This window comes from Fibrobacter sp. UWT2 (assembly GCF_900142545.1).
In the GTDB taxonomy this organism is placed as follows: domain Bacteria; phylum Fibrobacterota; class Fibrobacteria; order Fibrobacterales; family Fibrobacteraceae; genus Fibrobacter.
The window spans coordinates 1-86,938 of record NZ_FRBF01000014.1 but is presented as its reverse complement, the minus strand read 5'-3'; the positions used below and the strand labels follow the sequence as shown (position 1 = coordinate 86,938).

Genomic DNA, 86,938 nt, shown 5'->3' with positions numbered 1-86,938 from the left:
TGCATGTATAAGACACGCCACCAGCGTTCGTTCTGAGCCAGGATCAAACTCTTCATTAATTTTTAAAGTCTTGGTCCCGTTAATCACGTTCGTATTATTGACTATTCCAAGAAATCTCTTGGACCCGTCACTAAGCACATCTCCGATTCCTTCAATCTTCCCGGCGGCCTCGCGGGCCTCCGTTCTCGTTCGTTTGAGCTCTTCAGCTCTCTCGTTCGAGGGTGAGGCCAATTATAGAACTTTCTGTGACGATTGTCAAGAGGTTTTGCGCATTTTTTTTCATTTTTTTTCACTTTTTTCCATTTTTCTGTTTTATATCCACATAATAATCAATTTATTAACACTCTATTAACATATTTATTTTGGCTATAGCCATTCATAGGCGTTATTTCTAGCCAATTTTTCTTTTTCATCGGTTCTTTTCTATAATTCCATATATGAGTTACGAGTGCAGACATTTGAGAAATACATTCTGCAACAAGCGGAAAAAGGAATGCGATCCGGGTGCACCCGGTTGCGTTCTCCGCGGACGGTTCGTATTTCCCTTCAGTGAATCCGCCAACGACTCCAATAAAAAGAAGCCCAAACCGGACAAGGACTAACTCACCTTGTTCAAGCCCGGCTACATTTTCGAGAAAATCATTTACAGGCTCCTGCTTGTATCAGGCTGGAAGCGAGATGTCGTACAAGCTAATTTGAACTTTGTACACTCCAATCCGTCTAAAGTAATTTATACTAAAGAATACAAACAAATTATTTCTAACCTGTCTCGTCACGTCAGCGAGATCCTTTTTGACTTCGGTTCATTCAAAAGATTGTCGCAGGATTTCAGTAGCTACCCCTTCAAGCAGAACCTAATTACATACAAACTTGCGGACGGTAGCGAACCTGTACTGGACAAGATGCGCAAAGGCGGAATCTTCTTGACCGCACATTATGGTAACTACGAAGCCATTGGCCCGTGGCTCTGCCGCCTAGACATTCCGCTCAAGGCTAGCTACATACCGCTAAAGCCCGCAGTTCTCAACCGCATTGTCGAAAACAGAATCCGTTCTGTAGACAAAGTAAATTATTCCGTGAATGCGAAAAACCCGCGCGAATTCTTGCGACTGCTAGACGAAAAAAAACTGTTCTGCCTATTGATGGATCAGGACAGCCGAATCGAAAGTGCAGCCACGTCCACGTTCCTCGGAAAAAAAGTACACGTCAATCCGCTACCGGACTTTTTATTAAGGCACCGTCCGGAAACTCCTGTATTCATTTGCTGGCTCGAAGAAACAGCTTCGGAAAAAATCCTGCATGCAACAGAAATCACTCCGACAGGAAACAGCGTCAACGAAGCGTTCAACCACTGGCTCGAAAAACGAATCGCCGAAAAGCCCGCACTCTGGTATGGATGGACTCACCGACGCTTCTACAGTTGCAATCCGGAAATCTATTCCAAGTTGGAATAGATTTTTGACCACCGCCACAAAAAAATATATATATCTATACAAAAAGAGTGTTGGGATCATGCAGATACTTGAAAATGAAAATATTTCCAATATCGATGACGCGAAGGTCGTTCAACCTATCGCGAAACGTAAGCTCGTTCTTGTACAAATTAATAACCCAGCCCTGAAAAAATTCCGCGCCATGCTTTCGGAAGAATATCCCATTATTGACGTGGATTCCGAAAATGAGGCATTGCAACTGGTAGACAAGCAGCACGACAATATTTCGGCTATTCTGTTCAACGTGGAACTGTGCAAGCAAAGCGGATTCTGGCTGCAGAAAAAACTGAACGAAGACAAGCGATTCGTGGGCATTCCGAACATCGCCGTTTCTGCAGTTGAAAATTCCGATGACTACATCCCCTGTATTGAAGCTGGTGCAAACGAATACTTCGAGCCACCGTTCCGTAAAGAACTGATCATGCTTCGAATCAACAATACAATCAGGGGCAAGGACTCGGCCACATTCTCCGAAGTCGAAAAAATCCTGAAGGAACTGCCGTCGAACATTTACCTGAAAGATGCCGAAGGCAAGTACGTTTTCGCAACCCACTACTGGCACCATTTGCATACCGAAGGCGACCCGAACTGGACTATTCGCGGAAAGACGGATATCGAAATTCGCGAAGACAAGGAAAACGCCAAAAAGGCAATGGAATCTGACAAGGAACTTTTGCGCACGGGCAAAGGCACCAACTACGTCATCAAGGAACAAGGTAAAGACGGAGTCGAATACCTGGAGCTGATCAAGCGCCCCGTCTTTGACGAAAACGGAAATGTCAACGGAATTATCGCGCTTATCAATAACGTGACAGAAATCCAGTCGCTCAAGCTGGAACTCGAAAAACGTTCCAAGACGGACTCGCTCACGGGACTTTTGAACAAGCAGGAAACCGAAAGCGAAATTACGGACACCATCAAAAAGCACTGCGATGAACGCGGTGCCCTGATGATGATCGACGTGGACGAATTCAAGGAAGTGAACGACAAGTTCGGACACGCCGCCGGTGACCGCGTGCTAAAAGAAATCGGTGACATCCTGCACAAATCATTCAAAGGAATGTATATTGCAGGACGTATCGGTGGCGATGAATTTATGGTATACTTGCGAGATATCAAGCCCGAAACGGCTGTTAAGCTTGCCGCAATGATTTCGGATAAAGCAAGACACCTTTTTGCAGGCGAACCTTTAGAAAGGCACGTCTCGCTTTCAATAGGATTATCCGTATTTCCCGGACACGGTAAGAACTTCGAAGACCTGTACCGTGCGGCCGACATGGCGCTTTACTTTGTAAAGGAACACGGCAGGGATTTTTACAAGATGTACTCTCCGGAACTGAAGAGCTTGCACGGCTAGACTTGCAATTGCTTACTGCAAAAAACTTAATTTGCAGTGCGCATGCCGGCTGCTTCGAAAGTCGGCTTGTTCTTCGGATCAGGCACGGCGACCGTGGTAATCCAGTTGTATTCGGCAATGCCGGCGAGACCGACGCGGGCGCAAAGCTGGTCGCGGGCCACATTGTAGGCATTGAGAATCTGGATCTTTTCGGTATCGCTTGCCTTGTCGATACGTTCGGACCAACGGACTCCGAGTTCCACGAGAGCGGCACTTGCCTTCACGTAGAGCTTGGCCTTTTCGGCTGTAATTTCCGAAGAGTTGGGAGCCGTGAATGCATCCACCTGCACGATAGGCACGGTCTTGGGAGTGGATGCCTGCACCTGGTTCATTTCAGGTACGTTATCGTCGGCGCTATCGCAAGCGACAAACACCGGAGCTACGAAAAAAGAGGCGATCATCAACAACGCCACTTTTAGGATTCGTCTTGACATATCAGCCTCTTTTTCAAAATACTAGCGGCTTGTGGGCTCGAACCACAGACCTGCGGATTATGATTCCGACGCTCTACCAACTGAGCTAAGCCGCCAAATTTTTCCCAAATTTAGTCAAATAGTTTTAAAAATTCAAGGGGTTCATTCAAAATAAACTGTAGTTTCTACAAATTTTTCGCCCCATTCTATCAATTGCCAGCCGGGAGCGGCACTTTTCAGATTAAAATAGGGTACGTTGGGATCAATCTGGAACTGAGTTGCCGGTGCGACATGCACAACCTGGCGACCCATGTTCACTTCGAACTGGTGATGGTAGTGGCCCACATAGATGTGAGTCAGATTCCTGATATCTGCAAGAACCTGCTGGACTTCGACCATGTTTTCAAGATGATAGCGCAAGTCCATGAAACGGTGACCGCAGAAACAAGGCGGATGGTGCATGAACAGGATGATTTCATCCTTGATCTTTGCAGCTTCTTCCTTGAGCCAAGTCAACTGTTCCGGTGAAACATTTCCGCAGGCGCTATCCAGGAAAAAGATAGTCCGGCCGTTCAAGTCGTAGCGGTAGAAACACCTGTCACCGTGAATCACGGATTCGATGTCGAAATATTTCCGCATGACGTTGAGGTCATCATGGTTGCCCGGAATAATGCAATAAGGACTTTTGCAATCCTTCAGGAGGGAGGCGACATATTCATATGCGCCCGGCTCGGAATTTTCGGAAAGGTCTCCAGACAACACCAAAAGATCCAGGTTCTGCATAGACTTGGAATAGAGAGCCTTACGGAAATTCGCACAAACATCGATTCCCTGTACGAGCTCTTCTCCATTACCGATATGGATATCGGATATCTGACCTATTTTAAGGATCTTTGATGACATTTTGTTTGTACAATATAACTATTATATCTATGCTGTGTTTCTAATTTTTTCCTTTTTATTGCCAAATGTGACAAAAATCATAGCATTTTCAACATATTTCGGTGCATCGTCTGTGAATTGGCATTGAAAACCCTACTTTAACACTTATCAACATTGAAAAAAGTGAACATATTGAAAGTTTTCAACATTTATTTTCTCTTTTTTTAGTTTTATAAGTTTTTGCCTCTCAAAGACTTATGATTTCGTTTTCACAATTTTATCCACTATTCACCCTATCAATTACCATTACTATTTATATAAATAAATGATGTTTAATAGTATAGGTGTGGATTTGAATTTTTCTCCTCTTTTTTGACTAAAAAACAAAGACCCTCTGTTAAGAGGGTACTAAGTCTTTATTTGGCTCTTGATTAAAGAAGAGCGTTTACTTCTTTCTTGGGAGCAACGGGAGCAGCCGGCTTTTCTGCAGCGACAGGCTTGATGTTCATCTGGCAGTTGCCCTGGAATACGGCACCTTCCTGGATGATAAGACGCTTGGTCTTGATGTTGCCTTCGTACTGGGAAGAGCTTTCGAGGATAAGCTTGTCGGAGCAGTCGATGTTACCCTTGACGGAGCCTGCAATAACGGCGGTGGTCGTCTTGATTTCGCCTTCGACATAACCCTGGCGTTCGACGATGAGCTCACCTTCGATAGAGATGCTGCCGTTGATGTTTCCTGCGACACGGACGTCACTGTTGCCGCTGATGTCGCCCTTGATGGTCACGCTGTGGCCGATCTGGGTAATTTCCTGTTCCTTTGTAGCCATTTTTTCCTCATGAATTAAAATTCGTTTTAGTTATAGTGAATTTATAAAAATATTCCGGCAACTGGTAACTAAAAGCTTGTAACTTTTTAATAGTTAATAAATAATTCCGGGTCCATTTCCTTGCCGTCTTTTGTGATAGAATAGTGCAAGTGCGGGGCGCTGCTGTTACCTGTATTGCCTACTGTACCTATAATTTCGCCCTTTCCGACGTTTCTGCCCTTGCGGGTCCGGATGTCTTTCAGATGGGAATAACTGGTTATATAGCCGTTCTGGTGGTTGATGACGACCGTGTTGCCCAGTTCGTTCTTGGGACCTGCGAATTCTACGACTCCGCTACCCGATGCAAAAACCGGGTTTCCGACCTGCGCCGAAAAGTCGGTTCCCAGGTGGTCGTCGACTTCGTTGTATTTCTTGCTCACGATTCCGACTACCGGGATTACGTTCGGAATATGTTCCAGTCGGCTCTTTTCTTCCATGGACTTCCACCCGTGGATGCCCTCGTAATCGACGTCGATTTTTTCGGAAGGCGTGTGGGCGAAACGGCTCTTGTCAATGAGACTGTTGATGACGCCCGAATCGTTTTCGATGAAAGTTCCCAGGATATTCTGGATGCGTTCTTCCAGAACCCACAGGGAGTCAATTCTCGAAAAGAGTTCTTCGTAGTTGGCGTTCTGCTTTGCCAGCTGGGCGTTGGCGGTGCGCATCTTTTCGTGCTGCACGACAATCTTCGTGATTCGGCCAGCATTGTAGATGAGGAATCCGGAACCGATTACAAATACGACCAGGAAGATTTTCAGGAAGAGGAACCACTTCGTGTTGACACGGTAGCTCTTGATTTCCTTGGAGTCTTCCGGGATAATCTGGACTTTGTAGTACTTGCCTTTCATTTTCGTTTAGCGATTTTCCATGAGTTCCTGGATTCGGTTGAGGTCGTCCATGGAATAATAGTTGATGACGATAGTACCCTTGGTTTCGGTAGAAGCACTCGGGTTCAGCTGGACCTTAGTACCGAAGAAGGTTTCGAGACGCATCTCGAACTGCTTCATATCGGCGCTGAGTTCCGGCTTCGGCTTGGTTTCGACTTCGGGCTTGTGAACTTCAGGCTGGTCTTCGTCTGCCGGTGCGGGCTGTTCCGGTTGGGCAACCTTCGGTTCTTCGCCGCGGGCAATCGCTTCGATCTGGCGGACGTTCAGTCCTTCTTCGATAATGCGCTTGGCAATTTCTTCGGCGTTCTGGATCTTGTCGCTGCAGAGGGCGCGGGCGGCACCGCCGGAAATTTTTCCTTCTTCTATCCACAAAAGTACCTGGGGCGGCAGCTTGAGCAGGCGAAGTGCGTTAGTAATTGCGGAACGCGACTTACTCACAATCTTGGACAAATCTTCGTGAGTGTAGCCGTGATTATCGATCAATTGTTGATAAGACTTGGCGACTTCGACCGGGTTCAGGTCGACGCGCTGGATGTTTTCGATGAGAGCCCATTCGGCCATGGCCTTGTCGTCGAGGTTTTCGTAAACCTGGGCCTTGATGGTCGGGAGTCCGGCAAGTTTGCTTGCGCGGGTACGGCGTTCACCGCTGATGAGCTGGTAACGGTCGCCCACCTTGCGGACGGCGATCGGCTGGATCAAGCCGTGCTGTTCGATTGAATCTGCAAGTTCGACCAGTTCGTCGTCGCTGAAAACCTTACGCGGCTGGAACGGGTTCGGGTCGATGAGGTCGACGCTGATTTCGACGACTTTCTGGGAGTTATCAACAGTTTCGGAATTTTCGGCGTTATTATCGCCGGATTGTGGATTGGACTGTTGAATGTCGGAAGCTGTCGGAGCGGAATGGTCCTTGAGGATATCGGCGAGGCTGCGACCCAATGCGAAAGACTTTTTACCCATTTACTACTTTCCCTTGTTCAAGATTTCTTCGGCGAGTTTCATGTACGCTTGTGCACCACTGCTCTGTACATCGTAAAGGATGGCGGGCTTGCCGTGGCTCGGAGCTTCGGAGAGTTTCACGTTTCTCGGAATCATTGCCTGGAAGACGGTGTCGCTCAAGTTTTCACGTACTTCTTCGGCGACCTGCTTGCAGAGGCTCAGGCGGGAATCGTACATGGTGAGGAGCGCACCTTCGATCTTGAGGTTTGCGTTCAGGTTCTTCTGGACTTCGCGGATAGTCTTGAAAAGTTCGGTCATACCCTGCAGGGCGTAGTATTCGCACTGCACCGGAATCAACACGCTGGTAGCTGCGGTCAGCACGTTCAGCGTCAAAAGGTTCAGGCTCGGAGGAGCGTCGATGATGATGAATTCGAAAGACTGCTTCAATACGTTCATCACGCGTTCGAGACGGCGTTCGCGGCTCATGGCGTTCACCAGTTCGATTTCCATGACGGCAAGGTCAGGGCCGGAGGTGATGACCTTGAGGTAGTCGAGGCTCGTATCGAGGATAGCGTCCTTGATGTTGTCGTAGGTAATATTGTCCGGATTGTCGGCCATGTTCAGGACTTCGTGGATATCGACATCCTGAAGTTCGTTGTAGCCGAGACCCTGCGACGCGTTACCCTGCGGGTCCATGTCGATAAGGAGAGTCTTCTTTTCCAATGCGGCAAAACTGGCGGCCAGGTTGACAGCGGTCGTGGTCTTGCCCACGCCACCTTTCTGGTTGCAGACTGCTATCACTTTACTCATTCATTACCTCGAGTGACTAAGGCGTAAACTTGTTCTTCCTGCGGGAGTGCATATTTATATATGTGTACTGCCGGATCATTTTCCAGGTGAACAATATTGTTGAAACTTTTCAGCGTGAGGAATTTTCCACCGCCCTTCAAACCGGGCTGGGCACGTTCCCAGTCGTTTTCGAAAGTCGAAAGGGCGCGGCAACTCACATAGTCCAGATAGGCAAGTCCCGAAGTTTCGAAACGCTTGCCTACGACGGTCAGATTATCCAGGTGCAGTTTTTCCTTGGCGAACTTCATGAATTCCACGCGCATATGGCGGGGTTCGACTGCAAAGAATTCCACATGGGGCATAACGATGGCGAGCGGAAAAATCGGACAACCTGCCCCCGCACCCATATCGGCCCACTTACAGGTGTGGGGTATGAGGTCGCTCCCTTCGGTCGCTTTGAGGAGTGAGGAATTCGGAGTTGAATTGTCTTGCAATCCACCGTTCACTATATATATATAGGGAACGAGGGAATCGGCGATGTGTCTGCTCAAGAACTTCTCGGAGTCCTTTGCCGAAATCAGGTTACCAAACTGCTTGGTATTTACCACCAAGTCTGCAAAATCATAAAGCTTGCCGAGTACATCTTCGGACAGCTGCACACCATGTTCCGTCAAGAACTGGTTCAAAAGGTTCTGCTGATTTTTGTTTTCTCTATAACTCATTGTTCCACGTGGAACATTCTTTTTATGGAATATCCCGAACATAATTTAGTATTATGAAATGTGAATACAAGAAAAAAGGGCTGGTGCCCTTTCACTTTTTAAAAATATCCGTGGATAAGTTTTTGATAAATGTGGATTTTGTGTGAATAAAAAATAGGTTAGAATGTTCCACGTGGAACACTCATGATATATTTTTTGTTGGCGGGGCGGCCGAGGAGGTCGAAATGTTTTGCCTTTTTGTAATTGACTGCCGGGCGAACTTTATGATGGATGGATGTGGTCATCTCATTATATACGTAGAAAACTTTATAAATGGTGCTGTCGTTAACCATTTTTCGCGTTGTCACAAAACCATTGTCCGTTTCTTCAATGGTATAGATACTGAGAATGTTGTCTTTCACATCCATGGAATCGTCATCGTTAAAGTGGTATATCTTTTCGATGCATTGATCTTTGTTGTCGGGATCATGGGTGATAAGATATCCGTCATAGCCACGAGAAAAATAATCGCTGCCGCTTTCGAAGAATGATTTTAAGACAAAGAGGGAGTCGTTCCTGACAACTCTTTTTTCAACTCGACTCGTTTCGTAACTAGAGCCGTTCTTATAACCGCGAGTAGAAGAACTGCCGTATGAAGAGTCTTGACTGATGTAGGTTGTATCTGCGTATTTGGATCCTTCGCCGCCGTAGATGGCATAAATTTTATCACCGTCTCGTTCAATGGTGATTGATTGCGAAACAGTACTTTTGACTTTTAAAGAATCAATGTCGCTACCTTCGTAATTAATCGTTTTTTCGAGGGTGTTTCCATTCCATACTATTTTCCTTGTGTTATAACGAGGAACGAATGTTTCTATAAGCTCTTCGCCGACTAAGGTGCGAATCAGGGTATATGTGCTTGCACTATCTGGTCGTGCGTTTGGGAGAGTGTTTATCTGTCCAAAGGTTGCAAGGTTGACACAGTCCAATGCAAGGGAATAGACTGCGAGGGAAAGAATAATGAAGAATGTCTTTTTCATATTGGGAAATATAGTAAAAGGTTTTATGTTTGCTTGGTTGTGTTCCACGTGAAACACAACCAAGGTTACCAAGCAAAAATGTGCTCGCATATTTTTCCTCATAGAGGATAACTCAACTACGAAACTAAAGTTTCAAGTTTCATATATATTTGGTAACCGCAGGGTGTCGGACTTTGGCGAAGCCAAAGGCCAAACATCTCACTTCTTATAATATATAGTGGTATATTCGTTGCCGCCCATGCAGGGGCCGGGGGCTTTGATGTATCTGTTATGGTCGAACTTGATTGATTTCTGGATAAGGGTATTCCCCTTCATTTCGTATTCATAAGTGTCGATGATAAAGTTATTATCGCTTTTTCGAATACACTTGCTCTTATTATCGGGGTCGTGGTAAGTTTTCAAATTCCTGGGAACCCAGTTATTGACTTCGTAAATGGTATCGTTTTTGAGGTAGAATATCTGGTGTTGTTCATTGTCATTATCGATATAGACGGAATCTTTTCCGCGGTAGACCGTAAAGTGCCATCCGTCTTTCAGAGATTTCCAGTCGTATTTCTTGACCTTGCCTACCTTGGTGGAGTCAATTTTCCAGTCGGGAATGAAGGTGGATTTTTTTTCGTAACCGCGGGCAAGGCAAGATTGGGATAGGCTCATGCTGTCCAGGTGATTGCCTGTCCAATGATACTTGATGGTATTGACTCGTCCGTTTTGTTTCTGATGGATACTATCCGGGAACATTTCGCTGGGCAAGACGAGTACATGATTTTCGAAGTCCGTTGCGAAATAATCGAATGTGTGTCTAATACAATCGATCGCATGGGCATTCAAAAACGCCGCTGCCAATATAATGAATGTTCTCCTCATACCTAACTCCGCCCTTTTTCTAAACTGTAATCTCTACCCTATTGCCTTCGGGATCGAGAACCACACTTTCATAATACCCGTCACCGGTTGTTCGGGGTTGCCCCACCACCTGGATTCCGTCTTCGGACATTTTTTGGGTGAGGCGGTCTACCTCTTCTTTGGAACCGACAGAAAAAGATAGGTGCGCATACCCGAGATGTTCCGATTGTTCCACGTGGAACATTTCTGGTTTGTGCATTATTTCCAAACGAGCTCCGTCGTCGAAGGTGATGAACCGGCTGGTGAACTGTTTTGCCGGATTATGATAAATCGGGTGAACTACCCCACCAAAATACTTTCGGTAGAATTCGCATATTTTGTCGATGTCTTTTACCCAGATGGCGACATGTTCGATTTTCATTCTTTTAGAACCTTACGGCTGGCCACGAAAGCAAAGGGAATTGGCGCTTGCCCCTTTTGAAAGGATTGCTTCGGTGGCACAAATTCCTGTCCATATTAGGGAGCTCTTGAAATCGAAACCACTATGGCTTCTTCCTCTGGTTGGTTCCGTTATCGGCTCCTCCTCCTTTTGAGGGTCGTCTATCGGAGCCGATTCATCGCCATAGTTGACTCTGAATACAAGGGCACTATCGATTTTTGGAATGTTTTCTGTTTTTTTAGGAGGCAGGAGCTGTGCGCTTGACAGTTCCGCCAGTGTTATAATGGCGAGTAAGGCTATTTGAAATTTCATGAATTAACCCCCGGTAGTATTAATATATAAAAAAATTGTGAGAAAGGTTTGCTCTGATTCTCCTACCAATTATGTATATTTCTCATGGAGATTTTTATGATAGAGACTGAAATTATCCAGGGTGATATCACCAAGCTGAAGGTCGACGCCATTGTGAATGCGGCGAACTGTTCGCTTTTGGGTGGTGGCGGTGTCGATGGGGCAATTCACCGGGCGGCAGGTCCGGAGCTCTTGAGGTCCTGCATTCCCCTGAACGGTTGCGAGACGGGTAAGGCCAAAATCACTCCGGGTTTCAGACTCCCCGCAGAGTTTGTTATTCACACTCCGGGTCCGGTTTATCGGGATGGCTTGCATGGTGAACCCGAACTTCTGGAATCTTGCTACAAGAGCTGTCTCGATCTGGCCGAGGAAAATGGCTGCGAGACGGTTGCCTTCCCCGCTATTTCGGCAGGTGTTTATGGCTACCCCTGGAAGGCTGCTGCCGAGATTGCAATCCGGACTGTTGATAAGTTCCCCGCAAAAAACGTCAAAAAGGTCGTTTTCTGTTGCTTTGGGGATGAAATGTTGAAAGTTTATCAAGAAGTAAAATCCAAATAGGAGATCAATATGGAAGAAGTCAAGAACTTCATCAAGGAATGTGGCGCCTACTTTTTGGCGACGGTTGACGGCGACCAGCCGCGTGTACGCCCCTTCGGCACCATCGAAATTTTCGAGGGCAAGCTCTACATTCAGACCGGCAAGTCGAAGGACTGCTCCAAGCAGATTCAGAAAAACGGCAAGGTCGAGATTTGTGCCATGAACTCCGAGGGAAACAAGTGGCTTCGCGTTGCCGGTACGCTTGTCCGCGATGACCGTCGCGAACCCAAGGTCCATATGCTCGAGCACTATCCCGAACTCAAGTTCATGTATTCGCCCGATGACGACAATACCGAAACGCTCTACTTTAAGGATGCGACTGCCACGTTCTACGCCTTTGGCGCCTCTCCCCGCGTCGTGAAATTCTAGTTTTTTCTAGAAAAACTTTTTTTCCACCATGAAAGGTCGCCTTTTGTTGATAAATTTTGTAAACATCCTATTAACAACCATCGTTGCAAAATCTTCAACATCTTTCAATATAGTGAATAAATTTGGGATAAATGTCGACGCTGTATCAACAGACAAAATTTAGTCCACCAAAAATTTCAAAAAAACGAAAGTTTCACGTGAAACAAATTTGCACATTTGTGGATAATGTGTTTGAATTGAAAAATCGCTACTTATGCATATTAACATAATATAAACTCTATATTAACACACCTGTTGATAGGTGTAAATGGATGATGGTGGAAAATCTGAACTTATCAACAGCAGAAAACCGGCTGTTGATGTATACGATTGAGTCCATTTATAGGTGATTTTTTTAGGCACGGATCGCCTAAACTAGTCTATATTAAGTAGTGAGGTTTTTATGAAATTTGCAATTCTCGGATGTGGCCATATTGCGACGAAGATGGCTGCGGCGGTCAAGGCGATTGAAGATCGCGGCGTAGAAGCTTACGCTGTGGCATCCCGTTCATTGGATAAGGCAGAAAAATTTGCTAAAGAATATGGCTTTGGTCGCGCGTACGGCAGCTACCTGGATTTGGTGCAGGATCCCCAGGTGGACCTGATTTATGTGGCTACCCCCCACTCCGAGCATTACAACAATATTCTGCTTTGCCTGGAACATGGTAAAAACCTGCTGGTCGAAAAGGCGTTTACGGCCAATGCGCTGATGGCTTCCGAGGTGGTAGCCCTTGCCGAAGAGAAGGGCGTGTTCCTGAGCGAGGCGATGTGGACTCGTTTTTTACCGGCGGTGCAGATGGTCAAGGACTGGATTGCCGGGGGCAAGATCGGGAAGGTGAAAGGTGTGGAAGCCGACTTTTCGATGCCGCTTTCGCATATCGAGCGATTGCGTAACCCGGCTCTGGCGGGTGGCGCCCTTTTGGACCTGGGCATTTATAGCCTGACTTTTGCGGATATCTTTTTGACGGATGCTGAAATTGCCGGTGTCGAAAATCATATCGTGGAGACCAAGACCCACTGCGTCAAGTTCCACACGGGTGTGGATGCCACGGACTGGATTGACCTGGTTTATGCAAACGGCCAGGTGGCGCATTTGAAAACTTCGATGGTGGCGCCCCTTAAAAACGAAGGTGTCATTTACGGTACGGATGGGTTCATCCGTGTGCAGAACCTGAACGACATGGTCGAAATCCAGCTTTTTGACGTTGCCGGGCAGATGGTGGAATCCAAGACTCCCCCACGAATCAAAAACTGCTACGAGTACGAGGTGCTTGCTTGCAAGGCCGCCCTTGAAAAGGGACTGAAGGAATGTGCCGAAATCCCGCATAGCAAAACGATGCAGATGATGACGCAGATGGATTCGCTCCGGGCAAATTGGGGTGTGTCTTACCCGTTCGAGCTCTCCCCCGCTCAGATTTGGGACCGCAGCGGCAACAAGTCCTATCTTGAGGTTTTCGATATTGTTTCCGGTGAAACAAAACTGCTCAAGGAATTTGACCGCGTCATTGAGGCGCCCAACTGGAGCGCCGACGGAAAATTCCTCTCTTTCAATAGCGAAGGTCGCATCTATAAATACGAGATTGCCTCGGGCGACGTGAGCGAAGTGCCGAGTTACTTCGTGGACAACTGCAACAACGACCACGTGCTTTCGCCCGATAACTTGGGACTTTTCGTAAGCCACCACACCAAGGAAGACGGGCTTTCGCGCATTTACAAGATTTTCTTTGACGGCCGCGTGCCGGAACTGGTGACTCCCCTAGCCCCAAGCTACCTTCACGGGATTACGACGGATGGGAAAACGCTCGCCTACTGCGCCGAACGTAATGGCGAATACGATATCTACACCATTCCTGCGGCCGGAGGCAATGAAACGCAACTTACGACAGCATTCGGCTTGAACGATGGCCCGGAATATGACTGCGACGGCGAATACATCTGGTTCAATTCAGTGCGCACCGGCCGTATGCAGGCGTGGCGCATGAAGGCCGACGGTTCCGAGCAGACGCAGATGACTTTCGATGCGCATTGGAACACTTGGTTCCCGCACATTTCGCCCGACCGCACGAAGGTCGTGATGCTTGCCTACCATGAGCGCGACGTGCGCCCCGGCGAACATGTTCCGAACAAGAATGTGGAAATCCGCCTGATGACGGGTAGCGATAAAACCGGCTGGAGCGAGCCGCGTACGATCCTCAAGCTGTTCGGCGGCCAGGGAACAATTAATGTGAATTCCTGGGCCCCCGACAGCAAGCGCTTTGCGTATGTAAGGTACGAAAAATAATTGCTTTATTCGCAGGTGAAGCCTTGCAGTTCAAGGCCAGCACGCATCTCGCCGTAAGTCGAGGTGCGTTTCATGTCCATAGCCTTCATGAATCGGCAGTTGTTGTCGATGTGCATGCGGAACCCGGTCATGGTGGGCTCCACCTCGCCCTTGCCGCTGGCGCGCACGTGTTCGATCATCTGTTCGCGTCTGTCGCTCATTTCGGGCGGTACGAATACGTCGGTTACGATGTCGACATTTTCGATTTCGGTGGCGCCGAATACGAACGAGATCGTGACCAGATTTTTGAGGCCGTTGAACTGACCGGGCGTTTTGCACACAAGGTTCTTCGGGGAATTCTTTGCTTTTTTGGCGGGCTTGGCGGCACCTTTTTTAGGCGTGTACTGCAAGGCCGCGAGCAATTCTTCTTCTTTGACGGCGCCGACTAATTTGTTCACAATCTTGCCGTCCTTGATGAGGAAGAAAGTGGGGAAGGCCTGGATCGGGAGCGATGCCTTTATTTTTTCGATGCCCGGTTCGTCGATGCCGACCGAGGCGATTTTGATGTCGCTGTAGTTTTTCGCGATGCCGATGAGTGTCGGGATCATGATGAGGCACGGCGGGCAGCTGGTCGAAGAAATTTCCAGAATCACCGGCTTCTTGGATTTCAGAATTTCACTTTCGAAATTGCTGTCGTTTACCTTGACGATTTTAATGTCTTCGTTGTAGGCCGGGGTGGCGTTTTTTGCAGCGGCATAAGTCAAAGCGCCCGCCATAAAGACTATGGCGCAGGCGCTGGAAAAAAATTGAGTCAGTTTCATGCGAAACAATATAGGAAAAAGCTATAGCTTTACCTCTTGCTTCGACGATTGTAGTCGGCGTCTACGTACTTTTTCCACTGGCGTTCGTTGACGCGGTTGTTGCGGATGTCGCTCATGAGGCAGCATTGCGCCTCGTACATAACGCCTATTCCTGGTTCGTCGTTTACGAAGTTCGCGGCGCGGGATTCGTCGATGCCGAAGTTCCTGGCGGTTTCGATGGCGTCGATGTTTGCGCCGAGGAAGATGAATTCCCAGCCGTATTTTTCTTTTTGGCGTTCGATCATCTGCTTTACGCGTTCGGCGGAATACTTATGGCTTGCATTTTCGTAGCCGTCGGTGGTGATGACGAAGATCGTTTTTTCGGGGCGGTCTTCTTCGCGGGCGTATTTGTGCACGTTTCCGATGTGGTGAATGGCGCCGCCGATAGCGTCGAGCAGGGCGGTGCAGCCGCGGGCGTAGTATTCCTTGTCGGTGAGCGGTGCGATGTTTGCGAGCGGAACGCGGTCGTGGAGTACTTCCATTTCGGTGTCGAAGAGAACAGTGGAGACGTATGCCTCGCCAGATTCCTGCTTCTGCTTTTCGATGGTGCTGTTGAAGCCCCCGATGGTGTCTTTTTCGAGCCCGCTCATGGATCCGCTGCGGTCGAGGATGAATACGATTTCGGTGAGTCCTTTTTTCATGATTGCCTCCGTGCCGCTATTTGTGCGGCTTTTTAGGGTGAACGGAAACAATTATAGATGCTGTAAAGGCGAAATTGGTCGCCTGGCAGGCGACATTTAAAAAAGGCGAATTTGGCGGTTATGCGCCGAGGGAGGGCTGGCCGAATTTAAAGAGATAGCTGTTGATTTCCCAAATGTCGTACTTTTCGCGCTCGATGAAATAGGAAACGATCAGGTCGCCCTTGTTGGAGGGGGAGAGCGCTAACCCTGCGCGGGAAAGCAGGTCGGCTGTTTCGTCTAGATTCAGGTGGAGCGCGATGGCGAGCGCGAGTGCCGTCTTTTTTGTGGGCTTGTAGTCTACGTTGCTGCGGATTTTGGAGAAATGTTTGCGGTCCAGGTTTGCGCGCTTGTAGACATCGACATCGTCCAGGTTCTTTTCGTGAATCAAATGGAAGAGCTTGTCGCAGAAAGTTTCACCCGGTTTCGCAAGGATGTCGTCGAGGCTCTCGGTGTGCAGACCATCTGCTTCGGGAGCCACTGCGTTCGACATTTCTTCAATGTCACAATAGGCGAATACCCTTTCGTTCCATCGTTGCCTTACATAATCATGTACATCGTCGTATTTATCTTGTACGTAATTATCATCGATGTAGGCGTGAATGTCACTGTACAGGTCTTCGGAGACTTCGAAGGATTTGCGGTCGAATACGACTAGCTGCACATCTATTTCGTTTGTCTGCAAAAAGTCGCCGATGGCCTTTAAGGCGATTTTTAATGCGCTGTCTTTGGGGAACCTGAATACGCCACTAGAAATGAGCGGAAACGCGATGGAGCTGCAGCCGAGTTCTTTCGCTTTTTCGAGGGCGTGCGTGTAGCAATTTTCGAGCGCGAATGTTTCACCGGAAACACCGCCGTTCCACATGGGGCCTACGGTGTGGATGATGTACTTGGCGTTCAGTGCGAATGCGGGCGTGACCGCAACTTCGGCCACGTTCAGGGCGCCGACTTGTTCGCGTGCCTTTAAGAGATTGTCGTAACCTGCCGCCTGGTAAATATGGTATTCGGTGCCACCTCCGCAAATCGGGTTCTTGTTTGCGGAATTCACGATGGCATCGGCCTTGACTTTGGTGATGTCGTTACGAACAATCTTTAAGGGCATATCACTTAAAATACATTATTTTTCGAGAATGGTTGAGTTGATTTTGCTGAATTCCCTGTAGTTCTGTTCAAAACCGGGGCGGCAGAATACCGCGAACTCGATCGTCTTGAAGGCGAAAAGGTAATCCTTGATGACCTCGGCGGTGGCGCTTGCCACGATTTTCGGGTCGTTCATGAATGCCCCGCAACCGAATGCCCCTAGCACGATGTTTTCTACTTTGTTGAAAATGGCGATATCCAGAATGCGGCGGAGTCGCTTGATGTGGAGTTGCTTGAGCGCCTCGTCTGAAATTGTGACGTCGCTGTAGCCCAGGTTCGGCGCCGCGCACGTGATGATATCTACATTGTACCAGTCCGTTTCGCTGAGCAATTCAGGGGCCGAAACGTCGGTCTTGAATACGGTTACGCCCGGCGTGTAAATGCAGTCATCGGTGTGCAGCGAATTTCTTTGACGGCGATGCGGCTCGTAGAAAAGTTCCCACATTTTTTGATCGTTGAGGCAGTCGTACAAAGTCGAACACCTGCAAAGGCTTTCTTCTTGGGCGCCTGCCCCCGTTGTGACGCCGCCGCCCGGGCACGAAGCCGATGCAAAGTTGAGTGCTGCGACTTTGGTGCCTGCGTATGCCTGCGCCGCTTCGAATGTTCGCTTTTGTGAAACAATGACCTTGGCCTGCTCCGCATAAATGTTGCGGTTTTCGACGGTGACAGATTCGCATTCGCCCGTGAACTTTTGCGCCTGTCTGGATTGCGCGATGGATTCGCGGAGCCGCGCGTTGGTACGGCAATGTTCTGCAGTGTCCTGGAATACGGTAACGTTCAACTGTCTATAATTGATTTTTTGCATAATAATCCCGTTTTTATTTTATTATCGCTTTTTTGTGGAATTTTGTTATATTTGCACGGGACCTCGGTTAGCAAAAAGCCCCTTTTTCCTATTCGGAATAAAATTTGGATTATTAATCAAAACAACGTCGCCACAAAGGCAAGCACGTAAAGAGGCAAATCCCGAGCCTTATCAACGCAAGCAATAGCGGAACCACTGGCATAATGACCTTCGAAAATTCGGCCATCGTCAATGCAGTATTCCGCAGTGCCGCTGGCATAATGTCCCGCATAAATGCGATTGTCTTTTACACACCATTCCGAAGTGCCGCTAGCGTAATGGCCCTTGTAAATGCGACCATTGTCAAAGCAATACGCAGCCGTACCGCTGGCATAATGACCAGAGTACAAACGGTTATCCGCAAAAGTCCAAACGGCAGATCCGCTGGTATAATGGCCTTTATAGATTCTTACTTCTGATGACATAACGCCTCCACAGTCTTCCTGGATTATCCCTAAAATACTTTATTCTTTACGAAAAAGGAATCAAAAATACGTCAGCCCATCCGAAACCGCAGCCAGAATGCAGTTAACCCGCAGTTTTGGAAAAAAATACTGAATGACTTGACAGAACCATACTAAAGACTACACACTTGTGCACTACAATATAAATTCAAAAATCAAGTTTGTCAATAGGCCCGTTCGGATTTTTTTTGATGTATATTTTTCATGATGCAATTCTTCAGATACTTCAAGAACGAAAGTGAAAATCCCTTCGAGGGTAAGGATCAGGACAAGGCGATGCTCTGGTTCTACGAGCGGTGTTACGCCTCCATGGGCGACGACAAAGACCAGATTGAAGAATACAGGTGCTACGTGAAGGAATTCCGGGAAGATGACGGCGTGCCCGAAGGGTTCAAGGCGCTATTGTTCAACCGCTATATGAAAACGGCCTATTCCGTAGCTGAAGAAATCCCTGCATTCAAGGCCTTTTACGAGAAATACTACGGGTGATTTTATTGGAGAGGGGCGCTGCCTCTAAAACCCCATTTCTGTCACCTCATTGTCACTCCATTATTATATATTTCCACTATGCCAAAAGTTTCTAAAAAATCCGTCCCCGAAAAGTCCGTAGAGGCGTCCCTCTGGGAGTCTGCGAACAAGTTGCGCGGCAGCGTGGAACCCGCTGAATACAAGCACGTGGTGCTTTCGCTTATCTTCCTCAAGTTCGCAAGCGACAAGTTCGAGGAACAGCGCGAAAAGCTTATCGCCGCCGGCCGCCAGAAATACGTAGAGATGCCCGAGTTCTACAACAAGGACAACGTCTTTTACCTGGAAGAAACTTCCCGCTGGAGCTTTATCATCGAGCACGCCCGCCAAAGCGACATTGCGCTCCTGATCGATACCGCGCTTGCGAACATAGAAAAGAAGAACAAGGCGTTGCGCGGGGCGCTCCCCGACAACTATTTCTCGCGCCTGCAGCTCGACACCGCGAAACTCGCGGCGCTCATCAGCGACATCGACGGCATCGACACCATCAAGGACAAGGAACAGGATGTCGTTGGCCGCGTCTATGAATATTTCCTCGGCAAGTTCGCCATCGCCGAAGGCAAGGGCAAGGGTGAATTCTATACGCCCAAGACAATCGTCGGACTCATCGCCGAAATGATTGAACCCTACCGCGGCAAGATTTACGACCCCTGCTGCGGTTCGGGCGGCATGTTTGTGCAGAGCATGAAGTTTATCGAGGCGCATCACGGCAACAAGCGCGAAGTCTCCGTATATGGCCAGGAATACACCGGCACCACGTACAAACTAGCGAAGATGAACCTCGCCATCCGCGGTATCTCCGGCAACCTGGGCGACAAACCCGCCGACACCTTCGCCGAAGACCAGCACAAGGATTTGAAAGCCGACTTTATCATGGCGAACCCGCCGTTCAACCAGAAATCGTGGCGTGCCGAAAACGAACTCCTCGACGACCCGCGCTGGAAAGGCTACACCGTGCCGCCCACGAGCAACGCGAACTACGGTTGGATTCTGAACATCCTCTCGAAACTCTCCGAAAACGGCGTGGCGGGCTTCTTGCTCAGTAACGGTGCGCTCAGCGGCGAAGGCGACGAACAGCAAATCCGCAAGGAACTCCTGCAGAACGACAAGGTCGAGGCAATCCTCATTCTGCCCCGCAACATGTTCTATTCCACCGACATCAGCGTGACGCTCTGGATTCTGAACAACAACAAGACCGCCCGCGAAGTCAAGGTCGGCGATGCCATGCGCAAGTATCGTAACCGCAAAGGCGAAGTGCTCTTTATGGACCTGCGCCAGATGGGCGAACCCTTCGAAAAGAAATACACCCAGTTCAGCGCCGAGGACATCGCAAAAATCAGCGGCACTTACCACAAATGGCAAACGCAGAAAATCAAGGACGAACCCGAATACTGCGCCACCGCCACCCTAAAAGAAATCGAGGCGAAAAACTGGTCGCTCGTGCCGAGCAAGTACATCGAATTCAAGAACCGCGACGAGGCCGTGAACTTTGACGAAAAGATGCGCGAACTCCAGGCGGAAATGCGCACCCTCCTCAAGGCCGAAAAAGAAAGCGAAAAGGAACTCGCCAAAGTCTTCAAGAACCTGGGATTTGAACTATAAATGTCACACGGATTGGTTCGTACCTAACGGTACTCACGGAAGTAAAAAACAGCGAAGGTCGTTAGACCTGAGCGAATCCGTGTGATAAAACAAGATATTCTGAACTGCTACTCCCGATTTTCGCTGAATTTCGGAAGTAATACTCCCGTTTTTCTTGCCTTTTTTATGGTTTACGCGTTATTTTCGACAAAAAGGAACTATTTTCAAATTTAAGGTATCGGATAAAGTGGAATGATGAAACGGCTTGGAGACTACATACGGCCCGTAGATGTGCGGAACAGGGACTTGAAAGTCGAACGACTGCTTGGGATAAGCGTGACGAAAGAGTTTATCCCGTCTATTGCTAATACGATTGGCACGGATATGTCATCGTATAAAATTGTGTATCCGAATCAATTTGTTTATATCGCAGATACGTCACGACGTGGAGATAAAATTGCAATTGCCTATCTAAAAGAAAATGAAGAACCGGCTTTGGTTTCGGCAATTTATACCGTTTTTGAAGTCGTTGATACGAACGCCTTGGATCCCGAATATCTGATGATGTGGTTCCGTCGCCCGGAATTTGACCGCTACGCCCGCTTCCATTCTCACGGCAGCGCCCGCGAAGTCTTTGACTGGGAAGAAATGTGCGAAGTCCAGGTCCCCGTCCCCGCGATTGAAAAACAGCGCGAAATCGTCGCCGAATACAACACCCTCGCCACCCGCATAGAAACCAACAAGAAACTCATCGCCACCCTCGAACAAACCGCTTGTGCAATTTATCGCAAAATGTTTCAAGAAGATAGTTCTATTGTTAAGGGAAAATTGGGAGATTTATGCAGTTGTTTTACTGGTTTTCCATTTGATGGTGAACGATATTCAGACAAAGATGGGATTATCGCTTTACGTGGAGAAAATGTTACCGAGCAAAGCCTTCGTTGGGATACGGTAAAAAAATATAATGATGAAATTACTGAGCGAATAGCAAAATGCTATTTGCAAGAATGGGATGTCGTCATTGGCATGGACGGTTCAAAAGTAGGAAAGAATTGGTCTTTAGTAACAGAATACGATTTACCTCTACTTCTTGCACAGCGAGTAGCTCGACTAAGAACGAATGCTATTGAAAAGCAGCATTATATCTATATGTCTTTGAAAATGGAAAAGTTTTCTGATTATGTATCTCGTGTGAATACAGGTTCTACAATTTTGCACATTAGTGGTCCGCAAATTGAAGATTTTCCAATAGTAATTCCGTCGGAAGAGCAATTTAAAGCATTAAAACAAGAATATATACCGATATTTACCAAAATTAAATTGCACAACAGAGAAAATCAAACCCTAACCAAAATGCAAACCCTTCTCCTCTCCAAAATGGGAGCGTAGTATGTCCTACAGAAACGACTTTCTTGAAGCCTTTCTCGCTCGCAAAAAGTACATCCCCGACGCCGCCCCGGAGAAGTATTTTTCGTATAAGGATTTACTTTCTTTCAATGCTAAAAAAGATTATAGTGATGCATATGAATGTTATGAAATTATGGAACATGATTTCTTAAACTATTATATGCCATTACGAGAAAAAAATGGTTTGCCAATAGCGCATGCGTGTCATGTGGTCGCTTATGATATGCTACAATGGATGATAAAAAATAATTATTGCGATCCTAAAGATTTGGCGTATACTGTTGGGAATGTTTTTATTGGAGGAAAAAGTCCTTATGACATCACGGAGGCTAGCTTAAAGGAAACTATAAGAAAAGGACATAATTTCGAAAATGATGTCAATGTTCATGCATGGTTAACTTTTAGAACTAATTATGTTCTTGATCCAACAATTCTGTTTTCGTTGACTGCTTGGAAATTTCCAAACGATTTGGGTATTGAATCTCACCCAATACAATTTTGGAATGAAGATAATGAAATAATGCGATGGGAACTAGATTATAAGCCGATGCTTGTTGATTCTGATTTTTACTCTCGGGTTGATGTGGCAATAGAAGTTCCGTTTCAGTAGTGGAATCAGATTTAACAAATAATTAAGGTTTTCTTTTTTTCTACGAAATGGAAACGAAAATGGATGATTTTGAACGTTTATTGAATGAAGGCAATGAAGCCTATAAAAAAGACAACTACAACAAAGCCGTTATCTGTTATGAAGACGCTCTCAAACTTGTAACGGATGAAAAAAAGTTCAAGTTCAAATCCATTCTCTCGATGATGGGACGGTGTTACAGACAGATTGGTAATCCTTCAAGCGTTATAGACTTGGCCACTGAAGTAAAGCAGAAATTTGGACAAAATTTCATAAATTCAGCATTCTTGACAACTGTTGCGGCCGCTTACGCCGATATGAGAGAATATGGAAAGGCTCATATTTGCGTCAATGAAGCGATTAGACTTGAAAAAGGCAAAATATCAGGTCCATTGCAGGCTGTGATAGATAGAATTGAAAAATAAAAAGTTATATAATTAGAAATAAACTCAACAATAAGAGTAATTTATGATGACGGCGAACGAAAAGAGAAAATTTTTAACCAAAATACAAAAAGAAAAGCTAAGGCTGGCAGCACAAATGCTGGAGGCTACAGCTAAACTTTATGATGAAAGTAAACCCAATTTGTTGCCTTTGTGGGGTGCGGGGGTTATAACGCATGGGCAACCTAAAATAAAAGCCTTTATCATTGGTATTTCAAAAAGAGCAAGCAAGGGTGAAGAAAGTACAACTTGGGATCATCTTTACAGAGTTACAGAGACTGCAAAATTTATTCTTTCCAAATTGCAAAAGGAAAATCTTTCTATTGAGCAGATAGAAGATATTTTGCTGGATAGATCAATTTATATGATTGTTACAAGGTCTGAGAATAACAACGATTTGAAAAACGCAAGGGATCCATCCAATGAAGATGATTGGATGGCTTTGTATAAAAAGGCCGGTATTGAGTATACGATATATAAGAAGTGAAAGATTGGGCTGATAAAAAACAGATCAAACTTTTTCTTCGAAATGGGTGCATAGGAAATGTCTACAAAATTTGCGTTCGTAGATGAGTTCGGACAATATGGATTCAATTTTGAGAGTGAATCTAGTTCAACTCATTTTATCGTTTCCGCAATTATTGTTGATGAATGTGATTTGGGGAAGGTTTCTGCTGGTGTTGAAGAAATAAGAAAGTATTATTTCCAAACAGGAGAGATGAAGTCAAGTAATATATCAAAAGATCACCAACGGCGTAATCTTATTATCCAAAAATTGCTTAAATTGCCATTTAAAATATTTGCCGTAGTTTGTGATAAACGGAAAATTGCAGAAAATTCAGGTCTTCATTATAAACCTTCTTTCTACAAATTTATAAACAATTTGGTTTATAAAGAGTTGAGGATTACTTTTAGTAATCTTGTTATTGTCGCTGATGAAATGGGCGATAATGATTATATGGAATCCTTTGCGAAATATGTAAGGAGCAAGGAAATACCCTTGTCTTTCTTTGATAAAAGTTTATTTCGCTTTGAAAATAGCAAGCATTCTGTGATTATTCAGGTTGCCGACATAGTAAGCGGCTCGCTTGCTTTTTGTTATGACGAATACAAAAAGTTGTATGCGGATGGATCAAATTACAAAGCGGTTTTTGATGAAAAAATTTTAAGGATTAGAGAATTTCCTGAAACTTTCGAATCATTTAATGCGGAACATGCCGATGTAAATCCTGAATACAACCCCTTAATTGCTGATATTTGTTTTCGCAAGGCTAAGTATTTTTGTGAAATTCATAAGAAAGATGTAACGGACGAAGTAAAAATGCAGTTAGCTGTATTGAAGTATTTGCTATTCCGTTTTATGAATCGATCGCCAAGAAAATATATACCAACTAATGAACTCATTTCTCAGTTAGTTTATCTTGGATTTGAAAAAATGAGTTTGCAGGCTTTTCGCAATAAGATTATTGCGAAATTGAGAGATGAGGATGTGATTATAGCGAGTAGTGTCGGTGGCTATAAAATTCCTGCCAATGAAAACGAATTATTTGATTTTGTAGATCATGGAAAAAATATTATTATGCCAATGTTATCTAGGCTGAAACGCTGTAATGATGTGATTAAAATGGGAACAAATGGTAAAGTCAATCTTTTTGAAAGAGCAGAATATCAGTCTCTTGCAAAACTGATGGAAGAAAAATAAAACAATAGGAGAAAAAGATGTATATATACCAAAGAAGTACTCCGCGCATTAATTATGATGCGTATGAAGAAATTTTTTTATGGAAGGATGATAATCTTCCCATATATGTTATGGATAATCACAGGTTAGCATTGTGGTGCTGGGAACAGGAGTATGCAAAGGGGACTTATTCCAAAATCCGCGTAATTCATATTGATCGCCATTGGGATGGGAATGCTTGTTTAAATATTCCGCCAAATATTAAACCTGTAGGAAATATGAGTATAGATGAATATCAAGATCAGCAAAATAGTCTCGGTAATTTCAAGTTATTTTTATGGGATAATTATATTGACTATTTCAAACAAAAACATCTAAACCTTGAAATTAAAGATTTTAGCAGTGATAATAAATCTGTTCGAAAATGGAAAACTATTATAAAATACTTAGACAACTTGGTTGTTAATCCTGACGAATTTTTAATAATTAATTTAGATATTGATGCTTTTTTTACCCCAAATAAAAACCCTTTGAATAAGTGGCTTGATAAGATGAGCCTCGTATTATGGAGGGTTAAAAAATGCTTGCGACAGTACCAGTCAAAAATTGTTGTGACGATTGCTTTTTCGCCAACATGTTGCTATGGAGAAAAAATTCTAAATGGACTTGTTCGGGAAATGAAATTAATTGAAAGAGATTTGGATATAGATATGAACCTTTGGAAATGCCTCGCTCCGTTTTATAAATAAAAGGTGGGGTGAATATGTCATCTACATTAGAATTTGCATCTACAAAAAAGATTCATGTTGAGGATGGATGCGGCGTAATTGACATGCCGTCCATAGAGAAAATTCTAGCCGATAATCAGTTGAATAAGTGCTTGATTGTTTCGGCTTATACAGATGTAGATTGGATTGAAAATTTACTAAACATATTGGGCAAGAAAACATCGAAAAAAACATTAGTGCAGCTTTATTTAGATAGGGGCGCGAGTAAATATCGTCTGGTGAAAGAAGATTTAGACGATTTAGCTCACCGAATAGAAAAATCGTTTTCGAAAAATAGCGGAATATATCTTGTTTCTTGTGATGGCTTATTCCACTCAAAAATGATTTATTCCGAATCTCTTACAAATATAAGAGTTGTTGTTGGCTCGATTAATTTTACTAAACGAGCATTTGATGATAATGAGGAAATTGCACTTGTTGAAAATTATTATAAGCCCAAAATAGAACGACCGCGACATCGCCGAAAAAGGAAGAAAACGCGAGAGTATCGTCCAGCTATTATTGCTCCAATGTTGCAATATATTCAGAACTTGGAACGTGTATCAATTCGAATTCCGCATAAATTTGATAGCAAGTACAGAACATTGCGAAATAGATTGCTTGATGGTTACCTTTTCAAGAGAGTAAACGAAGTTGATCCTTTTGTTTTTCAATTAAACTTTCCAAAAGATTTTTTGAAAAGGCTTTCAAAGAAAAATGATAATAACGATGAAAATGCAGATTTACTGAATATCTATTTGAAAGATTTAAAAGAAAATTCCATATCAATAAAAAAGATATTAGGCGAAAATGAAGAACTTGAACAGCGTCTGACAAAGCAGGAACGATCAAAAATAAAAAGCTATTCTTTGGAATCCTCTTATGGTTTTTGGGTCCCGCGGGAATATTATGAAACAATAATGAAGTCATGTGAACAGTCAAAAAAGAGTAAGGAAGCGAAATTAGACAATTCAATCAACTCTCTAAATAAAACTATTCAAATTGAAAAAGGATTTGAAGCTTTTAAAAACGCGATAATTGAAAAAGTGAAGCCCGTTGATAAAAAGTTCTTAAACCCTTCTGATAAAAAGATAATTGATCGGTTGCAAACTTCTTGGCAAAAATGGTTTAAAAAACTGAGGAAAAAATTTTGCATTCCGTATGATAATGCAACGTACAGTGAATTGGAAAAGGAAGCATGCAAAAAATTGAAGAGTAAACTTTCTTCAAATTTGTATGGATATCCAATGCCCAATCTATGGGATGATGTTGATGCTGCTGAAGAATTTGAATCATCTATCTTAAATTCCATAGAATATTTATTGCATCGTGTTGGGAAAAAAACGACATTAATAAAAGATTTAATAGGCAAAAATATCTGTGTTACAGAAGAGGATATAAAGGAAATTCTTGTTAAACATGAATTCAAATTGCCTGCCGCGAATAATACAAAGAAATGATTACGGATTTATAAAATGTATTACAACAAATGATATGGTTATTTCAAAAAAGCTTATTTGAAACAACTTTTTTAATTTGTAGCAAAAAAGTATGATTCTAATTATTGCGGTTTTTTTGAAAATAATTTAGTTTATGCAAAAATGTTTTAACAACGGAGAAAAAATGGGTCGTTTAATTTTTAATCCCTGCGAAATAATCAGTTTTGATGTGCGCATCGTTAAAGAGAGAGAAGATTTTGAAGTCATACATTTAACGATAGAAACAGAAGATAACTGTTTAAAATATAGAGTTTGCAGTGATGAAAGAGAACCCGATTTGTCGTTGATTCAAAGAGATTTATACTCTGGCTTGTCTAAAGTACGTGACGATAATGCTGATATTGAAATTGAAGAGTATATGCAGAGGGATTATCTGTTTGTAAGATATCCTGATGGAACGTCTAAACAATATACAGCTCGAAAAATATAGTTCAATTGTATTAGAATGGAGATCTAAAATGCAGGCTCACGGAACGGATATATCTTCTTACAGTGTTAATCAAACAACTTGTCCTTGTGCAGGGGACTCGACGCAATCACGAAAATGCGTGCACTTGGATGTAGCACTCAAAACTGGAAAAACACATGCATACAATCTATATGCAGATGACAATATGACAGAACCTGAAATAGTTTCGTATTTGAACTCGAATTTTAGTAGTATAAACGGGACTGCGAGTGTTTTTGAAATTGTTGTGGAGGCTCACTTAGGTTATATCGGATTTACTTTTGCGGGGAGCTATAAAAGGCTTTCTGGCGATAAGGTTTAATTAGTTGTAAGTATAGGAAGTAATATCTACAAACCTCCTAGTAAGGAGGTTTTCTAATAAATAGAGAACAATATTTTGTCCTTTCCTGATTGTAAAATTTCCTTAGGTCCCTTGCCAGCCTTTTAGATATTAGGTACATTAAAGCTGCACGTGGTTCTCTGTCAAATGGAGAACCGCGTCTTTTTTTATTCTGGGTTTCCGGAATAAAGGGACGCCTCAACTACCCAATGGAGGCGCAATGAACAGCGAAAATCATCTTGTTGAATACAAGCGAGAACTGTCCGAAACTTTTGAGCGATCTGTAATTGCTTTTCTGAATTCTACAGGCGGACACATCTATATTGGAGTCAATGACGATGGCTCTGTATATGGAGTAAAGGACATAGACCATGTGCAGCGTCAAGTAGCGGATAGGATCTTGAACAATATCAAGCCGAATGCTATCGGACTCTTTGAAGTCGTGACGGAGGAAAAAGACAACAAAAATATCGTTCATGTGGCGATTTCGGGTGGCCCGGAAAAACCGTATTATCTAAAAAAGGCGGGTATGACGCCCGAAGGTTGCTTTGTGCGTGTGGGAAGTTCAGTCCATGGAATGAGCGAAAAGATAATCCTAGAAACTTTTGCTTCTCGCGCAAAGATTTCTCTTGCCAAGATTCCGGCTCCGCGGCAAGACTTGACATTTAGTCAGTTAAAAATCTACTACGAAGAGAGCAAAAAGCCCTTGAACAGTCAGTTTGCCAAGACGCTGGAGTTGCTTACTCCCGACGGAAAATACAATTACAATGCTTATCTCCTTGCTGATGAAAACGGAGTATCCATAAAGGTGGCGCGGTACAAAGGCACGGACAAATATGACCTTATTGAAAATGAGGAATTCGGCTATTGTAGCGTTATTAAGGCTGTAAAATCAGTGCTCATGCGATTGCAGGTGGCGAACATTACGCATGCTCAAATTACACCTATGGAACGTATCGAAAAGCCGCTGGTCGACCCGGTTGCCTTGCGCGAGGCGGTAATCAACGCTGTCGTTCACAATGATTACACGAAAGAGGTCCCGCCCCTGTTTGAGATTTTTTCTGACAGGATGGAAATAACAAACTACGGCGGGTTGGTGGAAGGCCTTTCAAAAGAAGATTTCTTCAACTGCTGTTCTATGCCGCGCAATCGCGAACTTATGCGTATTTTCCATGACTTGGATATGGTCGAACAGCTCGGGAGCGGCATGCGGCGTATTCTGCGTTCCTATGATGAAAAGGCGTTCTCGTTTACGGATCATTTCATGCGGACTTCGTTCTATTTTGAAGGATTGCGGCGGTTGGGTGATAGGATAAATGATAGGATAAATGATAGGATAAACGATAGGATAAAACTTACGGAAACGGAATCGCTGATTTACGCAGAAATAAAGCGGAATCCTTCCATTACAGTTCCCTTACTTATGCATGAAACGGGTTATTCCGAACCGACGATTAATAGGACTTTGAAAGCTCTACGGGAAAAATCGTGTATTGCCCGCGTAGGAGCTCGAAAAAATGGACGGTGGCAAATCTTGAAATAAGCGAAATTGCCCAATTATTGCCCCATTCGCCCTAAAATCGACATTTTGCCTATTGCGCAGAAAAATAATGAATTTATTTTTACTGCATGGCGTTCAAGGAAGCCGACTTAGAGAAAGTGTTTATTGACCTCTTGGTTCAGGAGGGGTGCAAGTACGTGCCCGGCGAGGCGATTGTCCGCGGCGAGGGCGAGGTCTTGATTGAGCAGGACCTGCGCGACTACTTGCACCATCGTTACGATTCCGAGGGCATTACCGAGAACGAAATCCGCTCGATCGTCTTGCAGTTGCGTTCGCTTTCGGCGAGTGCGCTCTATGAGAGCAACAAGAAGTTCTGTTTCTGGCTTTCGGACGGTTTTATGCTCAAACGCGAGAACCCGAAGGATAAGGACATTCTCATTGAGCTTGCAGATTTTAGGCCGCTGGGTGAACAGAGAAAGTCGGGTTTCGGTGTCGATGCCGATGAAGAGGCGATGCCGCTGGCGGCCGATGTGGCGGCGAAATACTGCGCCGACTGCAATATCGTCAAGATAGTAAACCAGTTTGAAATTGTCGGTTCCGAAAAGCGTATTCCCGACGCAATCCTTTTTGTGAACGGGCTCCCGCTTGTGGTGTTCGAGTTCAAGAGTGCCGTGCGCGAAGAGGCGACGGTTTTCAACGCCTACGAACAGTTGACGGTGCGTTACCGCCGTGATATTCCGCAGTTGTTTGTCTATAACGCCTTCTGCGTGATTAGCGATGGCGTGAACAACAGGGCGGGCAGTTTCTTTGCCAAGTACGATTATTTTTATGCGTGGCGACGCGTGGAATTTGGCGACAGGCGAATCGAGGCCGAGGGCATCGAGAGCCTTTACTCCATGATTCAGGGAATGTTCAATCGCAAACGCCTGTTGGACATTTTCAAGAACTTCCAGTATTTCCCGGACAGCAGCAAGAAAGAGCAGAAGGTTCTGTGCCGTTATCCGCAATATTACGCGGCGCGGTCTTTGTACGAAAACATTTGCAAGGCTCGCAAGCCGCATGGCGACGGCAGGGGCGGCACGTATTTTGGTGCGACGGGTTGCGGCAAGAGCTTTACGATGCTCTTCTTGACGCGGTTGCTCATGAAGTCGTTGGACTTCAAGACGCCGACGATTGTGCTGATTACCGACCGCACCGATTTGGATGATCAGCTTTCGGGATTGTTTACGGCGTCCAAGAAGTATATCGGTGATGAGCGTGTTGAAAGCGTGGAGAGCCGTGCCGACCTGCGTGAAAAGTTGCAGGGCCGCAAGAGTGGCGGTGTGTTCCTCACGACCATCCAGAAGTTCAGCGAAGATATCGAACTGCTGACCGACCGCGATAATGTTGTCTGCATTTCGGACGAAGCGCACCGCACGCAGACGAACCTGGACCAGAAAATTACCGTGACCGATAAGAGCGTCAAGACGAGTTTCGGTTTTGCGCGTTACTTGCACAATTCCTTGCCCAATGCGACTTATGTGGGCTTTACGGGCACGCCGATTGATGCGACGCTCGATGTGTTCGGCCCCGAGGTCGATATTTACACTATGACGGAATCGGTAAAGGACGGCATTACGGTGCCCATCGTTTACGAGGGTCGTGCCGCCAAGGTGGTGTTGAACAATTCTGTTCTCGAAGAGATTGAGAAGTATTACGAAGAAGCTGCAGAATCGGGTGCCAACGAATACCAGATTGACCAGAGCAAGCAGGATGTGGCCCAGATGGGCGTGATTCTCGGCGACCCCGACCGGTTGAAGGCTGTGGCGAAGGATTTCGTGGCGCATTACGAAGCCCGCGTTCAGGAAAAATCGACCGTTCGCGGCAAGTCGATGTTCGTTTGTTATAATCGCAAGATTGCGTATGCATTGTATAAGAATATTTTGGAACTGCGCCCGGAATGGGGCGTGGCGAAAATCTGCAACGATGCGGAATTTGCGGGCGAGGCGACCGAACTTACCGACAAGGAAAAGCGGGAACTGAAGCCGGTTGAAAAAATCAAGATGGTCATGACCCGCAGCAAGGACGACGAAAAGGAACTTTACGACTTGCTCGGCGACAAGGACGCCCGCAAGGAACTGGACCGTCTTTTCAAACAGGAACGCTCCAACTTCAAGATTGCGATTGTCGTGGATATGTGGCTCACGGGTTTTGACGTTCCGTGCCTCGATGCCATTTACATCGACAAGCCGATACAGCAGCATTCCCTGATTCAGACGATTTCCCGCGTGAACAGGACGTTTGCGGGCAAGGACAAGGGAATTGTCGTTGATTACATCGGCATCAAGCGCAAGATGAACCTGGCGTTAAAGCAGTACGGAGCCGGTTCCGAGCAGAACGTGGAAGACATTACCGCTGCGATTACGGAATTCCGCAATCATCTGGATTTGCTTGACAAACTGATGTACAAGTTCGATGCGTCGACGTATTTCAATAGCACAGGCGACGGAGCGGAACTGAAGAAACTGGAATGCCTCAAGCAAGCGCAGGAATTCGTGCAGACCACGAAGGAAAAGGAAGCCCGCTTTATGGGCCTCGCGAAACGCCTGAAGGCCGCATACGACATTTGCGTCGGCAACGAGGGAATTACGCAGGCCGAGCGCGACCGTGCGCATTTCTACTTCGCAATTCGCTCCATTTTGCATAAACTCACCAAGGGCAATGCGCCCGATACCGCGCAGATGAACGCCCGCGTCCGCGAGATGATTGCCTCGGCACTCCAGAGCGAAGGCGTGGAAGACGTTCTGCAGTTGAGCGATGCCGATGCCGACCAGGCAAAGCAGAACATCTTTGACGACGAATACCTGCAGCACATCAACCGCATCAAGCTGCCGAACACGAAAATCAAGTTGCTGCAAATGCTCCTGCAAAAAGCCATCGGGCAAATCCGCAAGGTGAACAAAGTCAAGGGCGTCAACTTCACGCAGAAAATGCAACAGCTCGTGGAACAATACAACGACCGCACCGAACAAGACATCTTGAAAAGCGAAGTCTATGAAGAAATGGCCGAAACCTTGACCGACATGATTGTCCAAGTCCGCAAGGCGTTTACCGAAGGCGAAGAAAAAGGCCTCAGCTTCGAAGAAACCGCGTTCTATGACATTCTAAAATCGCTCTGCGTCAAGTACCACTTCACCTATCCCGAAGACAAACTAATTGCTCTTTCAAAACGCGTCAAGATTCTCGTTGACGAACAAGCCGCATACCCCGATTGGGACAAGCGCGACGACATTAAATCCGCACTGAAAGTGGACCTGATAATCCTTCTCGATGAATTCGGCTACCCGCCCGTAGAACGCGACGAAGTCTATGGGGAGATATTTGAACAGGCTGAGAATTTTAAGAAGAATTTGTAAATAAGATTGATGAGGAAATATGGAACAGAAAGAAAAAACGGGCTTTATTTATGTCCTTACCAATGAAAGTTTCCACAAGGCAAACTGGATAAAGATTGGATACGCTGAGGATGTCGACAAACGAGTCAAAGACCTTTCCGGCACATCTGTTCCTCTTCCTTATAAGGTGTATTGCACCTACGAGATTCCAAGAATAAATGGCGCAAAAGATCCTGATAAGTTAGTTCATAATCTCATTCAGTTGCTTAATCCCAGGTTAAGGATTTCTTCAAACAGGGAATTTTTTGAAATAGACCCTTGGGACGCCTATGATATGCTTTCTGCTATAGCCCAAATGCATGGCAGAAGTGATAAACTAAAGTTTTATGGTGTAAATGAACCTGATAAACCTGAACTCATCGATGAAGAATATTCTGTTGAATCTTTGTTTCCGCCAAAAACAGAGATTGCTCAGTTATACAATAAAATAAGTAAAGCGATTATTTCTCTTGATAATGCAATTAAGGCGAAACCTTTGCAAAGGTATGTTGCATTTAAAAAGGGCGAAGGAAAACACTGCAATATCGTTTGTCTTTGGCCAAAAAGTGGCTGGATTGAAGTTGTTTTGAGTGTTAAATTGGGCTCTATCAAAGACGAGTCTGGGCTTGTATATGACATATCTAATAGACAATGGCCTTCTGCGCAATACGCGTTTCGGTTCAACGAAGATACCGATATTGAGATTGTAAAGAATATTGTTAAGCAAATTTGTGCATTGAAGAAGAAATAACTATGTCATCTGAAGTAAAACTGCAAACGTGCTCATTAGACGAATTATTTGGTAATGAAGAATTTCCTCTTTGCATCCCAGATTACCAAAGAACTTATTGCTGGCGTGAAAAAAATGTTTATAAACTTCTGGATGATATTTGGAGTGTGAATGCCGATTATCATATGGGAAGCATCATCCTTCAAAATAAAGAAGGCAAGCTGAACATTATTGATGGCCAACAGCGACTTGTTACGTTAACATTAATTCTTAACGAGCTAGGTGATACTGAAAAATTGCCATTGCTTGATGAAAAAATAGAATCCGAAGAAGCAGAAGAATATATTGCTTATAACAAACATCTTGTCGCTCGCTATATAAATAGGATAAAGAATTTTGCAGATTTAAAAATTGAAAAGGCTGCGAAAATCCGGAAAAATTTAAAATTCGCTGTTCTAGTTTTGGAAGATGAGTCCCTTGATTTGGCGTACACATTTTTCTCTAGCCAAAATTCAAAAGGCGTGAAATTAACAAGTTATGAATTGTTAAAGTCTCACCATCTTCATTTCATTCCCAATGAAAAATGGGCTATTCATATGGCAAAACGTTGGGATTCCATATTGCTTGATAAAACTAGTGATGAGAGAATAGATATTACCATGGGAAAGTATTTGTTTCACATGCGTAAATGGCTCTATCAAAATGATTGGGATGATAATGAAAATTTGAAAGTTAAGGAAGAATTTGAGTCTGCTTTAACAATCCCCGAGGTTCCTCCATTTGGCGAAAAATTTGTTTTTAATGAACCAATACAGGGCGGGACTCATTTTTTTGCTTATACAGATTTTTTTATAAATAAATGTCGAGAATTTCATCAAACGGATACATACAAGAGTGTTCATAAAATTGATGGCGAAACACATGTATTTTTTAGGGATGTGATGGAAGCTCTCTTATTTGCGTATTATTTAAAGTTTGGAGACTCTTATATGGCAGAAGCGTTTATCTGTATCTCCAAAATTGTGTCGCAATATCGTTATGAGAGTGAACGTGTTGATACCCTTGTAATCCGTAAATCATCAAGAAACTCAAAACTTATGTTGCTTATCGATCAGGCTAGTTCGCCGACTTTTTTCTTGGCTGCGGCAAGGGATATTTATAATAAAATGGAATTGTTGGAAAAGGATAGAGCTCCCATTATGGAACGTTACACAAAACAGCTTGAACATTCAATAAATGAAGTAAAAGGGAATGTTTTTTCTTCGACCTTTAAGGAGGACTTAAATGAATGAAATCATATCAGAAGGAAAATACACCCCTGCTACAATTGGCAAATGGCTTTTTGAAATACCTCTTTATCAGCGTCTTTTTGAGTGGACTGAAAATGAAATAAGACAGTTGCTCTCAGATTTGTACGATTCTTATTCAAAAGCAAAGGTCGCAAAAGATTTTAATCGCCCATATTATATAGGTATGTTGACGGTATATCAGGGGGAAAAGAAACAACGTTTAGATCTTGTTGATGGACAGCAACGTTTTACTGTAATGACATTGATTTCCGTTGTCCAAGGATGGGAGAATTTCTATTGGTCGCATGAAGACAATAACTTGAGACTTACTTTTTTTGCTCGAGAACCTGATGAAGAATATGTAAAATTTTTATGCAAAAAAGGTGCTGCTCCAAAGGATGGTTATATAAATGCTAAAATGTGCCATGGCATTAAGTGCATTGAAAAATTTTTTTCTGATCTGAAATGTGAAGACAGGCTGGCTTTTGATAAATACATAAAAGAGAATATGACTTTCTTTATAACGCCGCTTCCTCAGAGATATACCTTGGCTGATTTGAATAAATATTTTGAAGCGATGAATTCCGCGGGGCGAGCTCTAGAAAACTATGAAATTTTAAAAGTAAAATTACTGAAGTCAATTGATTCTGATAAAGAACTCTATTCTCGTTTGTGGAATATTGTGGCAGATATGGATGTTCCTCTTGTCAGAAAGATAAAAGAAAGCAAAAAAACGGAAGCAGCTGCAGCTTTTCGTAACCGATATTTTGAAGCGATGTCCTGTGCAAAAAAAATACCAAATAATTTTTTGGATAGAAACATAAAGACAAGATTGCTAAATGATATTTATTCAATAGAAAATGAACAAAAATTAGACAGCAAGGCTTGTAAAAATATTCGAGATATTGCAGCTCGTACACAACAGCCAAAACCAAGAGAATTGAATTTCTCTGAAATAGGATTGTTTTCTTTTCCGTTGTTCTTATTACTTGTTTTGTATCAAGTCTTGAAAGATAAAGATGAAATACAGGTTGCCGAATTCTTTAAAGTTGGCAATTTGTTAGATACTTTTGAAAAATATAAAGACAAATTTAAGGTTGATGTTTTTTTGCAAAAATTGGTCTATTATAGATTGATCTTAGATTATTATTTCATTCGTCAAAATGCAGATGGTTTCCCCTATGTACTTGATGATTATGTGTATGATGAGGATGCTGCAAAAGATGAAGGCTTGAAATCCGCAAAGAAAAAATTAATTCAATTTCAATCAATGCTTTTTGTGTCTTCTACCCCGGTTACGTATTATCGCTGGCTAAGTCCCGCATTGGAGTATATTGAATCTTCTGAGCGTCCTATTAGTCCGGTTGATTTTTTGAATAAACTGAAACAAATTGATAATGATATTGATGAGCATAAAGGAGTCCCAAGTGAAGATGCCTTGTCATATCAAAATATTGACAGATATTGGTTTTGGCGTTTGGATTATTATTTGTGGGAAAATAGAGAAGTTTATTTTAATGCTTTGGAAGATAGAACTGTGGCAGAAAACTATGCTTTTAGGCGAAATCGGTCAATAGAACACATTGCCCCACAGAATCCAATAGGAGGTAGTGCAATGAAATGGAATTCAGAAAATGGAAGGTTCCTTCATTGCTTTGGTAACTTAGCCATGATTTCGTCCGGTCAGAATTCGTTATTGCTAAATAAGCCGTATGAAGAAAAGCAGGGACACGTTAAGGCATTTGTTTCAGGTTCAATGGCAGGTTCCGTAGAAAGTTTAAAGATGCTTAAAATCTATCAAATTGAAAAATGGAATGTTGACGAGATACAAAAGCATCAAAAAGAAATGATTGATGTGTTGAAAAAATCGTACAATTTTCGTTACACTACCTAAAAAGTAAACCGGCATGTTCTCCTTCATTCGCAAATTCTTTGAACGCCGCAAGGCCCTTGCCGCTGAACGTAATCGTTTATGTAACGATTTGTTGCAGCGTGTTTCTTGGGCTCTGTCAGATTATATTAATGCGAGCAAAACGAAGGATGCCCTTCAAAAATGGATTGACGATAAAAGCAAGTTACTTGTAGAAGTAAGTGATATCAGTGAATTTAAAAGGTCGTCTTACTACAAGCAATTAAAACAGCAGAGAAAAGTTTTTGACGAGTTCTATGAGCAGGCTTCAAATAAGATCAAGGCTTTTATTGCAAAAGAGCGACAAAAGCGTGCCGATGCCGAGTATGTTTCGAAGAAGGTGAATCAATGGGTTTCGGAACAAAAGTCTCAAAAGATTAAAGCATCTAAATCAAAGGAATTGAAGCGAAAAATAACGAAGTTGGCGAAGGATGTGGACGGTTCGATTCCTGCAAATGAAGAATGCACTTGTTGCGGAAAAGATGGAAAAAGGAAGATGCTTTATTCAACGGAGGGTGAAGCGCAAATTGTCGCGGAATATCGTTCTAAAGAAATAGGAATTCCGCTACGCGTTTACCCATGCCCCAAAGGGTGCGGATTCCATCTCACGAGCAATCAGTTTTAAATTATTTCTTCCTCATCTTCCCGCCAGCGATTACCACCAGTAGGGCGCCAGCGGCTACGCCGCCGACTTTCTTGAGGTCGCTCCAGAATTGGTTCCGCTTTGCCTTGCATTGCTCGCAAAGTTTTTCGGTGTCTTCGGGCTTGTCGCAGCCGCACTTCTTGCATTTGTTCCAGAGTTTTTGAGTCATCGCGAGATCTCCTTGGCGTCTGGATTCTAATATACTCAATTGCGTTAGATGAAGTCCTCTACTTTCGGGACATAATTCTCGGGGCATTCCTCTTTTTTGGTTTGCCGTAGCGCCTTGCGGAGTTTGGCGGCGAGTGTCTTGGATACGGGCTGCGAGGGCGGCAGCACGTCGACTGTGGGGGGTATGTCGGTTCTAATGCAGAAGAAGTCTGCGTCTAGGGGGTTGAGGATGGCGACGACATAGTGGTCGTCGAGTATGTCCGGGTAGTTGTCCGGGAATTTTTCGCCGGTTGGTCCGCGGAGTGCATTCCAGATGGGTTTCATCTGCTCCTTGGTGGCGGGCGTTTGCCAGACGATTGCGAGTTCCACGAATTCATCGTTCGCGATTTCTACGATGTCGCCTTCCTTGAAGCGGATGGTTTCGGGATCTCTGCCGTAAAAGCCGGTGTCGCCCAGTTCCATGTTCTTCCCGTCGCAACGGCATACGCCCGAGGTGCTGCTTACTTGCCAGAGGGTGCCGTCTTTCAGGTAGCGCCTGGTGGATATGTCCCTCATGCCCGAGATAATGTGGCCGAGCGGCCGTTCGCTGACGACAAAGCCGTAGAGGTCCCAGTCGCCTTGGGCGGCAATCCGCTTGATGTGCTTCTCGGCTTCGGCGAGCGTCTCGAAGTAGCCGGCGTCTGTCCCGAATATGCAGAATCCGGGCTTGTTGCGATAATCTTTGGGGCGCCCGTCTTCGTCGAGGCGGTACTTGGGCGTTGAAAGGCCGACGATTTCATAAACTTGCAGTTTGTAGATCGTCTTGAAGTTTTCTCTGTCCACGTGGATGACTTTTATGCCCATGATGACCTCCTTATCTATATGAAATATAATCTCCAACTGCGACAAATAATGACATATAGGGAGGAAAATTTATTCCGACATTAATTTTGCGATCGAAATTTTCGTCCGCATTTTGTTTAATTCCAGGGTTCTTAAGGGCATCGCCCTTAGGCGAGGGGATGGCGGAAGACCCGGTGAAGCGGGGCTGCAGACAGGGGGAGGCTTCCCCCTTTTTTGAAAATAGCTTGCCCTTCTTGACTAAGAAAGACTATATTTGGTATTAAATTCAGTCCTGAAAGAAGCTGTTGAAAGCCTATCTCCCCACCTTGACAGCGCCAACCAGTTTATTTATATTACAAATGTAATTCGATAATCCCCGCGACAGTCGACATAGACCATTCGGTCCGTACGTGCATTCGCGGCGGGGCCCATCAACCTTCTTGATGGTCCTGTTGGGTTAGAATTTAGCCGGGGAAAGCCCCCGCCAACAGGATTACAAGATCATCCCCATAATAAAAACATAACTGTGCAAGGTGCGCCGTTCTTTCGGCGTGTTTGCGCGTTTGCCGTGTAATCTCGCAATGGAGAATACGATGGGAGATTTATTAAAAGACTTCAATATCGACTCGTTCAGAGAAGGCAATCGCTTCGAAGCTAAGCTTGCCAAGGGCGGTTTCCCCAAAAGTCTTTGGGAAACCTATTCCTCGTTTGCAAATACCGATGGGGGTCTGATTCTCCTCGGTGTAAAGGAAAATAGGGATCACACGTTTACCATAGAAGGCGTAGAGAATCCTGAGCGTATGGAAAAATTGTTTTGGGATAATGTGAACAATAAAAATGTCGTAAACATTAATATCCTAGGTAACAATAATGTTGAAATAAAGGATATTAACGGAAAGAAAGTTTTCTGGATTACTGTTCCTAGAGCCGATCGAATATATCGCCCTGTTTTCAAGGGAACGGATATGTTTACAGGGACGTTTAGGCGAAACGGCGAAGGCGATTACCTTTGTTCAAGGGAAGAAGTAGGCTCTCTTTACCGCGATGCCGGCCATATAAGCCAAGATTGTAAAATCGTAAAAGAAGTTGACCTAGATTCACTTAGCAAAGAAACTATCACCCACTACAGGCAAAGGTTTCGTTTGTCTCACGATGGTCATGTTTGGAATTATCTTCCCGATATAGAATTCCTGAAAAAGATAGGTGCCGCAAGAATAAACCAAGACGATGGAATGGTTTACCCGACTGCAGCTGGCTTGTTGATGTTCGGGTACGAGTCGGAAATCGTGTATGAGTACCCGCTTTATTTCCTGGATTATCAGGAGCATTTTGATGAAACGACAAGATGGTCGGACCGCTTTGTTTCAAGCTCGGGAGAATGGAGCGGTAATGTATTTGATTTTTTCTTCAAGACCGTAAATAAATTGTCTGAAGACATAAAGAGACCATTCAAACTTGAGGGGATTTATAGGGTTGATGACACCCCTGTTCACAAGGCTATTCGAGAAATTCTTTTGAATACACTTGCGAATGCGGATTATTATGGCCGCGCTGGCGTTGTTATCAAAAAATACAAGGATTACTTTGTTTTTGAAAATCCGGGAATGTTCAGGCTTAGCATAAAAGAAGCCATAAGCGGTGGAACTTCCGATCCACGCAATGCCACCATTCTTAAGATGTTCTCTATGATCGATATCGGTGAACGGGCGGGGAGCGGAATCCCCGGAGTTTTTTCTGTGTGGGAAAAAGAGTTTGGTCTTAAGCCCGAATATACACAAAAAATATCGCTTGAAAGAACGATAACAGTGCTAAAATTGGCTGAGATTGCCCAGAGAACAAGTGATAATTGCCCAGAAAACGTTGAAATTGCCCAGAGAAATAGCGAAAATTGCCCTGAGAATGACTTGATTTTGCCGCCAAATTGCCCTGAGATTGCCCAGAGAACATATTTGGCGATTGTGACTAATCCGTATGCCACTATCGAAGAACTGAGCGAAAAAATGGATGTTTCTCCCCGTACCGTGAAATATCACATAGCGCTTTTGCGAGATAAATTCATCAAGCGAATAGGTAGTGACACAAAGGGATATTGGGAAATCATCGAAGAAAACCATCAACAAGGAGAAATAATATGATTAACAACAAAATCAACGAGATACATCTTTTTTTAGAAGGTGTATCCAGCGTTTGCGATGACTTAAATGTTATTGCAGAAAAGACAATGGGCTACTTCGGTAAGAAAGACAAGCGAATCGTGGATTATGTTTTATGGATGAAAACTCGAACATTTTCTGCGGAACAGTTTGCCAAAATTCTTAGCATGCGCGATTTTTCCGAAGGCTTGTCGGATGTTGAAACTGCTTGCGCGAAACGAAACGGGCTAGTGGTTGTCACGGGTTATTCGGACGATGTGATTGAATTAGAAGGTGCTATTTTTGCTGAAGGTGATTGTTTCGAAGGCGGAAAATTCCACTTAAAACGTATAAAGGGAAAATGGAAATTGGAGCGTGGCGCCGGAAAGAAGAATAACATTTCTGCTTTATGGCATGCTAAAGACGCGTTCACGGATGATGGCGATTCTATTCCGTGGACATACAGGACGGATATCCCTCATGCGAAATTCATCGCAGCAAATGGCGGTGATCCGTTTAGTGAGGGGCTTGTCTTTGATGTGCGCAAATTATGTAGAGGGTGACTTTTATCTCCCGACCTTCACTTCGTAATTCGCCCTGTGGGTGCCGACCGTCGTGCCATCGACACGGAACACCTTGGCCGGCATCGCGTTCGCGCGGAATAGGGGTCGCGCGCGGATGTAGTCGGTTTCACCACCATTCGGCGCGGGCTTGGAGATCGCGATAGAATCCGTCGAAACCGTAAAGTTGTCAAATCGTATGTAGCAGTCGTGGGTGGGGGCCCATTCGGCGCTGCTTCCGCCGTGGAAGGTGGAGAGGTAGAACTTGTCGACTTTCACGGTGTCGTAGTCGCGGAGCCTGAGGGTATCCACATCTAGCGCGAGTTCTCCGTCAAGCCAGGTCTGCACGCGGCCATTCTTGTCGCCGTTGCCGGGAGAGGCGATGGTGTTCATGCTTACTTTGTTTACAATGCGGTGCCAGGTGCCGGTGGTGAACTGTTTTTGCGGGATGGTGCCGTTCAAGTCCCACTTGAAATCGTCGCCGTATACGGACTCTTGCCCCATGAAGTAGATGAGCTGCACGGCGTTGCCGTCTTTACGCCACATGATGCGCGCGCTCCAGCCGTCGCCGGTTTCGGGCATGGCGTTGCCGGTGTAGCACTTGCCGCCGCATAGTCCGGGGAGCTTGCCGCCGAGCTGGAACTCGAATCCGTCTTCGAAGAATATGTCGTAGGCGCTCCACATGGTGTCGGCGGTTTTCACGAGCGGTTGGATGATTTGCGCGGCGCAGGCGGGCGTGTCGTTGTCGTTCGGGCCTACGCAGCCCTTGGGGTACTTGAGCTGCAGTACGTTGCCGTGTTCCTCGCCGTCGTACACAACCTTGGAGTTTTCGCCATTGTTCTTGTCCATGGCGTACCACCAGCTTTTATCGTAATCGTTGCGCTTGAAGTCTTCTTTGGCCTCAGCATTGCCGTACACGCCGACTTCGCGGTTCTCGAAGTTCACGAACGAGACGGTGTCGGAGGCCGTTTGCGCGAAGGCAGGCACTTGAGTAAGCGAAGCCGCGGAGAACGCTACGGCGAGGATGTGGTGGATTTTCATACTCATACCTTTAAAATAATCTTTTTTGGCTGGTATTAAACTATCTTTTTAACGTATGGCCGATTCACTTGACGAAAAACACAATGAAAGTGGCACGAATCTTGCCGCAGCCCCTGTTGCGAACCGTGCAACCGCTGACAAGGCTGCCGAAGAGCGCAAGGCTCGCATCCGCAAGATGCGTGGGTGGCTTTCGCCGCGTGATTCCGAGGTGGATGATTTCGGGCCTGAAGATGCCGCGCTGTATTACGGCGAGGGGCATAACGGCTGGAACCGGTAGCGGTTTTTAGGCGGCGGGATTTATTCTAGAATCACCTTGTACGCCTCGACCAATTTTTCGAGTGATACGGCGCAGTTGGCGGGCGAGGTAGAGGGGAGCTTGACCGCATCTATTCTGACGTCTTGGGCACAGAGTTTCTGGTACAGTTTGTGGGCGGTGGCGCCGGTGCAGAAGATACGTGTGACTTTGGACTTTTTTACGAGCTCTTTTATGTTGTTCACAACGGGGTCTTCGATGCTGGTGTCGCTTGCGCCTACGATGGTGCAGCTGTCCAGAACATCCCACAGGGCCACGTGATGCTTTTTGAGCATGGCCTTCTTTTGTGCGATGGTTTCGGGCACGCTTTCGCCGAGAACGGTTGCCATCACCTTCCAGAACCTATTTTGCGGGTGCCCGTAGTAAAATGCCATCTCGCGCGACTTGGGCGAGGGTATGGAGCCGAGCAGCAGCACGCGGGATTCGCGGTCGTATAGGGCCGGGAATTCGTGGGTGACGCGGGTTCGAATGGCTTTGCTTGCGAGCTTTTTCATGAACACAAAAATACTATTTTTCGCCTTATGAAAATCAAGATTCTGTTTGTGTGCCACGGGAACATTTGCCGAAGCCCGATGGCTGAATTTGTGATGAAAAAGTTGGTACGGGATTTGCCCGCCACATTGCCCGCTGAATTACAACAGGGGGCGGCGCAGTCCCAGTTGAAAGATATAGAATTCGAAATCGCAAGTGCCGCGACGAGCACCGAAGAAATCGGGAATCCTGTTTACCCGCCTGCTCGCCGTATGCTTGCCACGCACGGGATCGATTGCAGTGGAAAGACGGCACGCCAGATGACGGTTCGCGACTACGAGTATTACGACTACATTGTGCTCATGGACCGTAACAATTTGCGCAACTTGCGCTGGATTTTGCCGGCCGATGTGTACGCTCGTGAAACAGGTGGCGCGGGCGTTTCAAGTAGAGATGCCAAAAATAATCGCAAGGTCTCACTCTTGATGGATTGGGTGGGCAAGAGTCGCGACGTGGCTGACCCCTGGTATACAGGCGATTTTGTGGCAACTTGGGACGATGTAAACGAGGGTTGCAAGGCGATGCTGGCCCAGATTCTGCGATAGACTCGGCAATAGGCCCCTGTTTCAAGACTAAACGATTTTGAATTGGCATGCAATTTGCTAAATTCTCCCCGTAAATTTTTAATCAGTGTCCGCGGGCAGCGCCCTCGGCCGTAAAAAGGAAAAAGATGAGTATAGTCGATACCGTTCTTCACAAGATCTTTGGTACCCCTCACGAACGTAAGGTCAAGCAGCTGCGCCCGGTGATTGCCCAAATCCACAAGGCCCGCGAAGCCCTTGAAGCTCTGGATGACGCCGCCCTTGCCGCAAAGAGTGCGGAATTCCGCGAAAAGCTCAAGAACGGTGCTACCCTTGAGGATATCAAGGTCGAAGCCTTTGCCGTTTGCCAAGAAGCTTGCGACCGCCGCCTGGGTATCTTCAATATCTTCAAGCCGGAAAACAACTTTGACTTTAGCCGCCTGGGCCCGGAACTCCAGGAATCGGTGAATGCCGCGAAGGCTGAACTTGCCGCCGGCAAGAACGAATGGGAAGTCTACCTGCCCGCTTCTGTGTACGCCAAGGTCCGCGAACTTTACCCCGAATCGGTGAAGCCGTTCCGTATGATGCCTTTCGACGTGCAGATGATCGGTGGCTTGGTGCTGCATGAAGGCGCTATCGCCGAAATGGCGACGGGTGAAGGTAAGACGCTTGCCGCAGCTCTTCCGGTTTACTTGAACGGTCTTTCTGGCCACGGTGTGCATGTGGTGACCGTGAACGACTACCTCGCTGGCCGTGACGCCAAGCAGATGGGTATGGTCTATAAGTTCTTGGGACTCACGGTGGGCCTGATTGTGAACGGCCTTTCTCCCGAAGAACGCCGCGTGAGCTACAACAGCGACGTGACCTACGGTACCAACAACGAATTCGGCTTTGACTACCTGCGCGACAACATGGCTGTGGAACCCAACCAGCTGGTGCAGCGTGAACTGAACTTCTGTATTGTTGACGAAGTCGACTCCATTTTGATTGACGAAGCTCGTACGCCGCTTATTATTAGTGGCCCGGCCGAAGACGCTACTGAAAAGTACGCCAAGGCAAACGAAATCGCCAAGCAGCTTATTAAGAACAAGGACTTCTCGGTCGACGAAAAGGACAAGAACATCCAGCTGACCGAAAAGGGTGTGAACCACATTCAGGAACTCATGCACATCACGAACCTGTACGGCGAACATGCCGACTGGGTGCACTTCTTGGATAACGCTCTGAAGGCCTGGTACCTTTATGAAAAGGACGTGGACTACATCGTTCGCGATACCGAAATCATCATCGTTGACGAAAACACGGGCCGCCTCATGGAAGGCCGCCGCTATAGCAACGGTATGCACCAGGCAATCGAAGCCAAGGAAAACGTGCAGATCCGTCGCGAAAACCAGACGCTTGCAACGATTACGTTCCAGAACTACTTCCGCATGTATAAGAAGCTTTCGGGTATGACGGGTACCGCCGAAACCGAAGCTACGGAATTCATCAAGATTTACAACATGAACACTTGGGTGATTCCGACCAATAAGCCCTGCATCCGTAAGGACCTTCAGGACCTGGTCTACAAGTCTGAAGATGCCAAGTGGCGCGCCATTGTGGCCGAAATCAAGGAACGCCATTCCAAGGGCCAGCCGCTCCTCGTGGGTACGGCTTCTATCGAAAAGTCCGAAAAGCTGCACGGCCTTTTGGAAAAGGAAGGCATTCCGCACGAAGTGTTGAACGCCAAGAACCATGGCCGCGAAGCTGAAATCATTCAGTACGCCGGTCATAAGGACAAGGTGACGATTGCAACGAACATGGCCGGTCGTGGTACCGACATTGCCCTTGGCCCCGGTGTTACCGAACTCGGCGGTTTGCATGTGCTCGGTACCGAACGTCATGAATCTCGCCGTATCGACAACCAGCTGCGTGGTCGTTCCGGCCGTCAGGGCGACCCGGGTTCCAGCCAGTACTTCCTTAGCCTCGACGATAACCTGATGCGTATCTTCGGTGGCGACAGCGTGAAGAACTTGATGAGCCGCTTTGGCGTGGGTGAAGACGAAGTGATTACCCACCCGATCGTAAGCCGCTCGATTCGTGGTGCCCAGCGCCGCGTGGAAGGCCAGAGCTTCGACATTCGTAAGCACTTGCTCGACTACGATAACGTGATGAATGAACAGCGTAAGGTGATTTACGGCCTGCGCCGCCGCATTCTGAACGGCGAAGACATCAGCGAAGAAATCATGAACCGTATTGAAGATGCCTGCGACATTAAGGTGTCTCAATACATTCCGGCCAAGACTTATGCCGAAGCCTGGAACCTGGAAGGCCTGCACATTGACTTGCAGCGTAGCTTGGGCATGGAATACAGCCTCACGCTCGAAGATGCCATGAGCAAGACGCCGGAACAGGTGCTCGATGAAATCATCGACATGTGCAAGGCCCGCTACGACAAGCTCACGAAGATTATTCCGGAAGCCGACTTCCGCCAGATTGAACGCCGCTTCTTGTTGATGACCATTGACCAGGTGTGGAAGGAACACTTGTACGCCATGGACCAGCTGAAGGATTCTATCCGCTTCCACGGATACGCCCAGAAGGATCCGCTGATGGTTTACAAGAACGAAGGTTACAAGCTGTTCGAAGGCTGCATGGAAAAGATTGCAACCCTTACGGCTCTCCGCATCTTGAACATTCGCATTACGCTCCCGAACGGCGTGACTGTTTCTCCGGATCAGTTGCAGCTTAAGAGCAAGGAACAGATCGAAGCCGAAAAGAAGGCTCTCGAAGAAGCTCAGGCCGCTGCCGCTCAGAACGCCGCTAACAATGCTCCTGCCGAAAATGCAGAAGCTCCGGCTGAAGAAAGCGCCGCTGAACCTGCCGAACAGATGAGCGCCGAAGGTGCAAAGCCTGCCGGTCTCGCTGGCCAGGCTGCTACTTCTGAAACGAATGCGATTTCTGAAGAACAGCAGGAAGCAAAACCGATGCCGCAGTCTGCGCTTCCGGGTACTCGCCAGGTGAACCCCGCCATGCTCGCCGCTGCACGCCGCCGCGCCCAGCAGCAGGCTCCGAAGCTCGGCCGCAATGACCCGTGCTGGTGCGGTTCCGGCCTCAAGTACAAGAAGTGCCACGGCAAGGACTTGGAGTAATCGTAATTAAAAAGCGACTGCGTTTAAAATAAATTAACGCCCTGAATCTAAAAGGTTCCGGGCGTTTTTTATTTAAAAAGGAGATGCTCGTTCGGTGACGGGCATGACATATTGTTATGCTTGCGGGGCGGCGCTTTGAGCCAAGGTGTCCAGGTAAAGCTTCTGGGCCTTGGCATCGTACATCACTACGTCGTAGAGTTCGCCGTCTTTGCCGGTGCGGGATTCCACGAAGAGTCCGCTCATGGCGCCTTTTTCGGTGGGCAGGAATGCGCTGCGGCCTTCGGGTGATGTCTTGAATTCAAGGTAGCCCTGTTCCACGTACCAGTCGCGAATGACTTTGTAGTAGATGCGTTCCATGTTCTCGCCAACAAGGGTGTTCAGGCGGCGTGCGATTTCGCTCACGGGCACGGGTGTGTCTTCGGCGGGGTAGTCGGCCAGCTGCTCGGCGGTCAGGTGGAATTTTTCCCTTTGCACGCGCTTCGGAGCGTATTCCTGGTCGTCTTGAAAATCTTGAGCCTGGTTGGCCTTGCGCTTGGCAAAGCGTTCGTTTGCAATGTCGACGCACTTTTGAATGTTGTCCAAAATGAACTGCTGCGCCTGTTGCCAGCACTGCGTATAAATATTGTGGTGGCCGCGCAGGTCCGATTCGCCCTTTTCGAATCCGTAAGATTCACCCTTGGCGGTGGGCAGGTTGGCGTCGGTTCCGCTTTCGGTGTTCTGCCTCTCGAGAATGCCTTCTTGCACCAAGAAGTTTGCCACGTCGGCATAAAGCAGGTGGTTCATGTTCTTGGGCAAAAGTTCGTTCACATTGCGCACCACGCGGGAAATCGAAACCGGGTAATCGAAGAAGCGGTAGCCCTTCAGGGTTTCGGCGTCGATGGCCAAATCTTGCATGGCGGGCTTCGCGGCGCGTTTTGCGGCGCGGGGCTGCTCGGTCGGAATCGGGGCCACATGGTCGTGGTTCAATTGCTGCTGCAACAGGGAGGCGACATAGGCGAGGCACTTGCTGATTCGTTCCTGCTTGCAGGAGTCGCCTTCGGGCAGAATTTCGTCTGTCAGCGGGTTGATTCCGCAAGAAAGCTTACGCAAATACATTTCGGCACGTTCTATAATCGCATTTTCTGATGGCATAAAAAACTCCGTAAGTTGCAAAAAGCGAAGTAAAGATAGCATTTTCTTGGAATAGTATAAATTTTTTCTAACTTTTTGAAGTACAAGAAAAACTACTATGAAAACGGCAAAACATTTTTTTAGTTTAGAAGGTATCGACGGTTCGGGTAAAACGACCCAAATCGATATGCTGATCGATGCCCTTACGAAAGAAGGGTATTCCGTAGTAAAGCTGCGCGAACCGGGCGGTGCAAAGATTTCGGAACGTGTGCGCGAAATTCTTTTGGATACAAGCTTCAAGGGAATTATGAGCGACAAGACGGAACTCTTGTTGTACAATGCTGCACGCGCCCAGGTGATTGCTGAAATTATCCAGCCCGTGCTCGATGCAGGTAAAATCGTGATTGCCGACAGATTCGCATGGAGCACTTTTGCTTACCAGGGTTATGCCCGCGGCTTGGGTGCAGACCTTGTGCAGCGCCTGACGGAAATCACTTGCGACGGATGTTTTCCGGAGCTGACCGTGGTGCTTGACATTGACGTGCAGCGGGGACGCGCGCGCACCGCGAAGCGGGGCGAGGCACCCGATCGACTGGAGAGTGAAAAAGCTGATTTTTTCGAGAGGGTGCGCAAGGGGTATCTTGCCGCGGCCCGCGACTACAGCGACTGCGTTGCAGCTATCGATGCAGACCGCACTCCCGAAGAAGTTTTCGCGGATTTGTACAAGTTGGTAAAGGCAAGATTGCAGTAACTTGCAAGGGGGAAATATGAATATTGCAAAACGCGTCATTACAGTTGCAGCATTCGCTTCGGTGAGCGCCTTGGCGCAGGCGGAAGTGGCTCCGGTTTCTTCGCCGGTGCCGGATTCTACGCAAGCCCAGCCCGTGGCAGAAACGCCCGAGGTGGTCGCACCTGAAATTGTTCCTGCAGATTCCGCTGTCGTAGATTTTACGGCCCAGAATGCAGAACCGGAGATGATTGAAGAAAATCGCGAAGCGGTTGCAGAAGCGGTAGCCGATTCGACGGCGCCTGTGGCAGATTCCACAGTTGTCTCGGTTGTTGATTCTACGGTGACGCCGGTTGCCGATTCCGTGAAGACCGAAGAGGTGATGGCTGTGGCTGCCCCCGATACCGCAAAGCCTCAGGTAGATTCCATTGCCCCTGTCGATACGTTGCCTCTTGTTGCAGCGGTGGATACTCCCGCTGTTAAGGTGGATACGGTTCCTGCGGCAAAGGCGAACGAACCTGTCGCAAGTCCGCTGGACAATATTTTGCATGGCAACTCCTACAACCCGGTTGCAAACGAAGCTGCTGCCGCGACAGTGGGTGGCGAAATGTCTATTCCCCACAAGATGTTCAATCGTCGCTTTGCCTATTTTGAACCCGTCGAGCAGGAAGGTGTCGTTTCTTTTGGACAGGACATGACTTACTTCTTCGCCTTCAACAACAACAATGACTTGGCGCTTGTGACTGCAGGTTTGGCCAAGGAAAACTTTGGCGTGATGTTGCAGGCTGCCGTGGGCAAAAAGTGGAGCTATGTCGATGACGACAATACGGGCGCCGAAGAAACCGTGAAGACGACAGCGGCCGGATCCGCTTTGGGCGGAACCGTGTCTGCAAGGCTTGCTGGCTTGGATATGGCTCTTCGTCTGGCTTACGAACATCCGGAAGGTGAAGGCTCGATTACGGGTAGCAATACGGAAATCGAATCGGACGCTTGGAATTTGGGAGGCCGGTTCATGGTTTCGAAGCCGGGAAGGATTTCTTGGAGTGCGGGCTTGAGCGTGTTCCGTTACAATTCCAAGAGCACGGTGACCGAAAAGAGCATATTTGAACAGGGCGGCAAGTATTACCTTGCGACAACGAAAGCTCACACGACCGATTCTACGACACGCGTAGAAGTGGTGCCTGAATTCAATTTCGGCGGCGCCATTTTGAGTCACGAAAAAGCCCGCGTGTTCATGGGCCTGAATATGACAGCCCCCATGGCCAGCTACGACCGCATCAAGAAGGTGTGCAGCAGGCATAATGAATACGCCTTGGTTGCAACTCCCAACATTTTGGGCGAAGTGATGCTGGGTAGCCACGTGGTCGCTTACGGTAGCGCTTCTCACCAGTGGGATCTGTTCCGTTACAGGGATTCCTACATCAACAATGAGTCTACCAAGTCCATGGATATTTCTTCGGGTATAACCACGGCGAATGTGGGTATGCGCCTGGAATACGAAATGGCCGCCTTGGAAGTCGCCTTTACCAAGCAGTTCCTGAGCAATCCCTTCGGGGCATTCTCCTCGACTGACGAAGTCATGACTTCGATTGGCATGTTCATCAACTTCTAGTGAGTATTTGATTTTATGGATAGAGCTCGCCGCCGCAAATTTGGCCAGAACTTTTTGGATGTACCTACCGCGCAGATGATTGCGGGGGATTTGCCGGCGGATGCAGGCGAATGGGTACTTGAGATTGGCCCTGGGCACGGCGCGCTGACGGAACATTTGCTGGAGCGCGACGTGCAACTCACTGCCGTCGAGATCGACGAGCAGTGTGTGGAATTTTTGCAACAAAAGTTCCAGGGCCGCGAGAATTTCCATATTGAAAATATTGACTTCTTGAAGTTCGACTTGCAGGCGTTCCTGGATGCTCACGAAAAGCCCTGGGTCACGGGAAACTTGCCTTACAATGTTTCTACGGCGATTATCGCGGGCCTGATGCCGAAACTGCACCTGACCAAGGGCTTTATGGGAATGGTGCAGCTCGAAGTTGCCGAACGCATCTGTGCAAGCCCCTGCAGCAGTAATTACGGCAGCCTTTCTGTTTTAGTGTCCGCTTACGCTGATACGCAGATTCTCCGCAAGATCGGGCCGGAGCATTTCACGCCCCGCCCGAATGTCGATAGCGCTACGATGCTTTTGACGCCCAAGGCTGATGCCTTGCAGGCTCCCGAGGGCTTCTTCGACTTCGTGCGCGCCGCCTTCACTCAAAAGCGCAAGACGCTCGCCAACTCGTTCGGCCGCGCTTACGACAAAAAGAAAATCCAGGAAGCTATCGAGCTCCTGGATTATCCCACCACGGTCCGCGCCGAGGAATTGTCCCCCGCGCAGTTCCTTGAATTCTACAAAGTCATTGTCGGGTAGTTTTACCTGAAATTTCTACTTGACCGTAACGCGGTGCATTTGCCTGCCCGTTTGCGGCTTTACCAAATAAGTGCCCGAACGCTTGACGGCTGCGGCCGTTTTCGCTTGCAGTTCCTGGGCGCTTAAAGCTATGAACTTTGCCACGAGGCGGCCCTGCATATCGAACACGTTGTAGGTGGTCGGCTTTTGCGGCGTGAATTGCAGCGATTCCGTTTGCAGCCCGCGAGCGGCGATCGCTGTCGTCGAGGGATCAGCGAAATTCAGCCAATCGATGTTTACGTAGTTTCCGACAATTTCCACCTTAAGCACGTGTTCACCTTCAGAAAGCGTTACCTTGCCTGCTTCGAGAACCGTATAGGTATCCCAGTCGGCGCCTTGAGGGAACGTGACGTTTTCAAGGACGGTTTTGTCATCGACATAGAGCTTGATGCCTGTATTCTCCGAAGAGGTGGCGTAACGGATGCTGAGGTCGTATTCCTTGTCCTGATCCACCTTCACGGTGTATTCCAACCATTCGCCTTCTTGAGTGTAGCCGATGGCGTAACCATCGCCTGCTTTCACGATATCGACTGCATCGTCGCGGTACTCGCCGCCCTTGTTGTCGTCATCTTTGTCGAGGTAGGCCTTGCCGGAGCCGCCGACGTCGTAATTTTCGATTTCAATTTTTCCGGGGATGGCTGCTGCCACATCTTTGTACGGGGCCTGCGGAATAATGGAGGTAATGTTGATGTGGTAGCCGTACTTGGTATTCGTGATATTTACCGGCACCGTAATCTTGCCGTCGCTCACGTCGTATTCCTTGTCGGACACCAAATTTGTCGAAGGCACGGCCTTGTCCTTGTTTTCCCAGACCACGTATTCCACCGTCACATTCACCTTGTTGCCGAATGCCGAAGGAATACCCGAAATATTCACGTTCACATCGCCCTTGGTGTTACCGCCGAGTACAATGCTTGCAAAGCCTTTCTTCTTGTCGAGGGCGGCAAAGCCGTCGACGCCATCGCTCTTGTCGTTGGGCGGGGTCACCTTTGCCATGTAGCCGCTCATGTCGCCGTACCACTTATAGAGCCACCAGCCGCCACCGCGTTCGTTGTTCGAGGTCAGCAAGCTACCCAAGCGACCCGGAAGCGGTACGAACCACCAAGAAATCATGGCGCTTTCGACACCGTGGCGTTCGAATTTGGCAATAAACGGGACGGACACTCCGGGGCAACCTTCTTCGCTGTGTTCGGTCGAAGAATATTCGTTGATGCTCAGCGGGCGCGGCTTGACGTTGTATTTCTTTTCGAGGTTACGGTAAGTTTCGACAGAACCCACAAAGCCACCGCTACCCCACTGGTGCCAGCTGACCACATCGGGCATGCAGTTGTTTTGCGAACAGTACTTAACGAATTCTTCCATTTTCGAAGCGTGATAGAACGAATAAGAAGGTCCGATAATTTTTGCACCGGGGTCCATCTGGCGAATCAGATCATAAGTCTGTTTCCAGAGACCGGAATTGAAGTCGATGCTCGATTTCCACGTATCGTTCGGTTCGTTCCAGATCTCGTAACCGTCAAAATTCTTGTTGTTCGATTTGAGCTTGTCGTTGATGACAGATTTTACTTCGTTTTTCCAGTGATCCATGTTCTGGAACTTGTAAGGCCAGCCAGGCAAAACGTCGGCCAGGCGAATCTGGATCTTGGCACCGATGCTTTCGACACGTGGGGCCACAAGGAATGCGCCACCGATGCCCTGCTGGCGGCCGCTACCGCTACGTGCCGGCGAAAGGAAAACGTTCGGCTTGAGGGGAGCGACATCTTTTTCGATATTGCTCGGGAGTGTTTCGGTAAGGCCATAAAGCGAACCCGTGGCCACATGGGTCACCGGCTTGATGCTATCACCGAGGCTTACGCCCAAATTTACTGCTGCATCCGCAAGGGCTGCCGCCATCAAAACCATAGAAAGACACTTGAAGTTCATACTATCATCCTCTAGTTCTATTACACCACCATAAAAAATACCCCCTTTAAAGGGGGTTTTTAAGGGGGATAAATAAGATTTTATTGACAATTTTGCAAAAGGGGAATGGCGGCGAAATTAGCTCAAATTAGAGCCTTTTGCCCAAAAGTGGCCATTTGGTGGGCACAATTCCGTCCAATCTCACGTTGTCGAGGTAGAGTTCGCCATCTTCGATCAGGGCGAAGTTGATGGCCTCTACTGCCGTCAGCTTGGAACGAAATTCGTCTTCGAAGGGGAACTCGTAGCTACTCCATTCGTCCGTGAGTTCGATGCCGGAAGGCGTTACGTAATCGGTGCTGCCGTCGCTGTTGTGCACGACCATCTGCACGAGCAGCATGCCGGATCCCTTGGCGGCAAAGGAAAGTCCCGAGGCTTTGCTGATGTCAAAATAGGCGTAGTTGTCGTCTCCGAGTTCGCGTTCGTCTTCGCCGAGAATGAATCCGGTCAGGGCGAAGTGATTGTCGAATTCTTCGTCGATATCGGCTTTAAAGTATACGTGAACGCCCATCATCTCGTCTTGCCTGAATTTTTCGGCATGGGCGAATTCCACATTGCCATAAAAGTGGCTCTTGCCGCCATAAGAGGAATCGGTAAAGAAGTAGGTGGGGCCGACCAGGCCGAAGGTGTTGCCTACGACGGTGCGGCCGCTGGACCAGTCTTCATAATCGGCCAAGAGGGTGTAAACGCCGTATTCCCAGCGGATTCGGTTGATAATCTGTTCTTCGGTGAATCGTACCGTTCGGGTGGTCTGCACCTGGTAAATGCGGGATTCCCCGTTGTATTCTGCGGTCATGAAGTGGACGCCGTCGGGGAGGTTTTCGAATGTGAATCTTCCGTCAACGTCAGTGGTCGTTTCCCTGTCCAGAATCGTGAGCTTGGCGCCTGCGACGGGCTCACCTTTATTGGCGATGTAACCTGTGACGGCGACGCCCTCCTTGGCTACGTATATTCCGGTTTCCATGTTTTCGCTGAAGAATAGCCACCTCATGGAATAGAGGTCGTCTTTCTGCATTTCCACCAGGTTGAAGCCGCTCAGCGAGGTGTTCAGCTTGACTTTCCCGTCTCCGTCGAGGGTGTCTACAGAAACCATCACGAGGCCATTTTCGGTGGGCTTCCAGGTGCGTACGATTCCGCCTTGGATCAGGTCGATGCTTCTGTCGCTCATGTACCCGATGTAGCCATGCTTGTAATTGTCCCTGAGATCTTCCGGGTCATCGATAACGATGGGTTCATCGTCGATGTCAACGTCTTTTGCGGAACTGCTCGAAGACTTGAAGCTTTCTCTCATTGAGGATCCGAAGCTGTCACTCACCGAGGAGCTGCTTTTGTTCGTGACGTTATGGCCGTCGGAATCGATCACGGCGACTACCTTGCCGCTGGAATCGTCTCCGCAGCCTGTAAGGGCTGCCAACAGGGCTGTTGCGGAAACCATTATTTTGAAACTCTTCATTTTACTCCTCTTGTTAGTACAAAGGAAATGTAATAAAAAGAAACCGCCGGCAATGCCGACGGTTCCTTAAATGGCTTTAATTCATTTTTTTAGCCGAGTTCGTCGCAGTATTCGGCATCGCAATCGTCGCTACTGCCAGAGAGCAGGCATGCCTGAGCTTCGAAATCTACGATTTCCATTTCCGGTGCTTTGTATTCTTTCTTTTCCATAACCAACCTTTAATAATTACTTTTGGACCTTGGTGTTGCCGATGAACATGCCCTTGTTTTGGGGCTTGCTGTTCAGCTTGCGACCCTTGAGATCGAACCAACCGTTCACCTTTACGATTTCGCCCGTGGCCATGTTCCAGCGAGCAAGGCGGGTTGTGCCGTTTCCCTTGTCGATGAGCTTCACGTTGATCGTTTCGGGCAGCGCGGAGGCAACGGATTCAGTGGACTTTTGAAGAGCCTTGTCACCCTTGTAAACCAGGTAAGCGCGCAGCGGCGGAACAAAGGCGCCTGAACCGACCTTGGTGAACTGGCCGGCTTCGACTTTGTCCTTGGTCTTGGCGGCATAGCCGTAAACACTGCCCAATTCGGCGTCGTCCTTGTCCCAGCGGATAAAGCTGTAAGAGCCGCGCATGAGCCAGTCGCCCTGATTGCTGACGTCGCTTCTTAAAGCGAGTTCGACAGAGGTCTGCGTAGAAACGCTCACGCCGGTTGCCGTGAATTCGATTTCCTTGATGCCCTTGCATTCATCTTTGTCCGTATTGGTAATCATCAGCATGGGTCTGTGGGCGGCACCATTTTCGATGTCATGCTTTTCGGCGGTGATCCACATGCCGTTTTCGTCTTTGTTGTAGCTGATGGGTTCGTACAAGTCGACGCATTCGTTTGCGGACTGGTAGTTTGCCGGCAAGGTGATGGTAGAGTTTGCTGCCAGAGCCGTGCTGCGTTCAACAATGACTTTGAAGTTGCCGCTTACACTGTTGTTGATGCAATTCGCGGCAACGTTATCGACTTCGACTTTTGCGTTTTCGTCGTTGATCGATTCCAGATACATGGTGTTATTGGACTTATAAAATGCCCCACCAACAAAACTGCAAGTCGGCTCGCCTTCGGGTCTTGCGGCCCAGGCACTAGAAATGAAACTTGATAAGACCACAACCGTGGCAGTAGCAAGAACTTTGTTATTCATATTTCCTCCAAATTAATTTGGCGCGCCCAAATATAGAAAAAAAAATCTTAATTTCAACTTTTATTTTTATTACATCCGAAATAAAAGTTTGGATACAAATTAAAGGTTTTTCGGCAAATTTAGCGTACGTAAACATATTTTTATAGACGGATCGTCCATGGGCAAAGCGTTTCCCTATGCGATTTCGGCCTAGCTATAGATTAGTTTTATAGAGGATGTGCTTGTTGTGGAGCAAACAAATAAGGAGTCAACAAGTTTATGAAAGCGCCTAATCTAATTACGGCTGCATGCCTCTTGGCATTTTGCGGAATGTCGTCTGCATATACCTTAAACGGTACTGTCACCACTAAAGACGGCAACGCCATTCAAGGTGCAGATGTAAAGCTTCTCAAAAGGAACAAGGCCACCACCACTGACGCCCAGGGCAAATTCACCTTCAAGGAAGAATCGTCCCATTTGAGCGCGGCTCGTAGCGCCGGCAACTTCAGCCTGGCCAATGGCGTCTTGAACTTTACGCAAAGTGGCGCCACCCCGGTGCAGGTCAAAGTTTTCGACATGGTCGGAAACCAGGTATTTGCGCAGACGCTGCAAGGTTCCGGTTCGGTGGACCTGAATTCCGTCATCAAGTCGCAGGGCACTTATCTGGCCCGCGTCAAGCTCGGCTCGGCGCAAGAATCCATCCGCTTTAACGCCACAGGCAACTATTCGGGCTCCTTTAAGCAAGGCGGCAAGGCACTCATGAAGGTCGACGGCGTCGAAAAGGATACCTTGAGTGTCGCGTTCGAAGGCTACGAAACCGTAAAGGTGTTCCTCCCGAATCTCGATACGACCGTCGCAATCAAGATGAACGAAGAGTCAACCGAAGAAACCTTCAAGTTCGGTTACGCACTCGGTAATGCGCCCACCCCGAGTAAGGGCTGTGGCAGCAATTCCAAGTTGCAAAAGGTCAAGAGCGTCGAAAACGGCGACCAGTTCCAGATACAGGTTGGCAGCGATAGCCGCAAATACTTTATCACCTTGCCCAAGAACTACGACAACACGAAACCACACAAGGTGCTTTTCGCATTGCACTGCTACGGTAGCTCCGGCGAAGACTTCGTGCACCACAACGCCGACTATGACCACCCCACTCCGTATTACGGCCAGCAGGTGCTCGACAAGAACGGCGACTACATCTTTGTCTCGCTCGATGCCATTGGCGGTCTGTGGAACAAGGGCCAAGGCGATCATGACTTCTTCGCCCAGACGCTTACTACTCTGAACGAAAACTACTGTATCGATACGAGCCGCGTGTTCATTACGGGCTTCAGCTACGGCGCCATGTTCAGCTACTCCTTGATGCAAGACATGCAGAGTCGCGTGCGTGCTGCCGCTACTTACGCCGTGGCTGATTACAACATCTGGCTGCCTGAAGGCAACAACATGAAGAACCTGCCGATTGCCTGGATGAACGTTCATGGCGTGAACGATGGCCGCTGCGATTACAATCGTGCCAAGAATAGCGCTCTTCCGCGAATTCTGAAGCGTAACGGCAAGGCCGATGCGAACGGTGACTTCACCGACGCTAGCTCCGAAAAGCCTAAGGAAGTAAGCGGCAATACGGGCCACGTCTGCTACGACTTCACGACGGTCGACGAACGCTTCCCCGTCAAGTGGTGTAGCTGGCCGGGTGACCACCAGTGGACTGCTCACGACACCGGTAACATGGGCGTGGGTTGGAACTGGGAAAGCACTTGGGTGCCCGAAGAAGTCCACAAGTTCTTCGAACAGTTCTAAGGAACCGCAACAAGAATCCGCAAAAGAATTTCCTATATACCTCCTAAAAAAGTGCTCGCCGGTTTTACCGGCGGGCACTTGTGTTTTCCCATAAACTTTTGTTCTAAATGCGGTTCGTCAGATTTTTTACTTGTGCATGTAGCTTACGCCGTTGGGGAACTTGACTTCTGTCCAGCCGTTCGTCTGTACCTGCGCAACCGATGTTACTTCGCCGCCGTAGATAATCGCGTTACCCTGGTAGGTGGGCTTGAATGCCGCCTTGTCGGAGCCGTAGTAACTGGTGTTGTTGTAGGTAACAGTGGCGCACTTGGGGAGGTCCGTGGAGTAGTTGCCGAATGCAAGGAGTACGCCTCCGGTAATTTCGAAGCCGGCATCCGTATCGATCAAGCCGCCTGCCATGTTGGAGGAGCATCCGCCGCTACCGCCGCCCATGCCGCCGCCACCGCCGGGGAATCCACCGCCCCAGCCGCCGCCGAAGCCGCCCATGTTCTCGTAGCTTTCGCCGGTGATTTCGAGAATCAGCACGCCGCCGGTCATCTTTCCGGAGCCGTTCGCATCGAATACGTCGACCATGTTGCCCTTTGCGCTGATGTAGTGGTAGCCACCGCTCACGACGATATGGCCACCGCTTTCGCTAAACGCTGCATACTGACCGGAGTTTTCCTTCGGGCCACCGGCACCGTTCCAACCGTCGTTTGTTGCGAATGTCGAGGTGATGCCACCTTCAGCAAAAATCTTGTAAGATTCAATACCTTCATTAGCAGTGACTACGTTGATGGTGGAACCCTTCATGTACAGGGCAGAATCCGCATGGATGCCATCGTCCTTTGCGTTGATCGTGACATCGCCGCCGTTCATATAGATTTGCCAGTGGGTGTGCAGGGCGTCATCGCCTTCGGATTTTACGTCGAGCGTGCCGCCATTGACATAGATATACTTTTCGGCAACAAGTCCCTTGCCCGTAGCAGTCACCTTGACGTTGGATGCTTCGGTGGAATCGCTGATCATCACGTAGTTGGCTGCGTCGATACCGTCGTCGCCGGCCTTGATGGTGATATTGCCGCCCCTGATATCGATGATGCCCTTGCCTTCGACGATGTTCTTGCATTCGCCATTGACTTCTTCGCATTCGTCACTTTCGAGGCCGTCGCCTTTTTTGGCGGTAAGGTTCAGCGTGCCGCCCGAAATCTGGAGGCTGCCCTTGCCCTTGACGGCATTTTCTTCGGCTTCGACAGTGATGTTGCCGTTCTTGATTTTAAGATCGTTGCTGCATTGGATACCGTTCCTGAATTTGCCCTTGACGGTCAAGGTGCCTGCGCCCTTGATGTTCAAGTCGTCGCGGGAGTAAATCGCGGCCTTTGCGGTGTCCTGAGCGCCGTTGATCTTGGTGAACAAATGATTGCCGTTGCCATCTTCGACCACGTTGGTGGTGCCCTTGACCAAGTGAATCACCGTCTTGTCGGCGTTCTTCACGAGAATCGGGGCGTTAGAGCTTTTCAAGGTGGCATTGTAGAGGTAAATGCCGGTGTTGCCTTCTTTTTCAGCGGCCGGAGTGTTTACGACCACCTGGAAGTCAGAAGATTCGCCCGTTACGTAGTAGGCGCCCGGGCAGGTAATTGTTGCAGCTTTGTCTGCAACTTCGACGCAGCCGTTATTGTTTTCGACGGTGGCCGAGGTGCCAGAAAGCTTCAGGAGAATCTGCGTGCCGTCCAGTGTTCTGGAATCTTCGTTGTCGTTTTCGTCGTCACCGGATTCGCCGCCCGGATTAGTACCCGGCACGGTGCCGCCCACGCTGCTGGAGCTAAGGATAGGGGTATCGTCGCCCGGAATCAGGGCGCTCGAACTGGAAACGTCGCCAGGCAAGTTGCTGCCCGGAACATCTCCGCCCGGGATTTCTGCACCGGGGTTTTCACCACCCGGAACTTCACCGCCGGGAATCTCGCCGTAAGGATTTTCATTTCCCGGAATCTCGGTGCCGGGGACATCGCCGCTAGGAATTTCGCTACCGGGATTCTCGTAACCGGGGATATTGCCACCCGGAATCTCGCTGCCGGGAACATTATAGCCATAGGGATCAGTCTGCGGAACGGAACCGTTGGGATCCGTTCCCTTGTCGTCGGAACAAGCCACAAAACCCAAAACTGCAGAAATTGCAATTGCGGGCAACCTCATTGACTTCATAATCACTCCTTTTAGCTCTAATATATAATTGGCCTATAATATGGGCAATATTTGCATAATAACTTTCGTTGAGTGAAAAAACAACGTTGGTAAATTTCTTTTTGTGTAAAAGCCGTTTAAAAGCGCGCTTTTGTGAGATTCGCTACTTTTGGGCAGTTCTTTCGATTGCCTTGACGACTTCGATATCGGCAGGGAGCCAGTTCACCGAATGCAGCTCTGCACGGGTGAGCCAGCGGGCCGCCTCGTGCTCCAGGAGTTCCGGCGCCTTGTTGCCTGCGATGGTGCAATAAAAGCAGTGCATCGTCAAGTGAAAAGCGGGGTAGTCGTATTCCACCGTGCAAATAAAGTCGCCTACGCTTACGTCGATGGCGAGCTCTTCCTTGAGTTCGCGGGCAAGTGCCTGTTGCGGGGTTTCGCCAGGCTCCATTTTGCCGCCCGGGAATTCCCAGCCGTCTTTTTGTTCGCCGTAGCCGCGCTGCGTGGCAAAGAATCGGGTTCCCGCTGAATGTGGCGCCCCGTCGCAAATAATGCCTGCAACGACTTCGATACGTTTCATGGGTGAAAATGTAGAAAATTCGCAAAAAATGTGGACCTAAACTTATTTTTTGCTTAACCCTATTGACTTTTGACGATAAATTTTATAAAATTAAATTGTATACAATCAAACGCGGTGAAATACCGTCAAAAACACCCCCAAAAACGGAGGCTCATCATGGCAACCATCTACGATTTCACCCTCACCGATGGCAAGGGCAACCAGGTCCCGCTCGCAAATTTCAAGGGCAAGGTAATGCTCATCGTGAACACGGCGACCGGTTGCGGCTTTACCCCGCACTACAAGCCCATTGAACAGATGTACTCCGACTTTCACGACAAGGGCTTTGAAGTCATCGACATTCCCTGCAACCAGTTCAAGGGCCAGACCCCCGGCACCGACGACGAGATCCACGAATTCTGCACGCTCCATTACGGCACCGAATTCCCGCAAATGAAAAAGTCCGATGTGAACGGCCCTGACGAGCTGCCGCTCTACACCTACCTGAAATCGCAGAAGGGTTTTGAGGGTTTCGGTTTTGGCGTAAAGGCCGCCGCCATGGCGCTCTTGCTCAAGAGTATCGACAAGGATTACAAGAAAAATCCCGACATCAAGTGGAATTTCACCAAGTTCGTGGTCGACCGCGAAGGCAACGTTGTCGCGCGCTTCGAACCCACCGCCGACATGGACGCCGTGCGCGCCTGTGTAGAGAAACTGCTCTAGGAGCCCCCATGAACTGTCCCCAGCTAAAACTCGAAAACCAGCTGTGCTTTCCGCTGTATGCCGCGTCCAAAGAAATCACGCGCCGCTACGCCCCGTACCTGGAACCGCTCGACCTCACGTACACGCAGTACATTGTGATGCTCGTGCTGTGGGAAGAAAAAAAGTGCAACGTCTCTGAACTCGGCAAAAAGCTGTTTCTCGATTCCGGCACGCTCACCCCGCTCCTGAAAAAGCTCGAAGCCAAGGGCTACATCCAGCGCACCCGCGAACAAACCGACGAACGCTGCCTTTCCGTAAGCCTCACCGACCAAGGTGAATCGCTCAAGCGCAAGGCTGCAAGCGTCCCCAAGTCCATGTCCCGCTGCGTGAACCTCTCTGACACCGAAGCCAAGACCTTGTACACCCTACTGTACAAGGTCTTGGAAGGGGTTGAGGGGTAGGTGGCTTTTACAAATCTTTTACAAGCTTGCCCTTGCCAAATTAGGGGCTAATTCTATATTCCACTTAAGCCCGTAAAGTAGTGCGCAGACATCCAAATGAATTTGGATGTTTTTTCTTTTTTAAGGAGCACTATATGGTAGATTATTCTAGAAAACATGGCCGTCTTGGACTAAAATTTTAATAGAAAAGTTAAAATTTATTGCTTTTTATTAACCTTTGTGTTATATTTATTTGTGAAAATTTAATAGAAAGGTTAATAATATGGATCAACGTATAATGTTGCTTAGGGCTTTAACTCAAAAAATGGGTGATTTGCAGCATCTGAGAAACTCTGTCACCGGAAAGCTGAGCTGGGTTTCTTCTGTTCGGCAGGCTCTTGGAATGACCGCATCACAGCTGGCCAGTCGCCTTGGTGTTTCGTCACCGCGCATAACGAAGATGGAGTCTAATGAATTGAACCTCAAAATATCAACAATGGAAAAAATCGCTCAAAGCATGGACTGCGATTTCGTTTACGGTTTTGTACCCAAGGATTCCCTACAGGCAACCATCGATAGACAGGCTCGCAAAAAAGCCGCGCAAATCCTGACCAAGGTGAATGCAAATATGGCTCTTGAAGATCAGTTGGCAAAGGACCCGCATATATTAGATGACCTTGCAAACGAGATGATAACAAAGAACATAAAACGAATATGGGATGAATAATGGCAGATATTTTCACATCTGATGACAACTCTACGCCACTTACTCCAGAAGAACGAGAAGGACTTAAGCCTCGCTGGGTGACGTTGCGGAGTGAACTCAACGAACTTGAAACGCGAAACATATCCGAAGCGGAAACTTGGCTTGTTTCAGCCAAACTCAAGGATATATTGAACGATACGTTTTTGATGAAGTTGCATAAGAAAATGTTTGGTCAGGTGTGGAAGTGGGCTGGTGAATACAGAACTACTGAACGCAATATCGGGGTTGCTCCGTACCAAATTCCCGTTAAGTTGAAGGCCCTGTTTGACGATGTGAAATTTTGGGTGGCGAATGAGACTTTTCCGCATACGGAAATCGCTGTTCGATTACATCATCGGTTGGTGTTGATACATCCATTCCCTAATGGGAACGGTCGTGTCTCTAGACTGATGGCAGACCTGCTTATGCAACAGATGGGCGAGGATCGCCTTTATTGGGGAGACGGAAACCTTGTTGACATAACGGATTTACGAAAGCGCTACGTAGATGCTTTGCATGCTGCCGATGGCGGAAACTATACGGCTCTACTGGAGTTTGTGCATAAGTGAAAAGCGTTCTCTAAGGTCGTTTTTTCCGACCTTAGAGAGTTTGCGACCTCAATGAGGCTTTTTACTTTTCCTTTCGGCTCTCGCGGCCTTGATTTCGGCCTCGATTTCTTCTTCGCTCATCCCGGCGGTCCCGTTCTTGTGTTCATCGTTTAAAGTCACAATTTGTGACTTTAAAGCCGACTTGATGTCGGAATTTCCGACTTCCAATTCTTCGTTTTTTTATGGGATGATCTTGCAGTGCTGTTGGCAACCTAGTCCTTGATGCAACGAACAGAGAAACCATAGTTCTTATCGTTGTCGTATAGGTACGCCTCGTCGTAGTCGTAGTAGAAGCGCATAAAGTACGCGAATCCGTTAAGGTTTTCTGTAGAACTCCAGAAGAACGCGCCATTGAAGCCGTAATCCTCGTTGACTTGCATGATACCGGCAGGAAGCGCCGAGAACCCGAAGGCGTCATCACCGCTGCGATCTTTACCATCATTGTTAATCCAACTGCTGGCAGATTTCAACTTTTTGCCCGCATCATTCCAGCGATCTCCGTCCTTACCTAGTGTGCCGCCTACAGCCTTTGCTAACACCTCGAATTCCTTTTTACTAGGCAGGTGCCAGCCTGTAGGGCACGCCTTCAGGGCCGCATTCCAGGTGTATAAGCGACCATACTTGGCGCAGTTAGAATCCTTTACTGCATAAGCGTCGACAGGAAAATCAATTTTCCTGTCGCCATAGCAGTGGCTGTCCCGTACCCAGTAGTTCAGGTTCTCTGCCATCCAGGTCTGTTTGCCGATTTTCACCGTTTTGTACGTCTTGCCATCTCGGGGGTCTGTCATGGTTCCCTTCTTCGGAGCTGCGAAAGTTCCTCCCGCACAGAATACCATCATAAGCATTAGAATCAAAGTCTGTCTTTTCATAAAAGCTTCCTTAAAAAAACACGTAATATAGAGTCTGCACACTTGTTCACTAAATATACATCCTCGCGTGGTCCTTGTCAAGAGAAGTCGCGCACCACCGAGCCTGTCGGGGGAGGACGCCACAGGTGCGGACGGTCGCAAGCAGGTCTATACAGGGAGGGTACGAAACAAACCACCAAACAAGGAGACTAAAATGACAATCGAAGAAATCATGGAAAAGCAGTTCGTTCTTGATCAGTCCCGTAGGGAGCTGCCCGAGTTGAAGGCTCTGATCCGCGGGATCATGTGCGTCTGGGCCGAAAAGACGCGCAAGTATGGGATTATTGTAAATAGCAATCATTTCCATAGAGGGATTTAAGGACAAATCACAAATTATCAACAATCAAAACAGGAGGCATACATATGCACATTATGAACATTATCGTAATTGCGTTTGCCACGCTCGCGGCGCACGGACCAGCCCAATTGAGCCTGTTCAGCGGCCTTGAGACTAATGTTACTGATTTCCGTAACATTAAAATCGGGATTATTGATCCTCAAACGCCACCTGTCAACCCCCTTCCTCCTCCATTTCGAACAGGGCTAGTTCGTCTGCCGTAGCCCCGATTTTTTCGTCGGTGGCGCCCGAAATTGACATTTCGTTTTTTAAAAGCGATATACCCATAGAACCGCTCGGAACGAGCACAACCTTTTAAGGAGAGACGCTATGGAAAAGGTGAAAATCATGAACGCCCGCATTGAACAGATTAGCGGTGGCCCGGACATTCCCATATTCGTGGGCGAAGTCGAACTGAAGCCGAAATCGGGCGAAAGCTTTTTCTTTAGCATCTCGGAATGCGAAGGTATGCCTACGGTATTCAAGACGGACCATTCTGTTTTGGACGTGCTGATGGGCGAAGAAGACGATGCCTTTGAAAAACTGCAGGATAACCTGCTCTACGAAGGCGAAAACTATGACGGCCTCTTGGAAATAGGTGACAAAATCGAGTGCTTTGACGGAGTGCTCTACCTTGTTTACCTGATGCGTGCCAGCTGGGAAGATGTTGACAAGTTCATCAAGAAAACGGTGGGGAAGGACCTCGCCAAAGTCAAGGTGCCCGAAATCGATGTGGAAGAAGAGATAGAAGAGCTGTGAGACTGATTGGAACCAGCCGGGGCTGACCCAGACGATTATCTTAAAGGTGCAAAAACTGTTTTTAAACCCGTCGGGACAGGTCGGGAAGGATATCTTAGAGGTGTAAAAAATGCTGATTTTTAACTAAAAACGCCAGTTTTAACATTTAATACATAGAAAGACTTTAAGAGCCTTTTGATTTAATGAAATGGATTAAATCAAGGGGCTCTTTTTTTTGTCTTTCTGCCAACCCACCTCCAAAAGGAGCTGCTCATGAAGCACAACAACCGCCAAGCCACCCAGATCGCCAACCTCGTAACCCTCGCCAAGTACGGCGCCAATGCAGACATCCGCCAGCAGGCGGTAAATGACCTTTGGGACATTTGCGGGGAGCAAATTTCCGGCGTCATGCTCAAGAATTCCTACAAGGTCGATTCGGACCGTGAATACCATGACATGACCCCCGAAAAGCGTAACGACGATATTTTCGACAAGGCCTACATCGCCTTCAGGGAATGGGTGGACTCTTTTGATCCCAGCTTCGGAGTCCCGTTTTTGGCATACACCAGCCAGAAGAGCGGCTGGCTTATGCAAGATGACAAGCGCAAGAACTCCAAGAGGTGCAAACGGGTCGATGTTTTTGATCCGAACGGTGTGGCCGATGACGACGAAAAGGGCCGCTCGTCCAAGCCCAAGTCTGTCGAGGAGAGCGCTATTTTCAAGGCAATGTTGCAGTCTGCAGTCAGAGGTTATGACTGCTCCGACGCCAAGGTGGCCGAAAAGATTGGCTGCACCCGTGCCAACACGGGAGTCCTGCACAAGAAAATGCTCAAGTTGCTGAAAGAAGAAGGCCTGGACGAAGAATTCCGCCAGCTCATGGCGGCGTAGGCTATTTTTTTCGAATCATCCGCTTTGTGGCGCGCACCTCCTTTTGTGCCTGATGCATGCGTTCAATCAGTAATTCCTTCGAGGGCAGCATATCCTTGATGCGGATGTTGTTGTATGTGGCGACTCCCATTGGCGTACCTAGTCCTCGGAAAGACCACCTTACATCGGTCGAATCCATGTTGGAGCAAATCAGCAGCCCGATAGTCGGGTTGTCTTCGGGGGCTTTCATCAAGTTGTCCACCGCGTTCACGTAGAAATTCAGCTTGCCGATGAATTCTGGTTCGAATGGCACTACCTTCAATTCGCAAACGACAAAGCAACGCAAGCGGATATGGTAAAAAAGCAGGTCGAGCTTGCGACTGTGATTGCCTACGATAATTTCTTTCTGTCGCGCTATAAAAGCAAAACCTGTTCCCATTTCGAGCAAAAGTTCAGTGACGTTCTGCGTCAGGGCATTTTCTAATTCTGCCTCGTCATAAATCTCGTGACTTACGGTTGCAAAGCCGAAATCGTAGTTTTCTTTCAGCACCTCTTGAACCAATTTGCTTTGCAATTCGGGAAGATTTTCGGAAAAATTATTGACAATCTTGCCTTGGTGACTGTAAAGATCAGCCTTGATGCAGTTTTGAAGGGCTGGGCGACTTAACCCTTTTTCGACTACCTGCTTTATGTAGAAAAGAGCTTCCTCTACACTGCGACATTTGGTTATAATATCTATATGTTGCCCCCAAGGGACACTAGTAAATATGGTTGGCAGAACACTTTCAAACCGCATGAATTTACCCATGGCTAATTCTCCAACGGGCCGTTGGAGTTTTTCGTCATTAGCTTGATTAAAGTTGGTCGAATTACCTTTTTGCGTGTAGAAACAGTACCATTTCTTCATATACCAAAGATTTGACACGGAAAATCCGTCCGTATCGGGGAATTCTCGTCGCAAATCAAGGCTGAGTTGCTCCACGACACCCGCGCCCCAGCGTTCTTCTGCCTTTTTGTGGACCAAATCTTGCCCTAGCGACCAGTTAAACTGCAATTTTTCGGTGTTTACCCTGACGGCAGCCTTCACTTGCGCCGAGCGATACCGTTGCTTAAGCTCGGCAATCCACTTGGAGTAATCAGAATCAACATGAACATCGTGCGACCTTACTATTCTTGGGGTCATTTTTTTTCCATAAAGCGGGAACGCCCCCGTTGGGCGAATAGAGACTGTCCCTATCTTTATATATACACGCTTTTTTCGGGCTAGTGGAGACCATTTTCGTTGTAAAAAGATTTTTCTCTTTACATTGAACTGACAAAAAGCGATATTACGGTACAATCACCCTAAAAAAGGAGACGCAGATGAGAACTTTCCAGGCTGACATTATCCGTGATCATTTCGTAATCAACGACAACGGTCGCAAGGTTCTGGTAGATACCGGATGTCCACTCGTAATTACTGAAGAGAACAAGAACCGCATCCATGGCGGTTGCGAGGCTCTTGATTCTGCGCGTAGTAATGTGTCGCCCGACATTGACGAATTCCGTGGCCTGGAATATTTCTGCAATCACAAGGTCTTGTTTGACTACAAGAATGCAAAAGTCATCGTGGCCGATGCAAACGAGGCCCTTTCGGTAGAAAATCCTGTTGCGGAGTTCGACCTGAAGAATGTTCCCGGTCGCATTGTGTTCACTGCCAATATTGGTGGTATGGACCGTGGCATGGTCTTTGATACAGGTGCGTCTATTACGGACTATATGAGCAAGCCTATTGCCGAGACGGGGACGTACTTCGATACGATTGAAGATTTCCACCCGAATTTGGGCAAGTACACCGTTAAGCGTTACGAGCTTCCCGTAAAAGTCGGAGAAGAAACGTTAGATGTGCCTTTCGGCGTTCAGCCCGCAGACGTAGAACCCCATGTTCGGGCTGTTGGCGCCGATGGCGTTATCGGTGTGGGCTTGTACAAAAAATACCAGGTGTTGATTGATTTGCCTGGTAAAAAGATGATTCTTGGAAGATAGGAAAACAATGAAGGCGGCCGATAAGCCGCCTTTAATAATTTATTTTCTGATTTCTACATCGTATAGATTGCTAATAGCCTTTTTCAAATCATCTTTGTTTAAAAGCCATATTATTTCTTTAAATTTTGTTGGCTTTAATTTTAGCGCTCGTTGGAAATGCGGATTGTGAGTGTAATTATACATTTGCAAATATTCTTTTCTTTTTTCTCTTTCGCATTCTTTGAAATAATCGGGGTCGGGAAGTTTTGCAATGGTATCTCGGATGTGTTCGGTTAGTTCAATTTCCATAGGTGCAACGTGTTCAACGTCAACATTTAAGAAAACTCTAGCAACTTCTTTTACATATTCTTCAAGTTCAACAAAGGCATCTTGAGGAAGTCTTTCTTTGTAGAATCCCTCCCAGGCTTTGTATAGGTAATAAACACAATCACCTAATTTTGTCGGTTCTACTTCCACAATTTCCAAAGGATTACGATTTGTTTTTTTTCCAGGTCGTGGTATGTAGTATGTATCAGTTATTTCTTTTACTATGCCAAGAAGCTTTCCAAAATACGCTTTCAGCTCCTCCTTGGAATAATCATAAAAGTTTTCTGGGCGTGAGACGCAACCAGTGTAATCGGGATTTTGTTTAAACGAATAACAGAAACGGGTCCCCTCGTATGCCCATCCGAAGGTACATTCTGCACCATTTATTCCTAGCTTTTCGTAGCAATGGTACACAGAAATTTTATAGTATAGCGGAATTGTCGCTTCAAGTACACGTTCACATTCAGTCCATTTAAAATAATATGAGGCCTCGCTAGGTATAAAACCGTCAAAGGGATTGTTGTTGCGGGCGATATCTCTTGAATAGAGCGTTTTACCTAGAGGCATATTTAGGTTTGCCTTTAAATATGGGGAAATCAAATTGAATGATTCTCCGTTTTCAGCAAAACGTATTGAACAAATAGAGTCATGCCCTTGTTCAATATTGACGGCGAGACTTTGTTTCAAAAGACCGATATTTGAGTCATTCCAATCATGTGACAGGTTGTCAATTGTTCCTTGCAGATAGCCGCGGAATGAATTTTGGTCCTCTGCATGTGCAATCCATACGTCGGTCCCTTCAGGGAGTAGGGTTACGGCAGGGATGATTGTTCTGCCGAAATTTTTTTCAGGTAGTTCAATAACACTTGTGCTTTTATTCGTTATTATTAATCGGCCATATTCTTTTTTTACTTCAACGCAGTAATCTTTTTTGTATTCATCTTCCATTGGGTTTGTATCCAATTCGTCAAGATGACTGAATTCTATGCGGCCGATTGCGATTTTGTGCTTGTTTTTTTGTGCGATAAATTGTGGACGACCATCAAATTTGTGGCATAGGTGGACATAAGATGGGTTTTCAATTTCAATAATAATGCGGAGGCCATTTTGAGTGGTAATGCAGAGCTTGTCGAAGTTTACGGCATTATTATTTTTCTCAATCTTATAAACGTTCATTCCTGATTTTTCAGATGTCATTGCATCTAAAGAATAATTTGTAGACAATGTGTTGTTGTCCGATTTCATCTCGCAAGTGGATATTGAATCGGAACTAGGAATGACTAGGTAGATGTTTTTTTCGCAATTCCATACATCCGTTTTTTCGCCTTCTTCGTTTAGTATATGCCACCGATTTCCCATATACCATGGGTTAGGAACATTGAATTTGGTGTCTTTGTATTCAACAGTAATACTGGATTTGCCAATTAATTGGTTGATGATTCTATTCTTGTTTGAAATGTCCTCGTCAATATCCACATAATTATTGTCTATGGTAAAGAGATAATCCTCGTCATCACTTATTTCAATTCTGGATGTATTTCTTAGATTCTGAATGTCGGGAAACAGACTTTTCAAACTTAGAATTTTTGGAATATGGTATTGGAAAATATTTTGAGTTCCGAGAATTAGACGATATTTGACCTGGCTTGATTCCCTGACGTACTCGCTGTTTTCTGCAGCCAGGGACTTGCTAACTTGTTGTTGATTATGATATGCTTTTTGCAGCCAGCCTCCAAAATTGGTATAAATGCTATTTTGAATGTCGCTAAGTTCAATGCCATCTTGTTTTGCATCATCTACAAAGATGAAGAAATTTCGGATTTTAGCCGCTAATCGCTCTCTCGTTTTTGGATGAATATCTAAACCCTGTCGATTTTGCTCTTCTAGGTATCGGTCGATAGCGTTTGATCTATACGCCAGCAAGACATCGTCAAAGTAATTTGCGACGGGATTGTATTTGTGTGGTAGAACTGCTAATTTCAGCAAATGTTTTGTGTATTCGTTTTCCTCTTTTTTTCGATATCTAATGTGTTCTGAACGGAACGAATTGAAAATGGCATAGAAAAGGCTGTGCCCATTGGCATAATCAACGCCCCCGGTTAGTACTGTTCTGGGATTTCGACTTCCTTTGCCCCAAAAATTAGGATTGAGTCCGATGCGTGAAAAATCTTTTTCTATACCTTCATTCAAAGGTCTCCATAACCCTTCTTCGCTAAAAGAAGTTGCGTAACGGAGGGTTGCTTCTCGTAAATATATTCCAAAACATCTATGAAAAGATTTTAAGAATGTAGGGCTGTTGTGGCAACCTCTCAATTCACTATATTTTCCAAATCGTTGTGTTTCAGAAACGATTTTTTTGAAAAGCGTATAATAATCATCGTCTTCTAGGAATTCGTCATCATAACTAAAGAGTTCACCTTTAACAGAGACATTGTTTAGATAACTGTAAAATATGTCTTCAAAGGATTGTTCAGAATTAAAGAAACTCATTAGAAACTCCTTATGGTTTATTTATGTACCAAGAGAGTTGTCCCGGATACTTCACAAATTTCCTATTGTCGTAGTCAAATGTGGAAAGACCCTTTCCGAATGATATGGACAATACAGAACCGTCTTGGTATTTAATTCTGAAAGCCCTATCATGGAGTACTATTTTTGCCTCGGCTTGTGGCAATCCTTTTTGTTCTGCTGCAATATCGGCTAAAGAAATTTTTGGAGGATCAAACTCCATAGAGTATACAATTCTTCCCCTTGCTCGATCTTTCAGTAAATCCTGGGCCTTGAAGAATTTCAATATCGCTGTTATAACTTCTTTTTTAAAGTCGTTATAATGCTTGCCGCAATCTTTATTCAAGGCGTAGCTGTCCTCATAAGACCAAGATACAGCTGTGGAAAGGTCCAGCGGGAAATTGTTTATATCTACAAATTTAGATAGAACTTTATTGACCAACCGATCTAGTTTGTAGTCTTCAATGATTTCTGTTGTTTCTCCCGAATTGCTCATAATTTTGGCTTCAGGTAATTTCCATTCGTTTTTCGGTATGATAGTTTCGTTTCTTGCTTCAATCCATGTTGCCTGATTTGTTCCATCATCGTATACTTGATGGAAATTTTGAGCATCCCAATCGAGAAGCCCGAACATTGTATCGTTATTTATATAAATGCCGCAGCGAGCATCTGTTTCAACAGTTTTGATGCAGTCTTCGCCGAACAGACCAATTAGTCGTTTTATATTTGCTATAGAAGCTTCGTTTGGAACCCGAGTTAATAGGAACTCGACTCCTGTGGTGCGCTCTTTAAGCGTCCGCCATATTTCTGTTTCAAAGAATGCTAGCGTAAGGGTGTCCAGGCATATAGCCACAGTGTTGTTCTGGTTGGCTATTTGATTTTGTACATTGTCGCGGTTTGTGATTTTGTAGCCAAGTTTGGCGGTGGAATCCTTGAATTTGAGGAACTTCTCGTTCTCTACAATTTTATCGACTTCAAGAGCCTTTAAGGTCTCGATTCTATTTGGTGCAGATTCTGCGTTCTGGAAAAGGAATTGAGAACTGTAGCTAACCAAGCAGCAAGAACATGCTCCGGAACAATTCTTTTGATGTTCAGGACTGCCTAGCAAAACGTTTTGGACTGCTGCTGCAAAAACTCGGTCAAAATTATCCGCAATACGCTTAATATATCCTGCTCCACCAACATTGGTGTCAAAAAGAATTAAGTCGCAGTCCTGCATGGGCGAGGGTAAGCAGAAATCAATTTCTTTTTCTTCCATATCCAGCTCTTGGACGATGGCTGATTTTAATGCCACGCCTAGAGTGTTTTTTACCTGATCGGTAAAGACGTTGCTTATTCTGTATTCGGGAGCTATTTTTATAAATAGAGAATTTGTCGAAAATTGGCTATAGAGATAGAACGGGTCATTGACCATGGAATGGGCGCATGTATCTCTTGCCGGTGCCGGAAATCTCATTCTTGCATTGTATAAATCATTACCCCTTTGTTTTGGGTAAACGGCGTAGCATGAAGAACAATAGATGAACCCTTCGTCTCCAAGGCCGGCATTAAATGTGTGCACTTTACTGGCGTCTAAATAATCCATTGAAGCGAATTCCGATTTCTTTGTTTCCTCAATGGTGCCGTCAACCTGGGTTTTTACCTTGTATGGCATATGAACCGGGTTGCGAACGCCTTTTTTCTTTGTGGCGATGTTGGAAAGGAACGCTTCTGGCTCAACGGTGTTCTGCGCAATAAGTTCAAAGTTGTTCCCTGTATCTATGGAAATGCAATTTTTACATGTGTCTCCTAACACTGCGTTAGGATAGACTGTTCCGCAATTTGGGCACTTGAACACCTTTTTTACCACATCGGAACCTTCTATGTGTACGCCGAAACGTTGCCGGTAGTTCACGCGGATGCCTAGAGAGCGGAAACGGCAGCCCTTGACAATGATTTCATTGCCGGGAGCAAAACTTCTAATTGCTGCTTTGCGCTCGCGAGCAAGATCAAAATCCTCTACTGGGGTGTAGTAGCCACTGTTGTTCTTTTTCATGACATCTAGTGTTACAACTCCAATGGGCAATCCATGCGACGGGAATACCTGATGATCTACGAGATAAGTGATGGTGCTGTTCTTTATTTTGTCAGCTTCGCCGTTTGTGAAAATCTAAGTATTTTTGCCACAATGAATACAAGTGACCAGTCATTGTTCCCTATGGACAGTGCTTTCAAACGTCGTTTTGATTGGGAATATGTGCCGATAGACTACGCTCATCTTAATGCTGGTTTTGACATAGAGGTTGGTGGGAAGAAGTATAAGTGGCTTGACTTCTTGAAAGCTGTAAATGCGAATGTCTACAAAGTGACTAGAAGTGAAGACAAGCAGATGGGAGAATTCTTCATAAAGCATTCCGTTGATTATAAAGAATTCCGCTCCAAAGTCCTGTTCTATCTTTGGGATTCCGTGTATAAAGACGAAGAAGGAAATGACGCCGCGGAAAAGGTGTTCCATTTCAGGCTAGAAGGTGAAGATGATAAGACGTTGACATTCCAAACGCTTTTTGAAGGGGACGATGAAACCCAGAGAACGCGTATAGCAACAATTATGTCTAATTTAGGGGTCGTTGATCAGAATGCAGCTCCCGCAGAAGATCCGAATCCTGCATAATAGAAAATGCTGCGATAGGCTTGTTGCATGATTTTTCTATTTGAAGAGTTTCCTTACGATCCGACTTTTTTGAAAACCGTCATCGGTTATGGTGACGGCGATTCTAAAAGTCGGAGTAAAAGCGGATTTAATACGGAAACAATAAAGGCAGGAGTAAAAATTGATGGTGTTGGCTATTGTTTTTACAATGGTCAGCCGGTTTTTGTGCTGCCCAAGGTATTTCTTGAATACGAAAAAGATGAGCGAGGAAATATCGTAAAGGATGAACACGGATATGATGTACAAAAAGCCTTTGACGTACGGATAAATCGTAAAGGCGAAGACGTTTTGGGTGGACAAAACGACCTGGAAAATGCACCTCTTGTGTCTGAACAACGCCACTTTTTCTCATCGTTATCCCTTTGGCTCTATTCCGCCATTGACAAGTACCATAAGAAGGGTGATAAAGATACTGGAATTGAAACTCCGCTGCAAAAAGAACACCTGCGATTTAAGAAGAGCGACCGCTACGCTACATTGCTCGATGTTATGAGCAGTATGGAACTGTTCTATAAAAAGAATCAAAGTCTTTTTGTCTTTATCGCAAAGAACAAGCATAGTGGAAACCACAAAATAAACTGGCAACGTACCGTCAATAAAACGATTCCTTTTATGCAAAACGGAGTTCCCATTTACATGAACCCCGTAAATAAAGTCAAAGTTTTTGATTTAGACGATCGTCTGTTGGTTCTTTATTTTTCCGCAATGAAATATATCCTGGATAAGTTTGGATATCAGATGCCGCAAAGCGAGTTCTATCAGCCGCTCAGAATGATTGAGATGGAACGGCTCTTGGAAAACGAACGTGGCCTGCGTGAACTCAAGAAAATAAAGTACAAGTATTTTGAAGATAGGCTTGTCAAGCTCTATAATGTCATGGAAGCCTTCTTTGAATGGGGCGCCCAATATAGCAATACGAGCAATAATGCACAGGAATACTTGATTGCCAACTCGTTCAACAATGTGTTTGAGGCAATGATTGACGAGCTCGTGGGCGATCCGGATGCAGCGAGATTAAAGAAGAATAGCGATGGAAAAATCATAGACCATCTCTATAAGGAAAAATCGTTGATTTTTGCATCAAACCAAAATGATTTTAATAACGATCTTATCTGGCATATTGGAGACAGCAAGTATTACCAGGATCCAGAGGATATCCGTGGACAATCTATTGCGAAGCAATTTACGTACGCTAAAAACGTAATGCAGGATTTCTTTAACCCTGCGTTTTTCCGTAGTACGGTTCCTCATGTATCTGATGCTCATAGAGGTATTCATTATCGAGATAGCTTAACGGATGGCTACAGTGTTACTCCGAATTTTTTCATTAGGGGGTTCGCGCCCAATTTTGTAGACAAAAAACAGTATCAAGACCCGTATCTTCGCAATGATGATAATGAAAAACTAATTGCGGAAGTTGACGATGCGGACACTTTTGACGATGGCGAAGGCGATCAGCGCAAAAATATAAAACAACATCTTTGGAAGAACCGTAACCGTCATTTTATAAATCGCTTATTTGATCGTGACACGCTCCTGCTGCAAGTGTACAATGTGAATTTTTTGTATGTCCTTAAAGCATTTACATCTAGTCACTCATCTCTTCGGGAAGAATTCAAGCGTGAAGCGCGAAAACAGTTCCGCGAAAATTTTTTAAAATTGTTGGATGAAAAATACGAGTTTTACATCTTGTGGCCTCATAACATTGATTTCGGGGAAGCTGATGAACCTGCGGAACAAAAATTTGTTAACCGCTATTTCCGTTTATTGATTGGAAAAATATATAGGCCGGAAGGCGCTAAATTCTTGTTGCTGGCAATAGAAAAGATTCCTGAAAATACGCACATTCAATCAGAAAGAGTTGAATTAGAAAATATAGAGAAGATGTGGGGAGAAATAAGCGGTGCTTGCGATTGTTTCCACGTCTCTTCGAGAGAACTTTTCCCAACGCGACAGAATAATTTACAACCCGTATCTTTTGCCCAAGGTGACTATTACTTTGATGATGACAAATTTGGCTTTTTCGTGAGACGCAATGCTGTTGAAAACGCTCGAATTGGAGTGGAACATCGGCTGCCCGAAGAAATTGATCATCGCTCTTTGGAAGGTAGCATATTTGGCGACATAGATCTAGCTAGAATTGAGCGGAATAGGTCGCCGTTGGACGAATACTATTTCTTGCCTTGCAAAGAAGTCTGACCCTTCCCGCTCAAAAATGTATAATCAAAAACAAATACGCCCATTTCTTATTACTGCATCGTTATATATCACCGCTTTTGAATTGTTGAAAGATTCTATTAGTAAACGGATAGAAGACTTCTTCTTGGTTGGCACAAAATGCAGGAATCATGACAGACAGAAAGAATATGATGAGGAAATGCGGCCGTATCGAGAAAAACACAAAGACAAAAAAGATAAGAAAACTTACGCAAGTTTAGATTGGCTTATTCATGTAGGGGCGATTTCAGAAGCGGACATCAAAAAGTATGATGAGGTCAGAAGCTTTCGAAATGAGCTTGCGCATGAAATGCTTAATTTAATGAGTGTGAATACGGCAGAAAATCTTGAGAAAATGAATCAGCATTTTATTACAATGCTAGAACTATTAAGAAAAATTGAAACTTATTGGATTCTTAATGTGGATATTCTTTGTAATCCAGAGTATGATGGTAAAGACATTTCTGCGCAAGATGTATTTCCGGGACCACTGTTGGCGATGGAAATGCTTTGGGGGGGGGGCTTTTGCGCAGAAAACATATTGAAATATCTTCTCTTTTTTTAGAGATGTGTTATGGGTGCAAAATGAAAAAGATCCTGATGGATTTTCATCAGGATCTTTTGTCTACTTGAATTTTGCTATACAGGCCAATTTGCCTCGCGCTCATCTGTTTTAAAGTCGTGCGACAAATCTGTATTCCATTGCGGGCTTGATGTCGCTGCTAGATAGAATGTAGAGCGTGACAATCCCACATATAAATATTGTTGTAGCAAGAATTCGTCTTCTAAGTTGTCTAAATTATAGAAGAACGCCGTTTCGAATTCCAGCCCCTTCACCAATGACAAGGGGTATACAATGACCTTTGCATCATCTGTATTTCCGAAACAAGAGTAGACTTTGAATGTTACTTCTTTGGGGCGATTTCTGTTTATCTCTTTGACGAAACGTTCAATTTCAGACTGGTCGTCATCCGGATAAAAAATGGCTGTTGCAGGCAGATATCCTAAATGCTCTCGTACAAGATTCAGCCTTTCCAAAATCCAACATTGTTTTTCTTTGTCGTTGTCGGATTGCTTTAATAGAGGGAAGGCTTCGCTTGTAATAGAGCTGACGTTAGGCCTGTACGGAGCTTCTGTTTTCAGAACTCTCTTGTAAATCTTTTTAGCCATGTTCAGCAAGGCTGGGGTTTGACGGTATGAAATGTTCAAGCTTTTAACGTCGTATTCTTCTTCGAATATGCCATTCCCCAATTGTTCCCAGTTGGTTATGCCTTTGTTGTTAAACGCCTGCATCTGATCGCCAGAAAGCGTAATGCAAGAATATTCAGGATGCTTCAAAGATGCCAACGCGGCCAATTCTATGGGCGTAAAGTCTGTTGCTTCGTCAATTCCGATAACTACGCGACAAGAGTCTTTATACGCTCTGATGAAAGTGCAGCATTCCTGGGCGTCCCGAGAATAGATTTCCTTGTTGTAAAGCTGTTCAAACAGGTCTTTGTTGTTCTGGTACAATTTCCTGGCTAAGGTATTTCCTGCGAATATCAAGAAAGACACTTCCTGGATTTTGATATCTCCATTGAAGCCCTGTTGTTCACGATATTTTTCTTCATAGACTTTTTTAAGTAGAATGCTGAAGAGGTACTCAACATGATCTTTATTATAAATATTCTCTCGACAAGTTTCAACTTCACGATAGGGAGCCCATTTGCTGTTGACGTCTCTGACAAGATGCCAATTTGGAAGGAATGCTTCTCCTAAATCCTTTTTCCCATCGTTGATGTAATTTTTTACGATTTCGCGAATGAAGACTTTGGCGAAAGATTCGAATTCCTGCTTGAGTTCGGCATCTGTCTGACCTAGACGTTTGTATGAAATGTCCTTTCTTTTTTTGCATTCAGATATTGCTCTGAATGCAATTTCGTAGATGTTTTCGTCTAAGGGGTATTGTTGTTTTTCTAGGAACAATTCTATAGATTCGTTGGAACCGCGTCTTTCGTTAAAATACGATTTGAAGAAGTCGTATTTTAAAGCCACGTTCGGATAATGGGATTCAATCTCCTCAAAAGCTTTTTCGATCGCTTTTTCTTTATCTTCTGCGGGCCAATCTTTGGGAGCGATGAATAATCGATCTAGTTTATATTTTCTGTCAGCGTCTTTTTCGCTTTGCTTTTTTGATTTGTCATCTTTGTCTTGCTTTTTCAATTCGTCATCAATTTCGTTGCGCATCAAATTATAGATGTCGCGGATTGCGGCCTCGCTGATAGCGTATTCAAATTGTTTGTAGTCGTTGTTAAAATTTTCAACCTGAAGGGACGCGATATTGTTTGCCTTGAATATCTGTTGCATCTGATTTTGGCCGAACAACTGTTTCAGGTAGTGGATGAGCAAACCCCATGCTATTGTGGGGTTGCTGCTTTCGCATCCGTTTTCTTTTATCCTGTTGCAAATGCCGTCTATGCTTTGGCGGATTGTCTCAACTTCGCTATTTATGAAATTGTCAACTAATGCGGGATCGTGTTTGTACAATAGCTCGTAGGTGTCGTTACAGCCAGCTTGGGTTTTGGAAAAATAGGAGTCAATATTTTCAAATGCCGGAACAAGTTCGTTAAAGTCTTTCCCGTAGGCGCTTCTTATTTTGTTGCCCAATTCATTTAATTGGGGGGTAAGATATTGCTTGTATTGGTCAAACAGCGTTTTTTCAAATGATTTATACAAATTAAGGGGCGTGTCATGGAAGTATTCGTCTTCTGCTTCGCAAGACTGTCTTGGAAACTTCAAATGGTATTCGTCTTCTGCCAACGTTAGGCAATATCCGCTAAGTTCGTCCGGATCACTACGGTCAACCCATACGTTTGTTGTGCTGTCGGTATAGGTAAGACCTTCTGCATTTAATGATTTTTGAAGGAAGTGGTTCAATTGGCTTGTCGGTGAGAAAAACATCCAGACATTGTTTGAATCGGCTTTGTTTTTTAAGAATTCAGACCATATTTTTTGGAGGTTGTCCCAATCTGCTCCACGGGCATACTGTGTGTTTTCGTATCCCTTGTTGTTTTCGTACAATCCGCTTGACAGCAGCAATTTCAATCGCTGAATCATTGTAGAGGTCTTTCCTGTTCCAGGACCACCATCAATAACAAGAATTTTGTTGTCGAACAGATGTGAAAGCGCAACTTCTTTCTGTTGGTTTCCCAAAACTACGATTCTGTTATGGCTAATACGCCTTCTTTCAAAGTAACCTCTAGATTCGTCCGTAACATCGTAACCACCATCGTGGATGGGAGCTTGTTCGGTTTGTTCTTCTTTAGAATCAGATGCTGGAACATCTTTTTCAGACCACAGCTTGATTTCGTTCTGTGGATTTACAAGACCGAAATCAGAAAAGGGTTTATTGCTCCCGTATTTTTTTTCAATTTGTTCTTTTAACGGAATGTGGGGGCTGATGTTGGTGAATAGTTGGAGCCCTAGAGGGGACCATTTCCAAACTTCATAATCAACGGTTATGGAAGGATCGGCCTGGAGAAACACTCTATTGCGGGCTCCCATCTTTGTAACGGCGTTTTGTTCATATAAAACGTCTTTGCCTTCTCTGTATAAATCGCCTCTGTGGATGTGGTGATTGTTCAAGGTCTTTGAAATATTTTCTACCAGCCATACGTTATAGGGTATTGAAGAATGATTGTTTCCTCCATTATAGAGGCAGCCTTGCTGAGCGCGAGATTCTTGCTGAATGCTGAGTTCCTCTTCGCGTTGACGTCTTGTTTCAAAATCTTCTTTGAAGCTTTTTCCGACTAACATAATATTGTTCCTTTGGTTTTTCCATAATATACCTTTTTCAGAATATAAGTGTAAAAAAATTTACATGAGGCCCGTTTTTATGGCAGATAAGTCCATTTTAAATCGACCGCCAATGGCGGACGTAAAATTTTCTTGCCTCCCTTGCCAGTTTTCTGATATTTAGATACATTACCGCTGAACGCATCTCGCTGTTTTAAGGCGAGGTGCGTTTTTTGCGTTAATCGACTTTCTGGTTATGCAAGAACGCCTCTAACATCAACCAGCCGCGAACGCGGCTACATGGAGGCTGTATGGCTAAAAAGAATGATATGGCGGTTGCGCCAGTCAAATCGGAGTTCCCGCTTATTGACGAAACCCTGCTCAAATCGCGGATATATACCATCCGCGGGCTCAAGGTGATGCTCGATGCAGATTTGGCCGAGATTTACGGATACGAGACGAGATTTTTCAATCGCCAGGTAAAAAATAACATTGATCGATTTGCGGAGGATTTTCGATTTCAATTGAGTGAGGATGAAATGCAAAACTTGATGTGCAAAAAATGCACATCAAGTTGGGGTGGAACACGAAAATTGCCGTATGCCTTCACCGAACAGGGCATCTATATGCTTATGACGGTTTTAAAAGGTGACCTTGCGATTCGTCAAAGTATGGCCCTTATTCGCCTTTTCAAGCAGATGAAAGACTATATCATTGCTGAAAATCGGAATTTATTGGGTTATGACGGCATTGCCCAAATTGCCGTGCAAACTGAAAGAAATACCAAGGATATAGCGGTCATTCAATCTGATCTTCAGAAAGTCATGGAAAACTTCGTTGATCCCTCGACATACAAGCACTTCTTAATTTTGAACGGACAGAAGTTGGAAGCTGATGTCGCCTATGCGCAGATTTACGGCATGGCGAAGAAATCGTTGTTGGTTGTTGATAATTATGTTGACATCAAGACGCTGAATTTGCTCCGGAATGCGCGTAAGGGCGTATCTATTTTGATTGCGAGTGATCGGTATGCCCGCATAACGGATGATATGCTCAACGATTTTCGTGCGGCAATGCCGGGCGTTTCGATTGATACGGTTTCTGCGGCGCACAAATTCCACGACCGCTATATTCTTGTCGACTTTAGGACCAAAAGTGAAAAGCTGTTCCATTGTGGAGCTTCGAGCAAGGATGCCGGCAACAAGATTACGACTATCGTCCAGTTGGACGACGTTGATGCCTACCGAAACATGTTCAAGGAATTGTATGACAGACACCGAATGTTCCGGACCATGCAGCAACTTTCCGCCGACGCCGAGAAGGCTAGTTCCGCCGACATGACACTCAACGAAATCAACGCCGAAATAGCTGCAGTAAGAAGTGGAAAGTGAACTTAATTATAACAACGAGGAAAAAATGGACTATACATTTACAGAAAAAGAAGTTGAAATGATGTACAACTGGGGAATGTACGCTGATGGGGAAAGCGGCTTCAATGAAGAAGAACAAAAATTGTACGATAAATTGGAGCGGATTTTTACGCCGTTGCAAAAAGAAAAAGACAATGCGCAAAAGGTTGTAGATTTTTTTAAGGAAATTTGCAATACATATGAAAATGTGAGTTATTATTGGAGTACTGGCACCTGTATTAGATTTATCGATTTTGATAAAACGCTTTGCTTTGACACTAAAAAAACTAAGTACACGGATGTGGTGCTGGAGGTATCAAAGGTAATAAACAAATTAAAACTGAAAAAGCGAGCGGAGTTGTAAAATTTTCTTGCCTCCCTTGCTAACTTTTTAGATATTACGTACATTACCGCTGAACGCATCTCGCTGTTTTAAGGCGAGGTGCGTTTTTGCGTTAATTGATTTTCTGGTTATGCAAGAACGCCTCTAACATAAACCAGCCGCGAAAGCGGCGTCACAAATTGCGACCACATGGAGGCAGTAATGGATAAAATAAGCCCGTTTTATAACGATGCTGTTCAGCAGATAAAGTCTGCCATTCTCGAAAGCCAGTTGGAGACTGCTCGGGCGGCTAACAAGCAGATGCTTTCGTTGTATTATGCGGTGGGCAAGTTTGTATCCGAGAATTCCCGTGAGGGAACATGGGGAACAGGGGCGATTGGCACGATAAGTGCTCAACTTCGGCGGGAATTGCCGGGTTTAAGAGGTTTTTCGCCCACAAGTATTAAAAAAATGCGCCAATTCTATGAAGAATGGAGTAGCTTTTTAAATCGTCCGCCGATGGCGGGCGAATTGGAAAATGCCGAAAATGAAGAAAAATCGGCAAAAATACCGATTTTTGCGCTTCTTGATATAAATCGACCGCCAATGGCGGGCGATTTGGACTTCTCCGAATTTTTAGCACTGAGTTTTACGCATCATATAGAAATTTTGGGGAAATGCTCATCATTGGAAGAACGTGCTTTCTATATACATCAATCCATCCTGAATCATTGGGACAAGTATACCCTACGTGATTATCTCAAGGCGGACTTGTTTCATCACCAGGGACAGATTCCCAATAACTTCGCCCTTACCTTGCCCAAAACGCTCCATGCGCAAAAGGCGATCTCGATGTTCAAGGACGAATACCTGCTTGACTTTGTCAATGTGGAAGAACTCGACGAGCGCAATCCCCAGGATATTGACGAACGCGTTGTTGAAAATTCCATTGTCCAAAATGTCAAGAATTTTATCCTGACGTTTGGAAAGGATTTCACGTACGTCGGCCATCAAGTTCATATCGAAAAACTTGAGCACGACATGTGGGTCGATCTGCTCTTCTATAATCGTGAGTTGCAGAGTCTTGTTGTTGTGGAATTAAAGAAAGGGGAGTTTAAGCCTGCATATCTCGGACAGCTCTCGGCATACATGCGCGTGTTGAATGACGATGAACGGAAGGCGAACGAAAATCCGGTCATCGGCATTATTCTGTGTAAGGGCGCGGACAGGTCGTTTGTTGAGTATCTGTTGCAAGATTACAACCAGCCTATGGGTGTTGCAACCTACAAGGTTATGCCGGAAAAACTGAAAGCAGTCATGCCCGACGAAAAATTGCTCTTGGAAGTCATGTGACGCTTAATGAAAACTATTATATTTAAAACCGGGTGAATAATCAGGAGGGCCTTTCCCATGAAAAGAGCCAGCAACCGCTAACCAGGGCAATGGGGTTAGTAGAAACAAGGGTAGCGAATACGACCCGGTAACGGGCATATCTGAATGCTATGCCTATGCCCGCTGCCTTAAAGACTAGGCTAAGTTGCTGTGTATCTTTTTTCAAAGATACTATCTTTGTAGTGTATGGCTTTAGACACTTCGAAAATGTATCCGTTGCTCCCTCTGAGGGACGCTATTGTATTTCCGCACACGACCCGCCGCATTCTGGTCGGCAGGGACATTTCTTTGCGCGCTCTCGAATACGCTGAATCCCACGATGGCGAAATCATTCTTTCGGCTCAGAAAAATATCGAGCAAGAAGAAATCGAAAACCCGATGCTCGACCTTTACTCGGTGGGTATCCTTGCCCACGTGAGCAATGTGACCCCTTTCCCGAACGGTTGCGTAAAGGTGGTTCTCGAAGGCGAACAGGTGGTGGACCTCCGTTCCATCGCCACCAACAACGACTATTTGACGGTTACGGTTTCGGCCCACAAGCCCTCGATTACGGCGGCCGACAAGAGCTCCCGTTTCGAGACGGTGCTCACCCAGTTCAAGGAATATTCCTTGCACCGTAACATTTCCGAGGGTATGGTAGATGCCCTGTTCACCATGGACAGCCAGATCAACGCCTTTTACGGCATGATCCCCTTCTTGCAGATTTCCATGGACGAACGTCAGCGCTTGCTCGAAATCGGCGAGATCGACGAACTGGCAGAACGCCTGGTCGAAATCATGCAGGTGGCGGCCGATACCGACACCATGATGGTCAAGGTGCAGCAGAACGTGCGCCAGAAGATGGCCCAGCAGCAAAAGGAATGGTTCATTTCGGAACAGATTCGCCAGCTGCAAGACGAACTGGATGGCGAAAACGGCAACTCTTCGGAGCCGGACCAGCTGCTCAAGAAAATCAAGGCGAAAAAGTTCTCGGCAGCCATTCAAGAAAAGCTCGAAGAAGAAATCAGCCGCATGCGCCTGATGCAGCCGACGTCTCCGGAATACGCGGTGAGCCGCAACTATTTGGACTGGTTCCTGACGCTCCCGTATGGCGAATACACCGACACCGTCCTCAACATGAAGAAGGTGAAGAGCGAACTGGATTCCAAGCACTTCGGCCTGGACAAGGTCAAGGAACGCATCATGGAATACGTGGCGGTGCTCAAGCTTACGGGTACCGAACGTCGAGCTCCGATTCTTTGCCTGGTCGGTCCTCCGGGCGTGGGTAAGACGACTTTGGTGGAATCGATTGCCAATGCCATGCAGCGCAACTTTGTTCGTATTACGCTGGGCGGCGTACGTGACGAGGCCGAAATCCGCGGTCACCGCCGCACCTACATTGGTGCCATGCCTGGCCGCTTTATCCAGGCGCTTCGCCGTGCCAAGTGCATGAACCCGATTATCTTGCTCGACGAAATCGACAAGATGGCGAGCGACTTCCGTGGCGACCCCGCGAGCGCGATGCTTGAGGTACTGGACCCGGAACAGAACCACGACTTTACCGACCACTTCATGGAGGTGGGTCTCGACCTTAGCCGCGTGCTGTTTATCGCGACGGCGAACAACGAGGCTGAAATCCCCGAAGCCCTGCGCGACCGCCTTGAAATGGTGCGCCTGCCGGGTTACTACCCCCACGAAAAACTGCAGATTGCAAGCAAGTACCTGGTACCGCGCATTTGCGAACGTACGGGTATCGAAAACGGCAAGGACGTGGATTTTGATGACGATATTATTTCGAAGGTGATTCGCGAATGGACCCGCGAGGCGGGCGTGCGCGAACTGGAACGCACTCTCGAAAACGTGGTGCGTCACCGTGCAAAAGACAAGGTGATGGGCAAGAAGTTCAAGGCCGGAATCACCGAGAAGACTTTGCAGGACTACTTGGGCGCTCCGCGTTATTTGGATAGCCAGCTTCCGGACGCCGGTCGCCCGGGCGTTATCGTGGGTCTCGCCTGGACAAGTGTCGGCGGCGAAATTCTCCCCATCGAATGTATGCTGTTGCCGGGCAAGGGCTCGCTTTTGATGACAGGTAAGCTCGGCGACGTGATGAAGGAATCGGCTCAGATTGCACTCAGCCTTGTGCGCGAACGCCTGAGCCGCTTTGGCATTGACCCGAATATCGTGAAGAGGACGGACATCCACATTCACGTGCCCGAAGGTGCCGTGCCTAAAGATGGTCCCTCTGCGGGTATCGCCCTCACGCTTTGCTTGCTCTCTGCATTTACCAAGCAGCCGGTTTCGCCCGAAATCGCCTTCACTGGCGAAGTGAGCCTCACGGGCGCCTGCCTTGCGATTGGTGGCTTGAACGAAAAGGCGCTTGCTGCTCTCCAGGCTGGCGTGAAGACGCTTCGACTCCCGGCGCAGAACCAGAAGGACGTGAACGAACTTCCGGCACCTGCGAAGAAGGGCCTCAAGATTTATACGCATAAGCACATTGACGAAATCATCAAGGTGCTGTTCAAGGAATCTAAAAAGTGATTGTCTAATCACTAGTACTGTCTACTTCCAACTTCCTACTGTCTACTGTTACTATGGAATTCACACTCGATGAAATGCGCGAGCACCTTGCAGCTCTCGAAGCAAGGATTAGCGAAGCTTGCAAGATTGCAGGCCGTAGCCGTGACTCGGTAAAGCTTGTGTGGGTGAGCAAGTTCCACCCGGCAGAAGCTGTAGAAAATGCGATTGCGCTGGGTGCCACCGACTTCGGTGAAAACCGCGTGCAAGAAGCCGAACTCAAGTTTTCTGAGCCGCTTACCGCAAAAGATGGTAGCCGCGTGCGTTGCCACGTGATTGGCCCTGTACAAAGTAACAAGCTCAAGAAGGCAGCGATTGTTGCTGACTGCATCCATTCCATTGCAAGCATTGAGGCTGTCGAAAAATTGGAGAAGGTCTGCGCCGCATACCCCAGCGAAAATGGTGCGGGCAAGATTCTCGATATCCTTTTCCAGGTGAACGCCGGTGAAGAAGAAACCAAGAGCGGTCTCGACGTGCATGAAGCCGAGGCGTTCCTCGCTGATTTGGAATCGCGCGGTGCCGCATATCCGCACCTGCGTTTCCGCGGGCTTATGACCATCGGCAAGAATACCGGTGTCGCCGAAGATAGCCGCGAATGTTTTGCGTTCCTCCGTAACCTGCAGCAGAAATTCCTCGCCAAGGGCGGCGTGTTCGCAAACTTTGACCAGCTTTCGATGGGTATGACCGGTGACTTGGAGGTCGCTATTGAAGAAGGCTCGACCATGATTCGCGTGGGAACGGCCCTTTTCGGCGAACGTGACTACTCCAAATAGTCCTTTTTTATATACATTTCTTTCTAAGAAAACAGAAAGGAGTAAAATATGACTATTGGGATTATTGCCGGCATTGTCCTGGTGGTGCTGATCGCCTGGTTCATCGGAATGTATAACGGACTGGTGAAACTCCGCAACAACCGCGAAAACGCATTTGCAAACATTGATGTGCAACTCAAGCAGCGCTATGATTTGGTGCCGCAGCTGGTGAGCACTGTCAAGGGTTATGCCACTCACGAAAAAGAGACGCTCGACAAGGTGACATCGGCTCGTGCCGCTGCCATGAACGCAACGACCGTCGATGAAAAGGTCCAGGCCGACAAGGCTCTTTCCGGCGCGCTCGCCGGGCTCCGCATTTCGCTGGAAGCTTACCCGGAACTCAAGGCGAACCAGAACTTCTTGCAACTGCAGAATGAACTTGCCGATATCGAAAACAAGCTCTCCGCTGCACGCCGCTTCTTCAATTCTACGACTCGCGAACTGAACAACGCCTGCGAAGTCTTCCCGAGCAATATCGTCGCCGGTATGTTCGGCTTCAAGCGTGCGGCTATGTACGAAGCTACCGAAAGCCGCGACACGCTCAACAAGGCTCCCGAGGTGAAGTTTTAGTAGGCAGTAGACAGTAGGAAGTAGAATAATGGCGCGACTGGTGTCGCGCGTTATAGGCGTGCCGAAGGCACATTTTATTACTTCCTACTTCAAACTTCCTACTTCCTACTATATATGCGTTACGTCGGACTCCAGACCCAGATTTGGCGGAACAACCGCAACAGTATTTTGCTGTTGTGCCTGTTCCCCGTTATTATTCTGGGGATGGTCTTTGCGACGATCGTCATCATTGATTATTTCGGTGCGCTCTGCCCCCTGATGCAGGGTGGTTGCCCCGCTGACCATACGACGCACATGAGGTACGGCCTGATGCATTGGCCCGAAGTGTGGAGAGCCTTTTGGGCCGCGCTTCCGTATACGCTCCAAGTTGTAGGCGTGTGGTTCATCATTGCCTATTGCGCAAATACCGCTATTATTCGCCACACGACGCATGCCAAGCCGCTAGAGCGCAAAGATAACATGCGCGTCTATAATATTGTCGAGAACCTCTGCATTGCGGGCGGCATTGAAATGCCACAAATCAACATTGTGGAGGACTCCGGCCTGAACGCATTTGCGAGCGGCATTGACGTGCCCTCGTTTACTATCACGCTCACGACCGGCCTCATCGAGAAACTGAACGACGCGGAACTCTCTGCCGTCGTGGGCCACGAACTGACGCACATCAAGAATCGTGACACGCGACTTATGGTCGTTTGCATCGTGTTTGTGGGAATTTTTGCGACCCTTCAGACGATTTCTATAAAGCTGCTCTCGGCAATGCTCCGCGGAACGACTCGCCGCACGCGCAGTAAACGTGGCGGTGGCGGAGGAGTCATTATCATCTTTGCCTTGATGCTGGTCATCATCTGGAGCACGATCGGTTATATCTTTAGCTGGTTTACGCGCCTCGCCATTTCGCGCTCGCGTGAATATATGGCCGATGCTGGCGGCGCCGAACTTTGTGGCGACCCCTGGGCGCTCGCTTCCGCCTTGCAGAAGATTTCCGATGAACCCGGCCTCGATAGCGTCCGCCGCAGCGACGTGGCACAGCTCTACATCATTCACCCCGACGAAGAATTCGACAACAACATGGGCCTTAAAGGCATCATCGCCAAGGTGAATATCATGTTCTGCACCCACCCCGACACCCCCGAAAGAATCCGGCTGCTGAAGCAGTTCTAGAAAGTAAATATTCCAAGTTGGAATATAGGTTGTCTTGAAAAAAGGGGACTTTTCTGCCCCTTTTTAAGAATTTATTTGCCTTTCGTAAATAGTTGACCCTTAAAAAGTCACTTCGCGAGCGCAGGATAAGGAGGTTCGCCGTTTTTATTCACCCCTTCCCGGCAAAGGAAGCAACAGTAT

General features: G+C 46.5%; 80 protein-coding genes, 1 tRNA gene and 1 pseudogene. 50 read left to right on the top strand and 32 right to left on the bottom strand.

Annotated elements, in window-relative coordinates; translation table 11 throughout:
* The first annotated feature begins 437 nt into the window (after positions 1-437).
* From BUA40_RS14590 to BUA40_RS10555, 3 genes are read left to right on the top strand one after another with little or no spacing between them, the layout of a single operon-like run.
* A complete protein-coding gene (locus BUA40_RS14590) occupies positions 438-602 on the top strand; it encodes a hypothetical protein (protein ID WP_178299616.1) in 165 nt (54 codons plus the stop codon).
* 6 nt (positions 603-608) lie between these two features.
* Positions 609-1,454, top strand: a complete 846-nt coding sequence (locus tag BUA40_RS10560) for a lysophospholipid acyltransferase family protein (RefSeq protein ID WP_072800679.1) — start codon at positions 609-611, stop codon at positions 1,452-1,454.
* A 58-nt stretch (positions 1,455-1,512) separates the two neighbouring features.
* Positions 1,513-2,850 (top strand): GGDEF domain-containing response regulator, encoded by a 1,338-nt coding sequence (locus BUA40_RS10555; protein WP_072800678.1) that lies wholly within the window; start codon positions 1,513-1,515, stop codon positions 2,848-2,850.
* Between the two features lie 26 nt (positions 2,851-2,876).
* Here BUA40_RS10555 and BUA40_RS10550 read toward each other — a convergent pair whose 3' ends face one another.
* The 12 genes from BUA40_RS10550 to BUA40_RS10495 form a co-directional block, all read right to left on the bottom strand.
* The gene (locus tag BUA40_RS10550; protein ID WP_072800676.1) at positions 2,877-3,323 is read right to left on the bottom strand and encodes a hypothetical protein; all 447 of its coding nucleotides are present in this window, start codon (positions 3,321-3,323) and stop codon (positions 2,877-2,879) included.
* Positions 3,324-3,345: 22 nt separating this feature from the next.
* A tRNA-Met gene (locus BUA40_RS10545) sits at positions 3,346-3,418 on the bottom strand.
* A 46-nt stretch (positions 3,419-3,464) separates the two neighbouring features.
* Positions 3,465-4,205, bottom strand: coding sequence for a metallophosphoesterase family protein (locus BUA40_RS10540; RefSeq protein ID WP_072800674.1), 741 nt, complete (start codon positions 4,203-4,205; stop codon positions 3,465-3,467).
* Positions 4,206-4,615: 410 nt separating this feature from the next.
* Positions 4,616-5,011 (bottom strand): bactofilin family protein, encoded by a 396-nt coding sequence (locus BUA40_RS10535; protein ID WP_072800672.1) that lies wholly within the window; start codon positions 5,009-5,011, stop codon positions 4,616-4,618.
* A gap of 86 nt (positions 5,012-5,097) precedes the next feature.
* Positions 5,098-5,898 carry a M23 family metallopeptidase gene (locus BUA40_RS10530; RefSeq protein WP_072800670.1) on the bottom strand — a complete coding sequence of 267 codons (801 nt, stop codon included), beginning with the start codon at positions 5,896-5,898 and terminating at the stop codon, positions 5,098-5,100.
* 6 nt (positions 5,899-5,904) lie between these two features.
* Positions 5,905-6,894 carry a ParB/RepB/Spo0J family partition protein gene (locus BUA40_RS10525; RefSeq protein WP_072800668.1) on the bottom strand — a complete coding sequence of 330 codons (990 nt, stop codon included), beginning with the start codon at positions 6,892-6,894 and terminating at the stop codon, positions 5,905-5,907.
* Positions 6,895-6,897: 3 nt separating this feature from the next.
* The gene (locus BUA40_RS10520) at positions 6,898-7,683 is read right to left on the bottom strand and encodes a ParA family protein (protein WP_072800666.1); all 786 of its coding nucleotides are present in this window, start codon (positions 7,681-7,683) and stop codon (positions 6,898-6,900) included.
* Complete coding sequence (locus tag BUA40_RS10515; protein WP_072800664.1) at positions 7,680-8,384, bottom strand: 16S rRNA (guanine(527)-N(7))-methyltransferase RsmG; 705 nt, start codon at positions 8,382-8,384, stop codon at positions 7,680-7,682. Before BUA40_RS10515 ends, BUA40_RS10520 begins: the two co-directional genes overlap by 4 nt.
* 158 nt (positions 8,385-8,542) lie before the next feature.
* A complete protein-coding gene (locus BUA40_RS10510) occupies positions 8,543-9,403 on the bottom strand; it encodes a hypothetical protein (protein ID WP_143149775.1) in 861 nt (286 codons plus the stop codon).
* Positions 9,404-9,601: 198 nt separating this feature from the next.
* On the bottom strand, positions 9,602-10,267 hold the full coding sequence (locus tag BUA40_RS10505) for a hypothetical protein (protein ID WP_143149774.1): 666 nt from the start codon (positions 10,265-10,267) through the stop codon (positions 9,602-9,604).
* A gap of 19 nt (positions 10,268-10,286) precedes the next feature.
* Positions 10,287-10,667, bottom strand: coding sequence for a VOC family protein (locus BUA40_RS10500; protein ID WP_072800657.1), 381 nt, complete (start codon positions 10,665-10,667; stop codon positions 10,287-10,289).
* 12 nt (positions 10,668-10,679) lie between these two features.
* Positions 10,680-10,997: a hypothetical protein gene (locus tag BUA40_RS10495; RefSeq protein WP_072800655.1), complete on the bottom strand. Its 318-nt coding sequence runs from the start codon at positions 10,995-10,997 to the stop codon at positions 10,680-10,682.
* Between the two features lie 96 nt (positions 10,998-11,093).
* Here BUA40_RS10495 and BUA40_RS10490 point away from each other — a divergent pair, with 96 nt between their 5' ends.
* The 4 genes and pseudogenes from BUA40_RS10490 to BUA40_RS14910 all read left to right on the top strand — a co-directional run bounded on the left by BUA40_RS10490 (position 11,094) and on the right by BUA40_RS14910 (position 14,322).
* Positions 11,094-11,594: an O-acetyl-ADP-ribose deacetylase gene (locus BUA40_RS10490; protein ID WP_072800653.1), complete on the top strand. Its 501-nt coding sequence runs from the start codon at positions 11,094-11,096 to the stop codon at positions 11,592-11,594.
* Positions 11,595-11,603: 9 nt separating this feature from the next.
* Complete coding sequence (locus tag BUA40_RS10485) at positions 11,604-12,002, top strand: pyridoxamine 5'-phosphate oxidase family protein (protein ID WP_072800651.1); 399 nt, start codon at positions 11,604-11,606, stop codon at positions 12,000-12,002.
* Between the two features lie 442 nt (positions 12,003-12,444).
* A pseudogene (locus BUA40_RS14915) lies at positions 12,445-12,789 on the top strand (Gfo/Idh/MocA family protein); the annotation flags it as partial.
* Between the two features lie 666 nt (positions 12,790-13,455).
* A complete protein-coding gene (locus BUA40_RS14910) occupies positions 13,456-14,322 on the top strand; it encodes a TolB family protein (RefSeq protein ID WP_369827623.1) in 867 nt (288 codons plus the stop codon).
* 5 nt (positions 14,323-14,327) lie between these two features.
* Here the strand turns inward: BUA40_RS14910 and BUA40_RS10475 are convergent, their stop codons facing one another.
* The 5 genes from BUA40_RS10475 to BUA40_RS10455 all read right to left on the bottom strand — a co-directional run bounded on the left by BUA40_RS10475 (position 14,328) and on the right by BUA40_RS10455 (position 18,247).
* Positions 14,328-15,122, bottom strand: coding sequence for a thioredoxin family protein (locus tag BUA40_RS10475; protein WP_072800647.1), 795 nt, complete (start codon positions 15,120-15,122; stop codon positions 14,328-14,330).
* A 29-nt stretch (positions 15,123-15,151) separates the two neighbouring features.
* Entirely contained in the window at positions 15,152-15,802 is a 651-nt protein-coding gene (locus BUA40_RS10470; RefSeq protein ID WP_072800646.1) for a vWA domain-containing protein, read from the bottom strand.
* Positions 15,803-15,920: 118 nt separating this feature from the next.
* The gene (locus BUA40_RS10465; protein ID WP_072800644.1) at positions 15,921-16,940 is read right to left on the bottom strand and encodes a macro domain-containing protein; all 1,020 of its coding nucleotides are present in this window, start codon (positions 16,938-16,940) and stop codon (positions 15,921-15,923) included.
* A gap of 15 nt (positions 16,941-16,955) precedes the next feature.
* The gene (locus BUA40_RS10460; protein WP_072800642.1) at positions 16,956-17,783 is read right to left on the bottom strand and encodes a TIGR02452 family protein; all 828 of its coding nucleotides are present in this window, start codon (positions 17,781-17,783) and stop codon (positions 16,956-16,958) included.
* A 116-nt stretch (positions 17,784-17,899) separates the two neighbouring features.
* Positions 17,900-18,247 carry an MORN repeat-containing protein gene (locus tag BUA40_RS10455; protein ID WP_072800640.1) on the bottom strand — a complete coding sequence of 116 codons (348 nt, stop codon included), beginning with the start codon at positions 18,245-18,247 and terminating at the stop codon, positions 17,900-17,902.
* A 246-nt stretch (positions 18,248-18,493) separates the two neighbouring features.
* Here BUA40_RS10455 and BUA40_RS10450 point away from each other — a divergent pair, with 246 nt between their 5' ends.
* The 16 genes from BUA40_RS10450 (at position 18,494) to BUA40_RS10375 (ending at position 37,072) form a co-directional block, all read left to right on the top strand.
* A complete protein-coding gene (locus tag BUA40_RS10450; protein ID WP_178299614.1) occupies positions 18,494-18,775 on the top strand; it encodes a hypothetical protein in 282 nt (93 codons plus the stop codon).
* Positions 18,776-18,853: 78 nt separating this feature from the next.
* Positions 18,854-20,413, top strand: coding sequence for a type I restriction-modification system subunit M (locus BUA40_RS10445; RefSeq protein ID WP_072800636.1), 1,560 nt, complete (start codon positions 18,854-18,856; stop codon positions 20,411-20,413).
* Positions 20,414-20,698: 285 nt separating this feature from the next.
* Positions 20,699-21,781 carry a restriction endonuclease subunit S gene (locus BUA40_RS10440; protein ID WP_218588191.1) on the top strand — a complete coding sequence of 361 codons (1,083 nt, stop codon included), beginning with the start codon at positions 20,699-20,701 and terminating at the stop codon, positions 21,779-21,781.
* Between the two features lies 1 nt (position 21,782).
* Entirely contained in the window at positions 21,783-22,409 is a 627-nt protein-coding gene (locus BUA40_RS10435) for a hypothetical protein (protein WP_072800633.1), read from the top strand.
* A gap of 59 nt (positions 22,410-22,468) precedes the next feature.
* Positions 22,469-22,852 carry a hypothetical protein gene (locus BUA40_RS10430; RefSeq protein WP_072800631.1) on the top strand — a complete coding sequence of 128 codons (384 nt, stop codon included), beginning with the start codon at positions 22,469-22,471 and terminating at the stop codon, positions 22,850-22,852.
* Positions 22,853-22,895: 43 nt separating this feature from the next.
* A complete protein-coding gene (locus tag BUA40_RS10425; RefSeq protein ID WP_072800629.1) occupies positions 22,896-23,357 on the top strand; it encodes a hypothetical protein in 462 nt (153 codons plus the stop codon).
* Between the two features lie 57 nt (positions 23,358-23,414).
* On the top strand, positions 23,415-24,572 hold the full coding sequence (locus BUA40_RS10420; protein WP_072800627.1) for a DUF3800 domain-containing protein: 1,158 nt from the start codon (positions 23,415-23,417) through the stop codon (positions 24,570-24,572).
* A gap of 17 nt (positions 24,573-24,589) precedes the next feature.
* Entirely contained in the window at positions 24,590-25,300 is a 711-nt protein-coding gene (locus BUA40_RS10415; RefSeq protein WP_072800625.1) for a peptide arginase family protein, read from the top strand.
* 14 nt (positions 25,301-25,314) lie between these two features.
* Entirely contained in the window at positions 25,315-26,778 is a 1,464-nt protein-coding gene (locus tag BUA40_RS10410) for a phospholipase D family protein (RefSeq protein WP_143149773.1), read from the top strand.
* Positions 26,779-26,911: 133 nt separating this feature from the next.
* The gene (locus tag BUA40_RS10405) at positions 26,912-27,247 is read left to right on the top strand and encodes a hypothetical protein (protein WP_072800622.1); all 336 of its coding nucleotides are present in this window, start codon (positions 26,912-26,914) and stop codon (positions 27,245-27,247) included.
* Between the two features lie 578 nt (positions 27,248-27,825).
* Positions 27,826-29,148, top strand: coding sequence for an RNA-binding domain-containing protein (locus tag BUA40_RS10400; protein WP_072800620.1), 1,323 nt, complete (start codon positions 27,826-27,828; stop codon positions 29,146-29,148).
* Between the two features lie 86 nt (positions 29,149-29,234).
* Complete coding sequence (locus tag BUA40_RS10395; protein ID WP_072800619.1) at positions 29,235-32,501, top strand: type I restriction endonuclease subunit R; 3,267 nt, start codon at positions 29,235-29,237, stop codon at positions 32,499-32,501.
* 19 nt (positions 32,502-32,520) lie between these two features.
* Positions 32,521-33,270 (top strand): GIY-YIG nuclease family protein, encoded by a 750-nt coding sequence (locus tag BUA40_RS10390; RefSeq protein ID WP_072800617.1) that lies wholly within the window; start codon positions 32,521-32,523, stop codon positions 33,268-33,270.
* 2 nt (positions 33,271-33,272) lie between these two features.
* Entirely contained in the window at positions 33,273-34,541 is a 1,269-nt protein-coding gene (locus BUA40_RS10385) for a DUF262 domain-containing protein (RefSeq protein ID WP_072800615.1), read from the top strand.
* A complete protein-coding gene (locus BUA40_RS10380; RefSeq protein ID WP_072800613.1) occupies positions 34,534-36,432 on the top strand; it encodes a DUF262 domain-containing protein in 1,899 nt (632 codons plus the stop codon). Before BUA40_RS10385 ends, BUA40_RS10380 begins: the two co-directional genes overlap by 8 nt.
* Positions 36,433-36,445: 13 nt before the next feature.
* Entirely contained in the window at positions 36,446-37,072 is a 627-nt protein-coding gene (locus tag BUA40_RS10375; protein WP_072800612.1) for a hypothetical protein, read from the top strand.
* 1 nt (position 37,073) lies between these two features.
* On the opposite strand, the gene BUA40_RS10370 is transcribed toward BUA40_RS10375, so the two are convergent.
* Together BUA40_RS10370 and BUA40_RS10365 are read right to left on the bottom strand one after the other, a co-directional pair.
* Positions 37,074-37,259, bottom strand: coding sequence for a hypothetical protein (locus BUA40_RS10370; protein ID WP_072800610.1), 186 nt, complete (start codon positions 37,257-37,259; stop codon positions 37,074-37,076).
* A gap of 44 nt (positions 37,260-37,303) precedes the next feature.
* Entirely contained in the window at positions 37,304-38,101 is a 798-nt protein-coding gene (locus BUA40_RS10365; protein ID WP_072800608.1) for a hypothetical protein, read from the bottom strand.
* 572 nt (positions 38,102-38,673) lie between these two features.
* Here BUA40_RS10365 and BUA40_RS10360 point away from each other — a divergent pair.
* Positions 38,674-40,215 carry an RNA-binding domain-containing protein gene (locus BUA40_RS10360; RefSeq protein ID WP_072800606.1) on the top strand — a complete coding sequence of 514 codons (1,542 nt, stop codon included), beginning with the start codon at positions 38,674-38,676 and terminating at the stop codon, positions 40,213-40,215.
* A complete protein-coding gene (locus tag BUA40_RS10355) occupies positions 40,212-40,775 on the top strand; it encodes a hypothetical protein (RefSeq protein WP_083585366.1) in 564 nt (187 codons plus the stop codon). The genes BUA40_RS10360 and BUA40_RS10355 overlap by 4 nt, the downstream gene beginning before the upstream one ends.
* A 3-nt stretch (positions 40,776-40,778) precedes the next feature.
* On the opposite strand, the gene BUA40_RS10350 is transcribed toward BUA40_RS10355, so the two are convergent.
* Complete coding sequence (locus tag BUA40_RS10350; protein ID WP_255369285.1) at positions 40,779-41,819, bottom strand: polysaccharide lyase; 1,041 nt, start codon at positions 41,817-41,819, stop codon at positions 40,779-40,781.
* Between the two features lie 49 nt (positions 41,820-41,868).
* Here BUA40_RS10350 and BUA40_RS10345 point away from each other — a divergent pair, with 49 nt between their 5' ends.
* Positions 41,869-42,090 (top strand): hypothetical protein, encoded by a 222-nt coding sequence (locus tag BUA40_RS10345; protein ID WP_072800604.1) that lies wholly within the window; start codon positions 41,869-41,871, stop codon positions 42,088-42,090.
* 20 nt (positions 42,091-42,110) lie between these two features.
* On the opposite strand, the gene BUA40_RS10340 is transcribed toward BUA40_RS10345, so the two are convergent.
* Complete coding sequence (locus tag BUA40_RS10340; RefSeq protein ID WP_178299610.1) at positions 42,111-42,620, bottom strand: DNA-deoxyinosine glycosylase; 510 nt, start codon at positions 42,618-42,620, stop codon at positions 42,111-42,113.
* Positions 42,621-42,647: 27 nt separating this feature from the next.
* Here BUA40_RS10340 and BUA40_RS10335 point away from each other — a divergent pair, with 27 nt between their 5' ends.
* Together BUA40_RS10335 and secA are read left to right on the top strand one after the other, a co-directional pair.
* Positions 42,648-43,202, top strand: coding sequence for a low molecular weight protein-tyrosine-phosphatase (locus tag BUA40_RS10335; RefSeq protein WP_072800601.1), 555 nt, complete (start codon positions 42,648-42,650; stop codon positions 43,200-43,202).
* 125 nt (positions 43,203-43,327) lie between these two features.
* Complete coding sequence (gene secA, locus BUA40_RS10330; protein WP_072800600.1) at positions 43,328-46,309, top strand: preprotein translocase subunit SecA; 2,982 nt, start codon at positions 43,328-43,330, stop codon at positions 46,307-46,309.
* A 114-nt stretch (positions 46,310-46,423) separates the two neighbouring features.
* On the opposite strand, the gene BUA40_RS10325 is transcribed toward secA, so the two are convergent.
* Positions 46,424-47,440 carry a hypothetical protein gene (locus BUA40_RS10325; RefSeq protein WP_255369284.1) on the bottom strand — a complete coding sequence of 339 codons (1,017 nt, stop codon included), beginning with the start codon at positions 47,438-47,440 and terminating at the stop codon, positions 46,424-46,426.
* A gap of 97 nt (positions 47,441-47,537) precedes the next feature.
* Between BUA40_RS10325 and tmk the strand changes: the two genes are divergently transcribed.
* Genes tmk through rsmA form a run of 3 tightly spaced genes read left to right on the top strand, consistent with a single transcriptional unit; the run spans position 47,538 to position 50,553 of the window.
* Positions 47,538-48,170 carry a dTMP kinase gene (gene tmk, locus BUA40_RS10320; RefSeq protein WP_072800596.1) on the top strand — a complete coding sequence of 211 codons (633 nt, stop codon included), beginning with the start codon at positions 47,538-47,540 and terminating at the stop codon, positions 48,168-48,170.
* Positions 48,171-48,186: 16 nt separating this feature from the next.
* Complete coding sequence (locus BUA40_RS10315; protein ID WP_072800594.1) at positions 48,187-49,758, top strand: hypothetical protein; 1,572 nt, start codon at positions 48,187-48,189, stop codon at positions 49,756-49,758.
* Positions 49,759-49,773: 15 nt separating this feature from the next.
* Positions 49,774-50,553: a 16S rRNA (adenine(1518)-N(6)/adenine(1519)-N(6))-dimethyltransferase RsmA gene (gene rsmA / locus BUA40_RS10310; RefSeq protein ID WP_072800592.1), complete on the top strand. Its 780-nt coding sequence runs from the start codon at positions 49,774-49,776 to the stop codon at positions 50,551-50,553.
* 15 nt (positions 50,554-50,568) lie between these two features.
* Here rsmA and BUA40_RS10305 read toward each other — a convergent pair whose 3' ends face one another.
* From BUA40_RS10305 to BUA40_RS10295, 3 genes are all read right to left on the bottom strand, one after another.
* The gene (locus tag BUA40_RS10305) at positions 50,569-52,515 is read right to left on the bottom strand and encodes a cellulase family glycosylhydrolase (protein WP_072800590.1); all 1,947 of its coding nucleotides are present in this window, start codon (positions 52,513-52,515) and stop codon (positions 50,569-50,571) included.
* Positions 52,516-52,642: 127 nt separating this feature from the next.
* A complete protein-coding gene (locus BUA40_RS10300) occupies positions 52,643-54,004 on the bottom strand; it encodes a carboxypeptidase-like regulatory domain-containing protein (RefSeq protein ID WP_072800589.1) in 1,362 nt (453 codons plus the stop codon).
* Between the two features lie 225 nt (positions 54,005-54,229).
* The gene (locus BUA40_RS10295; protein WP_072800587.1) at positions 54,230-55,180 is read right to left on the bottom strand and encodes a hypothetical protein; all 951 of its coding nucleotides are present in this window, start codon (positions 55,178-55,180) and stop codon (positions 54,230-54,232) included.
* 258 nt (positions 55,181-55,438) lie between these two features.
* Between BUA40_RS10295 and BUA40_RS10290 the strand changes: the two genes are divergently transcribed.
* Complete coding sequence (locus tag BUA40_RS10290; protein WP_072800584.1) at positions 55,439-56,956, top strand: T9SS type A sorting domain-containing protein; 1,518 nt, start codon at positions 55,439-55,441, stop codon at positions 56,954-56,956.
* Positions 56,957-57,082: 126 nt separating this feature from the next.
* Here BUA40_RS10290 and BUA40_RS10285 read toward each other — a convergent pair whose 3' ends face one another.
* Entirely contained in the window at positions 57,083-59,137 is a 2,055-nt protein-coding gene (locus tag BUA40_RS10285; RefSeq protein WP_072800582.1) for a carbohydrate-binding domain-containing protein, read from the bottom strand.
* 142 nt (positions 59,138-59,279) lie between these two features.
* A complete protein-coding gene (locus BUA40_RS10280) occupies positions 59,280-59,693 on the bottom strand; it encodes a (deoxy)nucleoside triphosphate pyrophosphohydrolase (protein ID WP_072800580.1) in 414 nt (137 codons plus the stop codon).
* Between the two features lie 156 nt (positions 59,694-59,849).
* On the opposite strand from BUA40_RS10280, the gene BUA40_RS10275 reads away from it, so the two are divergent.
* The 4 genes from BUA40_RS10275 (at position 59,850) to BUA40_RS10260 (ending at position 62,128) form a co-directional block, all read left to right on the top strand.
* Positions 59,850-60,395, top strand: a complete 546-nt coding sequence (locus BUA40_RS10275; RefSeq protein ID WP_072800578.1) for a glutathione peroxidase — start codon at positions 59,850-59,852, stop codon at positions 60,393-60,395.
* Positions 60,396-60,403: 8 nt separating this feature from the next.
* Positions 60,404-60,835, top strand: a complete 432-nt coding sequence (locus BUA40_RS10270; RefSeq protein ID WP_072800577.1) for a MarR family winged helix-turn-helix transcriptional regulator — start codon at positions 60,404-60,406, stop codon at positions 60,833-60,835.
* 262 nt (positions 60,836-61,097) lie between these two features.
* Positions 61,098-61,541, top strand: a complete 444-nt coding sequence (locus tag BUA40_RS10265; protein WP_072800576.1) for a mobile mystery protein A — start codon at positions 61,098-61,100, stop codon at positions 61,539-61,541.
* Entirely contained in the window at positions 61,541-62,128 is a 588-nt protein-coding gene (locus BUA40_RS10260; RefSeq protein WP_072800575.1) for a mobile mystery protein B, read from the top strand. The genes BUA40_RS10265 and BUA40_RS10260 overlap by 1 nt, the downstream gene beginning before the upstream one ends.
* 251 nt (positions 62,129-62,379) lie before the next feature.
* On the opposite strand, the gene BUA40_RS10255 is transcribed toward BUA40_RS10260, so the two are convergent.
* Entirely contained in the window at positions 62,380-63,036 is a 657-nt protein-coding gene (locus BUA40_RS10255) for a fibrobacter succinogenes major paralogous domain-containing protein (RefSeq protein WP_083585365.1), read from the bottom strand.
* A 193-nt stretch (positions 63,037-63,229) separates the two neighbouring features.
* On the opposite strand from BUA40_RS10255, the gene BUA40_RS14585 reads away from it, so the two are divergent.
* The 3 genes from BUA40_RS14585 (at position 63,230) to BUA40_RS10240 (ending at position 65,038) form a co-directional block, all read left to right on the top strand.
* Entirely contained in the window at positions 63,230-63,394 is a 165-nt protein-coding gene (locus BUA40_RS14585) for a hypothetical protein (RefSeq protein WP_178299608.1), read from the top strand.
* Between the two features lie 348 nt (positions 63,395-63,742).
* Positions 63,743-64,171, top strand: coding sequence for a hypothetical protein (locus BUA40_RS10245; protein WP_072800572.1), 429 nt, complete (start codon positions 63,743-63,745; stop codon positions 64,169-64,171).
* 252 nt (positions 64,172-64,423) lie between these two features.
* Positions 64,424-65,038: a hypothetical protein gene (locus tag BUA40_RS10240; protein WP_072800571.1), complete on the top strand. Its 615-nt coding sequence runs from the start codon at positions 64,424-64,426 to the stop codon at positions 65,036-65,038.
* Position 65,039: 1 nt separating this feature from the next.
* Here BUA40_RS10240 and BUA40_RS10235 read toward each other — a convergent pair whose 3' ends face one another.
* Entirely contained in the window at positions 65,040-66,356 is a 1,317-nt protein-coding gene (locus BUA40_RS10235) for a PDDEXK nuclease domain-containing protein (protein ID WP_218588190.1), read from the bottom strand.
* A 23-nt stretch (positions 66,357-66,379) separates the two neighbouring features.
* On the opposite strand from BUA40_RS10235, the gene BUA40_RS10230 reads away from it, so the two are divergent.
* Positions 66,380-67,042: a hypothetical protein gene (locus BUA40_RS10230; protein ID WP_072800568.1), complete on the top strand. Its 663-nt coding sequence runs from the start codon at positions 66,380-66,382 to the stop codon at positions 67,040-67,042.
* Between the two features lie 39 nt (positions 67,043-67,081).
* On the opposite strand, the gene BUA40_RS10225 is transcribed toward BUA40_RS10230, so the two are convergent.
* Positions 67,082-69,838: a hypothetical protein gene (locus tag BUA40_RS10225; protein WP_072800566.1), complete on the bottom strand. Its 2,757-nt coding sequence runs from the start codon at positions 69,836-69,838 to the stop codon at positions 67,082-67,084.
* Between the two features lie 10 nt (positions 69,839-69,848).
* Positions 69,849-71,891: a DUF1998 domain-containing protein gene (locus tag BUA40_RS10220; protein WP_072800565.1), complete on the bottom strand. Its 2,043-nt coding sequence runs from the start codon at positions 71,889-71,891 to the stop codon at positions 69,849-69,851.
* A gap of 51 nt (positions 71,892-71,942) precedes the next feature.
* Between BUA40_RS10220 and BUA40_RS10215 the strand changes: the two genes are divergently transcribed.
* The 3 genes from BUA40_RS10215 (at position 71,943) to BUA40_RS10205 (ending at position 75,327) form a co-directional block, all read left to right on the top strand.
* Positions 71,943-72,506, top strand: coding sequence for a hypothetical protein (locus BUA40_RS10215; protein ID WP_072800563.1), 564 nt, complete (start codon positions 71,943-71,945; stop codon positions 72,504-72,506).
* 27 nt (positions 72,507-72,533) lie between these two features.
* Positions 72,534-74,744, top strand: a complete 2,211-nt coding sequence (locus BUA40_RS10210) for an LlaJI family restriction endonuclease (RefSeq protein ID WP_072800561.1) — start codon at positions 72,534-72,536, stop codon at positions 74,742-74,744.
* An 85-nt stretch (positions 74,745-74,829) separates the two neighbouring features.
* Positions 74,830-75,327 (top strand): hypothetical protein, encoded by a 498-nt coding sequence (locus tag BUA40_RS10205; RefSeq protein WP_178299606.1) that lies wholly within the window; start codon positions 74,830-74,832, stop codon positions 75,325-75,327.
* A gap of 74 nt (positions 75,328-75,401) precedes the next feature.
* On the opposite strand, the gene BUA40_RS10200 is transcribed toward BUA40_RS10205, so the two are convergent.
* Positions 75,402-78,557, bottom strand: a complete 3,156-nt coding sequence (locus BUA40_RS10200; protein WP_072800558.1) for a hypothetical protein — start codon at positions 78,555-78,557, stop codon at positions 75,402-75,404.
* A gap of 290 nt (positions 78,558-78,847) precedes the next feature.
* Here BUA40_RS10200 and BUA40_RS10195 point away from each other — a divergent pair, with 290 nt between their 5' ends.
* From BUA40_RS10195 to BUA40_RS10165, 7 genes are all read left to right on the top strand, one after another.
* The gene (locus tag BUA40_RS10195) at positions 78,848-79,927 is read left to right on the top strand and encodes an ORF6N domain-containing protein (protein WP_083585364.1); all 1,080 of its coding nucleotides are present in this window, start codon (positions 78,848-78,850) and stop codon (positions 79,925-79,927) included.
* Positions 79,928-79,952: 25 nt separating this feature from the next.
* Complete coding sequence (locus BUA40_RS10190; protein ID WP_072800681.1) at positions 79,953-80,309, top strand: hypothetical protein; 357 nt, start codon at positions 79,953-79,955, stop codon at positions 80,307-80,309.
* 180 nt (positions 80,310-80,489) lie between these two features.
* Positions 80,490-81,620: a PDDEXK nuclease domain-containing protein gene (locus BUA40_RS10185; protein WP_072800557.1), complete on the top strand. Its 1,131-nt coding sequence runs from the start codon at positions 80,490-80,492 to the stop codon at positions 81,618-81,620.
* 225 nt (positions 81,621-81,845) lie between these two features.
* Positions 81,846-84,176: an endopeptidase La gene (gene lon, locus BUA40_RS10180; RefSeq protein ID WP_072800556.1), complete on the top strand. Its 2,331-nt coding sequence runs from the start codon at positions 81,846-81,848 to the stop codon at positions 84,174-84,176.
* 53 nt (positions 84,177-84,229) lie between these two features.
* Entirely contained in the window at positions 84,230-84,985 is a 756-nt protein-coding gene (locus BUA40_RS10175) for a YggS family pyridoxal phosphate-dependent enzyme (protein ID WP_072800555.1), read from the top strand.
* Between the two features lie 48 nt (positions 84,986-85,033).
* A complete protein-coding gene (locus tag BUA40_RS10170; protein WP_072800554.1) occupies positions 85,034-85,594 on the top strand; it encodes a LemA family protein in 561 nt (186 codons plus the stop codon).
* Positions 85,595-85,708: 114 nt separating this feature from the next.
* Positions 85,709-86,758, top strand: coding sequence for a M48 family metallopeptidase (locus BUA40_RS10165; protein ID WP_072800553.1), 1,050 nt, complete (start codon positions 85,709-85,711; stop codon positions 86,756-86,758).
* The last annotated feature ends 180 nt before the right edge of the window (positions 86,759-86,938 follow it).

Bases quoted from the DNA above. Each gene is read 5' to 3' on its own strand.
- BUA40_RS10530 (WP_072800670.1), bottom strand. From the start codon at position 5,898: ATGAAAGGCAAGTACTACAAAGTCCAGATTATCCCGGAAGACTCCAAG.
- rsmA (WP_072800592.1), top strand. From the start codon at position 49,774: ATGGATAGAGCTCGCCGCCGCAAATTTGGCCAGAACTTTTTGGATGTA.
- BUA40_RS10170 (WP_072800554.1), top strand. From the start codon at position 85,034: ATGACTATTGGGATTATTGCCGGCATTGTCCTGGTGGTGCTGATCGCC.
- BUA40_RS10245 (WP_072800572.1), top strand. From the start codon at position 63,743: ATGGAAAAGGTGAAAATCATGAACGCCCGCATTGAACAGATTAGCGGT.
- BUA40_RS10315 (WP_072800594.1), top strand. From the start codon at position 48,187: ATGAATATTGCAAAACGCGTCATTACAGTTGCAGCATTCGCTTCGGTG.
- BUA40_RS10275 (WP_072800578.1), top strand. From the start codon at position 59,850: ATGGCAACCATCTACGATTTCACCCTCACCGATGGCAAGGGCAACCAG.
- BUA40_RS10370 (WP_072800610.1), bottom strand. From the start codon at position 37,259: ATGACTCAAAAACTCTGGAACAAATGCAAGAAGTGCGGCTGCGACAAG.
- BUA40_RS10450 (WP_178299614.1), top strand. From the start codon at position 18,494: ATGCAATTCTTCAGATACTTCAAGAACGAAAGTGAAAATCCCTTCGAG.
- BUA40_RS10220 (WP_072800565.1), bottom strand. From the start codon at position 71,891: ATGAAAAAGAACAACAGTGGCTACTACACCCCAGTAGAGGATTTTGAT.
- BUA40_RS10500 (WP_072800657.1), bottom strand. From the start codon at position 10,667: ATGAAAATCGAACATGTCGCCATCTGGGTAAAAGACATCGACAAAATA.
- BUA40_RS10305 (WP_072800590.1), bottom strand. From the start codon at position 52,515: ATGAACTTCAAGTGTCTTTCTATGGTTTTGATGGCGGCAGCCCTTGCG.
- BUA40_RS10430 (WP_072800631.1), top strand. From the start codon at position 22,469: ATGGATGATTTTGAACGTTTATTGAATGAAGGCAATGAAGCCTATAAA.
- BUA40_RS10295 (WP_072800587.1), bottom strand. From the start codon at position 55,180: ATGAATAACAAAGTTCTTGCTACTGCCACGGTTGTGGTCTTATCAAGT.
- BUA40_RS10470 (WP_072800646.1), bottom strand. From the start codon at position 15,802: ATGAAAAAAGGACTCACCGAAATCGTATTCATCCTCGACCGCAGCGGA.
- BUA40_RS10195 (WP_083585364.1), top strand. From the start codon at position 78,848: ATGGCTAAAAAGAATGATATGGCGGTTGCGCCAGTCAAATCGGAGTTC.
- BUA40_RS10175 (WP_072800555.1), top strand. From the start codon at position 84,230: ATGGAATTCACACTCGATGAAATGCGCGAGCACCTTGCAGCTCTCGAA.
- BUA40_RS10240 (WP_072800571.1), top strand. From the start codon at position 64,424: ATGAAGCACAACAACCGCCAAGCCACCCAGATCGCCAACCTCGTAACC.
- BUA40_RS14590 (WP_178299616.1), top strand. From the start codon at position 438: ATGAGTTACGAGTGCAGACATTTGAGAAATACATTCTGCAACAAGCGG.
- BUA40_RS10355 (WP_083585366.1), top strand. From the start codon at position 40,212: ATGATTAACAACAAAATCAACGAGATACATCTTTTTTTAGAAGGTGTA.
- BUA40_RS10375 (WP_072800612.1), top strand. From the start codon at position 36,446: ATGTTCTCCTTCATTCGCAAATTCTTTGAACGCCGCAAGGCCCTTGCC.
- secA (WP_072800600.1), top strand. From the start codon at position 43,328: ATGAGTATAGTCGATACCGTTCTTCACAAGATCTTTGGTACCCCTCAC.
- BUA40_RS10460 (WP_072800642.1), bottom strand. From the start codon at position 17,783: ATGCAAAAAATCAATTATAGACAGTTGAACGTTACCGTATTCCAGGAC.
- BUA40_RS10445 (WP_072800636.1), top strand. From the start codon at position 18,854: ATGCCAAAAGTTTCTAAAAAATCCGTCCCCGAAAAGTCCGTAGAGGCG.
- BUA40_RS10265 (WP_072800576.1), top strand. From the start codon at position 61,098: ATGGATCAACGTATAATGTTGCTTAGGGCTTTAACTCAAAAAATGGGT.
- BUA40_RS10410 (WP_143149773.1), top strand. From the start codon at position 25,315: ATGTCATCTACATTAGAATTTGCATCTACAAAAAAGATTCATGTTGAG.
- BUA40_RS10365 (WP_072800608.1), bottom strand. From the start codon at position 38,101: ATGGGCATAAAAGTCATCCACGTGGACAGAGAAAACTTCAAGACGATC.
- BUA40_RS10495 (WP_072800655.1), bottom strand. From the start codon at position 10,997: ATGAAATTTCAAATAGCCTTACTCGCCATTATAACACTGGCGGAACTG.
- BUA40_RS10185 (WP_072800557.1), top strand. From the start codon at position 80,490: ATGGATAAAATAAGCCCGTTTTATAACGATGCTGTTCAGCAGATAAAG.
- BUA40_RS10550 (WP_072800676.1), bottom strand. From the start codon at position 3,323: ATGTCAAGACGAATCCTAAAAGTGGCGTTGTTGATGATCGCCTCTTTT.
- BUA40_RS10475 (WP_072800647.1), bottom strand. From the start codon at position 15,122: ATGAAACTGACTCAATTTTTTTCCAGCGCCTGCGCCATAGTCTTTATG.
- BUA40_RS10270 (WP_072800577.1), top strand. From the start codon at position 60,404: ATGAACTGTCCCCAGCTAAAACTCGAAAACCAGCTGTGCTTTCCGCTG.
- BUA40_RS10190 (WP_072800681.1), top strand. From the start codon at position 79,953: ATGGACTATACATTTACAGAAAAAGAAGTTGAAATGATGTACAACTGG.
- BUA40_RS10165 (WP_072800553.1), top strand. From the start codon at position 85,709: ATGCGTTACGTCGGACTCCAGACCCAGATTTGGCGGAACAACCGCAAC.
- BUA40_RS10400 (WP_072800620.1), top strand. From the start codon at position 27,826: ATGAACAGCGAAAATCATCTTGTTGAATACAAGCGAGAACTGTCCGAA.
- tmk (WP_072800596.1), top strand. From the start codon at position 47,538: ATGAAAACGGCAAAACATTTTTTTAGTTTAGAAGGTATCGACGGTTCG.
- BUA40_RS10230 (WP_072800568.1), top strand. From the start codon at position 66,380: ATGAGAACTTTCCAGGCTGACATTATCCGTGATCATTTCGTAATCAAC.
- BUA40_RS10510 (WP_143149775.1), bottom strand. From the start codon at position 9,403: ATGAAAAAGACATTCTTCATTATTCTTTCCCTCGCAGTCTATTCCCTT.
- BUA40_RS10290 (WP_072800584.1), top strand. From the start codon at position 55,439: ATGAAAGCGCCTAATCTAATTACGGCTGCATGCCTCTTGGCATTTTGC.
- BUA40_RS10200 (WP_072800558.1), bottom strand. From the start codon at position 78,557: ATGTTAGTCGGAAAAAGCTTCAAAGAAGATTTTGAAACAAGACGTCAA.
- BUA40_RS10490 (WP_072800653.1), top strand. From the start codon at position 11,094: ATGATAGAGACTGAAATTATCCAGGGTGATATCACCAAGCTGAAGGTC.
- BUA40_RS10255 (WP_083585365.1), bottom strand. From the start codon at position 63,036: ATGAAAAGACAGACTTTGATTCTAATGCTTATGATGGTATTCTGTGCG.
- BUA40_RS10210 (WP_072800561.1), top strand. From the start codon at position 72,534: ATGATTTTTCTATTTGAAGAGTTTCCTTACGATCCGACTTTTTTGAAA.
- BUA40_RS10485 (WP_072800651.1), top strand. From the start codon at position 11,604: ATGGAAGAAGTCAAGAACTTCATCAAGGAATGTGGCGCCTACTTTTTG.
- BUA40_RS10535 (WP_072800672.1), bottom strand. From the start codon at position 5,011: ATGGCTACAAAGGAACAGGAAATTACCCAGATCGGCCACAGCGTGACC.
- BUA40_RS10435 (WP_072800633.1), top strand. From the start codon at position 21,783: ATGTCCTACAGAAACGACTTTCTTGAAGCCTTTCTCGCTCGCAAAAAG.
- BUA40_RS10280 (WP_072800580.1), bottom strand. From the start codon at position 59,693: ATGAAACGTATCGAAGTCGTTGCAGGCATTATTTGCGACGGGGCGCCA.
- BUA40_RS10300 (WP_072800589.1), bottom strand. From the start codon at position 54,004: ATGAAGAGTTTCAAAATAATGGTTTCCGCAACAGCCCTGTTGGCAGCC.
- BUA40_RS10385 (WP_072800615.1), top strand. From the start codon at position 33,273: ATGTCATCTGAAGTAAAACTGCAAACGTGCTCATTAGACGAATTATTT.
- BUA40_RS10555 (WP_072800678.1), top strand. From the start codon at position 1,513: ATGCAGATACTTGAAAATGAAAATATTTCCAATATCGATGACGCGAAG.
- BUA40_RS10260 (WP_072800575.1), top strand. From the start codon at position 61,541: ATGGCAGATATTTTCACATCTGATGACAACTCTACGCCACTTACTCCA.
- BUA40_RS10390 (WP_072800617.1), top strand. From the start codon at position 32,521: ATGGAACAGAAAGAAAAAACGGGCTTTATTTATGTCCTTACCAATGAA.
- BUA40_RS10455 (WP_072800640.1), bottom strand. From the start codon at position 18,247: ATGTCATCAGAAGTAAGAATCTATAAAGGCCATTATACCAGCGGATCT.
- BUA40_RS10325 (WP_255369284.1), bottom strand. From the start codon at position 47,440: ATGCCATCAGAAAATGCGATTATAGAACGTGCCGAAATGTATTTGCGT.
- BUA40_RS10420 (WP_072800627.1), top strand. From the start codon at position 23,415: ATGTCTACAAAATTTGCGTTCGTAGATGAGTTCGGACAATATGGATTC.
- BUA40_RS10350 (WP_255369285.1), bottom strand. From the start codon at position 41,819: ATGAGTATGAAAATCCACCACATCCTCGCCGTAGCGTTCTCCGCGGCT.
- BUA40_RS10405 (WP_072800622.1), top strand. From the start codon at position 26,912: ATGCAAAAATGTTTTAACAACGGAGAAAAAATGGGTCGTTTAATTTTT.
- BUA40_RS10395 (WP_072800619.1), top strand. From the start codon at position 29,235: ATGGCGTTCAAGGAAGCCGACTTAGAGAAAGTGTTTATTGACCTCTTG.
- BUA40_RS10340 (WP_178299610.1), bottom strand. From the start codon at position 42,620: ATGAAAAAGCTCGCAAGCAAAGCCATTCGAACCCGCGTCACCCACGAA.
- BUA40_RS14585 (WP_178299608.1), top strand. From the start codon at position 63,230: ATGACAATCGAAGAAATCATGGAAAAGCAGTTCGTTCTTGATCAGTCC.
- BUA40_RS10425 (WP_072800629.1), top strand. From the start codon at position 22,896: ATGATGACGGCGAACGAAAAGAGAAAATTTTTAACCAAAATACAAAAA.
- BUA40_RS10525 (WP_072800668.1), bottom strand. From the start codon at position 6,894: ATGGGTAAAAAGTCTTTCGCATTGGGTCGCAGCCTCGCCGATATCCTC.
- lon (WP_072800556.1), top strand. From the start codon at position 81,846: ATGGCTTTAGACACTTCGAAAATGTATCCGTTGCTCCCTCTGAGGGAC.
- BUA40_RS10515 (WP_072800664.1), bottom strand. From the start codon at position 8,384: ATGAGTTATAGAGAAAACAAAAATCAGCAGAACCTTTTGAACCAGTTC.
- BUA40_RS10335 (WP_072800601.1), top strand. From the start codon at position 42,648: ATGAAAATCAAGATTCTGTTTGTGTGCCACGGGAACATTTGCCGAAGC.
- BUA40_RS10505 (WP_143149774.1), bottom strand. From the start codon at position 10,267: ATGAGGAGAACATTCATTATATTGGCAGCGGCGTTTTTGAATGCCCAT.
- BUA40_RS10285 (WP_072800582.1), bottom strand. From the start codon at position 59,137: ATGAAGTCAATGAGGTTGCCCGCAATTGCAATTTCTGCAGTTTTGGGT.
- BUA40_RS10215 (WP_072800563.1), top strand. From the start codon at position 71,943: ATGATCTACGAGATAAGTGATGGTGCTGTTCTTTATTTTGTCAGCTTC.
- BUA40_RS10380 (WP_072800613.1), top strand. From the start codon at position 34,534: ATGAATGAAATCATATCAGAAGGAAAATACACCCCTGCTACAATTGGC.
- BUA40_RS10465 (WP_072800644.1), bottom strand. From the start codon at position 16,940: ATGCCCTTAAAGATTGTTCGTAACGACATCACCAAAGTCAAGGCCGAT.
- BUA40_RS10540 (WP_072800674.1), bottom strand. From the start codon at position 4,205: ATGTCATCAAAGATCCTTAAAATAGGTCAGATATCCGATATCCATATC.
- BUA40_RS10345 (WP_072800604.1), top strand. From the start codon at position 41,869: ATGGCCGATTCACTTGACGAAAAACACAATGAAAGTGGCACGAATCTT.
- BUA40_RS10415 (WP_072800625.1), top strand. From the start codon at position 24,590: ATGTATATATACCAAAGAAGTACTCCGCGCATTAATTATGATGCGTAT.
- BUA40_RS10360 (WP_072800606.1), top strand. From the start codon at position 38,674: ATGGGAGATTTATTAAAAGACTTCAATATCGACTCGTTCAGAGAAGGC.
- BUA40_RS10225 (WP_072800566.1), bottom strand. From the start codon at position 69,838: ATGAGTTTCTTTAATTCTGAACAATCCTTTGAAGACATATTTTACAGT.
- BUA40_RS10520 (WP_072800666.1), bottom strand. From the start codon at position 7,683: ATGAGTAAAGTGATAGCAGTCTGCAACCAGAAAGGTGGCGTGGGCAAG.